At 56.3% G+C, this 115,343-nt stretch carries 102 protein-coding genes and 2 tRNA genes (1 of these 104 running past the window's edge); 60 read left to right on the top strand and 44 right to left on the bottom strand.

Translation table 11 applies throughout. The features are described from left to right. Together DS906_RS08000 and DS906_RS07995 are read left to right on the top strand one after the other, a co-directional pair. Positions 1–80 carry the 3' portion of an aldehyde dehydrogenase gene (locus DS906_RS08000; RefSeq protein ID WP_113789681.1) on the top strand. The gene continues 1,417 nt to the left of window position 1, outside the view, so 80 of the gene's 1,497 nt are visible here — the last part of the coding sequence; its start codon lies beyond the left edge, outside the window; it ends in the stop codon at positions 78–80. After that, positions 77–1,417 (top strand): FAD-binding oxidoreductase, encoded by a 1,341-nt coding sequence (locus DS906_RS07995; protein WP_113789680.1) that lies wholly within the window; start codon positions 77–79, stop codon positions 1,415–1,417. The genes DS906_RS08000 and DS906_RS07995 overlap by 4 nt, the downstream gene beginning before the upstream one ends. Positions 1,418–1,421: 4 nt before the next feature. On the opposite strand, the gene DS906_RS07990 is transcribed toward DS906_RS07995, so the two are convergent. The 6 genes from DS906_RS07990 to DS906_RS07965 form a co-directional block, all read right to left on the bottom strand. Next, on the bottom strand, positions 1,422–2,156 hold the full coding sequence (locus tag DS906_RS07990) for an SDR family NAD(P)-dependent oxidoreductase (protein ID WP_113789679.1): 735 nt from the start codon (positions 2,154–2,156) through the stop codon (positions 1,422–1,424). Beyond that, complete coding sequence (locus DS906_RS07985) at positions 2,153–2,884, bottom strand: SDR family NAD(P)-dependent oxidoreductase (RefSeq protein WP_199528510.1); 732 nt, start codon at positions 2,882–2,884, stop codon at positions 2,153–2,155. The genes DS906_RS07990 and DS906_RS07985 overlap by 4 nt, the downstream gene beginning before the upstream one ends. Positions 2,885–2,895: 11 nt before the next feature. Further along, on the bottom strand, positions 2,896–3,999 hold the full coding sequence (locus DS906_RS07980; RefSeq protein WP_113789678.1) for a mandelate racemase/muconate lactonizing enzyme family protein: 1,104 nt from the start codon (positions 3,997–3,999) through the stop codon (positions 2,896–2,898). Between the two features lie 74 nt (positions 4,000–4,073). Beyond that, positions 4,074–5,621, bottom strand: a complete 1,548-nt coding sequence (locus DS906_RS07975) for a trimethylamine methyltransferase family protein (protein ID WP_113789677.1) — start codon at positions 5,619–5,621, stop codon at positions 4,074–4,076. Between the two features lie 156 nt (positions 5,622–5,777). Beyond that, positions 5,778–7,604, bottom strand: a complete 1,827-nt coding sequence (locus tag DS906_RS07970) for a BCCT family transporter (protein WP_113789676.1) — start codon at positions 7,602–7,604, stop codon at positions 5,778–5,780. Between the two features lie 275 nt (positions 7,605–7,879). Beyond that, positions 7,880–8,065 (bottom strand): hypothetical protein, encoded by a 186-nt coding sequence (locus tag DS906_RS07965; RefSeq protein ID WP_113789675.1) that lies wholly within the window; start codon positions 8,063–8,065, stop codon positions 7,880–7,882. Positions 8,066–8,160: 95 nt separating this feature from the next. On the opposite strand from DS906_RS07965, the gene DS906_RS07960 reads away from it, so the two are divergent. The 9 genes from DS906_RS07960 (at position 8,161) to DS906_RS22040 (ending at position 15,438) form a co-directional block, all read left to right on the top strand. Continuing rightward, complete coding sequence (locus DS906_RS07960; protein WP_113789674.1) at positions 8,161–9,066, top strand: LysR substrate-binding domain-containing protein; 906 nt, start codon at positions 8,161–8,163, stop codon at positions 9,064–9,066. A gap of 99 nt (positions 9,067–9,165) precedes the next feature. Beyond that, positions 9,166–10,320 (top strand): aromatic ring-hydroxylating dioxygenase subunit alpha, encoded by a 1,155-nt coding sequence (locus DS906_RS07955; RefSeq protein WP_113789673.1) that lies wholly within the window; start codon positions 9,166–9,168, stop codon positions 10,318–10,320. Between the two features lie 59 nt (positions 10,321–10,379). Continuing rightward, positions 10,380–10,619 carry a hypothetical protein gene (locus tag DS906_RS07950; RefSeq protein ID WP_113790012.1) on the top strand — a complete coding sequence of 80 codons (240 nt, stop codon included), beginning with the start codon at positions 10,380–10,382 and terminating at the stop codon, positions 10,617–10,619. A 110-nt stretch (positions 10,620–10,729) separates the two neighbouring features. Continuing rightward, positions 10,730–13,150: an FAD-dependent oxidoreductase gene (locus tag DS906_RS07945; protein WP_113789672.1), complete on the top strand. Its 2,421-nt coding sequence runs from the start codon at positions 10,730–10,732 to the stop codon at positions 13,148–13,150. A gap of 120 nt (positions 13,151–13,270) precedes the next feature. Beyond that, the gene (locus DS906_RS22475) at positions 13,271–13,525 is read left to right on the top strand and encodes an NAD(P)-binding protein (RefSeq protein WP_233494727.1); all 255 of its coding nucleotides are present in this window, start codon (positions 13,271–13,273) and stop codon (positions 13,523–13,525) included. A 96-nt stretch (positions 13,526–13,621) separates the two neighbouring features. Continuing rightward, positions 13,622–13,990: a hypothetical protein gene (locus DS906_RS22470; RefSeq protein WP_233494726.1), complete on the top strand. Its 369-nt coding sequence runs from the start codon at positions 13,622–13,624 to the stop codon at positions 13,988–13,990. A gap of 1 nt (position 13,991) precedes the next feature. Then, positions 13,992–14,966, top strand: coding sequence for an alpha/beta fold hydrolase (locus DS906_RS07935; protein WP_113789671.1), 975 nt, complete (start codon positions 13,992–13,994; stop codon positions 14,964–14,966). An 81-nt stretch (positions 14,967–15,047) separates the two neighbouring features. After that, positions 15,048–15,124 (top strand) — tRNA-Met (locus tag DS906_RS07930). Between the two features lie 131 nt (positions 15,125–15,255). Further along, a complete protein-coding gene (locus DS906_RS22040; protein ID WP_147235206.1) occupies positions 15,256–15,438 on the top strand; it encodes a hypothetical protein in 183 nt (60 codons plus the stop codon). Positions 15,439–15,816: 378 nt separating this feature from the next. Here the strand turns inward: DS906_RS22040 and DS906_RS07925 are convergent, their stop codons facing one another. Beyond that, positions 15,817–17,514 carry a thiamine pyrophosphate-binding protein gene (locus DS906_RS07925; protein ID WP_113789670.1) on the bottom strand — a complete coding sequence of 566 codons (1,698 nt, stop codon included), beginning with the start codon at positions 17,512–17,514 and terminating at the stop codon, positions 15,817–15,819. A 136-nt stretch (positions 17,515–17,650) separates the two neighbouring features. On the opposite strand from DS906_RS07925, the gene DS906_RS07920 reads away from it, so the two are divergent. Further along, complete coding sequence (locus DS906_RS07920) at positions 17,651–18,553, top strand: LysR family transcriptional regulator (protein ID WP_113789669.1); 903 nt, start codon at positions 17,651–17,653, stop codon at positions 18,551–18,553. Positions 18,554–18,916: 363 nt separating this feature from the next. Next, positions 18,917–19,636, top strand: coding sequence for an NYN domain-containing protein (locus DS906_RS07915; protein ID WP_113789668.1), 720 nt, complete (start codon positions 18,917–18,919; stop codon positions 19,634–19,636). A 503-nt stretch (positions 19,637–20,139) separates the two neighbouring features. On the opposite strand, the gene DS906_RS07910 is transcribed toward DS906_RS07915, so the two are convergent. Further along, complete coding sequence (locus tag DS906_RS07910) at positions 20,140–20,820, bottom strand: recombinase family protein (protein ID WP_113789667.1); 681 nt, start codon at positions 20,818–20,820, stop codon at positions 20,140–20,142. A 270-nt stretch (positions 20,821–21,090) separates the two neighbouring features. Between DS906_RS07910 and DS906_RS07905 the strand changes: the two genes are divergently transcribed. Together DS906_RS07905 and DS906_RS07900 are read left to right on the top strand one after the other, a co-directional pair. Continuing rightward, a complete protein-coding gene (locus tag DS906_RS07905) occupies positions 21,091–21,846 on the top strand; it encodes a DUF5131 family protein (protein WP_113789666.1) in 756 nt (251 codons plus the stop codon). Then, on the top strand, positions 21,789–22,757 hold the full coding sequence (locus DS906_RS07900) for a three-Cys-motif partner protein TcmP (RefSeq protein ID WP_113789665.1): 969 nt from the start codon (positions 21,789–21,791) through the stop codon (positions 22,755–22,757). Before DS906_RS07905 ends, DS906_RS07900 begins: the two co-directional genes overlap by 58 nt. A gap of 399 nt (positions 22,758–23,156) precedes the next feature. Here the strand turns inward: DS906_RS07900 and DS906_RS07895 are convergent, their stop codons facing one another. From DS906_RS07895 to DS906_RS07870, 6 genes are all read right to left on the bottom strand, one after another. Further along, positions 23,157–25,232 carry a hypothetical protein gene (locus tag DS906_RS07895; protein WP_113789664.1) on the bottom strand — a complete coding sequence of 692 codons (2,076 nt, stop codon included), beginning with the start codon at positions 25,230–25,232 and terminating at the stop codon, positions 23,157–23,159. Positions 25,233–25,303: 71 nt separating this feature from the next. Beyond that, positions 25,304–25,783 (bottom strand): hypothetical protein, encoded by a 480-nt coding sequence (locus DS906_RS07890; protein ID WP_113789663.1) that lies wholly within the window; start codon positions 25,781–25,783, stop codon positions 25,304–25,306. Between the two features lie 489 nt (positions 25,784–26,272). Beyond that, on the bottom strand, positions 26,273–26,662 hold the full coding sequence (locus DS906_RS07885; RefSeq protein ID WP_113789662.1) for a hypothetical protein: 390 nt from the start codon (positions 26,660–26,662) through the stop codon (positions 26,273–26,275). 241 nt (positions 26,663–26,903) lie between these two features. Further along, positions 26,904–27,116, bottom strand: a complete 213-nt coding sequence (locus DS906_RS07880; protein ID WP_113789661.1) for a hypothetical protein — start codon at positions 27,114–27,116, stop codon at positions 26,904–26,906. Between the two features lie 250 nt (positions 27,117–27,366). After that, on the bottom strand, positions 27,367–27,840 hold the full coding sequence (locus DS906_RS07875; RefSeq protein WP_113789660.1) for a hypothetical protein: 474 nt from the start codon (positions 27,838–27,840) through the stop codon (positions 27,367–27,369). Beyond that, on the bottom strand, positions 27,840–28,328 hold the full coding sequence (locus DS906_RS07870) for a hypothetical protein (RefSeq protein WP_147235204.1): 489 nt from the start codon (positions 28,326–28,328) through the stop codon (positions 27,840–27,842). Before DS906_RS07870 ends, DS906_RS07875 begins: the two co-directional genes overlap by 1 nt. Positions 28,329–28,642: 314 nt before the next feature. On the opposite strand from DS906_RS07870, the gene DS906_RS07865 reads away from it, so the two are divergent. The 3 genes from DS906_RS07865 (at position 28,643) to DS906_RS07855 (ending at position 31,126) form a co-directional block, all read left to right on the top strand. Then, positions 28,643–29,257, top strand: a complete 615-nt coding sequence (locus DS906_RS07865) for a hypothetical protein (RefSeq protein WP_113789658.1) — start codon at positions 28,643–28,645, stop codon at positions 29,255–29,257. Between the two features lie 96 nt (positions 29,258–29,353). Then, on the top strand, positions 29,354–29,869 hold the full coding sequence (locus DS906_RS07860) for a hypothetical protein (RefSeq protein WP_113789657.1): 516 nt from the start codon (positions 29,354–29,356) through the stop codon (positions 29,867–29,869). Positions 29,870–29,944: 75 nt separating this feature from the next. After that, entirely contained in the window at positions 29,945–31,126 is a 1,182-nt protein-coding gene (locus DS906_RS07855; RefSeq protein ID WP_158541298.1) for a site-specific integrase, read from the top strand. Positions 31,127–31,472: 346 nt separating this feature from the next. On the opposite strand, the gene DS906_RS07850 is transcribed toward DS906_RS07855, so the two are convergent. Beyond that, complete coding sequence (locus DS906_RS07850; RefSeq protein WP_113789655.1) at positions 31,473–32,342, bottom strand: LysR family transcriptional regulator; 870 nt, start codon at positions 32,340–32,342, stop codon at positions 31,473–31,475. A 97-nt stretch (positions 32,343–32,439) separates the two neighbouring features. On the opposite strand from DS906_RS07850, the gene glyA reads away from it, so the two are divergent. Continuing rightward, positions 32,440–33,747 carry a serine hydroxymethyltransferase gene (gene glyA, locus DS906_RS07845; protein WP_113789654.1) on the top strand — a complete coding sequence of 436 codons (1,308 nt, stop codon included), beginning with the start codon at positions 32,440–32,442 and terminating at the stop codon, positions 33,745–33,747. A 106-nt stretch (positions 33,748–33,853) separates the two neighbouring features. Here glyA and DS906_RS07840 read toward each other — a convergent pair whose 3' ends face one another. Continuing rightward, complete coding sequence (locus DS906_RS07840) at positions 33,854–34,399, bottom strand: DUF2796 domain-containing protein (protein ID WP_113789653.1); 546 nt, start codon at positions 34,397–34,399, stop codon at positions 33,854–33,856. A 214-nt stretch (positions 34,400–34,613) separates the two neighbouring features. Here DS906_RS07840 and DS906_RS07835 point away from each other — a divergent pair, with 214 nt between their 5' ends. The 10 genes from DS906_RS07835 to speB all read left to right on the top strand — a co-directional run bounded on the left by DS906_RS07835 (position 34,614) and on the right by speB (position 45,677). Next, positions 34,614–35,882 carry an imelysin family protein gene (locus tag DS906_RS07835; RefSeq protein WP_113789652.1) on the top strand — a complete coding sequence of 423 codons (1,269 nt, stop codon included), beginning with the start codon at positions 34,614–34,616 and terminating at the stop codon, positions 35,880–35,882. 141 nt (positions 35,883–36,023) lie between these two features. Then, a complete protein-coding gene (locus DS906_RS07830; RefSeq protein ID WP_113789651.1) occupies positions 36,024–36,317 on the top strand; it encodes a bacterioferritin-associated ferredoxin in 294 nt (97 codons plus the stop codon). After that, complete coding sequence (gene bfr, locus DS906_RS07825) at positions 36,265–36,750, top strand: bacterioferritin (RefSeq protein WP_113789650.1); 486 nt, start codon at positions 36,265–36,267, stop codon at positions 36,748–36,750. Before DS906_RS07830 ends, bfr begins: the two co-directional genes overlap by 53 nt. Next, positions 36,710–38,257, top strand: coding sequence for a di-heme oxidoredictase family protein (locus tag DS906_RS07820; RefSeq protein ID WP_199528528.1), 1,548 nt, complete (start codon positions 36,710–36,712; stop codon positions 38,255–38,257). The genes bfr and DS906_RS07820 overlap by 41 nt, the downstream gene beginning before the upstream one ends. A gap of 2 nt (positions 38,258–38,259) precedes the next feature. Continuing rightward, positions 38,260–39,270 (top strand): imelysin family protein, encoded by a 1,011-nt coding sequence (locus DS906_RS07815; protein WP_113789649.1) that lies wholly within the window; start codon positions 38,260–38,262, stop codon positions 39,268–39,270. Between the two features lie 3 nt (positions 39,271–39,273). Next, positions 39,274–40,359, top strand: a complete 1,086-nt coding sequence (locus DS906_RS07810) for a DUF1513 domain-containing protein (RefSeq protein WP_113789648.1) — start codon at positions 39,274–39,276, stop codon at positions 40,357–40,359. Between the two features lie 98 nt (positions 40,360–40,457). After that, on the top strand, positions 40,458–42,347 hold the full coding sequence (gene speA / locus DS906_RS07805; RefSeq protein ID WP_113789647.1) for a biosynthetic arginine decarboxylase: 1,890 nt from the start codon (positions 40,458–40,460) through the stop codon (positions 42,345–42,347). A gap of 22 nt (positions 42,348–42,369) precedes the next feature. After that, entirely contained in the window at positions 42,370–43,593 is a 1,224-nt protein-coding gene (locus DS906_RS07800) for a saccharopine dehydrogenase family protein (protein WP_113789646.1), read from the top strand. Positions 43,594–43,668: 75 nt separating this feature from the next. After that, a complete protein-coding gene (gene nspC, locus DS906_RS07795) occupies positions 43,669–44,838 on the top strand; it encodes a carboxynorspermidine decarboxylase (protein ID WP_113789645.1) in 1,170 nt (389 codons plus the stop codon). Continuing rightward, entirely contained in the window at positions 44,835–45,677 is an 843-nt protein-coding gene (gene speB, locus DS906_RS07790) for an agmatinase (RefSeq protein WP_113789644.1), read from the top strand. Before nspC ends, speB begins: the two co-directional genes overlap by 4 nt. Here speB and DS906_RS07785 read toward each other — a convergent pair. After that, a complete protein-coding gene (locus tag DS906_RS07785) occupies positions 45,674–46,264 on the bottom strand; it encodes an HD domain-containing protein (protein ID WP_113789643.1) in 591 nt (196 codons plus the stop codon). The genes speB and DS906_RS07785 overlap by 4 nt on opposite strands. A gap of 100 nt (positions 46,265–46,364) precedes the next feature. Here DS906_RS07785 and DS906_RS07780 point away from each other — a divergent pair, with 100 nt between their 5' ends. After that, positions 46,365–47,195: a LysR family transcriptional regulator gene (locus tag DS906_RS07780; RefSeq protein ID WP_158541297.1), complete on the top strand. Its 831-nt coding sequence runs from the start codon at positions 46,365–46,367 to the stop codon at positions 47,193–47,195. Here DS906_RS07780 and lptF read toward each other — a convergent pair. Beyond that, a complete protein-coding gene (lptF, locus tag DS906_RS07775; protein WP_158541296.1) occupies positions 47,192–48,331 on the bottom strand; it encodes an LPS export ABC transporter permease LptF in 1,140 nt (379 codons plus the stop codon). The genes DS906_RS07780 and lptF overlap by 4 nt on opposite strands. 268 nt (positions 48,332–48,599) lie before the next feature. Further along, positions 48,600–48,675, bottom strand: a tRNA-Trp gene (locus DS906_RS07770). A 143-nt stretch (positions 48,676–48,818) separates the two neighbouring features. Between DS906_RS07770 and DS906_RS07765 the strand changes: the two genes are divergently transcribed. After that, positions 48,819–49,526, top strand: coding sequence for a lysophospholipid acyltransferase family protein (locus DS906_RS07765; protein WP_113789640.1), 708 nt, complete (start codon positions 48,819–48,821; stop codon positions 49,524–49,526). On the opposite strand, the gene DS906_RS07760 is transcribed toward DS906_RS07765, so the two are convergent. The 5 genes from DS906_RS07760 to DS906_RS07740 form a co-directional block, all read right to left on the bottom strand. Beyond that, positions 49,523–49,768, bottom strand: coding sequence for a MoaD/ThiS family protein (locus DS906_RS07760; protein ID WP_113789639.1), 246 nt, complete (start codon positions 49,766–49,768; stop codon positions 49,523–49,525). The two genes, DS906_RS07765 and DS906_RS07760, sit on opposite strands and share 4 nt — an antisense overlap. Beyond that, on the bottom strand, positions 49,761–52,016 hold the full coding sequence (locus DS906_RS07755) for a xanthine dehydrogenase family protein molybdopterin-binding subunit (protein ID WP_113789638.1): 2,256 nt from the start codon (positions 52,014–52,016) through the stop codon (positions 49,761–49,763). Before DS906_RS07755 ends, DS906_RS07760 begins: the two co-directional genes overlap by 8 nt. Then, positions 52,016–52,495 (bottom strand): (2Fe-2S)-binding protein, encoded by a 480-nt coding sequence (locus DS906_RS07750; RefSeq protein WP_113789637.1) that lies wholly within the window; start codon positions 52,493–52,495, stop codon positions 52,016–52,018. The genes DS906_RS07755 and DS906_RS07750 overlap by 1 nt, the downstream gene beginning before the upstream one ends. Beyond that, positions 52,492–53,358 carry a xanthine dehydrogenase family protein subunit M gene (locus DS906_RS07745; RefSeq protein WP_113789636.1) on the bottom strand — a complete coding sequence of 289 codons (867 nt, stop codon included), beginning with the start codon at positions 53,356–53,358 and terminating at the stop codon, positions 52,492–52,494. Before DS906_RS07745 ends, DS906_RS07750 begins: the two co-directional genes overlap by 4 nt. 129 nt (positions 53,359–53,487) lie before the next feature. Further along, a complete protein-coding gene (locus DS906_RS07740; protein ID WP_113789635.1) occupies positions 53,488–56,700 on the bottom strand; it encodes a reductive dehalogenase in 3,213 nt (1,070 codons plus the stop codon). Positions 56,701–56,776: 76 nt separating this feature from the next. On the opposite strand from DS906_RS07740, the gene DS906_RS07735 reads away from it, so the two are divergent. Then, the gene (locus DS906_RS07735; RefSeq protein ID WP_113789634.1) at positions 56,777–57,679 is read left to right on the top strand and encodes a LysR family transcriptional regulator; all 903 of its coding nucleotides are present in this window, start codon (positions 56,777–56,779) and stop codon (positions 57,677–57,679) included. Here DS906_RS07735 and DS906_RS07730 read toward each other — a convergent pair. Next, positions 57,670–58,521: a LysR substrate-binding domain-containing protein gene (locus tag DS906_RS07730; RefSeq protein ID WP_113790010.1), complete on the bottom strand. Its 852-nt coding sequence runs from the start codon at positions 58,519–58,521 to the stop codon at positions 57,670–57,672. The genes DS906_RS07735 and DS906_RS07730 overlap by 10 nt on opposite strands. A 103-nt stretch (positions 58,522–58,624) precedes the next feature. Between DS906_RS07730 and DS906_RS07725 the strand changes: the two genes are divergently transcribed. After that, the gene (locus tag DS906_RS07725; RefSeq protein ID WP_113790009.1) at positions 58,625–59,326 is read left to right on the top strand and encodes an SDR family oxidoreductase; all 702 of its coding nucleotides are present in this window, start codon (positions 58,625–58,627) and stop codon (positions 59,324–59,326) included. Between the two features lie 2 nt (positions 59,327–59,328). Here DS906_RS07725 and DS906_RS07720 read toward each other — a convergent pair whose 3' ends face one another. Genes DS906_RS07720 through DS906_RS07705 form a run of 4 tightly spaced genes read right to left on the bottom strand, consistent with a single transcriptional unit; the run spans position 59,329 to position 65,054 of the window. Then, positions 59,329–60,600, bottom strand: a complete 1,272-nt coding sequence (locus DS906_RS07720; RefSeq protein ID WP_113789633.1) for an FAD-binding oxidoreductase — start codon at positions 60,598–60,600, stop codon at positions 59,329–59,331. Between the two features lie 39 nt (positions 60,601–60,639). Next, positions 60,640–61,674, bottom strand: coding sequence for an ACP S-malonyltransferase (locus DS906_RS07715; protein ID WP_113789632.1), 1,035 nt, complete (start codon positions 61,672–61,674; stop codon positions 60,640–60,642). Beyond that, on the bottom strand, positions 61,671–63,863 hold the full coding sequence (locus DS906_RS07710; RefSeq protein WP_113789631.1) for a dehydrogenase E1 component subunit alpha/beta: 2,193 nt from the start codon (positions 63,861–63,863) through the stop codon (positions 61,671–61,673). Before DS906_RS07710 ends, DS906_RS07715 begins: the two co-directional genes overlap by 4 nt. A 24-nt stretch (positions 63,864–63,887) precedes the next feature. Beyond that, positions 63,888–65,054 (bottom strand): pyridoxal phosphate-dependent aminotransferase, encoded by a 1,167-nt coding sequence (locus DS906_RS07705; RefSeq protein ID WP_113789630.1) that lies wholly within the window; start codon positions 65,052–65,054, stop codon positions 63,888–63,890. 96 nt (positions 65,055–65,150) lie between these two features. Between DS906_RS07705 and DS906_RS07700 the strand changes: the two genes are divergently transcribed. Next, positions 65,151–66,041 (top strand): LysR substrate-binding domain-containing protein, encoded by an 891-nt coding sequence (locus DS906_RS07700; protein ID WP_113789629.1) that lies wholly within the window; start codon positions 65,151–65,153, stop codon positions 66,039–66,041. 144 nt (positions 66,042–66,185) lie between these two features. On the opposite strand, the gene DS906_RS07695 is transcribed toward DS906_RS07700, so the two are convergent. Together DS906_RS07695 and DS906_RS07690 are read right to left on the bottom strand one after the other, a co-directional pair. Next, positions 66,186–67,343 (bottom strand): acyl-CoA dehydrogenase family protein, encoded by a 1,158-nt coding sequence (locus DS906_RS07695; RefSeq protein ID WP_113789628.1) that lies wholly within the window; start codon positions 67,341–67,343, stop codon positions 66,186–66,188. Positions 67,344–67,469: 126 nt separating this feature from the next. Next, positions 67,470–68,033, bottom strand: a complete 564-nt coding sequence (locus DS906_RS07690; RefSeq protein WP_113789627.1) for a TetR/AcrR family transcriptional regulator — start codon at positions 68,031–68,033, stop codon at positions 67,470–67,472. A 301-nt stretch (positions 68,034–68,334) separates the two neighbouring features. Between DS906_RS07690 and DS906_RS07685 the strand changes: the two genes are divergently transcribed. The 6 genes from DS906_RS07685 (at position 68,335) to DS906_RS07660 (ending at position 76,655) form a co-directional block, all read left to right on the top strand. Next, positions 68,335–68,799, top strand: a complete 465-nt coding sequence (locus DS906_RS07685; RefSeq protein ID WP_113789626.1) for a nuclear transport factor 2 family protein — start codon at positions 68,335–68,337, stop codon at positions 68,797–68,799. Between the two features lie 11 nt (positions 68,800–68,810). Further along, positions 68,811–69,431 (top strand): pyridoxamine 5'-phosphate oxidase family protein, encoded by a 621-nt coding sequence (locus tag DS906_RS07680; protein WP_113789625.1) that lies wholly within the window; start codon positions 68,811–68,813, stop codon positions 69,429–69,431. Positions 69,432–69,737: 306 nt separating this feature from the next. Beyond that, complete coding sequence (locus DS906_RS07675; RefSeq protein ID WP_113789624.1) at positions 69,738–72,218, top strand: heavy metal translocating P-type ATPase; 2,481 nt, start codon at positions 69,738–69,740, stop codon at positions 72,216–72,218. Further along, on the top strand, positions 72,215–72,604 hold the full coding sequence (cueR, locus tag DS906_RS07670) for a Cu(I)-responsive transcriptional regulator (protein ID WP_113789623.1): 390 nt from the start codon (positions 72,215–72,217) through the stop codon (positions 72,602–72,604). Before DS906_RS07675 ends, cueR begins: the two co-directional genes overlap by 4 nt. A 97-nt stretch (positions 72,605–72,701) precedes the next feature. Continuing rightward, a complete protein-coding gene (locus DS906_RS07665) occupies positions 72,702–73,574 on the top strand; it encodes an NAD(P)-dependent oxidoreductase (protein ID WP_113789622.1) in 873 nt (290 codons plus the stop codon). 15 nt (positions 73,575–73,589) lie between these two features. Then, positions 73,590–76,655, top strand: coding sequence for an aminotransferase class III-fold pyridoxal phosphate-dependent enzyme (locus DS906_RS07660; RefSeq protein WP_113789621.1), 3,066 nt, complete (start codon positions 73,590–73,592; stop codon positions 76,653–76,655). A 51-nt stretch (positions 76,656–76,706) separates the two neighbouring features. Here DS906_RS07660 and DS906_RS07655 read toward each other — a convergent pair whose 3' ends face one another. Together DS906_RS07655 and hemP are read right to left on the bottom strand one after the other, a co-directional pair. Then, positions 76,707–77,183, bottom strand: a complete 477-nt coding sequence (locus DS906_RS07655) for a hypothetical protein (protein WP_113789620.1) — start codon at positions 77,181–77,183, stop codon at positions 76,707–76,709. Beyond that, entirely contained in the window at positions 77,180–77,347 is a 168-nt protein-coding gene (gene hemP, locus DS906_RS07650; RefSeq protein WP_081894606.1) for a hemin uptake protein HemP, read from the bottom strand. The genes DS906_RS07655 and hemP overlap by 4 nt, the downstream gene beginning before the upstream one ends. 225 nt (positions 77,348–77,572) lie before the next feature. Here hemP and gph point away from each other — a divergent pair, with 225 nt between their 5' ends. Next, a complete protein-coding gene (gph, locus tag DS906_RS07645) occupies positions 77,573–78,232 on the top strand; it encodes a phosphoglycolate phosphatase (protein WP_113789619.1) in 660 nt (219 codons plus the stop codon). Positions 78,233–78,561: 329 nt separating this feature from the next. On the opposite strand, the gene DS906_RS07640 is transcribed toward gph, so the two are convergent. The 3 genes from DS906_RS07640 to DS906_RS07630 are packed head-to-tail and all read right to left on the bottom strand — an operon-like array spanning position 78,562 to position 81,947. Beyond that, positions 78,562–79,743 (bottom strand): carbohydrate porin, encoded by a 1,182-nt coding sequence (locus tag DS906_RS07640; RefSeq protein ID WP_113789618.1) that lies wholly within the window; start codon positions 79,741–79,743, stop codon positions 78,562–78,564. Then, complete coding sequence (locus tag DS906_RS07635) at positions 79,740–80,504, bottom strand: DUF3299 domain-containing protein (protein ID WP_113789617.1); 765 nt, start codon at positions 80,502–80,504, stop codon at positions 79,740–79,742. The genes DS906_RS07640 and DS906_RS07635 overlap by 4 nt, the downstream gene beginning before the upstream one ends. Before the next feature lie 45 nt (positions 80,505–80,549). Beyond that, positions 80,550–81,947, bottom strand: a complete 1,398-nt coding sequence (locus tag DS906_RS07630; RefSeq protein WP_113789616.1) for an amidohydrolase family protein — start codon at positions 81,945–81,947, stop codon at positions 80,550–80,552. Between the two features lie 131 nt (positions 81,948–82,078). Here DS906_RS07630 and DS906_RS07625 point away from each other — a divergent pair, with 131 nt between their 5' ends. Both DS906_RS07625 and DS906_RS07620 read left to right on the top strand, forming a co-directional pair. Continuing rightward, entirely contained in the window at positions 82,079–83,098 is a 1,020-nt protein-coding gene (locus DS906_RS07625) for an AraC family transcriptional regulator (protein WP_158541295.1), read from the top strand. 747 nt (positions 83,099–83,845) lie between these two features. After that, entirely contained in the window at positions 83,846–85,477 is a 1,632-nt protein-coding gene (locus DS906_RS07620) for a bifunctional aspartate transaminase/aspartate 4-decarboxylase (protein ID WP_113789614.1), read from the top strand. A gap of 107 nt (positions 85,478–85,584) precedes the next feature. Here DS906_RS07620 and aspT read toward each other — a convergent pair whose 3' ends face one another. Both aspT and DS906_RS07610 read right to left on the bottom strand, forming a co-directional pair. Beyond that, on the bottom strand, positions 85,585–87,285 hold the full coding sequence (aspT, locus tag DS906_RS07615) for an aspartate-alanine antiporter (protein ID WP_113789613.1): 1,701 nt from the start codon (positions 87,283–87,285) through the stop codon (positions 85,585–85,587). Positions 87,286–88,275: 990 nt separating this feature from the next. Then, complete coding sequence (locus DS906_RS07610) at positions 88,276–89,154, bottom strand: LysR family transcriptional regulator (RefSeq protein ID WP_233494725.1); 879 nt, start codon at positions 89,152–89,154, stop codon at positions 88,276–88,278. A 109-nt stretch (positions 89,155–89,263) separates the two neighbouring features. Here DS906_RS07610 and DS906_RS07605 point away from each other — a divergent pair, with 109 nt between their 5' ends. The 5 genes from DS906_RS07605 to DS906_RS07585 all read left to right on the top strand — a co-directional run bounded on the left by DS906_RS07605 (position 89,264) and on the right by DS906_RS07585 (position 93,998). After that, entirely contained in the window at positions 89,264–89,530 is a 267-nt protein-coding gene (locus tag DS906_RS07605; protein WP_113789612.1) for a hypothetical protein, read from the top strand. A 46-nt stretch (positions 89,531–89,576) separates the two neighbouring features. Then, positions 89,577–90,302: a haloacid dehalogenase type II gene (locus DS906_RS07600; RefSeq protein WP_113789611.1), complete on the top strand. Its 726-nt coding sequence runs from the start codon at positions 89,577–89,579 to the stop codon at positions 90,300–90,302. A 557-nt stretch (positions 90,303–90,859) separates the two neighbouring features. After that, complete coding sequence (locus DS906_RS07595) at positions 90,860–91,831, top strand: ABC transporter substrate-binding protein (RefSeq protein WP_113789610.1); 972 nt, start codon at positions 90,860–90,862, stop codon at positions 91,829–91,831. A gap of 67 nt (positions 91,832–91,898) precedes the next feature. Then, positions 91,899–92,927, top strand: a complete 1,029-nt coding sequence (locus DS906_RS07590; protein ID WP_113789609.1) for a proline/glycine betaine ABC transporter permease — start codon at positions 91,899–91,901, stop codon at positions 92,925–92,927. A gap of 12 nt (positions 92,928–92,939) precedes the next feature. Next, a complete protein-coding gene (locus DS906_RS07585; RefSeq protein ID WP_113789608.1) occupies positions 92,940–93,998 on the top strand; it encodes a glycine betaine/L-proline ABC transporter ATP-binding protein in 1,059 nt (352 codons plus the stop codon). A 33-nt stretch (positions 93,999–94,031) separates the two neighbouring features. On the opposite strand, the gene DS906_RS07580 is transcribed toward DS906_RS07585, so the two are convergent. Beyond that, positions 94,032–94,955 carry a LysR substrate-binding domain-containing protein gene (locus DS906_RS07580; RefSeq protein ID WP_113789607.1) on the bottom strand — a complete coding sequence of 308 codons (924 nt, stop codon included), beginning with the start codon at positions 94,953–94,955 and terminating at the stop codon, positions 94,032–94,034. A gap of 237 nt (positions 94,956–95,192) precedes the next feature. Here DS906_RS07580 and DS906_RS07575 point away from each other — a divergent pair, with 237 nt between their 5' ends. The 6 genes from DS906_RS07575 (at position 95,193) to DS906_RS07550 (ending at position 103,232) form a co-directional block, all read left to right on the top strand. Further along, positions 95,193–96,797 carry a fatty acid--CoA ligase gene (locus DS906_RS07575; RefSeq protein WP_113790007.1) on the top strand — a complete coding sequence of 535 codons (1,605 nt, stop codon included), beginning with the start codon at positions 95,193–95,195 and terminating at the stop codon, positions 96,795–96,797. After that, positions 96,794–97,480: a dimethylsulfonioproprionate lyase family protein gene (locus tag DS906_RS07570; protein WP_113789606.1), complete on the top strand. Its 687-nt coding sequence runs from the start codon at positions 96,794–96,796 to the stop codon at positions 97,478–97,480. The genes DS906_RS07575 and DS906_RS07570 overlap by 4 nt, the downstream gene beginning before the upstream one ends. Positions 97,481–97,491: 11 nt before the next feature. After that, a complete protein-coding gene (locus DS906_RS07565) occupies positions 97,492–99,612 on the top strand; it encodes a 3-hydroxyacyl-CoA dehydrogenase NAD-binding domain-containing protein (RefSeq protein ID WP_113789605.1) in 2,121 nt (706 codons plus the stop codon). Beyond that, positions 99,609–100,793, top strand: a complete 1,185-nt coding sequence (locus DS906_RS07560; protein WP_113789604.1) for an acetyl-CoA C-acyltransferase — start codon at positions 99,609–99,611, stop codon at positions 100,791–100,793. The genes DS906_RS07565 and DS906_RS07560 overlap by 4 nt, the downstream gene beginning before the upstream one ends. A 46-nt stretch (positions 100,794–100,839) precedes the next feature. Continuing rightward, positions 100,840–101,859: an AraC family transcriptional regulator gene (locus tag DS906_RS07555; protein WP_113789603.1), complete on the top strand. Its 1,020-nt coding sequence runs from the start codon at positions 100,840–100,842 to the stop codon at positions 101,857–101,859. A 194-nt stretch (positions 101,860–102,053) separates the two neighbouring features. Then, entirely contained in the window at positions 102,054–103,232 is a 1,179-nt protein-coding gene (locus tag DS906_RS07550) for an acyl-CoA dehydrogenase family protein (RefSeq protein ID WP_113789602.1), read from the top strand. 427 nt (positions 103,233–103,659) lie between these two features. On the opposite strand, the gene DS906_RS07545 is transcribed toward DS906_RS07550, so the two are convergent. After that, positions 103,660–104,130: an Lrp/AsnC family transcriptional regulator gene (locus DS906_RS07545; protein WP_113789601.1), complete on the bottom strand. Its 471-nt coding sequence runs from the start codon at positions 104,128–104,130 to the stop codon at positions 103,660–103,662. Between the two features lie 109 nt (positions 104,131–104,239). Here DS906_RS07545 and DS906_RS07540 point away from each other — a divergent pair, with 109 nt between their 5' ends. Beyond that, the gene (locus DS906_RS07540) at positions 104,240–105,427 is read left to right on the top strand and encodes a diaminopropionate ammonia-lyase (RefSeq protein ID WP_113789600.1); all 1,188 of its coding nucleotides are present in this window, start codon (positions 104,240–104,242) and stop codon (positions 105,425–105,427) included. 549 nt (positions 105,428–105,976) lie between these two features. Here the strand turns inward: DS906_RS07540 and DS906_RS07535 are convergent. Continuing rightward, positions 105,977–106,867, bottom strand: a complete 891-nt coding sequence (locus DS906_RS07535; protein WP_113789599.1) for a LysR family transcriptional regulator — start codon at positions 106,865–106,867, stop codon at positions 105,977–105,979. Positions 106,868–106,971: 104 nt separating this feature from the next. On the opposite strand from DS906_RS07535, the gene DS906_RS07530 reads away from it, so the two are divergent. From DS906_RS07530 to DS906_RS07515, 4 genes are all read left to right on the top strand, one after another. After that, positions 106,972–107,262, top strand: a complete 291-nt coding sequence (locus DS906_RS07530; RefSeq protein WP_113789598.1) for a putative quinol monooxygenase — start codon at positions 106,972–106,974, stop codon at positions 107,260–107,262. Positions 107,263–107,404: 142 nt separating this feature from the next. Next, positions 107,405–108,418: a zinc-binding alcohol dehydrogenase family protein gene (locus tag DS906_RS07525; protein WP_113789597.1), complete on the top strand. Its 1,014-nt coding sequence runs from the start codon at positions 107,405–107,407 to the stop codon at positions 108,416–108,418. 69 nt (positions 108,419–108,487) lie between these two features. Further along, positions 108,488–108,868, top strand: a complete 381-nt coding sequence (locus DS906_RS07520) for a VOC family protein (RefSeq protein ID WP_113789596.1) — start codon at positions 108,488–108,490, stop codon at positions 108,866–108,868. Then, positions 108,861–109,832: an LLM class oxidoreductase gene (locus tag DS906_RS07515; RefSeq protein WP_113789595.1), complete on the top strand. Its 972-nt coding sequence runs from the start codon at positions 108,861–108,863 to the stop codon at positions 109,830–109,832. Before DS906_RS07520 ends, DS906_RS07515 begins: the two co-directional genes overlap by 8 nt. Here the strand turns inward: DS906_RS07515 and DS906_RS07510 are convergent. After that, a complete protein-coding gene (locus tag DS906_RS07510) occupies positions 109,804–110,268 on the bottom strand; it encodes an Lrp/AsnC family transcriptional regulator (RefSeq protein ID WP_113790006.1) in 465 nt (154 codons plus the stop codon). The two genes, DS906_RS07515 and DS906_RS07510, sit on opposite strands and share 29 nt — an antisense overlap. 126 nt (positions 110,269–110,394) lie before the next feature. Between DS906_RS07510 and DS906_RS07505 the strand changes: the two genes are divergently transcribed. Continuing rightward, complete coding sequence (locus DS906_RS07505) at positions 110,395–112,764, top strand: 1-deoxy-D-xylulose-5-phosphate synthase N-terminal domain-containing protein (protein WP_113789594.1); 2,370 nt, start codon at positions 110,395–110,397, stop codon at positions 112,762–112,764. Positions 112,765–113,460: 696 nt separating this feature from the next. On the opposite strand, the gene DS906_RS07500 is transcribed toward DS906_RS07505, so the two are convergent. Both DS906_RS07500 and DS906_RS07495 read right to left on the bottom strand, forming a co-directional pair. After that, positions 113,461–113,802, bottom strand: coding sequence for a zinc ribbon domain-containing protein YjdM (locus DS906_RS07500; protein ID WP_113789593.1), 342 nt, complete (start codon positions 113,800–113,802; stop codon positions 113,461–113,463). 163 nt (positions 113,803–113,965) lie between these two features. After that, positions 113,966–115,249: a HupE/UreJ family protein gene (locus DS906_RS07495; RefSeq protein WP_113789592.1), complete on the bottom strand. Its 1,284-nt coding sequence runs from the start codon at positions 115,247–115,249 to the stop codon at positions 113,966–113,968. Positions 115,250–115,343 lie beyond the last annotated feature (94 nt).

Below are 115,343 nucleotides of genomic sequence, written 5' to 3'. Positions count from 1 at the left end.
TCCACGCCCACGACCAGTACACCCAGTTGAAAACCATCTGGATTGATCTGGCCGATGACGCGGACGAGGCGATCGATTGACGGCCTATACTGCAAAACGGCTGCCACGACAGAACGGGCCGGCGGGGTGGAACGCCATACTGCCGCCCCAAACATCGCTACCCCGGCTGGAACAAAACATCTCAGCCGACGTCACCATTGTCGGCGGCGGGTTTGCCGGGCTCAGCGCTGCGCGCCGGTTGCGCCAGCTTGACCCAGCGCTTAAGGTCGTCCTGTTGGAGGCCGGTCGTTTTGCCGAAGGTTCCGCTGGCCGCAATTCTGGCTTCATGATCGATCTGCCCCATGATCTGGCCTCGGACAATTACGCCGGAGGCGGACTGGAAGCGGACCGCGCAACCATAGCCCTAAACCGCCGCGCAATAAGATTTGCGACGAACGTGGCTGAAGAATGCGAGCTGCCGCAGGAAATGTTCGACCCCTGCGGTAAGTTCAACGCCGCCGCCACACGAGCCGGGGACAGGCACAACCGCGAATTCGCCGCACATCTGGACCGGTTGGGAGAGCCCAGCACCATTTATGATCGCCAACAGATGCAAGAGATCACGGGCAGTCCGCACTATTCCTCGGGCCTTTATGCACCCGGCACAGTGATGATCCAGCCCGCAGGTTACATTCGGGCTCTGTCCTCTCACCTGTCGTCACAGGTTGATCTGTTCGAAAACTCTCCCGTTACCTGCTTTGAAAAACAAGGCGCGGGATGGCTGGTGAAAACACCTGAAGCGCAGGTTTCGACGGGCCGGATCATTCTGGCCAATAACGGCCATCTGGAAAGCTTTGGCTTTTACGAACGCCGACTGATGCACATATGCCTTTACGCGTCGATCACCGAGCGTTTGACGCCTGAACAGATCACGACATTGGGCGGTCAATCCCGCTGGTCGGTCACTCCGGCTGATCCGATGGGCACCTCGGTCCGGCGGGTTTCGGGCAGCTATGGCGACCGGATTCTGATCCGGTCTTGTTCAACTTTTCACCCAACAATCGAAACTAGCCCCATGCGCCTGCGCAATGCAGGCTGGGTGCATGACCGCAAGTTCCGCGAACGATTTCCGCATCTGCCCGATGTACGAATGGAGCATCGTTGGGCCGGAATGCTTTGCCTTAGCCGAAACGGATCAGCGGCATTCGGAGAGTTGGACAAGGGCGTCTTCTCGGCCTGTTGCCAGAACGGCTTGGGAATTGCCCGGGGGACGTTGCAGGGCATGGCTGCTGCGGAGTTGGTCACGCAGGGCGGATCGGACATTGCGGATCATTTCCTGGCTCAACCGATGCCGCCGCGCCTACCGCCTGAGCCGTTCGCCTCTTTGGGTGCAAATAGCTATCTGATTTGGAAAGAGTGGCGTTCCGGAAAGGAATGACCTGTCAGGGCAGGCTGAGCTTGGTCATGCGACCGCCGTCCACGGTGTAGATCTGACCGGTGACAAAGCTGGCCTCTTCAGATGCAAGAAACGCCACCACTGCCGCGACTTCCTCTGGTCGGCCAGTCCGGGCGACGGGATGAATGCGGCCAATGTCGCGGCGAAAAGCATCCGGGTCAGGCTGCGCGTCGATGATATCCATGTTCAGTTCAGTGTCGATCCAGCCGGGCGCCACCGCGTTGCACCGGACCCCCTCCGCCCCGTGATCCACGGCGACGGCGCGGGTCAAACCGTGCAACCCGGCTTTGGTAGCACAATAGGCCGCATGGCCAGGATTACTGCCCAACCCTTCGATGGAGCCGATGTTGACGATGTTCCCTTGCGTCTGCCGCAGATGGGACAGCGCCGCCTTGATCAGCAGAAAAGGGGCCGTCAGGTTGACCAACAGGTTGCGCTGCCAATCCTCCAGGCTCATGTCCTCGACAAGGGCTTCCTGCATCATGCCCGCGTTGTTGACGAGGATATCCAGACGCCCTGCCCGCTCAACGACCTGACTGACCACAGATTGCGGGCTGCTCGGATCACCAAAATCCGCCTCGATCCCTTCGAACCTGGGATCTTGCCCGCGTTGTGCGGTAAAAACCCGTGCCCCGTCCTGACGCAACCGTTCAGCAATGGCCCGACCGATCCCGCTGCGCCCGCCGGTGACAAGGGCGGTTTTGCCTTCAAATCGGTTCATGATACTGGCTTGCCTCCATTCACCTCAAGCACCGCGCCGCAGATATAGCGCGACGCATCCGAGGCCAAAAACAGGATCACATCAGCAATGTCTTCGGGTTCCGCAATGTGCCCCAAGGGAACAGTCTGCCCCAGCTTAGCGACAGCTGTGTCCGGGTCGAAGCCACGCTTGGCAAAACCGGATCGCAACATGGGCGTGTTCACCTCGTTCGGGCAAACCGCGTTGATGCGAATGCCCTGATGGGCGTGGTCCATCCCCATGCATTGGGTCAGAGAGGCAATCGCGGCCTTGGTCATGCAGTAGACAGCGTGGTTTGGACCGGGGCGCAAGCCCCAGCAGGATGCGGTGTTTACGATCGCCCCGCCTCCGTTCGCAGCCATAATCGGGATCGCAGCGCGGCAAATGCGAAAGGGGGCTTCAACGTTCACGCCCAGAGACAGAGACCAATCCTGATCCGAGGTTTCGGTGACGGCACCCCGCGTAATGACACCCGCATTGTTGACCAAAATGTCCAACCCGCCCAGCGCATCTGCTGCCCTTTGCGGAAGTGCGTCGGCATAGACCGGGTCCAGCAGATCACCGGGCAGATGGGCCTCGGCCTCGATCCCGTCGGTCAGGCGGTCAGCAACGGCAACCTGCGCGCCGGCGGCACGTAGGCGGCGCACCAGAGAGTTTCCGATCCCCCCTGCAGCGCCCGTGACCAACGCCGATTTTCCTTCAAACTCCATGATGTTCCCCATTAGAACGACGCAACCGGCGCGCCAAAGCGGGTTTCGTCGGGCACGACACCCAAACCCGGCCCGGTTGGAACTTGGATATGCCCGCCCTCGATGCTGATTCCATTCTCGGCATCGTAATTGCCTTCGATGTATGGTGCAGCCAGCCAAACACCTTCCAGCAGATCGGGCCGAACAGTCGCGCCGATATGTGTGCATGCAGCGGCAATAATGTCCCCTCCCCAGCTGTCATCGCAGGTATGAGGCAGATTACACGCGTCGCAGAGGTCTCGGAACGCGCGCATTGGCTGCAGGCCACCGATCCGCGTGACTTTCATACCGAACCCATCCACCAGACCAGTGCCCGCCGCAGTGATAACCGTATTCAGATTGGTGGCGTTTTCGTCCACGTAGATCGGGTGATTCACTTGTGACCGTATCTTTTGCAGATCTTCGATCGTGTTGCAGGGTTGCTCCATGACAAACGGAATGTCCGGGCATTCGCGGCTGACACGCAACGCATCACGGGTTGTCCAGCCGCGGTTTCCGTCCAAGGCCAGGCGCATGCTTGACCCGCCGATTGCCTCCCACACTTTGCGGATGGTTTCGATATCGATTTCAACCGACCGACCACCAACCTTGATCTGCAGGCGCGGGTAACCTTCGGCCAATTTTTCCCTGGCCAGAACGGCTATATCGTCGGGTGCCCCAACCCCCGTCGCATAATATGACGGAACCTTGTCTACCTCGGCACCGCCAAGCAGTTCCGACACACTGATCCCAAATCGCCTGCCCAGCAGATCATATGCCGCGATGTCGATAGCCGCCTTGGCATAGTTGTGTCCGTTCAAAAGGCCATCCATCCGTCGGTGCAGCCCTAGCGGAGAGACCTTAGCACCCAATAGTCCTTCGGCCATCTGAGCCAACGCAGCCCGAGCACCAGCGGCGTGGGCCTCAGCACATGTGGGGCCAACCGGGCAGGTCTCTCCCCATCCGACCAAACCGTTGTCGGCCACCAGTTTGACCAATGTGGTATCCAGCGCCCAGACCTCGGCATTGGCCATTGTGTAAGGGCCATTCTTGACAGGTAAATCGTGGCTATAGATGTGAATCTCAACGATTTTCACGGCTTGGTTTCCGTATTGCTATTGAAGGGACAAACCCACCCGACCGACCATGCAGGTAAATTTTGTGATTAACTTCAGTAACTTTGGTTCAGCTCATCAGCGGCCGGGATTTCACGCTCACGTCGGGCGATGTAATCCAGCAGCGCCTCGTTTTTCGCCTCATCCAGTTTGGGCTCTTCATACTCGGCCAGCAACACACGCGCGCGGTTCAGTGCGCGCGCGGTGATTTCGACGCTCCCTTCTGCCTGCCATTGTTCGATCGAGTTGTTGTCGAACAGCTCGGGCATGAAGAATGCACTCTGAAAATTGTCCTGTGTATGGGGGTGACCAAGATAGTGGCCACCGGGCCCAACATCCGGAACCGCTGCGAGGGCTTGATCCAAATCGTGCCATTTCGGCCCCTCGGCCATGCGGTAAGCCATAGCGCATTGTTCGGCGTCGACGATGAACTTGGCCACGGAACAGTGCATCCCGGCCTCATTCCACCCCGCTGAATGCCAGATGTAATTGGCACCCGCATGCATGACTGCCTGCAAGGTGGTGGCAGATTCATATCCGGCCTGAGCATCAAAGGTTTTGGCCCCACCCAACGTGTTCGAAGTACGCCAAGGGACGTCATAATGCCGTGCCATCTGGCCAATCATGAAATTCATCAGGCTGATCTCGGGTGTACCCGCCATCGGCGCACCGGACTTCATCGACACGGTCGACAGATAGTGCCCATAGATCGCCGGAGCCCCCTTGCGGATGACCTGCGTGTAGGCCAGCGCGCTCAGCGCCTCGGCATTCAACTGGGCTACCGTGGCCGGAACAGATGCGGGCGTGTTGGCACCCCCCAGAACGAAGGGTGAGCAGAGCACTGGCTGATTTCGGCGGCAAAAGGCCCGCAACGCGCCCAGCATGGTTTCGTCCCATACCAACGGCGAGTTGCCGTTGCAATTACCGGTGGTCACCGGGTAATCTTCAAGGAATTCCTCGCCAAACAGGATCGCGCACATATCCATCACATCTTCGGCGTTCTTGGGTGAGGTGGTCATGCCCATGAACGTCTTGTCCGAGTGTTTCATCGACGAATAGGTGATGCGCAGGTGGCGTTGACTGATCGGATGGTCATAAGGTTCCACGATGTGATGCGCCGAGGAATGCAGCGCGGGCATCATGTGGCTGAGTTTGTGGAACATCGCCAGATCTTCCAGCAACGGATTTCGGCGCACGTCGTCCAGATCGCGCAGGAATGGTGCGCCGGTCATCGGCACAAAGATCGAGTGCTTACCGCCCAGCCGCACATTCTTTTTCGGGTCCCGCGCGTGATAAGTGAAATCGCTGGGTATGGTGGCAATCAACTCGCGCACCAATCCGCGATCAAGAAAGACCAGCTCGCCATCGACTTTGGCACCGGCCTTCTTCCAGTCTTCCAGCGCGATGGGGTCTCGGAACTGAACGCCAACGTTCTCAAGGATGTCCATCGAGGCACTGTCGATGCGTTCGACCTGAGCGCCATCCATCACCTCACACAAGGGGATGCCTCTGGTCAGGCCAGGCAGCATTTCAAAGTTCGGGGCGGTGCGCAGGGCGCGGCGGGCAGAGCGTCCGCCCGAGCGTGTCGCAGTACGAATGTTCACGGGGCAATCCTCCAATCTTGCTGATCAGACTGACGGATTCGGCGGCGGCGCACCTCACTGATTGCGATATCTGTTTGCAGGAAACGACACGGGCACCCGGAACGAAAAACGCCGCCCCGACTGGGGCGGCGTCTGTTTCAACACTTGGACCGGTGCTTATTCAGCAGCCTGCGTGCTTGTGTCAGCGTGCTTGTCGCGCCGACCGTCACGATAGAGCGCCTTGGTCAGCGAAACCATCATCAGCCCCATAACAACCGTAAAGGGCAGAGCACCGATGATCATCGCATTGCGCAACGCGTCCATCGGGTTGTTTTCACCAGCGGCCAAGATCAGCGCACCGATCACGGCGGTCAGGATAACACCCCAGATGATGCGGTGCTTGATACCGGTTTCCTGGCTGCCACCGGACATGATGGTGTTCATAACCAGAATGCCCGAGTCCGCAGAGGTCACCAGGAAGGTCATGATCAGGATCACGCACATGACGTTCAGCATGGACAGAAGCCCACCGTCGATCATGTAGGACAGCGTCACGAACAGCTTGTTGGTGTTCGACGCACCGATGATCGCGCCTTCAGCTGCACCAGCCAATTCCAGATCAATCGCAGTACCACCCAGAACAGTCATCCAGGCAAAGCAAACCAGCGCCGGCGCCAGTACGCAGCCCAGAATGAACTCACGAACAGACCGACCCTTGGAGATGCGCGCCAGGAACAGGCCCACAAACGGCGAGAACGCAATCCACCAAGCCCAGTAGAAGGTGGTCCAGCCCGACTGCCAGCCAAACTGACGGCCTTGCTCACCTGCGGCGTAAACAGCCGCCAGCGTGTCGTCACTCAACTGAGCGGCAGCACCTTCAAGACCGCTCTTGAAGCCGTCAAAGCTGCCCCATGCGTTGGTTGCGCCACCCACCAGGTCAGCCGCATGCGCCTGCGCTTCAGCAGGCAGAGCCGCTGCAAACGCTTCGGTCGACAACGGACCGTATGCACCAAAGCTCAGCGAGAGAAAGTGCAGAAGGTAGTCAAACAGTGCTGTGCCATAGGTCGTCATAGCGAATACGAAAGAGCCGAAGATCACAAAGGTGCCCAGAAGGATGATCGACAGAACAAGGTTCAGGTTCGACAGGTACTTAACACCACGTCCAACACCTGAGACCGCCGATATGATCGACAGACCCATGATGACAACCAGACCTGCGATCAGACCAACTTTGCTTGGCGTGGGTACTTCACCACCAAAATCCATGATCCATTCCATGCCGGTGATTGCATACAGACCGTCGATGAACTGGCTGACACCAAACCCGATCGTAACGGACACACCCAGGATCGTTGCAACAACGCCCAGAACGTCAACGACGTGGCCGAGAAAACCGTTCATCAGACGACCAAAAAGCGGAGTAAGAGCCGCGCGAATGGTCAGAGGCATGTCACGGGTATAGGCGTAGTAAGCCAGCGACAGGCCGGTCACCACATAAATTGCCCAAGCATGAAAGCCATAATGCAAGAAGGTATACCGATACGCGGATTGAACGGACTCCGGATCATTGCCCGCAACTGCACCGGCCACGACCTCGGGGTTCGATCCCCACAGACCCAACGGTTCAGCGGTGGCAAAAACCATCAGACCGACACCCAGACCCGCTCCGAACATCATCGAGAACCAGGAGAAGTTCGAAAACTCGGGTTTTTCGCCCACAGTTCCCATAACCCGCTTTCCGGTCGACGGAAGGACGGCAACAATGACGAGGAAGATGACAAACAGGCCGACAATGACCACGTAGAAGCTGTTGAAGATTTCCAGCAGCTTTCCATTCCAGCTGCCAAGTGTGCTGTTGGCATTCGCCGGGAAGACAAGTGCCCATAGCACAAGGGCAACCATGATGCCCTTACTGATTAGGGCGATTGGGACGCTGTAATTTTCATAGAATCCGGCATCGGCCGTTTCTATCTCTAGATCCGTAAAGGGTTCGGGTATCGACATGTTGCTCCTCCGTGGTGCTGTATCAATTGCGAAACTGCCTCTGCATTTCACGCAATTCGCCCAATCGCCTCGAACGTTGGGGAAGGTGCTGCAGCAGACGTATCGGCTCTTTCTTGTTTCGTTTCTGTGTATCAGAAATGCGGCACCGCCGCATGGTCTTACGCCTTCTGAGTTGCATTGAATTCAACACACCGTGCAATCAGGCGATACTCGGTCTTACCAACCGGGAATGGGTTCGCGCCTCCTTCACTTCCCCTTTCGACCTTTCCCGTTTGTCAGTTCGGGACATCGTTGTGTCGCAGTACCGTCTTGTGACGTCCGGCAAATTCTCTCGAAAAGCCCGAAAAACACAACGTTTGTTGGTAGAACTGACTATAGTGGCGCTCCGTTCTAAATTCGGCCAGAACCGACGCATTGACGAAAAATGCGACATCCGCCTTTAACTTGAGCCAGAAAAACATCAAATCATCAAAAGCGCTATAGCTTTCACCTTCAAAAAAACTAAAACTGAGTTGATAAAAATTAAACTAAACCGAAAAACGATTCACCAGCTTCCATGTCCAGACGCCACTACAACCTGCCGCCGCTGACAACCTTGTCCGCTTTTGAGGCCGCCGCCCGCCACCTGAGCTTCAAGAACGCCGCCGTTGAACTGTCCGTCACACCTGGTGCGGTCAGCCACCAGATCAAGGCGCTAGAAGGCGATCTGGACACACCGTTGTTTCAACGCAAGCATCGCGGCGTTGATCTTACCGAGGATGGCAAGGCGCTTTATGACGCGCTGTCCACGTCCTTCGGGCGCATCTCGAAAACGCTGAGCATGATCCGCGACCGGTCCACGGCCGGAAAGGTGACCGTGGGATCGACAACAGCGGTTGCCGCGTTGTGGTTGTCTCCGGCTGTCATTCGGTTCTGGCGGGACATGCCCGAAGTCAATGTTGATCAACTGTCACAGGATCGCCCCTTTCGCGATCGGCCTGACGTCGACTTTTTCATTCGCTATGGGCGGGACAGCGATCCCAACCTGTCACACACTCCGCTCTTTCGCGACCAGCTAGTCCCGGTCGGAAGCCCAGAGATGGCAAAAAGGCTTGCAGATGCCGATCTTGAGGATCTGACTTCTGAACGGCTGATCCATCTGGAGTCAGAAGACCGCACCTGGACCACCTGGCCCGAATGGTTCCAGCAGTTGGGATACAATGGCACAGTGCCCATTGAATCCCGCGTCAACAGCTATTCAGTCGCGCTGCAGCTTGCGCGCAAGGGTGCCGGGCTGGCGCTGGGTTGGCAGCGGCTGATCCAACCCATGCTGCAATCAGGCAAACTGGTTCCTATCGGCACACATCAAGTGCCCGCTCCGAACCAGTTTTATTTGGTCGGGCGCCCGGATGAAGAACTCTCAGACAGTGCCCGCGCCCTGAAAAACTGGATCGTTCAAGAGGTACAGGAAGGTTCGGTTTAGGTGAGATCACTCTCTGATGAGCTTTTCTGATATTGAGACCAACAGGTTCAATCCGCCAATAGGGATTAATAGCATCCAGCAAAACCTCAGGAGAGCCCGATGAACAAGCATAGCGCGCTGTCTTCCGTTCTGGCCGATGTAAACGTCGCAAATGGCCTGCCGAACGAACATTACATCGATCCGACCGTTTTCGACGAAGAAAAGCGTTCTGTGCTGTATGCCAACTGGTCCGGGATCGGCTTCGGCAAGGATGTTCCGGAAGAAGGCGATGCAAAACCAGTCGATTTTCTGGGCATGCCGCTGCTGATTGTCCGGGACAAAGACGGCGAGGTTGGCGTTTTCCAAAACACCTGCCGCCACCGCGGGATGATCCTGGTGGACACGCCGCGCAAAATCGGCGGCGCAATCCGCTGCCCCTATCACAGCTGGTGCTACAGCCTGAAAGGCGAGCTGCGCGCAACCCCGCATGTGGGTGGTCCCGGCCAGAACAAGCACGAAGACGTCAATCGCGAAGACCTGGGTCTCATCCGCGTGCGGTCCTACGTCTGGCGCGACGTGATCTTTGTGAATGTTGACGGCACATCGCCGGAATTCGAAGAGGTTCACGGCGCCCTGCTGGACCGTTGGGAGGAGTTTGATAAACCCGTCTTTCACGGCGGTGAAACCTCGTCGTTCAAGCTGGAGGTCAAAACCAACTGGAAACTGGCGGTCGAGAATTATTGCGAAAGCTATCACCTGCCGTGGGTACATCCCGGTCTGAACAGCTATTCCCGGCTGGAGGATCACTATAACATCGAGGTACGCGGCCAGTATTCCGGACAAGGCACTATGGTCTATCGCCAGTTGACAGATCAGGATGGCGCGACTTTTCCGGACTTCGACGAGCTAAGCGACAAATGGGACGAAGGCGCAGAGTACATAGCGCTGTACCCGAACGTTCTGTTGGGCGTTCAGCGCGACCATGCTTTCGCCATCGTGTTGGAGCCGGTCGATCAGGAAAACACGGTAGAACATATCGAATTATATTACGCAAAAAGCATCGAAGACACGCCCCAACATGACGGGCTGCGTGCCTCAAACGCGCAGCTGTGGAAAACCGTGTTCGAAGAGGATGTCTTTGTGGTCGAAGGCATGCAAAAGGGCCGACATGGAATGCTATTCGATGGCGGTCGGTTCTCGCCCGCGATGGATGGCCCGACACATAACTTCCACCATTGGGTCGCGACGCAAATTGAAAACGGCCGCGCGGAATAACCCTTTTGGATTGGTCAGCCGCCGGTTGGCTGACCGGTCGCCCGAAGACGGGGACGCCCATGGACAAACACGAACTGGATCGCCTTTTACTGGACGCACATGATTGCAATGATCATGCCGATCTAATCCGCTTATACACCCTGGCTGCAGATGAGCGCGAAGCGGCGCATGACATCGACGCGGCCTGTTTCTACCTGACGCATGCCTTTGTTTTCGCACTGGAATCCGGCGCGCCCGAGGCTGACGCGCTGAACCAGCGGCTGGTCGCATATGACCGCGCGCAAAAGCTGGATTTCTGAGTTTAGCCTCAGATTAGACCGGCTCAACCCAACATGAAATTTATATCCGTTGCCGGTGCCTTCCCGATGATGACACATGGCTGCGGAACCAACTTTGATACGGCAGGCTCATGAAAACGAATGCACAGGCGGTGGTGATTGGCGGCGGGGTGATCGGGTGCTCGATCCTTTACCATTTGACCAAATTGGGATGGTCGGACGTGATCCTGCTGGAACGGGATGAGCTGACGTCAGGCTCGACCTGGCATGCGGCGGCAAACATCCACGGGCTGCATGACAGCACCAATATAAGCCGCATCCAGCACTATACGATGAACCTGTACAAAGAGCTTGAGGCCGAAACTGGCCAAAGCTGTGGCGTGTTCCAGCCCGGCTCACTGTATCTCGCTCAAACCGAAGAACGCGAACATCAACTGAAGCTGCAAGCCGCTAAGGCCAAGCTTTACGGCATGAACTTTTACGAGATCAGCATCGAAGAGGCCCAGCGTCTGAACCCGCTGGTCAACTACGATGGCATCCGCTGCGTGATGTACGAACCAGACGGCGGCAATGTGGATCCTTCGGGCGTCACAAACGCCTATGCGGTGGGCGCCCGGCAACGCGGAGCCGAGATCCATCGCTTTACCCCCGTCACGGCGACTGACCAGCAGCAAGATGGCACCTGGATCGTACGAACACCCAAAGGCGACATCTGCACCCCTTGGGTCGTGAACGCCGCCGGTTTGTGGGGGCGCGAAGTGGCCAAGCTGGCCGGGATCGACCTGCCGCTGCAACCGACCGAGCACCAGTATTTTGTGACCGAGACCATGGCGGACGTAGCCGCGCATGGCACCCGCCTGCCATCGGTCAGTGACCGTGATGGAGAGTATTATCTGCGGCAGGAAGGTCAGGGACTACTGGTCGGTGCCTATGAGAAAGACATGAAATTCTGGGCCGAGGACGGAACACCTCTGGACTTTGCGCATGACCTGTTCCCCGACGATCTGGAACGGATCGAAGAGAACATGATGAACGCCGTCGACCGTCTGCCCGCCGTGGGAGAAGCCGGGATCAAACGGGTTATCAACGGGCCAATGATCTGGTCGCCCGACAGCAACGTGCTTATGGGCCCGGTGCCCGAGATCGACGGGTATTTCTGTTGCAACGGCATCATCCCCGGCTTTTCGCAATCCGGTGGCATGGGCCTGATGGCGGCGCAATGGATCATCGAGGGCGAAACGCAGTACGACATGTTCGCCTGGGATATGGCCCGGTTCGATGGCTGGGCGACGAAAGAGTTCACCATGGCCCGCGTTCAGGACCAGTATGCCCACCGGTTCGCGATCCACTTCCCGAACGAGGAACGCAGCGCTGGCCGACCAGCGCGCACGCGCCCCATCTATGACACCCAAACTCAAATGGGCGCGGTGTTCGGCCTGAACGCAGGGTGGGAGCACCCCTTATGGTTCGCGGATACGCCGGGAACCAAAGACACCAATGGCTTTACCCGTCAGAACTGGTGGGGACCCGTGGGTGAGGAATGTCAGATGCTGCGTGAGCGCGCGGGGATCATCGATATCTCGAACTTTGCCAAATATGTCTGCAAGGGACCGGGGGCCGAGGACTGGCTGAATGCTGTTTTCACCAACACCATGCCCAAATCGGTTGGCAGGTCCTGTCTGACGTCTCTGATCTCGAAACGCGGGGGCATCGCCGGGGACTTCACTGTAACCCGTGTGGCCGATGACGAGTTTTGGATCATCGGATCCGGAATGGCCGAGCGGTATCACAAACGGTTCTTCAAACGAGTCCCCCTGCCCGATGGCACCACATTCGAAAGCCGAACCGAGGCCGTGTGCGGGTTCAACGTCGCTGGCCCAAAATCGCGCGAGTTATTGCAGCGCCTGACCAATACCTCGCTGGCCACCGAGGATTTCCCCTTCATGCGATCCGCCAAAATCGAACTGGCCGGATTCGAAGTACTGGCCCTACGGGTCTCGTTCACGGGTGATCTGGGGTGGGAGGTTCACTGTGCCACCGAAGATCAGGCCCGCCTGTATGACGCCCTGCTTCTGGTCGGTCAGGAGTTTGGCGCAGGCCCAGTGGGAAGCCGAGCACTGATGTCGTTGCGGGTCGAAAAAGGATATGGCTCGTGGAGCCGCGAATACAGCCCCGAATACTGGCCGCATGAGGTTGGGCTGGGCCGTTTGTGCAAGTTCGGCAAAGACTTCCTGAACAAGAATGCCGCCGAGGTCGTTTTGGCCAAGCCCGCCCGCGAACAGTTGGTCCTTCTACATCTGGATGAGGCTGACACGACCGCATCGAACGCCGACGCGACCGGAGGCGAGCCGATCTCTAAAGACGGACGGGGCATCGGTCGCGTGACCTCTGGGGCCTATGGCTATTCGGTCGGCATGTCATTGGCGCTCGGTTTTGTGACTGGTGCCAAACCGGGGGAAGAGGTCGAGGTGATGGTGCTGGGACAACCGCACAAGGCAACTATTTTGTCCGAACCGCCCTTTGATCCAAAGGGCAAAATCCTGCGCGGGTAAGGGAACCGTGAACAGCCCCTGACCCAACGGGAGGCTATTCACATATATATCAGCGCCTATAGCCTGACCCAACCATAACGGTCGTTTTGGGAGGGACAGCGCATAGAAAATCTCACGGATATGCTGATCGTCGGTGCCGGGGTTTACGGCTTGATCATGGCGATTGAGGCCCGCAAACGCGGCATCAAAGACAATGCGATCCTTGAAAAGGCAGATGAGATCGGCGGGACATGGCCTGAAAACACCTACCCTGGTGTTGCTTGCGATATCCCCTCGCACCTCTACTCCATGGCAACGCATCTGAAGGTATCGCATCAATTGAGGGCGATCAGATCATTTCATCTGATGGAGGCCGAACAAAGGCCGACGTTCTGATATGGGGCACCGGGTTTCATGTCACAGATGTCGTTGACCGCCATGAAATAACAGGGGCCGATGGCCTGACATTGCGCCTGGCCCGGGGCGGACGGGATGAAAGCGCATCTGGGCAACACCATCGCCGGATTCCCGAATTTCTTCATCCTGCTCGGGCCACACTCTGGCCTCGGCCACAACTCAGTCGTTCCGATGATCAAAGCACAGGTTCGCCACATCGGCCGGGTGCTGGACCAGATGGGTCGCGAAGGATTGCAAGTCATAACGCCCCGCCCGGAAAACCAAGAAGCCTTCGAACGGGAAATGCGCCAACAGCAGATAGGCGGGTGCGCCTCAGGGTATCAGGATGCGCAAGGCCGGAACACGACGCTTTGGCCCGGGACCGTTTCCGAGTATGAAAAGCGTATGGCGCAATCCGGGCTGGAACAGTACCGCCCTACCCTTTCCTCAGGCGGAGAGAGATGAGATGACCACTATCATAGTTATCGTCCTTCTGGTCGGCGGCTTCTTTGTCGGTATGAACCTTTGGACCCGGCAACTGACCCAACAAGGGTTGGAACGAGTCCCGCAACTTGGGCAGATTGTCCCGGTGCGAGGCGGCAGCATTCATTACGTGGAAAAGGGCGACCCCGCCAAGCAGACAGTCGTCATGATCCACGGGCTTGCGGGGCAGCTGCAGCATTTCACCTATTCTCTGATGGACCTGTTGACGGATAACTATCACGTCATCGCAGTCGACCGCCCTGGCTGCGGATACTCAACCCGCGATAGCGCCGATCTTGGGCACCTGCCCGAACAGGCCCGCATGATTCAAGAGTTTCTGGACACCAAAGGCATTTCCAACGCCGTTCTGGTCGGGCACTCATTGGGCGGGGCCGTATCGCTGGCCATGGCGCTGGAACACCCAGAGAAAACCAAGGCGCTCGCTTTGCTCGCCCCGTTGACACAAAAGCTGCCGGCAACGCCCCAAGTCTTCAAGCCACTGGAAATACGCACCGAGTGGTTGCGCAATTTTATCGGCAACACGATCGCCGTTCCGATATCAGCCAAGACCGCCCCGCATACATTGGGGGTGGTTTTCGGTCCTGAACCCGCGCCCGACGACTTTCTGGACCGCGCTGGCGGCGCGCTGGGATTGCGCCCTTCGGCCTTCATAACCGCGTCGCAGGATATTGTCGGGGTGGATGAAAGTATCGAAACTCAGGTAGACCGCCATACCGACCTGTCCGTACCCGGAGGCATTCTGTACGGGGCACAAGACACCATTCTTTCGCCTACCGCCAACGGTGCCCCCATGACCCGGTTCGGACTGAGCGACGAACAGATCGAGGGGGCGGGCCATATGATCCCGATCACCGCACCCGACGCCTGCGCGGCCTTCATTCGTAGAATTGCTGATACTGCAGGGGGCGCCGCACAACAGGCAACCAAAGCAGATTGATCGGGGCAAAAATAATCTCCGTAAGGCGGTGTTTCCCCCTTGACCCTTTCCGGCCCCTCGCTTAAATCGCCTCTCACTCATGGCGGAGTAGCTCAGTTGGTTAGAGCAGCGGAATCATAATCCGCGTGTCGGGGGTTCAAGTCCCTCCTCCGCTACCATCCCTTCCCAAGAAGATTACCCTAATAAAACAAAGACATTACCAAGATTCGAGGATTCGACTCATCGTGACTCGTAGAGGTACTACTGCACCCTGTGATGCTTGGAATTTTGGGTTTTCGCACATGTAAGAGTGGAAAAAGAGTGGAAAAACGGGGCGGCCGATGACGGTGAAGCGACTCAGCCAGTGTCCGCGTTAGCGGCATTGGTTGTCGTTTTCTTCTTGCAGTCCTTCATCAGCGGCACGTTTGATCGGATTTACCTGCACAGCCAGCCTGCGCCGACTGCGGATATCGTCAATGAGTGGCTTGTGTAGCGTGGCGGCAACTTTCGGACAATTTGGGGCGATTTTCCAAACAAGATGACGCGACATTTCGGTGAGTTGGCCACTAAGCCGACCTTCGCCGCGTCTGCAGCACCGAGTACCACGAACGACTGCAATGCGCAGTTAGCGAACTTTGCAAAGTCTCGCGGACGGCCCATTCCGGACATTCGTAGGCAACCCAGCTAACGGCGGCTTTGAGTCCAAGGCAAACTCGGTCGTGCGTCATCTTTTTGCGAATGAACCGCTGGCCACTTTGACACAGAGCAACCATTAGTAGCTTTCGCACCGCACCTGAATGGGCTTGCCCAAGGACTGAAAGAACCAAGGGCCGTCCAACCCCTGGTTTTCAGATTTCAATATCAGTGGCGATTAGTGACGCAGGGCTTCACTGAATTTGACGTTGAATGAAGCGCTGTCCCAGGGGTCGAGCATGATGCGTACGATGTTGACACCTTTGGGCTCGCTCAGTTGCTCCAGTACGTCGGCCATCTCTTTTTCGGTGCGTGCAACGTAGCCTTTTGTGTTCACACCCTTGACGCCGCCAAACGCGGACCCGAGATCCTCGTAATTCCAGACAGGTGTGTTGTTGTAGCTGCGTTCCTTGCCCGGATAGATCTGGCGTTCGGCACCATAGCCGCTGTTGTCGAGGACAAAGATAACCGTATCGATGTCGTATTTGATCAGCGTGGAAACTTCCTGGGCAGTCATGTGGAACGCGCCGTCACCTGTGATCGCATATGTCCGCCGACCCTCGGCTTCCTTGGCAAATACACCGCCAGTGAACATTCCGAAGCCTGCGCCCAGTGATCCCCAGTTGCCGACACCGTAGATGTCCATGCCGACGGGGAATTCTGCCTGCGACCCGTTGATGTAGCCACCGGTGTCGCCGTAAAAGACATCGCCCTCTTTCGCGTAGTTTGCGAACTGCACGAACAGCCGGTCAATGCTCAGAGGCGCCACAGTTGGTTCGAAGGCATCTGAGCGTTGGAAGCAGAAACGGCGGTCATCCTGGCTCACCATCAACTCACCGACCTCAACGGATTGGATCGCGCTGATTAAGGCCGGTAAAAAGTCCCGCAGATAGACCTTGTCGAACACCGTGCCATCAACTGTCACCTGATCGAACTCGACCCAGATGTTATGCTGATCAGTACCCATCTTGCCGGTAAAGACACCGGTGTCGAACTCATTGAACGACATCCCCAGTGCAATGGATACATCGGCGTTTTCAACCGCATTGCGCGTGGCATCATTCGACATTGCCCCCATGTAGAGGCCGACGGCATTGGGATGGCCTTCAAAGTCCGAGATCTTGCCGACAAAGGTCGTCGCCACTCCGGCATTCAATCCTTCGACAAGAACTTTTGCGGGTTCAATCAGCTTTTCACGTTGTAGCAAATGGCCTGTTACAACTGTGCGGGTATGGCTCTCTTTCAGTACAGCCACGGCAGCGGTTACGGCTGCTTTCAACCCGTCATCCGACGATAGGTGCATCATCAGATCCAGCGCTTGGTTGGCAACCGGGATTTGCGCGGTCTGGATGTCGTAAGGTATCTCCAGATAGATTGGCTTTTTCGATTGATAGGACAGACGCAAGATATCATCGATTTCCTGTGCGGCGGTTGCTGCAGACATCAAACGGTGTGCAGCAACGGTGATAGGTGCAAAGGCCTTGAGGTAAGCATCGAAGTCCTGGCCCATTACGTGGTGCAACTTCCGGCGCGATGGGGTTGTGATCACTTCGACACTGGGTGCGCCGGCAATGACGATCATGGGGGTGTCATCAGCATAAGCTCCGCCGACTGCGTTTGCAGTGCTGAGCGATCCAACCCCGAATGTGACGGCCATTGCGCCAAAGCCGGAAAGCTTGGCATAGCCGTCGGCTGCATAGGCCCCATTCAGTTCGTTGCACACCAAAACGTGCTTGGAGTTGTGATCACCGTCGATCAGTTCGTCGAACAGCGGCAGGACATAATCGCCTGGGATACCAAATACGTGGTTGGCACCCAGTTCGGCCATGCGGTTGAAGAGGTAAGTCGAAACGGTTGTGGTTACTTGAGTAGTCATTGTCTTGTCTCCGAGGGTTGATGCGCTGGCTCTTTGCTTGCGTCTTGATTTAAAATAGGGTTCATTTTGGAGCTAATATAGCCGTAGAATTGACCTCATAGGGATCAAATATGGACCCTCAAAGGAGTTCCGATTGATGGCCAAACCTGAACTGGAAGATCTGCGCCTGTTCCTGATCGTGGTGGATCACGGATCAATTGCAACAGCAGCGCGAGTTGATGGCATACCCAAACCCAGCCTCAGCCGCCGAATGGCCAATCTGGAAGCGGCCGTCGGAGAGAAGCTATTTGATCGCGGCGCCAACCGACTTTCCCTGACCCCACGTGGTGACGAGTTGAATACGCGCCTTCGGCCAGCAATGCAAAGTGTTGTGCAAGCCTTGAGTGAACTGGACGATTGGCATTCAGACTACGCAGGACACCTGACCATGCACGTTCCCGCCAGCTTGTTGCAAATGGGTGTACGTCAAACCATCAGCGCCTTTTTGGAGGCGCACCCAAATACGCAATTTGATTTGGCGCTCAACAATCAACCCATCCAACGCCTGGACACCGATACACATTTGGCCTTGGTGATAGGCGGGCTGCCCGACAGTGACCTGATCGCTGCTCGAGTGGGGCAGACACGCCGTATCCTTGTCGCCTCACCAGAATACCTGGAAACTCACTCCGAGATTGCACATCCCGACCAACTCCACGACCATATTGTGATCTCTCCCGGTCCACATGTGCCACTCACTTTGCGTCATGAGGACGGTAAGAATTGGATCCAATCGTTTGAACCTCAATTTGCAATTGATGATGCCCGTGATGTCACCAATGAAGCCATCGCCGGCCGCGGTGTGGCCATTTCCACAACAATAGCCACCACTGAGGAATTGGAAAAAGGCGGTCTGGTTCAGTTGCTTCAAGACTGGCAAGAACAGCCACTGCCAATTTCCATCCTTTATCGCGACAACCGTTTGCAATCGCGACTGGAAAGAGACTTCATCAAAGTCCTACGTGCCGAACTGAATAGAACATTGTCAGATCATCGCTGAATCTGATGTTATAAAAGTAGGAGCTTTTAATATTATTCGCATGACGCCAGTTAAGGCCCCAAGCTGACCTAGCTACAAAGTGCAGCGAACGACTGGTTTCCGCCCGAGGTGTAGAACAGTCATGTCTGCTTTGGGCTGTGACTGACGTGCTGCGGCAGCAATGTGGGCTACCCTGGGCAACGGCGGCAGTGGGCTCATACTACCAATTCGGGCTTGTCGCAGAGAAGGGCAGATGCGAGCCTATCGCTGACCGCTAAGTAAACTCCAGGTCTCTGTTTTTGTGAGTGTTCTGGTTTTCGTGTCGGCAGTTCGATAAGTAGCGACAAGTTAAGACAAGAGTAGACAAAACATGGTGCCAACCAGATGACCGAACGTGCTCAACCGTTATTGGCGACGCTGATTGATGCCGACAACGTACCAGCCAAATTTGCGGAAGCAATTCTCAAGGAGGTCGCTTCAATAGGCGAACCCGCGCTTAGACGAGTTTATGGCGATTGGACCAGTAGTCGGCTGAAAGGTTGGTCCGAGGTAATCCTATCGCTGGGTCTTGTTGCACACCAGCAGACCGCCAATACGTCGGGTAAGAACGCATCCGATATTGGTCTTGTGATAGATGCGATGGACATCCTACATGGAGGTCGGTTCGACGGGTTTGTCTTGGTTTCTTCCGACAGTGATTTCACCAGTTTAGCCAATCGTCTCAGAGAGGATGGCTTAATGGTGATTGGCATCGGAGAGAAAAAAACTCCGGAGCCACTTCGGAACGTGTGCAACCGGTTCATTTTTATTGAAAACCTTGTAGCAGACGAAGGCGAAGCCAAGAAACTGGCTTCTGCAAAGGAGCAGCCCCAAAAAGCTGCAAAGTTACTCTTGGATGCTATGGCTCGTATCCAACAAGATGACGAGTGGTTTCACCTTGGGCAACTTGGCCAGTCAGTAGTCGCTGCACATCCAGATTTTGATGCTCGGACCTACGGAAAGGGAAAACTGAGCGATCTTGTAGCTGCGATCAAAGGCTTCGAAACGAAGAGACAGGGCAACAGCCTCTTCGTTCGTTACGTCCAGCCAAGGGCAAAGTCCTGAGAATATCCACTTACCTTCAACCTGACTGACCGTTTTGTCCCGCTCACCTGTCTTTGCTCACAGGCGACCCCAATGACCGGTTTGCGCGGTTCGTGATGCGCTGCACTAGCAAAGGACTGAGGTGTAGTTAGTGTCAGCAAAGGGTTCAAATCCCTAAAAAGTGGGCCGAGACGGGCCACTCAATATGTGAACTAAATTTCAGGGAAATTTGGAAATTATTGAGGCCATATCGCGATCCGAACGAAGCATGAGCCGGAAGCCGTGGGACCCCTATTTGTGAACCTCGCTGCAACCCGTTGTTGTAAACAATTTTTGGCGAGGACTCCTAGGGTATGTGCGTGGTCGCTGGCACGAGTCATGGGGGTATACAGATACCCCCGAGATGGGTCCCTATTTTTCTTTTATTTACAATATGTTACGATGCATTTAGGTGTTGCGGGATCAATGGGATTTGTCACCGATTTCAAGCCGCTAACGCGGCAACGCACCGCAATTATGCGTTGTTAAGATACCTGAGCCAATCGTTGCCGCAGACGTGCCACGGTGTTGGGGTGCCATTGCCCACCACGGGCAGTCTTGATGCCACGTTTATTCAACTCGTCAGCCTGTTCCCGCAAGGTGCCAAAACCCTTTCCATTGAGGTCTTCCAGCACGTCTGCAAGATCATGCGCCCGCGCGTTAGCGCGTTCCCTTTGAACTGCGCAGGCAGCACCATTGCCCTTGCCTGCACGACGCAGGGCGGCTGCGCCATTGGGGTTGCCGAACTTCTGCCCACGAGCCTTTGCAGCCTGCATGGCTGCGCGCGTTCTGTCACCGATCATGCGGGACTCGGCTTGTGCTATCACGCTCATGATTCCAACTGTCAGGGCATTAGCATCGGGCATGTCGCAACACACGAAATCGACGCCGGAGTCTTGTAATTTAAGTAGAAACGCAGCGTTTCGGCTCAGTCGGTCCAGCTTGGCTATAACCAGCTTGGCCCCCATGACACGAGCCATTTTGAGGGCCTTTTCAAGCTCAGGGCGGGCGTTGTTTCTACCGGACTCTACCTCTTGGAACTCAGCCACTGTCACCGCGTTAGCAGCCTTGGCGTAGGCAGCAATAGCGACCTGCTGAGCTTCCAGCCCTAGGCCGCTACGCCCCTGCTTATCGGTCGATACCCGGATATATGCGACGATCTTCACGGCAATGCCTCCAAATTACATCGGGCCTAAGGCTCCCTACGCAAGTTGTATCAGTCGAGAGGCATGATTCGCGAGTCTTTTCAATGTATTAGAGGGAAACGGATTGTTTCTGGATGGGTATATTTGACCATTTTTGCCGGTTAATAATGGGTCAATATATATGACCTTTTTGGTATGCGGGTGAGATGTCGAGGGCGACTGAATTGAGTTCTTGGAGGTTGAGTCGCCTGTTGATAACCTGTGGAAAAACTAAAAACAGGCGCGAGCGATATGGCACAAAAAACGCAGATCGAATGGACCGACGCGACGTGGAACCCGGTAACGGGATGCACGAAGATTGGGCCGGGATGTGACAACTGCTATGCGGAGCGGTTCGCGGAACGGTGGCGGGGGATCAAGGATCACCCATATGAGCAAGGTTTTGATCTACGCCTTTGGCCTAACCGGCTGGCACAGCCCGCGCTTTGGAAGAAACCGCGCATGATCTTCGTAAATAGCATGAGCGATCTCTTTCACAAGAAAGTGCCGCGCGCTTATGTTGACCGTGTTTTCGAAGCCATGGAGACGGTGGATTGGCACGTCTATCAAGTCTTGACCAAGCGCAGTTCGCTAATGCGAAACTATGTGCGGCAGAGATACGGTGACGGGGATGTACCGCCACACATTTGGCTCGGCGTTTCGGTGGAAGACGGCGACCACAAGAGCCGAATTGATCACCTTCGGCAAGTTCGATCACAGGCGCGGTTTATTTCTTTTGAACCGCTGCTTGGTCCAGTCGGTAGCGTGAGCTTAGATGGAATTGCATGGGCGATTGTTGGCGGCGAAAGCGGTCCCAGAGCACGCCCAATGGAAGGGGCGTGGGCGACTGAAATCCGTCATTCTTGCGATCAGTCGGGGACCGCGTTCTTCTTCAAGCAGTGGGGAGGGCCAAGACCAAAGTCCGGCGGTCGAATGCTGGATGGGGAAGAATGGAACGGCTTCCCAACCCATGTTGTTCCCAAACGGATTCTAGAAACCCTGATATGAAGAAAGACCACAAAGAAAACGTTGTTGGGCCATGGGCCGAAGAGAAACTCGATCTTCTAGAAAAGTACCTCAAAGCATATAACACCGCCCTCAAAAATCAGCCTTTCAGACGGGTCTACATTGATGGGTTTTCCGGTGCCCCAGTCTGCAAACTAAGAAGCAAAACTGCACACGATAGCGCACCCAGTGCGTTTCTTGGAGATGAGGAAGCTGCGGAAGCGCAGGGGCGCTTCATCTCTGGCTCACCTCTTCGGGCAATTGGCTGTGATCCGGGGTTTCATATGCTTCGCTTCATTGATTTGGATGAGACTCGCAGCGCTACCTTGGCTGAACTTGCAAGCGACGATCCAAGGATAAAGGTTAAAACCGGAGACTGTAATCCAGCCTTGCAGGAACTCGCGCAGGGATTTGACGCGTGGGATTTGCGTGGTGTTGCGTTTCTAGACCCCTACGGTGCCCATCTACATTGGGAGACTCTGGTTGCCTTGGCAGAGACAGACAAGATCGAGGTCATAGTCAACTTTCCTGCGGCCATGGCGATTAACAGGCAGATCACGCGTGATGGAGATATACCTGACAACTGGGCTGCGCAGTTGGACGCTTGCTTCGGAACAAATGAATGGCGAGACATCGCGTATGTTGTTGAGGAAGACTTGTTCGGAAACGAGATCGTCAGCAAGCAAGGCGGCATGCCCGAAAAGCTCTTGGACCTTTACCTTGGTCGGCTGAAAGAAGTGTTCCCTTATGTCGCCGCGCCGCGCCTCATCCGCAATACACGCGGTGTCGGCCTTTACTATCTGCTATGGGCTGGACCGAATGCGCAGGGGTATAAAATCGCAAATGACATCTTCAAGCGTTACAACACGGTTCCGGGCCGCAAGGGGCAGCGGGGTCGGGGTGGACGGGCTTGAGCTTTTCAGATCAAAAACGGTCCAAATACGGTCTCAAATACGGTCAAGAAAACGAAGCGTTTTCAGATATTTAGCCCCCATTACCGTATTTGACGTGAACTTCGACACCGAAGCGACCTACTGGAATCGCTTATATGGACGGTAGGGCTGTTTGACATGTAGTTCAGGATAGGAATTAGATACGGTAAATACGGTTTTTAACTTAAGTGATTGAAATTAATTGGATTTAGTGACCGTATTAGGACCGTATTAGGGCCGTATTAACGGGGCTGACGCCCCTCGCCAACCAATGGGCGACCGCATGAAACGCAAAGGGCCGCTAAACGCGGCCCCGTAGCGCGACAGCAACTAAGCCGTCATTGCTGCCTGATTGCAGTTTTAAGCAGATGGTGCAATCGATCATCCATAATTGGCTACCCTCTTCGTCTGGCGTTCATCTCCAATACGCCGCCTGCCTTTGATCCGCGTCAGCGGTTTCACGTTATCACCCTTAGAAGCTTCTTCGACACCGCGCACCTCAACGGGTTCCAGATACCAAGGGTATCCCCCCTTGCCACGCTTGTCTGATTGCAGAAGCTTGGCGCTACCATTGTCGCCCAGATCAAAGATACGCTCTTGCATTCCGGTCAATGCCTTTCCGAGTGCACGGGGGTTATACTCGAATTGCCCGCCGTCCCGAATTCGGGGTACGTCCAATCCAATTTCTTGATCTTGAGCGATATCCGCAAGATCGCGTGCTTCAATCTTACCGGCAAGACCAGTCCCTCGCCCGTCTGCCCACTTTTCGAACAACTCGCGCCAACCATCCTCCTCAGAATCCTTAGCCACCTTGGCAAGCTTTTCACGGTTGCTCTGCCAACTAGTCCAATTGGGTGACGCGGTTTCGAGAATGCCGCCGATCACATTACGGTAGCTCTCAAAGCGCCCGATCACTGGTGGATGCTTCGGTTTCGGCTGATCTTTGTTCAGCCAGTGCTGTACCAGTACCAACAAAGAACTGAGGATGCGCCCCCGGTTCTCACGGGCGTAGGTGGACAGATCATCATGCTTCCAGCCAGTGCGGGTTTCAGGTGACGCGGTCTGGGGCAACAATTCCAAGAGGCTGAGTCGTTGCACCAGCTCATCACTGAAAGGCGGGCGATTGCCGACAAGCAAAAACGAAGACCGCACCCTAATGCTGCGTTCTGTGCTGACGCCGAGTTCCCGGTCGATGTAGACGCCCTCAGTGAAAAGCGTTGCAAGCGTCGGTGAATCTATGGTGCGCCCTGTGGGAAGGTTGTCCCATGCGATGACGCTTGAACCTGATCTGAGCGCGGCCAGAATTGCCTTTCGCCTCTCGTCTTCATTTTTGGCAAGCGGACGCATCCCAGCGGTGCCGCGAATGACCGTCAGCATGACACTTGCCAACAAGCCGCCACCAGCACGCCGTGCGGTCTTCGAAATCAACAACGGCATTACTGGCCCGTCAATCATGGGGCGCACGATCTGTTCCAGCATGAAGCCAACGGCAGACAAAAACGATGGTGGGACAGCGGTTTTACCTTCGCCGGTACCCCATTTCTTGACGCGCGTACTGCGCCGGACAGCTTTTTCCAGTTCGACACGGCTAACGCCGTCCATCTCAAAATCGCAAAGAATGTCCAGCAGTGTTTCACGAGCTTCTGCAAGAAGCTCTTCGGTGATTTGGCGTGGCGGGGGCGATACGTTCAAACCGTCCGGGGGCGCGTAGTAGTATCCTGAATTATGGTATCCCGGTGTGATGATCAGTTCGCCGTCGGCAGTAAACATGGGCGCAGTGACAACAGCGCGCAGTTCAGGGACCGGCTTTTCGGCATGGGCAAATACCTGACTAACAACGTCCTTAGGTGCGCTGACACTCCGAAATGCCGTCCCGTCCCCGACGCGCTTTCGCCAGGACGTGACCAAGTTCAATCGAGCCGCGAATGTGTCACGATCCAAGTTCACAATCCTGGCTGCCTGCTCTTCGCCGAGATGTTGAATTTCAACCCAGTTCCCATCATGTTGGAACAAATGGGGATTCCACAGATTGTCGCGTTCGATAGACGTCAGTGCATAATTGCAGAGGGTGAGAAAATCGTCTTCCTCAATAACATTGGTGTCGTCGCCCTTGGCTGCTGACCGCTTTTTAGCGTCAAGGATTACTTCAACTGCGCCCCGCACATTCCTAAGATAGGGCATATCCAATGCGGGCCAGCGCGCCTTCATAGTGGTCATGAAATTGCGGATAACCATCTCGCCTTCGCCGCTACGGATCAACCCAGCAAGCATCAGTGCCAAATCCAACGTCTGGGGTGTCACCTTCCATTGCTGTTCCATCGTATCCGCGTAACTGAGCGGCTCACATTTCTGAATCTTCTTCTGATCATCCGTCAATTCATGAAGAACTTTCTGCGCGCCATCCGACATGCGCGTTTTCCCGATGATCGTTACGTTAGTGCTCTTGGCCTCTGCCATGTTGCCTCCTATTTTCAGTTGCCGTTGTTTTAGGTGCTCCCTGACGGGAGCATCACCAATTCATGTCGCCGCTAAAGCGTGCCTTGCTTTTCTCGCGCCTCGCTCAAACTCAGCGAGCATTCAGCGACAGGGAACTTATGACGAGCCTCAAAAATGTAATGATCCACCGCCCAGCGAATACGCCCAACAATCTCTTCCGGAGTGGCTGACGGACACATGTAGAACCCGCGCGCGCCAAGCATCCTGACTACCGCAACCGGGTCGGTATAAATGTCCTTCAGAAGAACGCTGGATTGCGCGTCAGCGTCAGTATCCCCGACCACGATATTCTCAATCGGGACGTAGCAAAGAACGACTGATGCACTCCTTGAGATGGAAGCGTCATCGTCGACATCTTCCAACCGCTCAATACTGAACGCGGAACATGAACCACGTTCGATCTTAAGTGGCCCACCGTTCTCGGGATCATAGAACGTCAGAATACCGCCCCGGTTCACAGAGCCGTCGAGCCACAATTCGTCCGGCTGGCATTTGGCGCACAAACACTGCACTACGCCACCTCCGAATTAAGCGAATTAAGCGATCTCAATTCATCGCAAAGAGCCTGCAATTCCGCTCTACTGGCCGCACTCCTTTCACGTTCAGTCACCTCTTTTATCTCGTTTCCAATTACACAAATACGTGCTGCCATTTCTTCATTCACTCCGTATCTCCAATGTAGCTTTAAGGCCCGCATCGTTGCGAACACCACCTAGTTAGAAGTGGGAAGAAACACATGCAACCCTATGTAAATGTGCCATTTTCAGTGACAAAATTTACTGTTTCTGAAGGAGAAACGTCGCGACCCAAATTAGTCACATCAACTGAATTTCTGTGTAACTTGAAGTGAAATTACTATGTTGCAAATCACCGATATCGGCTGGATTCCATTGCGCATTGTTTCGGAAGTTCTTGCACGATGTGCGGAAACTTTTTTTGGTCATTCGCGGAAATTCAGAGTAATAAGTGGGGGTTTTTTACTTGAAGTTATATTTCCAATGTTACGGAAATACACGCCAGTCGCCCAGATCACCGATTTTGACAACCGGACACGAATCGCTGCTGCTATAAATACCGCTTCGTGTCTCTCTTGAACCCAGAAGTTCCAGCGCATGTCGGGCTTCGGTCAAGTCGGTATCTGCCGCCTCACAAATCTCTTTCAGCGATACCGCAAAGTTGAGACCGTGCCCCAAATCAATCAAGCGCGTGTCGATTGCATCAGCCAAAATCAGCGCCGACGCGTAGTCGTCTTGATCAAGGTGTGTGGACAGCCACGCACGACGCTCCAGCATCCTGTCGCGCATGCTCTGTTGTTCGTTGGAAATGTTCAGGGCGTCGATTTGGGCAAGGTACATTCGCGCCTTTTCAACATCGGTAAGATCGATGGTCATTCTATTTCTCAATGTATGGGAGTTGCGTGGTGCACCCGCCCGATCCGGGGCGACCGGGCGGGGCATGATGTGCGCGACAGCTTGGGAGGCCTAGCGCGCTTCGTCTGGAAATTCGTGGGCAAGCTGGGCGGCTATGGCCCTCTCGATTGCACCGATGTTTGCTCGGAATGCCTCATAGGAGCCGCTGGCCAACCGCGCGGCGTTCCACAGGGACAGACGCCGGTAAAAACGGGCGCTAGCCCTACGCAGCGCGCTGGCGTTCGGCAAGGATCGCCGCTGCCTGCGCTTGCAATTTTTCTTCTTCATCCTGTTTTTCCTGTTCGGTCATTTGTTCCCTAATCGAGGCTACAGAATTCCAGCGCTCATCACGGAGCCGTTTGGATTCGATCTGAAATTCCGAAAGTTTCGGCGGCAACGGACCACCTCCGAACAAGCTGTGTTCAGCGGGGATCATCAGTGCCGCCTTTCTTCGAGATGCTCTGAACGAGCGGCTGCACTAAGAATCCGGTTCCTTCGCTGCCTTTCTTCAGTTGTCAGATTGTCCCCGCTGTGCGGGGTGATGCGCACCACCAAAGCGTTGTACTCCGCTGCGCTGATAGTGCTGCAATCCAACCGACAATAGTAGTTGCTGCCGACGCGAACAAAGTGCTGGGCAACCGGTCCACCGGATGCACGTACTATCGATTCAATTTGTGCAAGAGCCGTCATTTGATCAGCCCCCATGCTCGTCCTTTGCTAAGGCGCTCGGTCGGCGGCAAGGTGAGGAGGCGTTTAAGCAAAACGGCTTCGTCGGCGATGCTAGAAGGCTCAGTCGCAGGCGCTGCACCAGTGAGACCGAGTTCCCTTGCTTTGCTCATACGTTCGGTCGGAGAGAGTCGGTTCAACTCGGCGTGGGCCTCTTCTTCACCTGATTCCAACGCTTCACGCATTTCATTTTTGCGTACTTGCTCTAGAGCGGCTTCAAGCTGCTTTATTTCGTCCAAATAGGATTCAGAAAGCGCCGCATCTGTAAGAGTTGCAATACGCGCTGAGGGCATCGCCACGACATCTACGCGGCTCAGCTCTACGCCCAGCAAGCGCGAAGCGTCTGACATGATCTTGTCACTGACTGCTTCCCAGCGGGCTTTCAATTTGTCGTCAGAGGCCACAATGCCCCGGAAGTTTTCACCGTCATCCATTATGCGGCCTCCTTTTCATTCAAGTTTTCATATCGTGCGTTCGTAATTGCGTACGGCACAGCCCATTGCTCAAACGGCGGCAACGCATCCCCGTCACCAAGTACGGTCCATTTCAAAACCGGGTCCGTCAGGATCAGTTTCAGGCGCAAGGCCTCAAGGTGCTCAAAGAGCACGGAGGACTGGACAGACGCGGCCAGCGCGTTGGTAAACGCCACTCGCGCCCCAAACAGGCGTTCAACCTGTCCACCCTTCAACCACCCTTCGAGACGGCGTGCGCGAGGCACGGCATTGTCACCTACCCAAAGCTCTTCACCGTCGTCATCGGCCAGCTCAAAGAGTGCTGGAACGTGTTGCCGTTCCTTTGGTTTGATTGTCGGCAATACGTCCGCTAGGCGATAAAGCCGCGCACCATTTTGTCCGTGGGAATATTCGAGGCCACGCACTCGGGTAGTAATAGTGTTCTGAGACCGCCCGAGTGCGTTGACCATGTCGGATTGACATACAGTCAGCACTTTTTAACCTACTCACAAATAGAGATTATTTTTCTTCCGGCATTCCTGCCTTTATAGATTAAAGCTATCATATTTTTGGGATTGCGTCAAAATCACCGCAAAAAACGGGTCACGGATTTGGGAGGCAAAGAGAGGCCCGCTAACGCGGGCACATCGGCATATTCACCACACCATTAAACTGTCGGATTGATAGCTTTACTCAACCGCTGGAACACACCAACGAACTTTGAAACAAGCGTGTCGAAGGCGAATGCCAAACTGAAATCCCCAATTCTAAGAATTAGGTAATCATGAACTACTCTTGGTGTGAATTATATCTGTTTCTCAAAGACTGGCAGACCCTAGTGGGGGCCTTACTTGCGCTCTTCGCGGCCATGGTGACAATCCTTGTCATGCTCTGTCAGGCTGCCAGCGAAAAGAAGCGGCACCGGAACCAACTAAGCCGAAAGAAAATGGCTGCGCGAGCACGAATGCCGGATGCCCTTAGTGGAATCAGTGGATACGTGCGTGAAGTAGGTAGATTTCTTACAGGACAGACCGACGAAAGACCCGATGCACCGACCTCATCAATTGAAACACTGAAGCAAGTAATCGAGCACATTGATGATGATGCGTCAGCAAGGTCTTTTGAACTTGTATCATGGTACCAAGTCCAGAGGGCCCGGATGCAAGGTAACGATAATCCACAAAATGACACTGGGTTGCTCTATGACATCGTGCTGCTCCTAGCATACGTAAATAGCCTTTTTGATTATGCGCGGAACGAAACTCAGACAGTATCAAACGAGCGGTTCTCTCGGGATGAGATGATGAGCGCTCGTAATAACACCTTTGACCTAAAATACATACTAGGTCACGAAGGCCAATTTATGCAGTTAGATGAGCGAATTCAAAATCGCTGCTAAAATGTTAACCAAAATCTACAATCCTTTGAAGATGTTAGCTTGGCCACCTGTCACCAGAGGCGTCAACAATTCCACCAAACAATAACAGAGTAGCACATGAGATTCACTTCGACCTTCACCATCGCGGCGTTAGTTTTTGCCACGACCGCCACCGCTCAATCAGATGCCGTTAGGCAACAAATTGAGGACGCCATTGGTAGCTGCACTGCTGGCAGTAGCGGTAAACTGTTGAGAGACCTTTCGCGCAAATGGGGAACGCGGGAACAATATTCTGAGCTCTTCGCGAGTCATGACGCAATCACCTGCTATTCAGACCACCTTGGTAAAGAGGCGAAGTTCTTATCTAGCAGCGGCACCTATGCAGTCTCAACATATGTTGAGAAAGAAACCATGCTCCAAAAGGAAGCTCGATTGGAAAAGGAAAAGCGCGAAGAACAGCGTCGGAGAGATACACTTAAAGCTGCTGACGAAGCCAGGAAGGCCGCTAACGTCGCTTTGGTTAACGGTAAAGTCTATCGTGCATGTGTGGAGCTTTCCGAGAAAGACCCTATTGCAGCATATACCAATGAACTCTGCGTAAACAGCTTCAAAGCTAATGGTGACCCAAGCTAACACACTGCTGCTTCTTGCCTTTCCATGGGTTTCGAGCAACCGTGACTCCGACACGCGGAATCAGGAGTGGATATGATGAGCCACATAACTACGAAAATGGTGAAGTCCAAGGGCGACACAAGGCGCAAGGTTTATGTCGCCCGTTGGAAGGAAGGCACCAAGAAGAAAGAGAAGATTTTCGACAGGAAGCGGGATGCGACAAAGTTCCTAGAGACAGCCGGAACAGACCCCGCACGGGAACTTGATATTTATGGGAGTGACAAAACTTACGTCGAAGTCGCTCGCGAGTACCGCCTTAGCTTGATTGAACCTACTGACGGTAGTGACCCTATTGGAGAACAAACCAACCGCACATATAAGCGCTATCTTACTTATTCCGCATTCGTTTTGCAGAAGCACCGGATTGGTGAAGTGAATGACGAATGGATGCGAAACGTGCGTGACTACTGCGTCATGAATACCAATTCGACCCGCGCTGCATCTGAGGCGTTCCGCTTGTGCAAGGCGGTGATGAGCTATGCAGAGGAGCAGAGCCTTATCAAAGGCGCACCGGGGCAAAAATTAAAGGTTGTCACGAGCCGCTCAAACAAGATGCAAGAACGCATAAGAAAGACCGACCAAGTATTCACGACCGACGAAGTGCGCTCACTGCTGCGAGCCGCTGACGCGCTGGCGCAGGACAAGCAGAAACAACGCCGAAAAGCATGGGTGGCATACCGCGCACTTGCTTACTTCCTTGCGTATACCGGCGCTCGGATTTCGGAAGCGCGGGGCTTCCCTCGCGTTGGATTCTTGCACAACCAAAACCTAATCAGCATTCGTCAAAAGGCTACTGAGAGTGGAGAAATCGAGTATCCGAAAACGCGGGACGGCATCCGCGACATTCCCCTAGTGCCCGAACTGGTGACACCCATGCAGGAGGCGATGCGAGCGCATGACCGCAACCTAGTTTTCTCGACCCGTAACGGTGATCCGCTCGAACTGAGGAACCTTTACAACCGGATGTGGAAACCGCTCCTTGCCAAAGCCAATGAGATGGCGGCTGATGAAGAAAATGAGCTGGTCCCGGTAAGAGAGCTAGGCTTTCACGCTTTGCGCCATAGCTACGCATCGCGCCTCATTGCAGCCAACGTCGACCTTAAGCGGTTGCAGGTTTGGATGGGCCATCATGACCCCGCATACACCGTCAAGCAATACGGGCATTTGATGGAAGATAGGGCCGCTGACGCGGCGTTGATGGAGAAAATCGCCGTATAGGAGTGGAAAATAGAGTGGAAAATGAATATCGCACATCACCTATTGTCTTAATAATAAATGCAAAAACAACACTTTGATATGCGCGATCATAATCCGCGTGTCGGGGGTTCAAGTCCCTCCTCCGCTACCAAAACCCCATTCAAATCGAAACGTCGGAATCACAAGCGCAAATGCCTCTTGTGATCTTGTCGCTGTGACTGAAATGGGCTGCATCCCGGCGTATCAGTTCCAACTCAGGAATCTCGTTGGTCGGATCTTGCCTGGCCGAGGTCTCAAATTCTCTCCGACACTATCCTCGCAAGGTTCAGTTGCTTTTTAAGGCCAGTAGTCATCGCCCCCGTCGCCGCTAATCTCCCCTCAACAGTTCAACTATCTCAACAAGCTCCGCGCGTCGCCTCGATGGATGCGGAAGGTTTATTACCAACGCCCGACCTGTTTCGCAGGCCTGCGCCGATACACGCACCAAATTCCCGGCCTTCAGCGCAGGCCCGATCAAGCATCCATGCGCCATCAATGCACCAGCCCCGGACTTGGCCTCTTCAACCGCAAGACCATAAAGCGAATGTTTCGGCCCTTTGGTAGGGTCTCTGATAATTGTCCCCGTCTCCTCGGACCAACGCCGCCAATCATCATGCCATGTCTGATCGTGCAGCAGCGGCGTGGATTCAAAGTCGAAACTCTCGACCAGTTCTGGCGCGCAAACCGGGAAAATGACGTCCTCCGCGATTACAATTTGATCAGCGGCCCCATCAGGTTCGGCAATGAAGACCGAAAGATCAAACAGATCACGCGACAGGCGAGGTGTCGTTTCCATGGCCGTTACCGAGAACTTCAGAGCCGGCCGAACGTTTCGGATACGCCCCAAGCGCGCCGGCAGCCAAAGTTGCGCGACCGAAGGCAGGGCGGCGATGTGGATCTCAACGCTCGGGCTCAGGTTCCGCAGGTTCTGCGTTGCGGCCGCAAGCTGATCGAAAGCCAGGGTGAAATCACCGGCCAGCTCGCGCCCGGGTGGGGTCAGCTCAACCCCTTGCGCGTTTCGCCGGAACAGCGGCACGTCTGCCCAAGCCTCAATCGCTTTGATGTGTTGCGAAATCGCGCCGGGCGTGACGCTCAGCTCTTCGGCCGCAGCAACGAAACTGCCCAGCCTTGCTGCAGCTTCAAAAGCGCGGAGTGCGTTAAGAGGCGGCCCTTTCGGGCGTCTTGGTAGAACAGCCATTGCTTTAGACTCAGTTTTTCTACGCCAAGAAATAGCAATTCTGATTTGCGGTGTCGCCCCGTTTGTTCAATCTGGTGACAAGCAGGAGGTCACAGACATGACAATCACACACCGAAACTGGGTCCCGGATCAGTGCGAAACCCGTGTTCAACAAATCGCCGCTAAGACGTCTCAGGCCACGTCTGATGAGCTGATCAAGCGGATCGACGATCTCGCGACCCGAAACCGCGAGATCCACGAGCACGAGTGTTTCAACCTAAACCCCGCGACCAACGTGATGAACCCAAAGGCCGAGGCGCTGTTATCGTCGGGCATCGGGTCGCGACCGTCGCTGGGCTATCCCGGCGACAAATATGAGATGGGGCTGGAGGCCATTGAAGAGATCGAAGTGATCACTGCCCAGCTCTGCGCCGAAGTCTTTGATGCCCAATTCGCCGAAATCCGAGTGCCGTCGGGCGCGATTGCCAACCTTTATGGTTTTATGGCCACCTGCAAACCTGGCGATACAATAATTGCGCCGCCAGCCTCGATCGGTGGGCACGTGACCCATCACTTAGCGGGATGTGCCGGTCTCTTTGGTCTGCGCACGATCGAGGCGCCGACGGATGCTGACGGTTATACCGTCAATCTGGATCAGCTACGCGCATTGGCTCTGCAAGAACGGCCCAAGCTGATCACTATCGGGGGCAGCCTCAATCTGTTCGAACATCCCGTAAAAGAGGTCCGGCAAGTCGCTGATGAGATCGGGGCCAAGGTCATGTTCGACGCTGCGCACCAATGCGGGATCATCGCAGGCAAAGCGTGGAGCAATCCACTGGCCGAGGGCGCGCATATCATGACGATGAGCACTTACAAAAGTCTGGGCGGCCCCGCCGGTGGTTTGATCGTCTCCAATGACGCGGAGATTGCGCAAAAGCTCGACGCGATCGCCTTTCCGGGCATGACGGCAAACTTCGACGCGGCCAAGTCCGCAGCGTTGGCCGTAACAATGCTGGACTGGCGCGACTTTGGCACACAATACGCGGCCGAAATGATCTCAATGGCACAAGCGCTCGCGGAACGGTTGGACGCCCGTGGCGTGCCCGTCTTTACCGGTCGGGAAGGCTTTACCAACTCACACCAATTTGCTGTGTTGGCAGAACCTTATGGCGGCGGGCAAGCCGCGTCCAAAACGCTGCGCCGCGCCGGATTTCTTGCTTGCGGAATTGGACTGCCTGCGTCCGAAGTAAAGGGGGACATGAACGGCCTTCGGATCGGGACGCCTGAACTGGTCAGATGGGGGATGACGTCGCAGGACGCAGATCGGTTGGCGGCATTGATCACCTCTGGATTGGCGGGCGCGGATATCGCCGCCGAGGTCGCAGAGTGGCGGGAGAGTTTTTCAGAACTGCATTTCGTGCACTGACGGCACGTTGGGTTCCGTCCATGGCGCTTTCGCCACGCCCGCATGTTTGGGCCTTGTGCATCGTATATGGGCGCGGGCTGACGGTTATGGCCCGCGTTTTGGCATTTCACATTGCCAGATCCGGTTGGTTCCGAGTTATCTCATACGTTCGGGATTGACCGGATCGGGTCACCTGCAAGATCAACTTCTGGGCATTTTCGAACCGCTCGAAATACGCAAACCGAATACTAACCAACGCTGTAATATCCTGGCACTGAATCAGGTAGTCGGCCAGAAAGTCGCTATGTTGATCTTGATCAGCAGACTCGTTGGTATTGTCCTGCCCCAATCCCTCACCCGTAAGGGTGACATTGGCCGACGCGGTAACGCATCCGGCCTCTTCCGGCAGCACAAACAAGCCCAAAGGTTTAGACAGGTCTGAGACCGCAACCGCCACCTGCGCACGATCGTCATCGGTTTCGGCCGGGCCTGCAAAATCGATGATGTCCGCAGATGGCACGTTGAGGGACAAAGTAAATGCCTGATCAGAAAAGGCGATATCCACATATCCCGTACCATGTTCATGGGCAGGGCCCTGCACCTGCGATAAAACAATCGCCGGCGTCAGTATCAAAGCAATGGCCGCACATTTCATAAACAAGGCACCACCCACCAAAGAATCACGTGAACCATTCTAGTGTGATTAAAACCCCGTGCAATCGCGGCTTCGGTCCACCTACCCCGCTAATTATGGGTAAAGGGTGCGACATTTATTTCCGACAATAAGACTCAGGTTGACTTAACTTACTAAATCACTCAGCTTTTGGCGCATGCGCGTCGCTGAGGCGGCGCTAGTGAGTTTTTTCTGACAGGAAAGTGTCACCTCCATGACCAAATTTTTTGCCGCCACCAGCGTCTTGACCCTTGGGATCGCGACTGCAGCATTTGCCGATGCCCCCACGAAGATCGACGTTCTGACCACCTACGCAAACATCGCCGAAGCCAAATATGACGACAGCCTGATCGCGGCAAAGTCGCTGCAGGCCGCCGTAAACGCGCTGATCGCTGATCCGTCAGACGCCACACTGAACGCGGCACGCGCCGCATGGATTTCTGCACGTGTTCCTTACCAGCAAACCGAAGTTTACCGTTTCGGCAACGCGATTGTTGACGACTGGGAAGGCAAGGTAAACGCATGGCCGCTGGACGAAGGGCTAATCGACTATGTGGAAGCAGCCTATGGCGGTCCGACTGACGAGAACGAATTCGCCGCTCTGAATGTCATCGCCAACCCTAGCTTTGAGCTGTCGGGCAAAACCATCGACGCCAGCGAAATCACCCCGGAATTGCTGGGCGAAACCCTGCACGAAGCCGACGGGATCGAAGCAAACGTTGCCACAGGCTACCACGCTGTCGAATTTCTGCTGTGGGGCCAGGATCTGAACGGCCATGGCGCGGGCGCAGGCAACCGTCCGTATACCGATTACGTTCAGGGTGACGACTGTTCGGGCGGCAATTGCGACCGCCGTGCACAATACCTTAGCGCTGCGACTGACCTGCTGGTCAGCGATCTGGAATGGATGGCCGCGCAGTGGGCCGAAGGTGGCGAAGCACGCGCAGCCCTGACTGCCGACGAAACCGCAGGCGTCAGCGCCATTCTGACCGGCATGGGCTCGCTGTCATACGGTGAGCAGGCGGGTGAACGTATGCGCCTTGGCCTGATGCTGAATGACCCCGAGGAGGAGCATGATTGTTTTTCGGACAACACCCATAACAGCCATTATTATGATGGGCTGGGTGTTCAGAACGTCTATCTCGGCAGCTACACCCGTATCGACGGCACCCCGGTCAGCGGCGCATCCTTGTCTGATCTGGTGATCGCCAGCGACCCCTCTCTGGACGCCGAGATGAAGGTGAAACTGGCCAACACCATGCAGGCGCTGGGACGTCTTAAATCAACCGCAGAGGCCGGATTTGCCTACGACCAGATGCTGGAACGCGGCAACGAAGGCGGCGAAGTGCTGATAATGGGCGGCGTTAACGGCCTGGTCGACCAGACCAAGACGATCGAACGCATTGTGACCGTCTTGGAACTTGACCAAATCGCCTTCGAAGGTTCGGACAGCCTGGACAACCCAGACGCAGTTTTCCACTAAAGCAACGGGCCTACACCCCAGGGAGGCGGCAGGTTCACGCCGCCTCCAAATCTTGTGAGGTACCTTTGATCTGTTGCCTCTGGACGTTTCCAAATTAACTTACTAATACAGTAAGAAATACAACTCAGAGCCCTGATTGCTATGATCGTATGCCACTGCACAAACATCTCGGATCACGATATCCGCGCAGCTATCGACTGGATGCGCACGTCTGATCCTTACGCGGTCATTACCCCTGGTAAAATCTACCATGCCCTTGGAAAATCAGCAGATTGTGGCGGGTGCATGCCGCTTTTCCTAGACTCGATGCGCTCCAGCGATAAGTTGGAGGTCCCGATGCAGCTTCGCGCACTTCGCAGCGAGGTAACACAGGTGAATGCAGATGAAGGGCGACCCCAAGGTCATAGAATATCTCAACAAATCTCTGCGGCATGAGCTGACGGCAGTCAGCCAGTATTGGCTGCATTACCGCCTGCAAGAGGATTGGGGCCTCGGCCACATGGCCAAGAAAAGCCGCGAAGAATCCATCGAAGAAATGGGGCACGCGGACAAGCTGATCGAGAGAGTCATTTTCCTGGGCGGTCACCCGAACCTGCAACAGCTTGACCCTTTGCGCATTGGCCAGACGCCAAAAGAGACGCTGGAATGCGATCTGGCGGCAGAGATCGACGCCCGGGCCTTGTACAAGGAAGCGCGCGAATACAGCCAGAGCGCTGGGGACTACGTCACTATGTCTCTGTTTGAAGGATTGCTGCCGGATGAGGAAGGGCATATCGATTTCCTCGAAACGCAGCTGGACCTGTACGAAAGGATTGGCGAAGCCAATTATGCGCAACTCAACGCATCGAAAATGGACGAAGGCGCATAAGCTGTCGCTGGTGACGGTGGCCGCCCTTGCAGCCACCCAATCCCTGTCGGCAGAGCTGCGGGATCTTCACCTGAACTACCTTCCCAGAACCGAAGACGAACAAGCGAGGATTGCGCGGGTAACCGCCGCACCTGACGATTTCAGCACACCGCAGCGCTTTGAAGAGTTGCCCGGTGGTGCTGCAACAGTCCGGGCGCGCACCGACGCAGATGCGTTTTCGCAGCCCTCAGGCAACCTGAGTTTCGAGCAGGAGCTGGACTTCAAAGTCGGCAACGGGCTGTTCAAGAAAATCTGGGTGTCTTCTCCGTCATCTACACTGGCCTCGGATGGGTTGGGGCCACTTCATAACGCACGATCCTGCCAACGCTGTCACATCAAAGACGGGCGCGGGCATACGCCCAACGGGCCAGATGACAACGCGATTTCGATGTTCCTGCGCGTGTCCATCCCTGGCACATCTGAAGACGGGTACGCCGAGATCGAAGACTACATCGCCACCCTGCCCGAGCCGAATTACGGCGGGCAGATGCAGGATCTGGCCCTGCCCGGCCACCCGGCGGAATACAGGCTGGATATCACTTACGAGGACGTTCCCGTCACGTTGGCTGAAGGGGAAACCATCACCTTGCGGCGCCCGACCTACGAGGCTGCGGATCTGGGTTATGGCCCGCTGCATCCCGACGCCATGATAAGCCCACGCGTGGCCCCGCAGATGATCGGCCTGGGTCTGCTCGAAGCGATCCCGGTCGAGGACTTGTTGGCGAACGCGGACCCCGAAGACGAGAACGGCGATGGAATCTCCGGCCGCCCCAACATCGTATGGGCGATTGAATACGGCGCGCCGATGATGGGTCGGTTTGGCCACAAGGCAGGTATGCCCACGATCATGGAGCAATCCGCGGCGGCCTTTGCCGGGGATATCGGCATTTCCAGCCCGCTCTACCCGGCTCCGCATGGTGACTGCACCACTTCGCAGGTCGATTGCGTGAACGCACCGCACGGTGATGGCGACGACCGGACCTTCGAAATTGATCGGGTCGGCATGGATCTGGTCGCCTTCTACAGCCGAAATCTGGGTGTTCCGGCCCGGCGGGATATGGACGACGCTGACGTGTTGCGCGGCAAGCAGGTGTTCCACGACACTGGCTGTGCATCGTGCCACACACCCTCTTTCGTGACGCATCGCATGGAAGATCGCCCTGAGCATAGTTTTCAGCTGATCTGGCCTTACACGGACCTGCTGCTGCACGACATGGGCGAAGGGCTGGCTGACAACCGACCCGAGGCGCGTGCAACGGGGCAGGAATGGCGTACGCCACCGCTTTGGGGGATCGGCAAGACCCAGCAGGTGTCAGGACATACGCAGTTTCTGCATGACGGGCGCGCGCAGTCGTTACTTGAGGCGATCCTGTGGCACGGCGGTGAGGCGCAGGTAGCGCGTGACACTGTCGTCGGGATGCCAAAACCCGACCGCGATGCCCTTATCCGTTTTCTAGAAAGCCTTTGACTATGCGCGCCTTCGTACTTGCCCTTTCCCTGACATTGCCGCTGGGCGCCTATGCGCAAGAGCGCGGCCCGATCCTGTCCGACGCCATCGAGGCGCACATCCTACCCGGCTACGCCAGACTGATAAAGGCCACGGACGCATTGGCGGATGCGGCGCAGGCGGATTGCAACCCGACCTCGGCCAAGCTGCGCACTGCATACCACGCGGCGTTCGACGACTGGATCTCAGTCAGCCATCTGCGCTTTGGCCCATCTGAGGCAGAAGACCGCGCGTTTGCATTGGCGTTTTGGCCCGACACCAAGGGCTTTACGCCCAAAGCCCTGTCCGGCCTGATCGCTGCCGAGGACACAGCCATCCTGTCCCCCGAGACGTTCGCGGAAACGTCCGTGGCCGGACGCGGATTTTTTGCGCTGGAACTGATGCTCTACGATCCACGGTTTACCGACCAAGGCAGCGCCGAATATCGCTGCGCGCTGATGCAGGCCATCACTACCGATATCAACCGCAACGCGATGGCAATTGACGCGGATTGGGCGGGCTACGCGCCCGCATTGGCAAACCCGGGCGAAAACAGCCCATACCGGTCTGAAGACGAAGCCATGCAAGAGCTTTACAAGGCCCTGATTACCGGTCTGGAATTCACGGCCGAAACCCGCCTTGGCCGCCCGATGGGCACGTTCGACCGCCCGCGCCCAAAACGCGCCGAAGCGCGGCGCTCGGATCGTTCACTGCGCCATGTGCTGCTGTCTCTGACCGCCTTGCGTGACCTTGCCGCGCGCCTGTCGGCAGATCATCCGGACATCGCAGCAGATCTAGACGGCGCATTCGCTGCAGCCATCGACCGGGCGCAGTCGCTGAACGATCCGGCATTTGCCGGGGTGGCAACCCCGCAGGGACGCTTCCGCATTGAGGCGCTAAGACAATCCATCAACGATGTCCGCGCCATTGCCTCGACCGAGCTTGGCCCGACGTTGGGCATCAATGCCGGTTTCAACTCGCTGGACGGGGACTGAACCATGACCAACCGTCGACGCTTCCTTGCCGGGCTGGCTGCCGCCAGCCTTGCCCCCATGCGTGGATGGTCTGCTGTCGGTGCGCCGGATTACCTGGCCGCGGCGCTGTTCCCGGATGGGACTTATCGGCTGGCCGGGATCGACGCTGGCGGCGACATCCTGTTTTCCCTGCCATTGCCCGCACGCGGGCACGCGGCGGCAGCCCATCCCCACCATGCGCAGGCGGTGGCCTTTGCACGCCGCCCGGGAACATTTGCAATCATCATCGACTGCGCGACGGGCACCCAGACCGCTTTGTTGGAGGCCCCCAAAGACCGCCATTTCTATGGCCACGGCGTGTTCTCAACCGATGGTACACGGCTGTTCACCACCGAAAACAACTATGAGACCGGTGAGGGCGTAATCGGCGTCTGGGACACCGACAGCTACGCCCGGCTAGGCGAGTTCGCCTCGGGCGGTGTCGGACCACATGACATGCGCCTCATGCCGGATGGCCGGACATTGGTTGTCGCAAATGGCGGGATCGAGACCCACCCTGAAACCGGAAGAACCAAGCTCAACCTGCCGGTGATGCAACCGCGCCTGTCCTATCTGGACCAAAACGGGAGAGTTCTGGAGCAGGTAGAGCTGCCACAAGCCTTGCACAAGAACTCGATCCGCCATCTGGCCGTGCGATCCGACAGTCTGGTCGGGTTCGCGATGCAATGGCAGGGCGACACATCGCAACACCCACCCCTGCTGGGTCTGCATCGCCGTGGCGAAAACCCTCGGCTGCTTAGCGCCCCCGACGCGTACCAAAGCACGCTGCAAGGCTACGCCGGCAGCATCGCCTTTTCAGGTGACGGCGAAACGGTCGCCATCACCTGTCCGCGCGGCAATGCCCTGCACCGGTTTCGTGTCGCAGACGGGCAGCTTGATGGCATTTTCCCATACGAGGACGTCTGCGGCCTGGGCACCGCACCAAACGGATTTGTGTTCACAACCGGAACCGGTGTCATCGGGAATGTGACAACAAGCAAGACCCGGATATCCGCCCGGTTGGATTGCCAATGGGACAACCACCTGATCCCAATTCGCGCTACTGCATAAATTCGGCAAATCCCGTTCTATAGATTACACTTGGAAGAATCATATAGCTGCCGTATTGGCGGGCGCGAAACTGGCACCTACTGCAAGGACTGACTTGATTGAAACAGACGCCCGACGCACCACATTCCATCTACGGGGTTGAGAAATGGGGCAAAGGCCTCATCGAGGTGACAGAGCAGGGTGAAATCGGTCTGCGCAATCCCATGGCACCCGAGGCCGAGGCGATCAGCCTTCCCGGCATTCTCAGCGATCTGGACGAACGCGGCATCAAGGCCCCGATGATCCTGCGCGTCAGTTCTTATTTGGAACATGAGATTGTCCACATTAACGAGAGCTTTCGCGATGCGATTGCACGCACCGGCTACAAGGGCAGCTATCGCGGTGTCTTCCCAATCAAGGTGAACCAGCAAGCGCAGGTGGTCGACCGGATTGTCGAGTTCGGCAAGAAATACAACTATGGGCTTGAGGCCGGGTCAAAGCCTGAATTGGTGGTGGCCTTGGCGCATCGTCTGGCCAGCGAGGCGCTGATTGTCTGCAACGGCGTGAAGGATGCCGAGTTCATTCAGCTGGCCATCCTCAGCCGCAAGATTGGCTTCAACACGGTCATTGTTCTGGAAAGCCCGAAAGAGGCTGACACAGTCATCCAGGTCTATAACGAACTGGGCATCGAACCCCTGATCGGCGTGCGGGTAAAACTGACCAACCAGATCAGTGGCAAATGGGAAGAAAGCTCGGGTGATCGATCGGCCTTTGGCATGAACACCGATCAGCTGGTCGCCACGGTGGACAAGCTGAAAGCGGCGGGACTGCTGCATTGCCTGAAACTTCAGCACTCACACCTTGGCTCGCAGGTGCAGGACGTCAACGATGTACGCCGCGCGGTGGGCGAGGCCTGCCGCTATTACACTGAACTGACACGCGAAGGCGTGCCGCTCACCCATCTGGACCTCGGCGGCGGCATGGGCGTAGACTATACGGGTGAGAAGAAGGCCGCCGAGAACTCGATCAACTACACGGTCGAGGAATACTGCGCCAATGTCGTGGAAACCGTCGCCTATGCGATGGATGAGGCAGAAGTGAACCATCCCACGCTGGTTACCGAAAGCGGCCGCGCCGTGGTGGCGACATCGTCGATGCTGGTGTTTAACGTGCTGGAAAGCACGCTTTACGATGCGCCCAACGGCCCCGAGGTTGAGGCTGATGATCACCATCTGGTCTCAGATCTGGCGGCAATCAACGGCTATCTCAGCAGCGACCGCCTGCAGGAGTGCTGGAACGACGCGAATTTCTACCGCAACGAACTGCGCGCGCTGTTCCGTCGCGGCTATGTGGATCTGCGCCAGATGGCTCGGGCCGAACGGATCTATCTGTCGCTGATGGCCCGCCTCAAGGCGCTGGCCGCAAGTGACGATCTGGACACGGATGTGGATGATCAGCTTGAGAAAGTAGCCGATATTTATCACTGCAACTTCTCGTTGTTCCAGTCGCTACCGGATGTCTGGGCCATTGACCAACTGCACCCTATCGTGCCGTTGCAGGGCCTGAACCAGACGCCAGATCGTCGCGCGGTGCTGTCCGACATCACCTGCGACAGCGACGGGAAGATTGATCGGTTCATCCTGGCCGACGGCGTCTCGCCCAGCCTGCCGGTGCATTCCCTGCCCGAGGATCAGGAGTACCTCATGGGCGTCTTCTTCGTCGGTGCCTATCAGGAAACGCTGGGCGATCTGCACAACCTGTTCGGCGACACCAACGTTGTTACCATCGACCTGCGCGCGGACGGCGGCTTTGACCTGCTGCACGAGCAAGAGGGCGACACGATCAGCCAGGTTCTGTCTTATGTCGAGTTCGACCCCAACGATTGTGTCGCCGCGTTCCGCAAAATGGTGGACGAGGCGATCTCGACCGGTACTCTGATGGCCAAGGACCGCAAAACCCTGATGAGCGCCTATCGCGACTCCATCAACGGCTACACCTATTACGAATAACTCCAGAGAGGAGATGACCCCCATGGGAACTTTGAGTGGCAAAACACTGGTTGTCGGCGCGGGCGGCGTATCGCACGCCGCCGTGCACAAGATGGCGATGAATTCAGATATCTTCACCGAAATCACTCTGGTCAGCCGGACAAAATCGAAATGCGACGCCATCGCCAAAGCAGTGAAAGAGCGTATGGGCGTTGATATCGCCACGGCGGAGCTGGACGCCTACAAGGTCGAAGATACCGTCAAGCTGATCAAGGAAACCGGGGCCGAACTGCTGGTCAACCTCGCCCTGCCCTATCAGGATCTGGTGCTGATGGATGCGTGTCTTGAGGCGGGCATTCATTATCTCGACACTGCGAACTATGAACCCGAAGATGTGGCCAAGTTCGAATACCACTGGCAATGGGCCTATCAGGACCGGTTCAAAGAGGCAGGCCTGACCGCCATCCTCGGCTCGGGCTTTGATCCGGGCGTGACCAGCGTGTTCGCCAAATGGCTGAAGAAACACAAGCTGGACACCATTCGCCAGATCGACGTGCTGGACGCCAATGGAGGTTCGAACGATCAGGAATTCGCCACCAACTTCAACCCCGAAATCAACCTGCGAGAAGTGCTGGCCGAAGTGCGCCACTGGGAAAGTGGCGCATGGCATTCCAGCCCAGCGATGACCACAAAGGTCGAATACGATTTCCCCGCCATCGGCCAGAAAAACATGTACCAGATGTATCACGAGGAATTGGAGTCGCTTACAACTCACTTCCCCGAGATTGAGCGTGCCCGCTTCTGGATGACCTTCGGCGACGCCTACATCACCCACGCCAAGGTGTTGGAGAATGTCGGCATGACACGCATCGACCCGGTGATGCATGACGGCAAGGAAATCATTCCAATCCAGTTCCTGAAAACTCTGCTACCCGATCCCGGCGATCTGGGTGCCGAAACCAAAGGCAAAGCCTGCATCGGCGACATCGCCACGGGTCAGGCCAAGGACGGCTCGCGCGAGAAAACCTATTACATCTACAACATCTGCGATCACGAAGAATGCTATGCAGAAGTCGGCAGCCAGGCCGTCAGCTACACCACTGGTGTTCCTGCCATGATTGGCGCGGCGCAGGTGCTGAAAGGCAACTGGTCCGAGCCGGGCGTGTGGAACATGGAACAGCTGGATCCGGACAACTTCATGGACATGCTGAACGAACACGGCTTGCCGTGGCAGGTCCACGAACTCGACGGTCCGGTCGAGTTCTAACTTCATCTTTTCCAAAATACTCCGGGGGTCCGGGGGCAGAGCCCCCGGCCTCTCCACAATTCGGAGGCGCCGGACATGTCCGACATGATGACCACACAGGCCGGAGACGCCGGAGCCTTTCGCAGCTTTGACCTGAGCCGCGTGCCAAGCCCCTGCTTCGTGGTTGATGAAAAGGCCGTCGAGCGGAACCTGACCATTCTCGGCGATATTGGAACCCGATCCGGCGCCCATGTGCTGAGCGCGCTCAAGGCATTCTCGATGTTCTCGCTCGCCCCGCTTGTTCGCCAACATCTTGGCGGCACATGCGCGTCCGGCATTTTCGAAGCACGGCTGGGTCGCGAAGAATATGGTGGCGAGGTCGCGACCTTCTGCGCCGGGTACAAGGACGCGGACGTCGATGAAATTCTGTCGTTGTCCGATCACATCATATTCAACTCACCAGCGCAAAAAGACCGGTTTCTTGCCAAAGCTCAGAACGCTGGCGTTCAGGTCGGTCTGCGCATCAACCCGGAACATTCCGAAGGCGAGATCCCAAAATATGACCCCTGTGCGCCCTGCTCTCGCCTTGGCACCCCAATCAGTCAGTTGACGACCGACGACCTGACCGGGGTTGATGGCCTGCACATGCACACGCTCTGCGAACAAGGGTTCGCGCCATTGCGGCGCACTTGGGAAGCCATCCTGCCAAGACTCAAGCCCTTCCTCGGCCAACTTAAATGGCTGAACTTTGGAGGCGGCCATCATATCACGCGCGACGACTATGATCGCGACGGGCTGGTGGGGTTCATCAGGGACATCCGCGAGACATACGGCATCGAAGTCTATCTCGAACCCGGTGAGGCGGTCGCGCTGGACGCAGGTATCTTGGTCGGCGAAATCCTCGACCTGCCAACCAATGGCATGAACCTTGCAATCACCGATATCTCGGCAACCTGCCACATGCCTGACGTGATCGAAGCGCCCTATCGCCCCGCCCTGATGGATGAGGCCGAAGCAGGCCACACCTACCGTCTGGGCGGCCCCTCCTGTCTGGCCGGTGACGTGATCGGGGTTTACACTTGGGATCAGTCACTGGAAATCGGCCAACGCTTTGCCTTCCTCGATCAGGCCCACTATTCGATGGTCAAGACCAATACGTTCAACGGCGTACCGCTGCCAACCATCGCGCTGTGGAACAGTGATACGGACGAACTGAAGATCATCAAACAGTTCGGCTATGACGACTTTAAGGACAGACTCTCATGAGCATTTTCCTCGACAGTGAACTGACCGCTTCCGAGCGCTCCGAAGACGCCCGTTTCCGCGTGATCCCGGTGCCGCTGGAGCGCACGGTCTCTTACGGCTCAGGCACGGCCAAAGGGCCTGATGCCATCATCGAGGCCAGCAATGAGCTGGAACGGATAACCGGCCATGCTGAGCCTTGCGTCGAGGGGATTTTTACCGAAGAGCCGGTGGATTGCGACGCCGCCCTGTCCGAGATCATGGAGCGCCTTGCCCAGCGCACCGAAGCTGCAGTACGCGCGGGCAAAGTGCCGGTGACTTTGGGTGGTGAGCATTCCCTCAGCTATGGCGCAGTGATGGGCGTAGCGCGTGCATTGGGCCAACCCATTGGCATTGTTCAGATCGACGCCCATGCTGACCTGCGCAACGCCTATCAGGGGGAAAAACACTCCCATGCTTCGGTCATGCACCTGCTGGCCGAAGAAGGCGTTCGATTGGCCCAGTTCGGCGTGCGCGCCTTTTCGACCGAAGAAGCGCAAAGTCGCTTGAAGAACCACGTCTTCCACGTTGATGCAGAAGATCTGGTCACCGGCAACATCCATGCCGTCGACCTGCCAGAGGATTTCCCCGAGCTGGTCTATATCAGTTTCGACGTCGACGGGCTGGACCCGGCGATCATGCCCGCCACGGGAACTCCGGTGCCCGGTGGTTTGGGATATTATCAGGCTCTGCGGCTGGTTGAACACGCCCTGAAGGGCCGCAAATGCATGGGCTTCGACGTGGTGGAGCTGGCCCCGAACGGCAATGCCGCCTGGGACTTCACCGCCGCTCAGATCGTTTATCGCCTGATGGCCGCCTGTTAACCCTCGGACGTTTCATTCAGTTCCATATGGCCTTCGCCCTTGTTCAAGACGCGGCGCAGCATGGGTTCAAAGAACTCAAGCGATTTGGTCGGGTAGTCCGGATCAAACGCCTTCTGATCGTATTCATGGCAGAAGTAACGGCAGTCCTCCCAATAGGGGCTGTCGCGGTACTTGTCGCGGGCGTTGCGATCACCGCCCAGATGATGATTGTAGTAATAGCCTTGGAACACACAGTGGTGTTTCAATATCCAATGGGTTTTCTCGCTGACATAAGGTTTCATCATCGCAGCCGACAGCTCACCATGGTTATACGGTGACAGAATATCTCCGGTGTCATGGATCAGGGCCGCGACCACCAGTTCTTCATCTGCACCATCCTCATAGGCACGCGTCGCGGCCTGAAGGCTGTGCTGGTAACGGTTGACCGGGTATGGCGTCCACGCCTCGTCCAGGGAACGGATCGCGTCCAGGATTCGGTCTGGAAGGGCGGCGTTGAACGCCTCTTCATACTCCATGACAGCGTCCCAATCGGCTTTGGTCGCCTCTTCAAAACTGGTCCAGGTGGGTTTGTGGCTTTTGTCCAGCATGATGTTTCCTCTGGCTGATCTGCTACGGCCAGCATATCCGAAGGCGACAGCTGAAAAAAATGAATTGATTTTATCACCTCGATCAAAAAATACTTTCAGCATGCAAATCAAAGCCCTTGAGACATTTCTGTGCGTTGCAGACACAGGTGGCTTCCATGCCGCTGCACGACACCTCAACATCACACAGACTGCGGTCAGTGCCCGTATCAAACTGATCGAAGAGGAAACCGGAAAGCCTCTGTTCACTCGGGGCGCAGGCGGCACCAACCTGACAGAATTCGGACGGCAGTTTCGGCCCTATGCCGAGCAGATGTTGTCGTTGTGGTCCTTCGCCTCGCGCGATCTGCCGGGCCAGACACCGCACCGGATCGCCCTTCGCCTTGGTGCACAGCTCAGCGTTTGGGATCCATTGCTGGTCGATCTGGCCGTTCGCTATGAACAGCGCCATGGCCAGCTATTGCTGACCCTGAACTACGATCATGACCTCAACATGGTCGAGGCCGTGGCGACGCATGTATTGGATGCGGCACTGACCCACGAAAAACCATCTGATCGGCGTGTGCTGTATCACGAACTGGCGCCGGAACGTTTGTTGTTGGTCGAATCCCCCGGCGCCGGCAAAAACCCGGTTTTCGTCAATCTCGAGTTAGGCGAAGTTTATCAGGACCACGTGCGGTCAGCAGCGCGCAAAGCGGCTGGACAGACGCTTTTCTTGGGCAATTGCATGATGGGCCTGCGCTATGTATTGCAGCGCGGCGGAACAGGTTATTTCCCCGAATATGTTATTTGGGATCAATTGAACGAAGGCACCTTGGTGCCGGTTGCCGAAGCGATAGACCTGATGTTGCCGCTTTATCTGGTGACCCGACGGGACAGCGAAGCCTTCGACGACGTGGTGGCCTGTCTGACCGAACTGCGCGCGGCAGATTAAGCTTGAGACAAGGTTCCATTCGCCCCCCGCGATCGGGTGCGCAGCAATGGCCGCCCGGCGATCAACAGGAACACGCATGAAATCAAGACGCCGACAATCGCCGGAAGATAAAGCAAAATCCACAGGTTTGGATCATCAATCACGACCGGCGACACAAAACCCCGGACACCCTCCAACAGGACCAAAATCGTGAATGCTCCGAATATCTGTGGCCATAGGCCAAAGCGCGAAAAACTGCCCAGCATCAACGTTGAAAAACCAGCCATCGCCACCGCGATACAAATGGCGATCCATGAAAAACGCTGATGCAATTCTTCGATCAGTTCCCCTTCCGAGAACTGCTCGGTCGCCAGAATACTATCCCGGCCCTGCAAAAGCTCGAGCGTTGGGATCGCCTCAAGACTACGCATGGCGTTGGTGTCTGAATTTGTCAGTTCCGAGATGTCATAAGAAGCATCCGCAAAAAGCGTCGAAGACAGCGCCCTGCCTTCTGGATTCAGGCGCAATGCGATCCCGTCCACCATCACCAGATGAATGCCGGAACCATTGTTGACCAGATAAGCCGTCTTGCTGGAATAGCTGACCGGGCTCTCTTCATCCCGACGGTCTGAGACAAAGACCTCGGACAGCGTGCCATCCAGATCAATTTTACCGATGTAAACCGTAACGCCTTGCGCGGGGTGCAGAAATTCGCCCTCATTCAAAAGCTGGGCGGTGACATCCCCCGCGACCTCGGCTTGGCGCTGTTCCAACTGTTCAACGGACGCGGGGCGCAGGAAGACACTGATCGCGGCCATCATAAGGCCGGTAACGATGCCAAATACGAACACTGCGCGCGCCAATCTCCAGGGGCTGGTCCCTGTGGCCAGCATTACCGTCATCTCGCTTTCGCGGCTCAGGCGATTGGTCGCATAAACGGCTGCGGCAAACACCGCCATCGGCATCACGGTACGGATCAGGGTTGGCAGGGTCAGTGCGGTGAATTCCAGAAACACCATCGCGGGTTGGCCGCCGCTGATCACCCGGTCAAACAGGCTGACGGAACGGGTAATCCAAAACACCCCCACCAGAACCAGGGTGAAAAAGCCGAACAGAATCAGCAGTTGCCGCAGGAAGTAACTATCAAAGCGCGACATGAACCCTCTTCCGCCTGTCTGTTGTGGGCAGGACCATAGGCCATTCCAAAGGCGTAGGAAACCGGATTGATCGAATTGCGCGGCACCTGGCCAGGCGCTAGCTAAACCAAGGTTAGTCTCCTCGAGGCTCCAGGTTAAACACGGCCACCAACCCTTACCCCGCCTTCGAGACATTCGAGCCATGGGATGCCTAGCTTTATGAGTCAGAACCAGAATAGAGCGTCCGCTTCGCACGAAGAGGCCTGTCAACAGTTCAAATGTGAGGAAATGGCAGGGGCAGCAGGGTTCGAACCCGCGACCTACGGTTTTGGAGACCGTCGCTCTACCAACTGAGCTATACCCCTAAGGTGCGCATCAAATATGCCAGCCGCGCAGCGGACTCAAGAGGCTTTTTCATATTCCGCGCGACTAATGCACCCGACAAACAAGTTGCGTGCAGCGTTTAGTTCTATAAGACACGTTTTGGTCAGTACGAGGGACCCAATCCGTGAGTATCCGCAAAAAGATCGCCGACAGCGAAGCCGTTTTGAACTGGGCCGCGCGCCGCATCGCAAGTTATATCCGGATGGTCAATCGCAACACCAAATGGCAGCGCATCGGATACGAAGAACTGGACCAGCTGGCCGAACAAGGTGAGCCGGTGATCGTGGTGCTGTGGCATCAGCGGCTGGCGCAGTCGCCGTATTTCTTCCCGTTGGACAAAGGGCGCATATGCTCGATCACTTCGTCTGCACGAGCAGGCAGCATGGTAGGTCGGGTGCAGAAACTATTCGGCATGGATACCATCGCCATGGCCAGCAAACATAAGAGCAACGTCGCCGTGTCGCGAGAGGTGTTCGGCAAGATTAAGAAAGGGGTTTCCATCGGCATCGCCGCCGACGGACCACGCGGCCCCGAGCGTGTGCTGTCCACGGTGCCACTGGTCTGGGCGCGCACCTCGGGCAAACGGATCTTCGGAATCACCTATTCCGCGCAATATGGCAGCGAAGCGGGTACATGGGATCGCCTGTTGATGCCCCGCCCCTGGCGGAACAAGGGCGTATTTCTGTGCCGCGAGTGGACCGAAACCGTGCCACGCAAAGCATCAGAAGAGCAAATCGAAGAGCTGCGGCAAAGCCTTGAACAGCACATGAACGACATCACCGCCGAAGCCGACCGTATGGTCGGACGTGAACCGTGGTCGCCAGAGGCTTAACCCCCCCGCAAACGTTGCATCAGGTAAATCTCGCTGCCCGCAGGGATCGGCTCGGTTAATCCGCTGGCGATGACGCGCCCGTCGATGGCGATGGATACGCCCGCATCAATCGGCGCCTGAAGCTGCGGGTGTAGCTTCACCAGTTCCCGCAATAGGTCGCCAGTGGTCTTAGCCTCAACCTTGACCACCTGCCGGCCCCCGGTCAAAGACCGAAGGCCGGACCAGAGGTGGACCTCAACCATTGTCCTTCAGCGCGGCAAGAATGCGCGGCGGTGACATTGGCAGTTGCCGCATGCGTACGCCAGCCGCGTGCGACACGGCGTTGGCAATGGCAGCCAAGGGCGGCACGATGCCGGTCTCGCCGACTCCACGCACACCGAACGGGTGGCCTGGGTTTGGCACTTCGACGATCACCGTGTCGATCATCGGCAGGTCGCTGGCGACGGGAATACGGTAATCAAGGAAGATCGAGTTTTGCAGGCGACCATCCTCGCCATAAATGTATTCCTCGTTCAGCGCCCAGCCGATGCCTTGCGCCGCGCCGCCCTGATACTGGCCTTCCACATAGGTCGGATGGATCGCCTTACCGGCATCCTGAATGACTGTGTAGCGGGTGATCGCGGTCTTCCCGGTTTCCGGATCAACCTCGGCATCGACGATATGGGTGCCAAAGGACACACCCGCGCCTTCAGGGGTCGCCTCAAAGTGGCCCGAGATCGGTCCGCCGGTCGAACCCATATGGGTCGTGATATCGGCCAACGGGCGCGGATCGAAGTCACCGGCATTTGGGCCAGAGGGAACCGCACAGCCGTTTTCCCATTTCACCGCGTCGGTCGGAATTCCCCAGCTGGCCGCCGCGCGTTCGCACAGTTTTTCGACCGCGTGATTGGCTGCTTTGATGGTGGCAAGACCGGAGGCGTAGGTCACGCGAGAGCCGTGGCTGACGTCATTGTAGCCCAGCGTAGCCGTATCGGCGATGGTGACACGGATATTCTCGTAGGGAATGCCCAAAACCTCGGCCGCCATCAGCGCCATAGACGCCCGCGAGCCGCCGATATCAGGCGTACCAACCATCAACTGGGCCGAGCCATCTTCGGACAGAGACAGAGACACCGAGGTCTCGCCGCCATGGTTGAACCAGAACCCACAGGAGATCCCGCGCCCCTGCCCCGGTTTCAGCGGTGCTGAATAATGCGGATGCGCCTTGGCGGCCTCAAGTGTTTCCACCAAACCGATACGCTCATACCGCGGGCCATAGCTGGCCTTGGTGCCCTCATGCGCCGCATTTTTCAGGCGTACATCGACTGGATCGAGGTCCAGCTTTTTGCACAGTTCATCAATCACCGACTCGACGGCGAATGCCCCCATCGGGGCACCGGGTGCACGGTACGCAGCCTGTTTCGGCCGGTTGGCCATTACGTCATAGCCAATCTGCTTGACGTTGGTCAGATTGTAAGGCGCAAAGGCACACATGGCGGTCATATCGCCTGGCGCTCCGGGGAAGGCTCCACCCTGCAGGCGGAACACGCCCTGCGCGGCCGAGATAGTACCGTCCTTCTTCATGCCGATCTTAATGTCCATCGACGCCGACGAAGTGGGACCAGTTGCCCGAAACACCTCGGACCGGGTCATCACAAGTTTGACCGGACGGTTGGCCTTACGGCTTAGCGCCAGTGCAACAGGTTCAATGAACACAGTGGTCTTGCCGCCGAACCCACCGCCGATCTCAGAGGCGGTCACTCGCAGCTGCGAGGTCTCAATCCCCAACAGCGCCGCACAGGTTTTCTGCGCGATCCAGTGGCCCTGGGTCGTGCACCACAGCTCGCCTTTGCCATCATTGCCCAACATACCCAAACAGGCGTGCGGCTCAATGTAACCCTGATGGGTCGCCTCAGTGACAAAGCTGTCTTCGATGACCAGATCGGCCTCGGCAAAGCCGGCTTCAACATCGCCGTGCCCGCTTTCGTGGTAGCGGACGACGTTTGGGTGCATGCCTGCGGGCACCGAGTAATCCGCCGCACCTTCGCGAATGACTGGAGCATCCGAGGCCATCGCTTTGTCCACATCGGTGACGTGGGGCAACACCTCGTATTCAACCTCGATCAGCTTGAGCGCATCGCGCGCCGCCAGTGCCGAAGTGGCCGCTATGGCTGCTACAGCGTGGCCGTCATACAGAGCCTTTTCGCCTGCCATGACGTTTTCCAGAACATTCCAGAACTCACCTTCCAAGCCGGGCTTGAACGGCACATCGGCAAAGTCCGCACGGGTCACGACGGCTTTGACGTCCTTATGCGCCTCGGCCTTCGAGGTGTCGATTTTCACGATCCGCGCATGGGCGTGGGGCGAGCGTAGGATTGCACCATGCAACATGCCCGGTGCCGAAATATCCGCCCCGAACTTTGCACGGCCCGTAACCTTGTCCAACCCGTCAGGGCGGTTCGGTCGGGTGCCAACGAAAGAAAATTCCGATTTGCGATCGTCCAGTGCCATTACGAAGCCTCCCGCAGCTCTTCGGCTGTTTCCATCACAGCGCGAATGATCTTGTCATAACCGGTGCAGCGGCACAGGTTACCAGCCAGCCAATACCGGGCTTCCTCTTCGGTCGGGTTAGGGTTCTTTTCCAGCAGCGACTTGGCCGCGACCAAAATGCCCGGTGTGCAGATGCCGCACTGAAGCGCGGCGTGTTCGATAAACTTCTGCTGCAGCGGGTGCAAAACGTCACCATCCGCGATGCCCTCGACCGTTTCGATCTGCTTACCTTCGGCCTCGACGCCCAGCATCAGGCAGGAACAGACCAGACGCCCGTCGACCGAGACGGAACACGCGCCGCAGTCACCTGTACCACAACCTTCTTTCGCTCCGGTCAGGTTCAGCTTGTCGCGCAGACAGTCCAGCAGGGTTTCGCGCGGGTCGCAGAGGTATTCAACCGAGTCGCCGTTTACATTGGTGGATACGTGGAACTTGCTCATGCTTGTTCTCCCTTCGCACGGGCATAGGCGATTTTCGCGGCGCGCTTGGCCAGAACGCCAGCGACCTCGGTGCGGAACGCGATGGTGCCGCGCTTGTCGTCAATCGGGTTGCACGCAGCGAATGCGGCGGCAGCCAGCGCATCAAGCGCGGCGTCGCCCAGAGTGCTACCGACGATGGCCTTGGCACAGTCTTCAACCAACAGAACGGTCGGGGCGACAGCACCCAGCGACACGCGGGCTTCGGTGACGGTGTCGCCGTCCAGACGCAGGTTCACCCCTACACCGACAACAGCAATGTCCATTTCGGTCCGTGGTATGAACCGCAAATATGCGTCACCACCGTTGTCACCCCGCGCGGGGATATTCACTGCCGAGACCAGCTCACCCTTGGCCAACGACGTCTTTCCGGGGCCGGTTGGGATATCTTCAACGGCAACTTCGCGATCACCATCCGGGCCTGTCACGGTAACGGTCACTCCGGCGGCGACCATGGCAGGCACGGAATCCGCCGCAGGAGAGCCATTGCACAGGTTCCCGGTCAGCGTTGCGCGCCCCTGCACTTGGGTTGATCCGATCAGGTCCATCGCCTCGACCACGCCCGGCCAATCGCCGCCCAATTCGGGGTGTTCGCTCATCTCGGCACCGGTGGCCGCGACGCCAATCGTCCAGCTGCCGTCGGCGTTACGAATGATATCGCTGACGCCCTCAATCTTTTTGACGTCGATCAGCGTATCGGGTGTCACCAACTCTGACCGCAGTTGCACCAAAACATCGGTGCCTCCTGCCAGAAACCGGGTAATGCCCGTCGCGCTTGCGGCCAGAGCCGACGCCTCGGCAAAGTTGGCGGGGCTGTGATAATCCATGAAAATACCTCGCACCTGTTGATCAGGATTCACTGGGGTTCGCGGGGGACGTTAGTGCAGCAGCCCCACGGCGTCCATGGCTGGAACGACCAATTTTTGTGTTTATCGAAGTCGTTTTCAGACCTCAGATCAGAGGTCGAGTTCAATCACACCGTCAGGTTCAGCCGCGCGGCTTTGGCACAGAATGATCGCACCCTCGCGTTGTTTGTTGGACAGAACGAAATCACGGTGCTCAATATCGCCAGAAACCACGCCGCACTTGCAGACGCCGCAAATACCATCGGAACATTTCACGTCCACGTGAATACCTGCCTCATTCAATACCTGAGCGGCATCTTTGTCTTCTGGGACGGTCAGTTCCCTGCCCGACTTTGCCAGCTTCAATGTAAAGGAGTGATTTTCATATTCCGGCTGTTCGGGGACCGAGAAATACTCCAGGTGCCGCGCCTCTTCGGGGAATCCCTGCCGGTCGGCCGCTTGTATGACACCGTCCATGTAGCGATCCGGTCCGCAGGTATAGACGTGCCACCCTTCCTGATACCCCGACAAGACTGCATCCAGATCGGCGCGCGTTCCTTCGTTCGAGAAATGAAAATGCACGTGGTCGGCCCAGGGCATCACCGCCAGATCGTCCAAGTACCCGGCCCCAGCGCGGGTGCTGGCGGAATAGTGCAGTGCGAACGGCTTGCCCAGCGCATACAGGCGGTGTGCAAAGGCGATCATCGGAGTAATCCCGATCCCGCCGCCCATCAAAAAAGTCTTTGTTGCGCTCTCATCCAGTTCGAAATGGTTGATCGGTTTCGAGATGAAGACCTTGCGCCCTTCGTTGAAGATTCGATGCAACAGGGCCGAACCACCGCGTCCTTCATCCTCGCGCAGGACGCCGATCTGATAGACTGACCTGTCCGATGGGTCCCCCGACATAGAATACTGACGCAGAAACTCAGGCGCGACCAGCACATCCAGGTGCGCCCCGGCGGTCCAATCCGGTAACGGCGCACCATTCAGGGCCGAGAATTCATACTTGGTCACATCCGCCGTCATCTTGCCGACCTTGGTCAGCGCAACCCGCATCACCGGCGCGTCGCCCGCGATTGAGTATCGATGCACGATCGACATATCCCCCGCTGCCTTGCGGTTTTTATATTCTTCGGCTGAAACCATCGCCTGATAGGCCGCAATCCCGGCCTCGCGGTCCATCGCAAAGGGATATGGCCACGGATGGGGGGCAAGATAGGCGGGATAGACGGCCAATGTCTGATCTTCGAACTGCAGGTCCAGATCCGTTTGCAGGTCACGCCGGTTCAGCGGATGTTGCGTCGGGCGGTAAGCGCCGTCCGCCTGTAGTTCGATATCCCACCACCATTTTTTGGTGTCATTCAAACCGCCGTTACCCACGGCATCGTCCAGTTTCGCCAATGCTGGCGCGGCTTTCGGGATGTTCATCGCGGCCCAACGGAACGGGCGTTCCTTGAAGATGCCCTCAAGGTTCCACGGGCACGTCTTCATGCAGCGCCCGCACATCGCACCGCCGGGTGTGGTCACGCGATAGGTCGCGCATTTCTGGCTGTCGGATTTCCAGATCTCATAGCCGTTGAACATGAGTTTCGGCCCCGCGGTGATTGCCCCCGAAGGACATTCGCGCGCGCATTTGTTGCAGCTTTCACAGAAAGTCTGCAGGCCAAAATCAATCGGTCTGTCGTGCTCCATCGGCATATCGGTTGTCACAGCGCCGGACTTGAGCCTTGGACCAAGGTAGGGGTTCAGGATGACCTCGCCAATCCGGCTGACCTCGCCCAATCCGGACAGCAGCAAAAGCGGCGGCTGAAGCACCTCGCCATCCATGACCGTATGTGCCTTGGCCTTGAAGCCAAGGTTGCGGATCTGCTGCGCGATCACACCGCCCAAAAGTGAAAACCGCAGATAGGCGCGCATCGACTGGGCAACTGCGATCCAGTCATCGCCACTGGACCCCTCCATCGTTTCATAGCCCTGGTCGATGATCATGCTGATGGCCTGATCGTGGGTCGGGTTGATCTCCTCTCCGGTCGCGTCGTGAGAGTACCACGCCCATTCCGGACAACGGCTGAGGCCTACGGCATCGCCCCCAATGAAATAGGTCGCGGCCTTGATATTCGCGGCATTTCGGGCGGCATCGTTCGGACACGGGCCATTTGCGCTGTTGCCATCCTGCAAAAGCACAAATGCGCCCAGTGAACGTCGTTGGGCGAAACTGGGGGCGGCCTTGCGCACATAGTGCCCCCCCCTGGCTGCATCCTGCAGCGGTTTGCCCATATCCCCGAATTGTGCGCGGGCAAACATGTCGGCGCGTTTGGGAACGCGGGCCACGTTTTCTTCGTCGATGTAGGTCGTCGGGTCCTCGACGCGCTTAAGCTTCTCGAACGGATGCGCCCCGTCCACGTAGCGTCGTTTGGCATAAGCATCCCGGTTCAGCGCGTTCTTGGCGAACCCCGTTCCCAGCCACCACGCCGGACCCTGAGTGCGAAACCAAGGCTGCTGCGCCATGGATTGCAGGGGTTGATCATGCGCAAGCTCCATCTCGGTCGTAACAGCTGCCAGACCAAACCGCTTGCCCAGCCAAGGCACAACGACATCGCCACCCTCGACCGAGGCTAAGCCCGCCGCCACCGCCAGCTTGCCCAGATCAACCTCAGAGGACATCGCGGTATGCGCCCGCGCATCGAACCCCAACAACCGGATATAGTTGGCAATCACCACCGCATTTTCGGTCGCCAGCAAACAGGAACGGTGGTCCTGCGCGTCCATGATCCAATCTGAGCCGAGCTCATCCCGGTTGGGATCACGGTTGTGTTCATAGACAAAGACGATGGCGTGGCGGTGCGTGTCCATCGGCTTGGGCGCAGCCTCCATGCTTTCTTTCAGGTCCGCCATGATGACATCGATGCCCGACGCCAGCGTCTTGGTCTGCCGGGTCTTCAGCGCATGGGCCAGACGATTTATGTCGGGGTTATGACGCGGCTGGGGCAGCATCGCCTTGGCGGGCAAAGGCCCGCACCCCATCATCGACGCGTCATTGAAATAGCCAAAGGCCTTCAGGTGATGTGCCCGCGCGGTCGGATCAGCCGGGATTTCAGAGGGCACAGCATTTACGAAGCCATCACGAATAGCGTCCATCATCGCCTGAAACTCACCCATGGCATTGACGATGCTTTCAGGCTGATCCGGCCGGTGAAAACTGAGCACGGGCATCGGCTGCACAAAGGACAGGTCCGGCACAACGCTCTGACGTGCCAACCGCTCCAACGGATAAGGCCCCATGTGGACCGGCCGGTTCTTGTCCGAGAAAAAGCGGATCCCCATTGTGCGCCTCCTGATTTCTAATTGTCACCTAATGCGGCGTGGACAGTAAATCCATTCATGAATAATCATAAGCGGTATGAGCAAAATTGATTTCATGGATCTGGATGGCAAAGTCCTGAGGGTCTTTCTGACCATTCTCGAAGAAAACTCGGTGTCCAAAGCGGCAGATCGGCTTGGCGTGACACAATCGGCCATCAGCCACACCCTGTCCAAACTTCGGGTGGTTCTGGGCGATCCGTTATTCATCAGATCAGGGCAGGGTCTGACCCCTACTGAGCGCGCCTTGTCCCTGAAAGACCCCGTGCAGCAGGTTCTGGACAATATGCGCGGGCTGACCGAGGACCGCCCGTTCGACCCGCTGTCCGAAGAGATGGTCTTTCACATCGCCACCAACGACATGCCGAGGGAATTGATTTTCCCGCAATTGCTGCAAGAAGTTCGGGCCGAAGGCGTGCGGCTGGGGTTGGGGTTTATCCCATCAGGTGTTCCAGACCCTGAGCTGCTGCGCAGCGATCGGTGTCAATTGATGCTGACGCCTTTGCCGCCGGATGGACCGGACATCTTTCAAAAGCGCATCCTCAGCAGCCCGTTGATGATCTACTATGATGGCACGCGACGATCTCCTCCAGACAGTTGGGAAACCTATTGCGACACCGAACATGTCGAAGTGCGTTTTGCGGATGGCCGCAGTTCGCGCGCTGTTATGCGGGGTGTCGATCAAAACCAGATCAGGCCACCGACGGTTACCCTGCCGCATTTCAATGCCATTACCTCATTTGTGAAAGGCGGCGACCTGATTTCCACCGATACGGCGTTGATGAAACGCGGGCCACTACGTGCGTTGGATTGTGCACCTCTGCCCTTCGCGTGCGAGCCTGTCTCGATCTACATGGTCTGGCACCAAAGGTCGTCCAACGACCCGGCACATCGCTGGTTGCGTGACAGGATCGAAGCCATCGCAACGACGCTTCAGGACTGAGACAGCAACCAGTCTTTCATCACTGCGACCAGCGCGGGGTGGCGTGGCTGTTTGGGTGTTACGATGTAAAAGCCCAGGTCCTCGACCAGCTCGTCCGTGATCGGGCGCACCAACTGACCGGCGGCCAACTGGGCAGAAACAAGCGGTTCGTTAGCGAGCGCAACACCCTGCCCCGACACGGCTGCGTCGATGGCAAGGCTGGTCTGGCTGAAACTCATCATCTTCGGCTTGCCGGTGATCCCTGCCCGCTGCAGAAACAAAGGCCACAGCCCATGGGTGTCATTTAACAGAGTGTGCTTTGTCAGGTCAGCAGGATGCGCAATCCTGGCCGCCATCTCAGGACCGCAAACCGGAACGAAAGTTGTAGAAAACAGAGGCACTGCGACCACCCCCGGCCCAAAAGGCGCGCGCCCTTGCCGAACAGCAATGTCGACACCGTCCCCCTGGAAATCCGCCAGCCGTTCCCGCGCGTCGACCTGCACGGCAATATCAGGGTGGTGCCGCGTAAAGTCCGGAAGTCGTGGAACCAGCCATTTCGAGGCAAAGCTGGGCGTGACAGAGATAGTAATTTGTCTGTCCCCAGAAAGATCCTCGACAGCCTCTTCGATCAGTCGGAAGGCTCGGCGCAAGGGCGCATGGAATCTGCGTCCGGCCTCGGTCAGCGCAAGGCCGCGTGGCAGGCGGTCAAAGAGCGTCACAGCCAATCGCGCCTCAAGCCCGCGTACCTGCTGGGCGACAGCACCTTGGGTGACACCCAAGTCCTCGGCGGCCAAGCGAAAGTTCAGATGCCGCGCCGAAGCTTCGAAGGCCCGCAAAGCGTTCAGAGGGGGAAGAGCCGCCATCGTAGCACCCTGTAGTTTTTCTACATCATAAGGCCAGCAGAACTGATTGGTCAATCAGATCGCCAAAGCGCATCTTTATGCCATCAATGAATGGAGAAATCACATGACCAAAGTGGCGCTGATAACAGCGGGCGGCAGCGGAATGGGCGCGGATTCAGCCCGACGTCTGGCCGCAGACGGGTTCAAGGTCGGCATCCTGTCGTCTTCTGGCAAGGGTGAGGCACTGGCACACGAACTGGGTGGCGTCGGTGTGACCGGGTCAAACCAGTCGACGGATGATCTGCAAAACCTGGTCGATACCGCTATGACCCATTGGGGGCGCATCGACGTGCTGGTCAACTCGGCCGGTCACGGACCGCGCGCGCCGGTGCTGGAGCTGTCGGACGAGGATTGGCACACCGGAATGGACGTCTATTTCCTGAACGCCGTCAGACCAACCAGGCTTGTGACACCTATCATGCAGAAGCAAGGTGGTGGGTCGATCATCAACATTTCAACCTTCGCAGCGTTCGAGCCCGACCCTGTCTTCCCGACGTCGGGTGTTTTTCGCGCGGGTTTGGCCGCCTTCACCAAGCTGTTCTCGGATCATTACGCGGCTGACAACATTCGGATGAACAACGTCTTGCCAGGCTTCATAGACAGCTTGCCAGAGAAAGAGGAATTCCGCGCGCGCATCCCGATGGGCCGCTATGGACGCAGCTATGACGAGATCGCCTCGGTCGTGGCAATGCTTGCGTCAGAAGGCGGCGGCTATATCACCGGTCAAAACATCCGGGTTGATGGCGGTATCACCCGCGCGGTCTGAAGTCAGAACCGCGCTTTGACAAAATGGGTCAGCGCCGCGCCGGTTTCAAAATAGGCGCGGCGTAGCCCTATCCACTTTTCCTGATACTCGGCGACTGCGGGCACCGGCAAAAGGCTTGGGTCGTCCTGCAACAGACTTTGGGCAACAAGGCGGCCAAAGACGGTGCCTGGTCCGATCCCACGCCCCGAAAATCCATGAACTGACAGGGCGTTGGGACCGATCTGCGTTATCTTCGGGATGTGGTCCGAAGTCATCGCGATGCGGCCATGCCACCCTTCGACCAACGGCTGATCTGCCAGTTGCGGATACAGCTGAGCCAGTTTGCGACTGATCCAGCTTTTGTGAATCGCGCCGCCTGCCCGATCCAGATCACCCATGGCACCGATGATAAACCGCCCCTCTTGATCCATTCGGAACGAGGTCATGATCAGGTCTGTGTCCCAGCACCCCTCATCCCCCGGCAAAACGCTGGCGCGCAGATTGTCGGACAATGGGGCCGTGGCATATTGGAAATAATAGACCGGCACATAGGCGGGCGCCGATGCGGTCAGATCACGGTGATAGGCATTGGTCGCCTGAATGACCCATTTGGCGCGCACTGTGCGCCGAGCAGTCTTCACCACCCAGATTCCATCTATCTGCTGCATGGACAGAACCGGGTCTTGCGTGAAAACCAACGCGCCAGCCTCGACCCCGGCACGGGCCAATCCACGCACATATGCCAATGGCTGGATGGTTCCGGCGCGCGGATCGAACAGGGCGCCACCAAAGGCCGCACTGCCGGTGCGCTGGGCTGTCAGTTCTGCAGACAGCAACTCAACCGGTGCGTCAGCAGCGCTGAGTTGCGCATGGCGGACCTGCAGATCCCGAAGACCCGCAGCCAAATGCGCACAGTGCAAAGTTCCGTTGCGCACAGGTTCGCAGTCTATCCCATGCTGGTCGATCAGGCTGAACACCTCTGATGGGGCCGCAGCCAGAAGGTCAACCAGCCGATCCCCAACTATGTCACCCAGATGCGCGCGAATCTCAGCGGGCGGCAACCACAGCCCCGCATTCGCCAGCCCGACATTGCGGCCCGAGCCACCGTGACCGACATCACACGCCTCAAGAAGACAGACCGAAGCACCAGCCTTGGCTGCAGTCAGGGCCGCAGAACACCCGGTGTACCCACCACCGATCACCGCCAGATCAACAGTGATATCACCGGTCGAAACACCGGGTTCGACATGTTCACGGCATGTGTTCAGCCAAAGGGACTGGTTGTGGTCGCTCACGTCGCGCTCCTTGAAATTGCGCGGATCATCAGGGCAGTGTCAGCCGGTTGCAAGCGCTCTTTGATCCTGGCGCCCCATGGCGATCAGGAAGGGTTGCGCATCCTGTTTCGCTTGAAAATCAGCCTTGTTATCCATGCCACGCCAGTTCGCCAGAGCAAGAGATTGCGCCACTGCGCCACCTAAGGTCGCGCCGGGACCGGTAACAATGAACAGGTCTGGCGCGAACTCATGCGCGGCGGTCTGGATCGCACGGGTAAAGTCATAGGGTTCGGTCACTTGGTGGCCCAGGGTATAATCCCAAAGCGCCTGCGTATCCGTCGCACCCGGCCACCAAATCTTTCCGCGACCGTCGATCAAGGGGCGTTCAGGCTGTCCGAACAAATCCGCGCCCAAGCGCGCACGCCCTTCGGCAGCGACCGGTGCCTGCAAGGATGTGTGAAACGCGGCATGGTTTGACAAGCGCATCGGGAAACGGTCCTGCACGGTGGGTTGCGACGCCTCGAACGCCTTCAGCCCCATTTCATTGCCTGCCAGAACCAGCATTCCGCCCAGATCAATGGACAAAGCAAGGTCGTGACCTTCCATCGCATTGATGCGTTTCACATCCGTCAGCAGCTCTGCCTTGCGAACAGCGTTGTCCGCCCAACCGTCGTCGGCAAAGGGATAAACTAGTTGGCCACCGATCAGGTGATCCTGCATCAGTGTTCCCATCGTGTTCACGACGCGGAACCCGTGGTCAGGCGACAACGCCCCGGCAGCGGCCAGCGCAATATACCAACCCATCGAGTTCCCGGTGACCGCGACCACCTCGATATCATCGGCCAGCGATTGCGCGTCTGCCAGCGAAGCTGCGTAGATGAGCGGTGAAGCAATATCGCCTTTTGAATACTTGGAAACTGTGAACCGCGCTGCGCCATCCAATGCGGTAACGGCCTCTTGCCCTGCTTCCGCACGTATCGCGTCGAAGCCCCGAAACATCGCATTCTGCTGCGCGTGATGGCGATGCATATAGCCAAGCTCGGGCTTGTTGTATGTACCCCGACCGGGGCAGATGACGACTGCTGTGCGGGTCATGAGCGGCCTCCCGTCAGTTTTAGCGCAGCGGCGACAATCCCCTCTTTCGACGGCAGCGGAGCGGCATAGGCGGGGCCAGTGGCGATAAAACAATCTTCGGCCACGACGCGCGCAGTTGAGATCGTGGGACTGTTTTTAGTGAAAAAGGTCATCAGCCCCTCGGACTGGCTGCCAGTGCGGCGGCATTCGTCGACGATCAGGACGTGTTTGCAACCCTTTGTGGCCTGACGCAGAGCCTCAATCGGGAGAGGTGCCAGCCAGCGCATGTCGATGATACGGGTTTTTACGCCTGCTGCCTCCAACTCGGGCCGAGCCTGTTTCGACAGATAATGCCCGTTGCCATAAGTGACGATGGCCAGATCTTTACCCTCGCCATGCACGCCAACCTCACCCAGCGCGATACTCTGGTCAGGCGACGGATACGTCGTCATCCAGCCTGCGTCCTGTGCATCGTGCAGATCGCGCATGGGATAAAGGGCAATGGGTTCCAGAAAGACCACCAGCCGCTGTTCTTCGCGCGCCAAACGTACACATTCGCGCAGCATTTTCGCCGCATCTTCGCCTGTCGACGGACAGGCAATGATCACGCCGGGAATGTCGCGCAGGACAGCCAGCGAGTTGTCATTGTGGAAATGGCCGCCGAACCCTTTCTGATATCCAAGCCCGGCAATGCGCAAAACCATCGGGTTGGTGAACTGCCCGTTCGAGAAAAAGGGCAGCGTCGCGGCTTCGCCTCTGATCTGGTCTTCTGCATTGTGCAGATAAGCGAGGAACTGGATTTCGGGGATCGGAATGAACCCGTTATGCCCCATGCCAATGGCCAGCCCCAGAATGGACTGCTCATCCAACAACGTGTCGATCACCCGGTCCGGGCCAAAGCGCTGCTGCAGCTTTTGCGTCACGCCATAGACGCCGCCCTTGCGGCCAACGTCTTCGCCCATGCAGACGACCTCGCCGTGTTCCAACATCAGATCGGTCAGCGCCCAGTTGATCAGACGGCTCATGGGTTGCGGATCATCCATTGCCCGCATGTCGCCGCCAAAGGCCTTGGCGCGTGTTTCGGCACTGGGACCATTGGTAGGTTTGCAGGTTCGCTTGGGTGGGATCAGGCTAGCCATGACCTCGGATGCGGTGGCTAGGTGCGGGCGGGTGGCGGCCTCCGCCGCGATGCGGTCCGTGCGGGCGCAGGTATCTTCGTAGATTTTCAACGCCTGTTCCGGCGCCAGCGCCCCAGCCTGTTCCAGCAAGCGCACCGAGTGCAGCAGTGGGTCGTTAGCTTCATCCGCCTCGACTTCGGCTTTTGGCAGGTACGTGGTCGGCACATCTGCGCCGGCGTGTCCGTAAAGGCGGACGGTTTTCAGGTGCAGGAAGGCCGGTTTACGGCGGGAGCGAACATACTCAGCGGCGTCCTGCGCCACCGCGAAGGTCTCGTAGATATCCAGACCGTTAGCCTGAAAATACTTGATCCCGGGGCGATGCTCCATCGACGCCTGTATCCAACCTTTGGGGGTTTTCACCGAGATTCCGATCCCGTTATCTTCACACACAAACAACAGCGGCAAAGGTGTCGACTGCACGCTGGTCCAGCCTGCGGTGTTGATCGCGCCCTGCGCGGTGGAGTGGTTGGCCGAGGCATCCCCGAAGGAACACACCGCAATCCCGTCCAAGGGTAGTTCACGGTGTTCCGGATCGTGTCTCCGCGCGGCGCCAAGCGAATAAGCAGCGCCCACCGCCTTGGGCAGATGGCTGGCGATCGTCGAGGTCTGCGGCGGGATCGTCAGCGCCTTTGAACCTAAAACCTTATGTCGCCCGCCCGAAGTAGGATCCTCTTTCGAGCAGGCGAAGCTGAGCAGCATGTCCCATGCGATCTGCTGCCCCGGCACCTGCTCAGCCCGCGCGATCTGAAATGCTGCGTCCCGATAGTGAAGAAAGGCGATATCGGTCGGGCGCAAGGCATGCGCAACGGCGGCCATCCCTTCGTGGCCGGATGAACCGATGGTATAAAACCCTTGCCCCGCCTTCTGCATGGCCCGGCTGGTCCGGTCCAACGCACGGCTAAGGACCTGTGACCGGTACAGCGACACCGCATCGGTCTTACTCAACCCCTGCCGCGGCTTTGCTCCATCGGGAAAGTCGCGATTGGCGACCCGGGTCAGGAAATTCTCGTGAACGATCTGGGCGCGATCCATTGGGTGTCTTCCGGTCTTACTTGGTTACAATTTGGCGGTAGCGTCCGCGATACGGCGCATACCTTCTTGCAGGCTTTCGGTGGCATAGGCAAAAGAAAGCCGCAAATGGCCCGACATCCCAAACGCGCGACCCGGCACCAGCGCCACACCCGCCTCATCCAGCAGAAAGCGACAGAATTCATGGTCTGTGGCCATTTTCGCATGAGTTTTGGGAAAGACGTAAAACGCGCCATCCGGCACGGCACATTCCAACCCAGCAACGTTCAGCCCTTCGACAACCAGATCGCGGCGCGCTCGCATCGCCTGACGGCGTTCTGCCAGCAAGCCTTGCGGCCCGGTGATGGCCTCCAATGCTGCAGCTTGGGCAATCGAACACGCCCCTGACGTGATTTGCCCCTGCACAGCCACCATCGCCTTGATCAACTCAGCAGGGCCAATGCCCCACCCGATGCGCCAGCCGGTCATGGAATAGGCCTTGGACACGCCGTTTACGATCAAGGTTCGTTCCGCCAATTCGGGAACGGCCTGCACAAAGGGCGTGAAAGGCACAAAAGACAGGTGTTGATAAATCTCGTCAGAAATCACCCAGACCTGAGGGTGTTTTTGCAAAATTGCGCCCAGCGCCTGCAATTCCGCCTTGGAATAGACCGCGCCGGTCGGATTGGACGGCGAATTCAGCAGCAGCCAACGCGTGCGCGGGGTGATCGCGGCCTCCAACTGATCCGGCGTCAGTTTGAATTTTTGCGTCGCCGGACAGGTGACAACTACGGGAGCACCGCCTGCCAAACTGACCATATCCGCATAGCTTGTCCAGAATGGCGCGGCCATAATCACTTCATCACCGGGGTTCAGAGTTGCCATCATTGCGCAGGACAACACCTGCTTGGCACCCGTCGAAACGATTACATTTTCGGGGCGCGCGCCAGCCTCAATCGCAATCGCTGATCGCAAGGCGGGCGTTCCTGCCGTTGCGGGGTATCGCGTCTGCCCGTCAATAGCTGCGTGGTGGGCCGCCTCAACAACATGCGACGGCGTTGGAAAATCAGGCTCACCAGTGCTGAGCGCAATCACGTCGGCACCCTGCGTGCGAAGGCGCGCGGCCTGCTCTGAGATACGAACAATCTCGGATAACTCAATGCCATCCAACCGTTCGGCGGGCTGAAACTCTTGAATACTGGTCGTTAGGGTCATTGGCCCACATCCACATTGGAATCCACGCCTCTGTATCGGGCTGGTGCACGGCAATTGCCAGTGATATTCCGTGTGAAAGGTATGAGGATTAGTCATATGATTGCGCCCCGTCGATTCCTACCCTCGATCCCCTCCCTTCTGGCACTGGAGGCGGTTGATCGCCTCGGCAGTGCCTCGGCTGCAGCCGAGGAGCTGTCTCTGACCCAAAGCGCGATCAGCCGACAGCTGAAGTCCATGGAGGACCAACTGGGCGTCGCGCTCATTCAGCGCAACCAGATGCGATTGCACCTGACCCCCGCCGCGAAAGACTATGTTCAGGTGGCGCGCACAGCGCTGAACCAGATTGCGCAAGCGTCACTGAAACTGAAGGCCAACCCAACCGGCGGGTCGCTAAACCTGTCCATCCTGCCCGCCTTTGGAATGCACTGGCTGGCACCACGCCTGCAGGATTTTGCCCGTCGCCACCCCGAAGTGACCGTAAACCTGAGCACATGCCTCAAACCGTTTGATTTCGAGACCGAACATTTTGATGCCGCCATCCACTTCGGCCAAAAGAACTGGCCGGGCGTCAACTACCTGCCGATCATGCGTGAAGATGTGGTTCCGGTCTGCGCTCCGGACCTGTTGCCCGATCAGGAGCAGGACTTGATCTGGCTGATGACAGCCCCTTTGCTGCATCTTGAGACCCGACCAGACGCTTGGGAGCGATGGTTTGCGGCACAAGGGCGTGACGCATCAGGGATGCAGGGAATGCTGTTCGATCAGTTCTCGACTATGGTGCAGGCCACGATCCACGGGTTGGGAGCGGCGCTATTGCCCAGCTATCTGATCGAAGACGAGCTGAAAACCGAAAGGTTGGTTCCAGCATGGAACGGACCCCGCATCAGCCTTGGGCAATTCTTTCTGGTCTGGCCACAGTCACGACCTGAGTCCAAACCGCTACGGTCATTTCGGTTATGGCTGCAAGGTCAGGTTGGCCCATTCTGATCCAAAACTGCGCAGCCTCCGGCTTTGCGTCCTGCGGACGGCAGAGGGGCCGGGCAGGTGCGGGCTGCGCCCGCACCTGCCCGGCCCAACGGGAGGAGACGTTTTTCAAAAACGTTGACGACAGGCGGGAGCCCTTTGGCTGCGTTAATTGTCCAGCGAACGGGCGATCAGTTCTTTCATGATCTCGTTGGTGCCGCCATAGATCATCTGCACCCGCGCATCCGCATAAAGCCGGGCAATCGGGTATTCCATCATGAACCCGTAACCACCGAACAACTGAAGGCATTCGTGCATGATCTCGTTCTGCACTTCGGAACCCCAGTATTTCACCATAGAAGCCGTCGCCGCATCCAATGTACCGGCCTCAAGCTGCGCAATGCAGTCATTTACGAAACTGCGCAGAACCTCGGCCTTGGTTTTGCACTCGGCCAGTTTGAAACGCGTGTTCTGAAAGTCCATAACGCGCTGGCCAAAAGCCTTGCGTTCTTGCGTATAACGCACTGTCTCGGCAATTGCGAAATCGATCGCGCCCAGCGCCATGATACCGATGGTCAGGCGTTCCCAGGGCAGTTGCTTCATCATCTGATAGAAGCCCTGACCTTCCTCAGGTCCGATCAGGTTCGTCATCGGAACCTTGACGTCTTCAAAGAACAGCTCGGCCGTATCGTTGGCCTTCATCCCCAGTTTCTTGAGGTTACGGCCCCGGCGAAACCCTTCTGCGCCGTCTGTTTCTACGGCGATCAGAGAAACGCCCTTGGATCCTTGCGATTTATCCGTCTTTGCGGCCACCAGGATCAAATCGGCGGATTGGCCGTTGGTGATAAAGATCTTTGACCCGTTCAAACGATAGGAATTTCCGTCCTTGTCTGCAGTGGTGCGAACGGACTGAACGTCCGAACCTGTTCCCGGCTCGGTCATGGCCAAAGCGGCGACCATTTCACCGGATGCCAGGCGGGGCAGCCATTTGTGCTTTTGATCCTCGCTGCCATAGGCGTTCAGGTAATGAACAACGATCGATTGAATTCCAAAGCCCCAACCCGAGTCACCGCGTGCGGCTTGCCCGTACATCGTGACCGCGTCAAATCCAATCCCGCCGCCAACGCCACCATATTCCTCGGCAATCGCACCGGCCATCAGCCCCATGTCCCCGGCCTTGTTCCAGAACTCGCGATCGACCATGCCGTTTTGGTTCCAGCGTTCGATATTGGGTACAAGTTCGTCGTCCATGAACCGGTTTGCCATTTCGGCAAACATCTGATGTTCGTCAGTGACCCAGTTGGCGGTTGGCTTGAATAGCGACATGTAGGTTTCTCCCAAATCGAATTTCGATAAGGGTAGCGTTGGGCACCGCGCAAACCAACCCATCCACGGGATTGCTACGCAACGTCTTTTTCGCACAAGACCTTACGTTCACAGGTTTAAACCCGATCAAGCCAGGGCATTATCCAGCAGGACCTGTGCCGCTGCCTTTGCGTCTCGCGCGGGATCGCAACTTTTTACCAGGACGGCCGTAACGATTGCGCCCTCTTGCAAGAGAAGCAGCTGGCATCCCAATGCATCGGGATTACGTGCGCCTGCCTTGCGGGCCAAATCGGTGAGGAATTCGAGCATCAGATGCTTGTGCTCGGCTGCTTGCACATGGATTGCGTGATCTTGTTCCTGATACTCTGCGCCCGCTTTGATGAACATGCATCCGCGAAAGCTGTCCTCCTGGAACCATTCGCCCAGCACATCGAAACTGGCGATCAGCCGTTCGGCCGGTGTATCGGCTAGTTCATCAACCCGTTGCAGAAACCATTTGCGAAAGTTCCCATCCCGCAACTGCAATGCCGCCAGGATCAGCTCTTCCTTGGTACGGAAATGTTTGTACATCGACGTTTTCGACACGCCCGTCTCGACCACCAACTTGTCCATGCCGGTGGCGTGAAAGCCGTCACGATAGAAGACCTGCAAAGCCTTGTGGACCAGCTCGTCACGTTTGTTCGGGCGCATCTTTTAGCTCCTGTATGTACTGATCGGTACATAATGCACCATGTCGATGGCTGCAACAGACGCAGCCTAACCTGCTGTTTTCACATACTCCCCTTAGGAGACGCAAATCCGGAGTCAAATAAATCCAACTCAAACCTTGAAAAAGGTTACCGATCTGTACACATTCAAGGCACAGTGTACCGATCAGTAAACTCAGGAGCGAAAATATGAGACGCCGCACCAGACCTCTCTCGCACCAGTACATCCCCCTTCTTTTGACCATCGCCTTGATGGCGGCTTCTCTGACGTGAAAGACCTACAAATGAACCGTCCTCCTCTGCCCCCGTTCACTCTGGAAACCGCAACGCAAAAAGTGCGATTGGCGGAAAACGCTTGGAACAGCCGTGATGCAGATGTCGTGACCCCGGCCTATACGGAAGACAGCCAGTGGCGAAACCGGGCAGAATTCCTAAGCGGCCATGCAGACATCCATGCCTTTCTGACACGCAAGTGGCACAAGGAATTGGACTATCGGTTGATAAAGGAGCTGTGGGCCTTTTCCGGTGACCGCGTTGCGGTACGCTACACATATGAATGGCGTGACGACAGCGGCCAGTGGTTCCGGTCTTATGGCAACGAAAACTGGCGATTTGCCGAAGATGGTCGAATGGCCGAACGGCACGCATCGCTGAACGACCTGCCGATTGCGGAAACCGAACGTATGTTTTTCTGGCCGCAAGGCCCCCGTCCCGACGATCACCCCGGCCTGTCCGATCTGGAACTTTGAAAGGACATCTCATGCCTCGCGCCTTTTCCGAACTGACCTTCACCCCTGCCGTCCGCGCCCATCAGGAACGGATGGGGTCTGCCAAGACCTATGCCAAATTCATCGAAAGTGGCCCGCAGCAAGGCCACGAAATCGGCGAGCCTGAAAAGGCGTTTATCGAAGCGCGGGACGGGTTTTATCAATCCACCGTGTCCGAAACGGGTTGGCCATATGTGCAATACCGTGGCGGACCGACCGGGTTTCTCAAAGTTCTGGGACCGCAGACAATCGGTTATGCCGACTTTTCGGGCAACAAACAGTATATCTCGCGCGGAAACTTGGACGGTAATGACCGGGTTGCAATGATCCTGATGGATTACGCCAATCGGCGACGCCTGAAAATCCTTGGCCGGGTCGCGTTCACCGAGGGCGAAGATGCCACGACCAGCCTTTATCCTGACGGTGCCGATGCCCCGGCTGAACGCGCCGTCATCATCCGCGTCGAAGGGCTGGACTGGAACTGCCCGCGCCACATCACGCCCCGCTTTACCGAGGCCGAGCTTCGTCCACATCTGAACTCGCTAGGGCAGCAATTGGCGCAACTTCAGGCCGAAAACGACAGGTTGAAGCAGGAGCTGGCCAAACGGTCCTGACCCAACAGCGCCTGATGAACCTCTCAAACCAGGACTTTGCCCATGTCGCGATCTTCAATGAATATGGCCGGATTCATTCTTGTAGGCATTGCGCTGACCACGGCCGCCGTGTCGGTTGCATTCTTTGCTTCACCCGAGGCTGTCAGACCGCCCCCGCCAGAAACTTACAACTCACTCTTGTTGGAAGTATTTGCAAACAGGTGACGCCAACGCGAGGGCTACGGAAAGAAAACCCACGAAACCCCTTGACCTTCCCGTGACTGGAACCCCCATTTGGAGGGCAGATCAGACATCAGGACGAGTCGCATGGCTACGCCGCAAACAACACAACTCAAAATCTCGGGCATGTCCTGCGCGTCCTGCGTGGGGAGTGTAGAAGCCGCATTGCAATCGGTGCCAGAAGTGACCGACGCCTCGGTCAACTTCGCGACCGAAACGGCGCAGGTCACACATACCGGGCCGATCAACGCACTGACTGACGCCCTGAGCAACGCCGGGTATCCGGCGGCCAGCAAGCAGACGACCCTGAAAATTGGCGGGATGACCTGCACCTCATGCGTGGCAAAGATCGAGAACGCGCTGACCGCTGATCCTGCGGTCGTCGACGCACAGGTTAACCTTGCGACCGAAACCGCTGTGGTCACGTTTATCGATGGCGCCACCGATCCGCAAAAGCTGGCCAGTTTGACTGAGGCAGCGGGATACCCTGCGCGCGTGGCGGACAGCATGACGGTTGACCAAACAGACCACACGAAATCCGACGAAGCGCATGCGCTGACCCGCGCGACGATCTTCGCAGCGGTATTGGCCTTGCCAGTTTTCATTCTTGAGATGGGCGGGCATATGATCCCGGCCTTCCACCATTGGGTCCAGGCCACAATCGGCACGCAAACCAGCTACCTCATCCAGTTCGCACTGACCTCGGCCATATTGATTGGCCCCGGACGCGTGTTCTATGCCAAGGGGATCCCGTCACTGATGCGCGGATCGCCCGATATGAACGCGCTGGTCGCTTTGGGAACGGGGGCCGCCTATTTGTTTTCTGTCGCCGCAACCTTCGCCCCGCAGATCCTGCCGCAAGGCAGCGCCAATGTGTATTTCGAGGCCGCCTCTGTCATCGTGGTTCTCATACTGCTGGGCCGGGTCATGGAAGCGCGCGCCAAAGGCCGGACCGGGGCCGCGATCCGCAAGCTGGTTGGGTTGCAGCCCAAAACGGCGCGGGTCGAACAGGGCGGAAATTTCATTGATCGCCCCATCGCCGACATAACAGTAGGCGATACCCTGCAGATCCGCCCGGGCGAACGGGTTCCCGTGGATGCCGAGGTTCTGGACGGCACCTCTTATGTGGACGAAAGCATGATCACGGGCGAACCGGTGCCGGTGGGCAAGTCGCCATCGGATCAGGTCGTTGGCGGTACGGTGAATGGCACCGGAGCGTTGCGGGTACGCGCAACGCGCGTTGGTGCCGATACGGTGTTGGCGCAGGTCATCCACATGGTCGAACAGGCGCAGGGGGCGAAGCTGCCGATCCAAGGGCTGGTCGACCGGATTACTGCGCGATTTGTGCCCATTGTGATGGCCGTGGCACTGCTGACGATCGCCGTTTGGTTGTTCGTTGGCCCAGAACCGGCTTTGCCATTGGCGCTGGTCGCCGGCGTCTCAGTTCTGATTATCGCCTGCCCGTGCGCCATGGGCCTTGCGACACCAACCTCGATCATGGTCGGCACCGGCCGCGCGGCAGAATTAGGTGTGCTGTTCCGCAAAGGCGATGCATTGCAGCAGTTGCAGCAGGCCAAGGTGGTCGCGCTGGACAAGACCGGGACCCTTACGCTGGGGCGGCCGGAACTGGAGAGTGTTACGACCGCAAACGACTTTGACCGCGACAATGTTCTGCGTTTGGCGGCAGCTGTCGAGGCACGGTCAGAGCATCCCGTTGCAACTGCCATCACTCGTGCCGGACCATCTGAATTGCCTAAGGTATCCGTATTTGACTCGCTCACAGGGCTGGGTGTTCGGGCTGTGGTCGAGGGGCATAAGCTGTTGATCGGCTCGGCCAGATTGATGGAGCAGAACGGCATAACCGTCAGGGATCTGATGGCCGAGGCCAACCAGCGCGCCGAAGAAGGCGCAACCCCTTTGTTTGTGGCAATCGACGGGCAGGCCGCTGCAATGCTTGCGGTCGCGGACCCGATCAAGCCTGGCACTGTGCAGGCGCTTGGGCGGTTGCACGAAATGGGGCTGACCTTGGCGATGGTTACAGGCGACAACGCCCGGACGGCGCAGGCTCTGGCGGACAAGCTGGGCATAGATCATGTCACGGCTGAAGTGCTGCCCGATGGCAAGCTTGCAGCGATCAATGCACTGCGCGACACGTTCGGTGCATTGGCCTTTGTCGGGGATGGCATCAATGATGCTCCTGCGTTGGCGGCGGCGGATATCGGTGTCGCCATCGGAACCGGCACCGACGTGGCCATTGAAACCGCCGATGTCGTACTGATGTCCGGCGATCTGCGCGGTGTCGCCAACGCGCTCGAGATCAGCCGTAGGACCATGCGCAACATCAAGCAAAATCTGGGTTGGGCGTTTGGCTACAACATCTTGCTCATTCCGGTTGCCGCAGGTGTACTTTACCCCTTTGGCGGCCACCTGCTGTCCCCCGCCCTCGCGGCTGGGGCCATGGCATTGTCCAGTGTTTTTGTGGTCTCGAATGCGCTGCGCTTACGGCGCGTCCGGGCCAGCTTGCCTGACACCCCGCAAGGCCATTCAACGCAAACGGTGACCTCATGAATATCGGCGATGTTTCAAACCAGACCGGCCTGCCCGCCAAGACAATCCGGTATTACGAAGATATCGGCCTGGTAAAGCCCCTGCGCGATGACAACGGATACCGAAGGTTTCGCAGTCAGGACGTGCACAAACTGAATTTTCTAGGCCGCGCCCGCGCCTTGGGGTTCACGATCGAGGATTGCCGGACGCTGATGGCCTTGTACGAGGATGAAACCCGTGCCAGCGCCGATGTCAAAAAGGTGGCCCGCGCGCATATGGCCCAGATCGAAGCCAAGATCGCTGACTTGAACGCCATGCGGGACACTCTGAGCCATCTGATCGACGCTTGCGCCGGGGACGACAGGCCCGATTGCCCGATCCTGCAGGATTTGGGCGGCCAAGCGTGACGCGGGGTTGCCCTTTGGACGCAGCTTTGCTTTGTCTCTGCTAAACAATCCGGCCCGCTGAAAAAGACGGGTACCGGACAGCAGAGAGGATCTCCAAATGGCAAAAGTCGCGTTTCTGGGTCTGGGCGTCATGGGCTATCCCATGGCCGGTCACTTGCAGGCCGCAGGTCATGAGGTAACCGTTTACAACCGCACCGCCACTAAGGCCGAAGCTTGGGTCGTCCAACATGGCGGTGCCATGGCGACGACGCCCCGAGAGGCCGCGCAGGGTGCAGATTTCGTCATGGCCTGTGTCGGTAACGACGACGACCTACGGATGGTTTGCACAGGTGAAGACGGCGCCTTCAGCGGCATGTCCAATGGGGCGATCTTTGTCGATCACACCACTGTTTCCGCCATGGTGACACGCGAGTTGTACGAAGCTGGGCAAACACAAGGCATCGCTTTTGTGGACGCTCCGATCTCGGGCGGTCAGGCGGGGGCAGAAAACGCGGTTCTGTCGATTATGTGCGGTGGGGATCAGGCGGCGTATGACGCGGCTGAACCGATCATGCAGGTCTATTCCAAAATTTGCCGTCGTATCGGCGACAGCGGTGCAGGTCAGATGACCAAGATGTGCAACCAGATCGCTATTGCCGGTCTGGTGCAGGGCCTCAGCGAAGCGCTGCACTTTGCCGAGAAGGCGGGCCTTGATGGCCGCGCAGTCGTTGAAGTTATCAGTCAAGGCGCGGCAGGCAGTTGGCAGATGGCAAACCGATATGAGACGATGCTGGATGACCATTTCGAACATGGGTTTGCGGTGGACTGGATGCGTAAGGATCTTGGCATCTGTCTGGATACGGCCAATGAAACGGGGGCTTCACTGCCTGTGACCGCTCTGGTCGATCAGTTTTACAAGGACGTTCAGAAATTGGGTGGCGGACGCTGGGACACGTCTTCGCTGATCAAACGCCTGCGCGCGCTGGATTAAAGGACCGTCGCACTGATGACCGAGTTGACCGAATTCTGGGCCCACGCCCTGCGCATCCATTGGGGGCTTGAGGCCAAACTGAACCGGCTGGACGGCGAATATGACCTCAACTTTCTGGTCAAGGCCACCAATGGTCAGGACTACGTGCTGAAAGTCATGCGCGCGGGTTGCGAGGCAGAGTTCATTGACCTGCAGATCAAGGCGCTGAAACACATCGCTGCCGAGGCGCCGGGACTGCCCTTTCCCAGTGTTTTTCCGGATATCAACGGTACGCTGCTCCCGGAAATCCCTGATCAGGATGGGCAGCCCCGACTGGTTTGGTTGCTCGAATGCCTGCCCGGCCATTGCTATGCCAAGGCTGCGCCTAAATCCGAGGAACTGATCCTGAAACTGGGCCGCGTTCTGGGGGCAACCGACCGGGCACTGGAACGGTTTACCCATGACGGGCTGCACCGCGCGGATTTCAAATGGGACCTGACACAAGCGGGCTGGATTTCGGACAAGCTGGAGGCAATTGCCGACCCTGCGCGGCAGGCGATATTGTCAGAGATTTGCGTTGAATTCGATGCAATCTCGGGCTCTCTGGCGGGCCTGCCGAAACAGGCGATCCACAATGATGCCAACGACTACAACATATTGGTCGATGGTGAACTGGGTCAGCGGCAAGCCGTCTCTGGCTTGATTGATCTTGGTGATATGTGCGCCGCACCGCGTATCTGCGATCTGGCAATTGCCGGGGCGTATATCGTCCTGGACCACCCAAAACCCGAGCGGGCATTGACGGCGTTGGTGCGTGGCTATCACGCGGCCAACCGTCTGCGTGCTGACGAGGTCGATCTGATCTGGCCTCTGCTGCGGATGCGGCTGGCCGTGTCCGTGGTGAACTCGACCTTGATGGCCGCGGACAATCCGGACGATCCTTATGTGACCATCAGTCAGGCCCCTGCGTGGCGCTTCCTAGAGAACGATACGATGAATGGCGGCTTGATGTCCGCCCGGCTGCGCGCGACCTGCGGGTTGCCGGTGACCGACGGGGCCGAACGCATCCACGCCTATCTGTCCGAGCATCGCGGACAATTCGCGCAGATGTTCGAACAGGATCTGAGCAATATTCCGATGGGATCTCTGTCGGTTGAAAACTCAACCTGGCCCCAGAATCCGTTTCACATGCCGCTAGACGAAGCCGCGCGCGTGGGCGAAGAGTTTGGAGAAGGCCTTTGGCTGGGTTACTACAACGAACCGCGCCTGATCTATGCCGAGCGGGCGTTCCGCAAAGGACCGTGGAAGGCCTCTGACAGGCGAACGGTGCATTTGGCCGTGGACGTATTCGCCTCTGCCGGAACTGTTTTGCATGCACCGATGAGCGGTCGGGTCGAAGCTGTCGAAAACCGGGACGCGCATCTGGATTATGGCGGCGTGGTGATCTTGCACCATGAAACGCCCGAGGGCGATCCGTTCTATACACTCTACGGCCATCTGGACCCCGAGGTCTGTGACCGACTGAAACCGGGTGATCCGGTTGCGCAGGGCGCCGCCTTTGCACGGTTGGGGGACGCCACGCAAAATGGCGGCTGGGCCCCGCATGTGCATTTCCAGCTGGCCCTGACAACCGACGGAATGCAGAACGACTGGCCCGGCGTTGGCGATCCGGATGAGATGGAGCTGTGGCACGCCGTTTGCCCAAACCCTGCGGCCCTTCTGAACCTGCCGGACGACAAAGTGTTCTGTCGCCCGACCGACAAGCAAGCGATCCTGCAGGGACGGCATGACCATTTCGGTGGAAACCTGTCCCTGACTTATGACGATCCGGTCATGCTGGTGCGCGGATGGAAGCACCACCTGTTCGACGAATGGGGACGCCCTTATCTGGACGCCTATAACAACGTCCCCCATGTGGGCCACGCGCATCCGCGCATTCAAGCGGTCGCGGCGGATCAGCTTAAGCGGATGAATTCGAACACCCGCTACCTGCACCCGGCGCAGACAGCCTTTGCTGACAAAATCCTGTCCAAGCTTCCGGATCATTTTGAGGTCTGCTTTTTCGTCAACTCGGGCACCGAGGCGAACGAGCTGGCCTTGCGTCTGGCGCGCGCGCATACCGGGGCCAAGGGGATCGTGACGCCGGACCATGGCTATCACGGGAACACCAACGCCGCCGTCGCGATCTCGGCCTACAAGTTCAATAAGCCTGGCGGCATTGGCCAGGCCGATTGGGTCGAATTGGTCGAGGTTGCGGACGACTACCGGGGCTCATTCAAGCGCGACGTTCCTGACCGGGCACAGAAATTCGCCGATCTTGTAGATCCGGCTATTGCCGCGCTACAGGATAAAGGCCAAGCGTTGGCTGGCTTCATCGCCGAGACCTTCCCTTCGGTTGGCGGCCAGATCATACCACCCAAAGGGTATCTGCCAGCCGTCTACGACAAAATTCGTTCGGCCGGCGGGGTTTGTATCGCTGATGAGGTGCAGACAGGTCTCGGCCGCCTTGGTGACCACTATTTCGGCTTTGAACATCAGGGCGCGTTGCCGGATATCGTTGTCATGGGCAAACCTATTGGCAACGGCCATCCGCTGGGCGTGCTGGTCACGACAAAGGCCATCGCCGACAGTTTCAACAACGGGATCGAGTTCTTTTCGACCTTTGGCGGCTCAACCCTGTCCTGCCGGGTCGGCAAAGAGGTGCTGGACATCGTCGATGACGAAGGCCTGCAGGACAACGCCCGTGTCATGGGTGGCCGGCTGATGGGCGGGCTCTGCCAGATCAAGGTCGATTTCGACTGTGTCGGTGACGTGCGCGGCATGGGCCTGTTTGTGGGCCTGGAATTGATCAACCCGGATGGATCTGAGGGCACCGAAATCTGCAAATACGTCAAAAATCGGCTGCGCGATCACCGTATCCTGATCGGCAGCGAAGGGCCCAAGGATAATATCCTGAAAATCCGCCCGCCTTTGACCATCGAGGCGGAGGACATTGACATGATCCTCTGGACCCTGCGCGAGGTTTTGTCCGAGGTCGGTGATTATACCCCTGCCCCGAACTGCGATCATGATCATCATCACGCGGGCTGCGGGTGCTGCTGAAACAACAAAACCCCGGCTCGCTAGAGACGGGGTTTTGAAGCCGCCTGCCGCTTAGTGCAGCACGGCCGAGGGGGTCTTGTGCCCGGTTGTTGGCAAGGGAATCGACGCGGTCATCCGGCGCAACACCAAACCCATCTCTTCGGACAGTGACGCCAGTGCCGGGGCAAAGTCTGGTCGAACGATCAGCGTTGCCATCATCATAGCGTCTTCACGCGCCCCTTCCGAGGCGGCAGCGATCATCTGGGCAAAACAGTTTTCGTCTGCACCAAGGCAGGAACAGCCTAGCCCGTGCCGCACCAATGGGCGACGGCCGTGGTGGGCACACAGCCCGCACAGACGATCCAGCGTCATCATTGCGGCCCGCCCCTGATCCAGACCAAGCGCGATCTCGAAATCACTTGCAGCATCCGCACGGGCCTCGGGGCTTTCGCTCCACAATCGCAGATACATCACAGCACCGGCTTCGATCGGGCTGAGGTCGGACAGACGCCCAACCGCAGCGCCGCCGCGCGAGGAATGCGTGCTCATTTTGTCAGGATCAGCTTGCCGGCGCGTGTGATACGCAGCGTATAAAGTTGGTCGCCCAATTCGATATGGGCCAGGTTGCCACCTTTGGTCAGATCTTCGGCCTTATGTGCCGGAAGCATGGACACCGCGTAGGACTGGCTGGGATTCGGGGTCTGCACATTCATCAGGACAACTCCAGTAGGTTCTCGGGCGAAGGGCCTTAATTTGTTCGCGCTTTCAACAATATGGCTGACCCGAACTGGGTTGGCTGAGGGGGTCTTTCCGTTAATCTGATTAATTTAGTCAGGTATGTCAACCCTATTCGATGGAAACCGCGGATGTGGGGTGATTGCGCAAGGATTTCATGCAGGTTAGGTCTGGCTCACGCGCAATAACCGACGGGGAAACCGATGACCGCAACAATCATGTTCGACCTGGATGGAACGCTGGTAGACAGCCTTCCGGACATTGCAGCGGCCGCCAACCGGACATTGCTGGATATCGGCGTCGCGCCGTTGCCGGAAAGCACGATCAAGCAATTTGTGGGCAACGGTCTGCCAAAACTTGTCGAACGCATGATCCGCCATCACGAACTGCCGATAGAGCGTCACGGCGAATTGACCAAACTGACGCTGGCCCACTACTCTGCCGCCTCCAGCGACAAAACAATCCCTTACGCGGGCGTCCCACAGGCGCTGGCGCAACTGCGCGAAATGGGCTGCGTTCTGGGCGTATGCACGAACAAGCCTGAGACACCCGCACGTCATATTCTGGACGCACTGGATCTGGCGCATCACTTCGAAACAGTGTTTGGCGGCGACACACTACCCGTTCGCAAACCAGACCCCGCGCACCTTGAGGCAAGCTTCAACGCGGTCGCCGACGCCGGACCCCGGCTCTATGTCGGAGACAGCGAAGTGGATGCCGAAACTGCGCGCCGTGCAAACGTGCCCTTTCTTTTGTTTTCGGAAGGCTACCGAAAAACCCCAGTGGAAGAGATCCCACACAGCTTCAGCTACGATGACACGCATAAACTACCCGCGCTCGTCCTGGAGGCATTGCAGGCATAAGGAACAAATTTGCTGGCAGGGGGATTGGGAAAGGCGGTTGAGGGGCCGGCCGAGGGGGTAAGTAGCCAGCCCCTCATCGGGGAAAAGTGGTATTGTCCGCAGTAACTCTTTGGATGATTTAACGTTAACGAATCGACCTGCCTTCAGGAATTGGGGGTTTCCCGTAGGCGGAATTAACTAATTGAAATTAATTACATTTTTGTGACAAAAAATATGAAAAATCGAAAATGCTCGTTTCGGCACGCGGCTGACCCCAAGAATCCTCCGCCTATGGGGCGAAGAACCCTACTCTGATCGAGATCTGCCACTGAAAATTGGACAGGCCTTCCTCAGAAAACGATCCGCGCCCGCAGGCCGACCAGCGTGACACTAGATTGCGCCGGGTTCAGCAATGGGTTTTCGATGAATTGAAAAGACGGTGTGATCTGCAGGCCCGGTGAGATCGAGAACCGGTAGAACGCTTCAAGCGTGAACTGATCCCCATCAACACCGCGCGCTTCGGCCCAGTTCAGCCCCAGCCCGGCAAGGTCCGTATTACGACCGTAATAACCCACCCCCGCAGAAACAGAGCGTTCATACAACGCAGCAGTTCCTTTGGCCGCTCCGGCGCGAAGAAAGGGCATCCATTTGTTGTCGACAAACCACGCAGCGGAAAAGGCAGCGCCATAATCCTCGGCGCGGCTGCCATCATCGGCCGCGTCAGCGTGCCAAAGCGTCAAGTGAAAGTTGTCAAAATAGATGCGGTCAAAGCTGGACGTGTATCCAAGCTCTAACGATTTGAAAAGATTGCCGTCATTGAACACGTCAAAATTCGGGTCCGAGGGATCTGCATTGGCGTCAGCGACACTGGCCACAGCGTACAGATTGCTGCTCAGCTTCAAACCACCGGCGATTCCCAACCCCGGATTCGGGGCATTGATCGTCGGGTTCGTGTTGAAGGCAAGGTTCTGAAACCCGCTATAGGGGCTAACCAGACCGTAAACATCGACGAAATCGGTGACGTCAATCTGACCAACCTGCAATGTCCATGCACCATCATCCGCCCTTTGCGTCCAGAACAGGTTGGTCAGCAACAAACCACTGTCGTTGAATGCAGTACCTGTGATGGACAATGCGCCGCCATCCAGCCCCAAAAACTGTGGGGCAACATCCGTATAGCTATGGCGATGCTCGATTTTGAACGTCAAAGAACCTCGATCGGTCGCTTGCCAGTTTCCGTAGAACCGCGCGATGCCGCTTGCCGCATCGCCAGTTCCTAAATCGGCATTCGTGGATTGGCCCAATGCCAGATAATCGAAATTAAAACGAAACCCACCCTTGGCCAGCCGGTCCTTCCACCCGAACCATCGCGGGACGACGTTGCGCGGAAAATCCGAGCGGTACTGCGGATCCGTCAGGCCATCACCGGGTTCCAGTTCGGCCTCAACGGATGAAGGTCCGGACAGCCCCTGAGCGTCAGCGCCGCCCGCGCATACGATAAACAAAAGGGCAGCATTCGACAGTCGTGTCATTCGAGCGTCTCAACGCCCCCGGTTTTGCGATTGCCTGCTGCGCGAAGGCGATCGGTAACGCTTTGGGTCCACTCTAGGCGGTCACCGCGGGTTTCCAATGTCTCGGCGTTGTAGGCATCAAGTTGAAAGGTCGCGCGCATGGGCATCAACCCATCTACAACCATCATGCTTTGATCCGACGGATCAATGGTCAGTGTCCCGGTCAACCGCACAGGCTCGTGAAAATAACTGGGGGTCCAGTCCCCGCTTAACCGTACCCGGATCATCTGGTTTGGAGGCGGCGGAGGCATGTGGCTGCACATTCCCCGTTCCGGCACCAGATAGACCACAGGCCGACCATCCGCATCTGCCGGTGCCGGAATTGCGAACCCGGCCAATGTGACCGTCTGACCATCGAATTTCTGATTACCCGCGGTCGCAGCCATTTTGCGTCGCTCGGTCACGACCTGCCGCTGATTCAGCAACCAGTCGACATTAACTCCACTCTCTACGAGGGCGTCTTCAGTCTCGGTCAGAAGCTCCTGCCATTCGTGCCGTTCTTTTGCGGTTCCAACATCCTGCTGCAGCCTGCCGCGCATTCGGACCACGAAAAGGACGTCGTCAAACTGTTCTGGACTGAGGTCACGGTACGGGTCCTCAAAGGTTTGAACCGATGGGTCCGGCAGATCAGACCAGTCAAGTGCGACGCCCGGCGCCGCCGTTGCGATAGGACTGGTCAGGGCCAGTGCAATTACGGTAGCAATCCCATACAAAGCTCTCATCTACGATCCCCGTCACATCGCCCAGTTCTGCGCATCCACCGTAAATCACTCCAACGTGTTTTTGTAGATGACACCGTCTTTCATGATCAAGCGAATGGTTTCCGGACTTTCCGGCCGTGGTTCAGCTCCAAACCATTGATCCCCAGTTCCCACGACCGAGAAATCCTCGAGCGGGTTACCATCGATCAGCAGAATATCGGCGTAGGCTCCTTCTTCGATCACGCCCAGTTTTCCAGCGATATATGGGTTCATGAAATCACCAGACAGCGCAACAGCTTCACCACCGATTGAGGTCAGTGTCACCATGGATGTATGGGCACCGAAAAATTCATTGTTCAGGTGTTTTTCATAAGCGATCTGAATGTTGCAGGCCTCGACCGAGCCAACACAGTCGGTCTGGAACCCGCGCTTCACCGGACATTCTTTCATGTTGTCGATATAACCCGCAAAAGTAGCGGATGCAGACTTGGCCTTGGCAAGGCTGGCGGGCACGTTCGCCACTGCAGGAATGTCAAGCAGGCCCGGATCAAAAGCGGTCAGGTTTGTTGTGATGTAAGCGCCCTTCTCGTTCATGACCTCGGCGATTTCGCAGTCAAAAGAGAACCCGTGTTCGATGGACATCACTCCGGCGTCCAGGGCACTCAGGATCGCCTCCTTGCGATAAGAATGCGCCATGACATAGCTGCCATATTCGTTTGCGACCTGTACAGCGGCCTCAATTTCTTCGCGGGACCCGGCAAGCAATTGCCACGGGTCAAACGCCGAAACGACACCGCCAGATTGCATGAATTTCAACTGCGTGGCGCCCATGCGGAAATTGTTGCGCGCGTATTTGTAGACATCATCAACGCCGCTCGCTTCCTGCGCCATGTTCAACCGGCCCATGTTTGTTTCCGAACCGGGAGGCGCTGTGAAATTGGCAAAGTCGGCGTGCCCCCCGCGCGTTCCTATGAAAGCACCAGAGGGAAAGTAGCGGGGACCATCGATTTGCCCCGCGTCAATTGCTCGGCGAAGCCCACCATTGGCACCGCCAGCGTCCCTGACAGTGGTAAATCCTTGCATGAGATACATTTCAGCCATCCGCGCGCCGTGAATGGCAAAGTCTTCCCAGGTTGTGTTGGCCTCCATAGCCGGCAGGGTCGGCCCCATCAGCATAAGATGCGCATGAAGTTCGATGAAACCAGGGGACAAAGTACGCCCACCGCCGTCAACAACGGTCGCATTCGGCGCGTCTATTGTGTCTGTTGAGACGGATTTGATCAGGTTGCCCTCAACCAGCACACTGGCGTTTTCGATACGCTGTTCATTCACGCCGTCAAACACGTGAACATTGGTGAATAATGTTTGTGGCGCCTCAGCATCCTGAGCTGTCGCAGACAGGCCAAGAAAACTGAACGCCGCAATAAACGCGGTCGAAAGAAGGGGATTACGTGATCTGTCCATAAGTAACCTCATAATATTCGAATATAAATCACCATAGTTTGGATTCACTACGGCCTGTTGCCACTTTTTCTTGTGATTGTTCGAATATGGCGCAAAAATTGGCCACCAGGTCGGCTCCGAAAGGTGAATACATGCCCATCAACACCATTGCCCAGGGCCAAAGCGAAGGTTTTATTCGGCTCGCCTTGGCAGCGCCGTTTCTGCACTATCTCACCGAACGCCGAATTAACCCACAACCAGCTTTGGATCAGGTGGGCATTCAGGCCGAGCTCCTTTCTGATCCATCCGTTTATGTGCATTCAGAATTGGTTTATGGGCTGCTCAACGCCTTTTCGGACCTAGCCGGCGACCGTTATCTTGGGCTGCATGTGGGCGAGTCTTTTGACTTGCATGGGTGGCCGCCCTTTTCGCAGGCCCGACGTTCATCCAAAACACTCTTTGAGTTCTTTGCCCGCTTTGTGCGCCTTGTTCCGCAAGAATCCAGCTCAGTACGCCACAGGCTGATTGTCGATGCGGACAAAGCAACCTATCGGATAGAACGGCAGCAGGAACCGGCAGTGCCTCCGGTACAAGTCACAGGATTTGGTGCCGCGATCTACGTGCGTCTACTGCAAGCCGTGGTTGCGAATTCCTGGGACCCATCGGTAGTCCGGTGGGAAAGCCGCTATATCAACGGGGTGCCGCTTGGCTACAAGGGCATCGAGATCGGACTTGGAACCGATTCCGGGATGCAATTCAGTTTTCCGGTAGACTGGCTTTTCAAATCTCAATCATCCGACACCGCAGCCGAACCGGAAATGGATGCCTACCAACAAGAAGAAATCACAGTGGTCGCAGCCATACGGTCAGTATTGCGCGACAAATTGGACGAAGTTGACCTGAGCCCACCAACCGTGGCCCGCCTGTTGGGCCTTAAGCCAGATCGGCTACTGAGGGCTCTTCAACAACAGGGCACGACCCTGCCCCGCGAGGTCAAACGCCTCAAGGTCGACGTCGCCAAGGAACTTCTGAGCTGCGAAAGCAAGACGATCAATGAAATCAGCCTAATGCTGGGATATTCGGACAAATCCCACTTCACCCGATTTTTTCGCGGTCAGACCGGCGTGACGCCGACCCGGTTCCGGACGGGTAAGTCTCCCGCTCAATTCTGATCGGTAAAGACCTGGTCTTTTGTACTGTTTTTGATCTGCCTGAGATATCGCGATTATTACGGGATTGGGATTTGTGTCTTTGATGTTGCGGTTATGAGGCTGACGAGGTGCGGATGTTAAGCAATTGATCCGTGGGATCACTTGCAGTCTGACCGTGGTTTTTTTGGATTATCTGACGCTGGTTGCGGGAGCAGGATTTGACCTTTGTCGAACAATTGCCGTTCTGAGAAAATCGATTAACAACAAAGAAAAATACTAAGTTGAGCCTATATTCGTTCAAAGCCATCCAAAGTAAAAATTGGATCGGTCGTCGATCAACAGCTGTCTTACGGGACTTTGCGGCCATCCGCATTTTTGGTCCGGAAGACAGAAGTCAGCCCACAGCAGACCTTCCGTAGACATCCGAGATTGGTGGAATCGGACATCCCTGTATTAGTTGGCTCAAGCAAGTAGGCCACCAAGCGGACCTTCGCTGCGTATGCAGTACGTGGCGTTACAAACGGCAGCGTTGAGCAGATGGTGAACCTTGCAAATTTTCGTGGGAAGTCAGCTCCGAGCCCAAAGCGTCGGCGCAATCTCCATCGCTCTGTCTGCGTTGCAAAATGGTTACAGCTAAGGCTTGTAAAGAAGATTCGCAATCCTCGGCTTTACACAGCTCCCTTCAATTAGCGTTGTTTTAATTGACACATTGCCTTGCATGCGATCCGCTAAACTACGTCATCTGTTTTAACGCAAGGATTTGATGTCATGCCAGAATCGCTCAACCTGCATAAATTTGAAAACCTAAGTCCTTTCCAAATCAAAGACGAACTTATCAAGTTGGCGCAAAAAGAGGCGCGGCAGATGGCTCTGCCATACCTTAATGCTGGTCGAGGGAACCCTAACTGGATCGCCACTAAAGCGCGGGAGGCGTTTTTCCTTTTAGGGCAGTTCGCTATGACAGAAGCTCAGCGCCATCGTAATGAGCCGCAGGTCGGTTTGGCCGGGGTGCCGCAAGGGCCAGGCTGTTATGACCGGCTAAAAGCATATTGTTCCAAATCGGTTGAAGGAAACGGCCCTCCAGGTGCGGAAACTTTGGTGGCCGTAGTGGATTTTGCGATTGAGAAATTTGGTTTTACACCGGACGATTTCGTGCTCGAGTTGACCGACGGTATTGTTGGCGACCACTACCCGATGCCCGACCGGTGCATGCAGCACAACGAGGCGATTGTCCACGAATACGTTATGTGGGCGATGTGCGCGGGGCACCGTCCGGATGCGAAGTTCGATATCTACGCAGTTGAGGGTGGAACCGCTGCGATGTGTTATATTTTCAAGGCACTCAAGAACCAGCGGTTGCTGAATGCCGGCGACACCATTGCGTTGGGCACACCGATTTTCACGCCCTATCTGGAAATGCCGGTACTTGAAGACTATGGGCTGAACACCGTGGATGTATCTTCGAAAGAAGAGGACCACTTTCAACTGAACGACGATGATTTCGAACTTTTGTCAGACCCGATAGTCAAAGCATTGTTTCTGGTCAACCCGGGCAACCCGTCTTCAGTCGCTATCAGTCCCGAAGTCATGACCAGGCTTGTTGAGTTCGTAAAAACCCGCCGTCCGGACCTGATCATTTTGACTGACGACGTTTACGGGACCTTTATTCCAAACTTTCAGTCGGTCATGGGGCATCTGCCTGAGAACACCATCGGGGTCTATTCCTACTCCAAGTATTTTGGTTGCACCGGGTGGCGTTTGGGCGCGATTTTGGTGGCCGAGAACAACATCTTCGACAAGATGATTGCGGAGGCTCCGGACGAAACCAAGGCCGTCGTCAACGCCCGGTACGAAACGTTGACGCCTGATCCATCCTCGTTCAAGTTCATCGACCGGATCGTCGCCGACAGCCGCGATGTTGCGCTGAACCACACCGCAGGTCTATCACTGCCGCAGCAGGTGATGATGACTTTGTTTTCACTGGTCGAGCTTATGGACGAAGAGAAAACCTATCAGAAATTCTGCTGGGGTATTCTGAAGCATCGCTTTGACGAATTGGTCGAAGGGATGGGCATAGAAGTTCCAGATAACCCGCTATACGACAAATACTACGGTATCATCGACTTCGAATTCTGGCTCCGTAAATACGTGGGCGAAGAGGTGGTCGAATGGATTAAGGAGAATGTCCACCCGCTAGATATATCCTTCAAACTGGCTCAGGATCACGGGATCGTTTTGCTGAATGGATCGGGCTTTGACGCGCCCAACTGGTCGGCGCGAGTATCGTTCGCCAATTTGGATGACAGCGCTTACCGTCAGATCGGAAAAGCGGTGCGCGCGGTGGCCACTGGTTACGTGCAGGCCTACCGTGCCTCGAAAGGACTGCCTTTGCACGGTTGAGATCTAGCAATAGCAAAGAGGAACGGATCAACGTGATGATTGGCACACACGCTGATCCCACCCTTCCAAGTTAGGATCCCGGTTGTCGCGCCCATTTCCGGTTTGACTTACGGAACAAAAGCCACAACCAACGGTCCCCAGAGCGTCAGGAAAATGTTGGCCACGGCATATGTCATGGTAAAGGCTGGTGTGGGAGTCGAGTTTCCGGCCTTTTCCAATAGTGTCGCAAAACCGGGATTGCCCGAGCGTGATCCGGTCACAACCGCACAGGCCTCAATCGGGTTTTTTATCCGCAGGGCGAAATAGTTGATTGGGAACTGCACGATCATGGGCATCAATGTAACCACTACACCCAACAGCAGCAGCGTGATCCCATATTCCTGAATCGCCTCTAGTGCCGGCTTGCCTGCATTGAGGCCAACGACACCAACAAACACAGCTAATCCAAAGCTCTGAAGGAAATTCGCGGCCCCACGGTTAATACCGCCGATCTTGGGTCGCCGGATGCGCATGTAGCCGATGATCAACCCTGTAACTAGGCAACCGAGGCCGGACCCCAAAGCCACCTTCGTTCCTGCGATGACAAAACTGATCTCTCCTATCAGAAAGCCGATGGCCACACCGATCCCCAATGCAATGAAATTGGTTACCGAGGCCGAAGGGGGAACGTAGCCCGCGACTTTCGCAACTCGGTTCAGATCGCCCTTGTGACCGACAATACTGACCTCGTCACCTGCGTGTATCTCAGTGTTGTGCAGAACGGGGACATCATGGCCCATGCGGGTGATCTTTGAGATGTGAACACCGCGCCTCTGATCCGCCGTCAGAGCCTCGCTCAATTCTGCCAACGTTTTGCCAGTCAGTTTGCGGTTGGTGACCACTACGTTACGACGTTCCTCTACAACCGTCAGTTCAGGAGGATACTCTCCGATTTCACCACTGGCGCTACGCTCGAACTGGGTCAAAGTCGCTACGAGGCCGGAGACGACCACAACGTCTCCGGCATTGACTACTGTTTCAGTATTCGGATCCACAGGAGCGCCATCGTGGAGTAACCGTTCGACGATCAGATCGCCATCATAGCTGCTTTCGATGTCTTTGACGGGCTTTCCGGCAATGGTTGCATCGGCATTTACCTGATAGGCACGGGCGTCAAACCGGTTCATAGGAAGGAACTCACCTTCCTCCAGTTTGCGACCGCCGCCGCTGAGTTTCTGAGCCAGCTTAATCGCTTCTTGCCGCAGGTCGACACGCATAATGATTGGAATGACACTAACTGCCAATATTGGGCCGATCGAGCCGAAGATATAAGTAACCGAGTATCCTACGGCGATGTTGGTTTTTAACTTTTCCGCCTCATCTGCGGCCAGGCCAAGCAGATCGATGGCATTTCCAGCTGTGCCAATGATCGCTGATTGTGTCAGGCCACCAGCGGCCAATCCAGCCGCCAACCCTTTATCCAAGCCGGCCAACCGAGCAACAACTATAACAAAAAACAACCCCCAGAGGGTCATCATAAACGCGGCAAGTAACTTGGTCAGCGCAGTTCGATTCAAGGCCGCAAAAAATTGAGGCCCGCCATTATAGCCGACCATAAATATGAAGAGAGAAAAGAAAACGTTCTGAACATCGGTGCTAAGGTTGATACCGCCGATCTGGCCAATGAAGACCGCCACCAACAACGTGCCAGCGATGCCCCCCAGTTCGAACTTGCCGACCCGAAACTTCCCTACGCCGTATCCCAGACCCAGACAAAGAAACAGTGCCATGATCGGGAAGGCGCGCAGTTGTTCTGTAATCAATTCCATTGTGAAATCTCCCGCGTCCCAACGGTGGTCCTTTCCGTTCAAGATACAGCGCCTTACTGTATTGAAAACAAAAAAATTTAGACGATGGGCGTCGTGCGGACTTTTCGAAAGTACTTGGAACAAACTTTTTTGAAGGGCAGATGCATTTGGAACCAAAAACTATTTTTGGTAATGTAGGTCACTCCATTCACTCTTTGTTTTTTTGGGGGGGGTGGCTATCCCGATGGATACTTGTGTACCCTTCGGACATGCTGCAGATATTCACGTAAGTTGCAGCGAACAGCGGTTGTTGTTCTGACCTGATCTGCAAGAATGAAGTCATAAGTTTGAACCTCGGGCGACTGCGCACAAGACAGCTCCCTCATAAACGCAGTTAAGTCTCCAGTCTCTTTCTCAGAAAATTTTAGTTCCGAGAGTATGGCGGCGTTGTTGGCGTGCAACTTTTATTGGGTCTATTGGAAAACAACCAACAAATTTTCGCTAGAGAAAAGACGATCATCCAGGCTGGCAGCTTTTTCCGCTGACCCGCCAAGTGCGCTCAAATCCAATGTCCGCTTCGGGCTGTAAGCAACCTAGTGCACCCGCAGCTACCAGATCACTCGGCAACGGCGGCTTTGGGCTCTCTGCCGCCATTCTCTGCGACGTGCCCCGACCGGAGGTATGAGCCCCTACCAGACCTTGAACACACCTCGGTCTTTCGCTCATGCAGCAGGTCGCGAACCACGCTAACCGGACATTCTCTGAGTGGTGCGCAGATGGCGGTGATGCGGACAGACCCGCCTTTTGCTGACGCAGCGACTGCTGACGCAGCATTCTCTCGCCAGTGCGGCACACCTATAGCTGTATTGTAGTCGATGTCGCCAGACTGGTCATTGGAAACCAATCTGAGGGGCCGAATTCAGACCGACCTTTCGCTGCAACCTGGTCAGACCATCGAGACGCGGACAAACCAGCCGTAAGGTTGTCTGCAGTGAATGTCCGCAATGCGGTTTATTCAGCGGCACTCAATGAGGCAGGCACTCGAAACTCGCGTGCGATTTCTGAGACCAGTGCCTTGACTGGAGCGGACCTGCTTTTGGGATTAACCCGTGCAACGAATGTAATGCTAGGCGGCAATGGAAACAGGTTTTCGATCACATCCATGTCGTCCGTCACATGCATTCCGTTCAACAAGGCAATACCAAGCCCTGAACGAACACCCGATTGAATGCCTGCGGCACTTGGGCACTCAAGGACTTTCTCAAAGGATTGTCCTTCTTGCAGCACCTCCGAAAAACCCCACTTCCGGTAAAAGCAATTGGTATCGAATGACAGAAACGGAATTGGTCGAGCGAGGTCTAGTTCATAGTCTTTCGATTTGACCCAATGAAGGGTGTCATCAAAGAGAGCCTGATCTTGGGGCTCTATGTCTGTTGTGAACACCTGCATCATCGCAAGATCAAGCTCATCTGCTTGCAGCCAGGCTTGAACATTCAGGCTTTGGCTGGTCCGCGTTCGCACACTTACAGAAGGGTACAACCGCGTAAACCGACCAAGGATTCCAGCGATGTCGCTGGTCGTAGCATCTTCGGTCATGCCCAGACGAATAGCTCCATTCAAGTTTTTCTTTCCCAAATCTGAAAGCGCTTCGTCGTGCAGATTGACAATACGCAAGGCATAATCATGAAGGCGTTTTCCGGCATCCGTGAACAGTGGTCCTCCGGATTGCCGTGCTAAGAGGGTGCAATCCAACGCACTTTCTAACCGTTTGATTTTGTGGCTAACGGCTGACTGCGACACACCCAACTGTCTCGCCGCATTGGTAACACCGCCACTGGTGCCAATGGCGCACAACGCACGCATTGCATCGATTTCCAGCCGTTCAGCCAAGGTTGCTCCTCACATGACAAGTTAGCATCAAAATATGACAATCATTCATTTGTGTCATATCTTAGCTTTGGTTATCCATCTTGCAAAGCCAAATTTGCGAGGACACCACATGACCGACACTAGCTATCAAAACGCTATAACGCGCGACCATCGCAAGCTCACTTCTCTATTCGAAGTCATCGGCTCCATTCTGGCCATGGTCTATGCGATGTCGATTGCGATGAACATTGGAGCGGAGATGCTTGGGTTTTCCTTGCTTTTGGTGTCGTCGGCGCTGTTTGCAGGATGGGCGATTTTAGACCGGCGTTGGACGTTCCTATTGCTCCAGGTGTTCTATGCAACGTCAGCAATTATTGGGTTGATCCGTTGGGCCTGAACACAATTCAGCGAAATCGCCCATACCAACAAGAAGGAGAGAAACTATGAAACTGACGGACTTCAAGGTTCTAGCATTCGACGTTTATGGCACGCTGATCGACTGGGAAAGCGGCATGGTCACAGCTCTCAAACCATTGACGGACAAGGTCAGTCAAAACCTGACGCGCGACGATATTCTTGAAGCACACGCCTATCATGAATCCACGACGCAGCGCTGGACACCCAACAAAAAGTACTTTGATCTTCTTGCAGTGGTTTACCGTCGTCTGGCTGAAGAATGGGGTGTCGAAGTGACTTGGGAAGAATGCCAAGCATACGGCCTGTCCGTGCGCCAATGGCCTGCGTTTGACGACAGCCGTGAAGCACTCGCCTACCTCAAACAACACTACAAACTGGTCGTCCTGACCAATACCGACAATACGAGTTTTTCAGGCTCGAATGCTCGGCTAGATGTCCACTTTGATGGTGTCTACACCGCTGAAGACGTTGGCAGCTACAAACCATCTGATCGAAACTTTGACTACATGCTGGAAACGCTTGCGCGGCAAGGCATCTCCAAGAAGGACATTCTTCATACAGCAGAAAGCATGTTCCACGATCATGGCCCTGCCAATAAACACGGGCTCGCTAATTGCTGGATCTATCGTCGTCACGAAAAAGAAGGGTTCGGGGCAACAATGAACCCCGGAGAGATGCCCAGCTATGACTTCTGCTTCAACAGTATGGCTGAGCTGGCTGCAGTACATAAGGCGGAGCTGTCGGGCGCGTAAACTGCGCAGCAGTCATTCGCGGCGGTGCAGAATATCGGAAGGTTGGGCTCGCAGTCAGATTTCGCCGCTTGCGGTGCGAACTACGGCCCCCGGTCTGCCAAAGGTTGCTCATTGTGGGACAAGACACGATATCAATGGCTTGGCCTGGCCACCCGATGACCGGTCTGCATTTGGCTGCCGCAACAGCATTGCCGCGTGAGCATTAGGCCGTTCTGAGCCCAAATCTACCGATACTGCAGCTAGCTCGAATGGGCGTGATGAGCACAGAACGGCCGCCCTCGGGTGTGATCACTCCTCCTGCCGTCTTTTGGGAAGAGTCAAAAATACACACGCATAAACCACCTAGGGATTTACATCTGAGAAGCTTTCGTTGGAACGAAAGTCACTAAATTCGCGCCCGCTTCATCCCTCCACCTGTAAACAATTGTACATGATTCAAAATTCTTTTCAGTTTTTTGCTCATAAGCCTGTCGGTACAAATCATCGCTACAAACAAGGCGAATTTTGGCTTGGAGCGTTTCTCCGCCCCTGTTTCGCCGATAACAAGGAGGAAAGAAATGTTCAAGATTTCAACGGGACTCGGGTGTGTATTTGCTGCGGCAATCACCGCCTCGGCGGCCCAGGCAGACGACTGCGGTGAAGTATCACTGATGCAGGCCGATTGGGGGTCAGCGCAAATTGTGACCGCGGTCTCGAAGTTCCTGATGGAGCAAGGCTATGGTTGCGAAGTGACGACGGTTCCGCTCTCGAGCAACCCTGCGCTGGCATCCGTATCCGAGACCGGAGAGCCCGATATTCTGACCGAAATTTGGACAAACGGCGCGCCGGCTTACCAAGGGCTGGTTGACTCAGGTGCAATCATTCCTGTGACCGAAGTTCTATCAGATGGCGGTGTCGAAGGGTTCTTTGTTCCGAACTACCTTGTGGAAGAGCATCCGGAACTGGCAACAATTGAAGGTATAGCAGCCAACCCCGAACTCGTCGGAAATCGCTTTCACAACTGCCCCGAGGGATGGACTTGTCTGAATGTCAGCACCAACCTGATGAAGGCAGGCGGGTTGATTGATGCAGGCATTGAAAACTTCGTGCATGGATCAGGCGAAACCCTTGCGGCTTCGATCGCTGCCGCCTACGAAAACAAAGAGCCGTGGTTCGGTTTTTATTGGGCACCGACATCGGTACTGGGCAAATACCCGATGACCCTGGTCGATATGGGCCCCCATGACCCTGAAAAGCACGCCTGCAACATCACAGCGGAATGCGAGACGCCAGCAATGAGCGCCTTCCCTCGCAGTGAAGTGGTTACAGTTCTTTCCAAGGAATTCATGGCTGAAAACGCAGAAATCTCTGAGCTGATGACAAATCTGTCCTTCACCAACGCACAGATGGGCGAAACGCTGGCATGGGTCGAGGACAACAACGCCTCCTACGATGAAGGTGCTGTGCACTTTCTGACGACCTACAAGGATGTCTGGGGGGCGTGGCTTAACGATGCTGCGCGCGACAAACTTTCCGCATTGCTGCAGTAAACTGCATGGACAGGGGCATCCTCAGCGATGCCCCTGACGCATTAACCTGGATGGGGAAGTAGAATTAATGGCCTTCTACGACGAGATATTCAGCGCCTTGGGGTTGAGCGACTGGTGCGGCACGTCAGACGACAAAGCGCCTCTTTCGCTGGCGGATCTTGCGGCGCAAGCAAGAGGAGAAGAGGCCTCTGGGCCCCTCATTCCAATCCCCTCGTTTGATAATCTGCATGAAAGCTGCAACCGCATATGGCAGTCACGCGATGTAACCAACGGTATCGAAGAAGGGTTTCTGGCAGCCAAACCGGCTCTAAAAACTGTTCTGGACCCGATTACACAGCCACTGAGCTGGATGTTGGATGGCGCACTTTGGCTGTTTGAAGCGACGCCATGGTTCATCATGGTCCCGCTTCTGGTGGCGATTTCCTGGTACGCGTCGCGTTCGCGCCCTGTGACGATCTTCGTCGCCGTCTCGATTATGCTGCTGGCCGTCGTAGACCACTACGATGTGGCGATGCAGACCCTGTCGATCATCTTTGTATGTACTACGATATCAGTGCTTTTCGGTGTGCCCATTGGAATTGCCATGTCGAAATCCGACCGATTGCAAAAAAGCGTGGTTCCGTTACTCGACCTGCTGCAGACCCTGCCGACTTTCGTGTACCTGATCCCTCTGATTTTCTTGTTCTCGGTCACGGAATCCAAACTGTACGGGATTGCGATCATCCTTTACGCGATTGTGCCGGTGATCCGTTTGACCGACCTTGGCATCCGCCTTGTAGATCAGGACGTGATCGAAGCGGCCAATGCCTTTGGCATGAATGACCGCCAGAAACTGATGCGAGTACAATTGCCGCTGGCGCTGCCGAACATCATGGCCGGGATCAACCAGACCATCATGATGAGCCTTGCCATGGTCGTGATCGCCTCTCTTGTTTCGGCCCCTGGCCTTGGCGTGAACGTGTTGCGCGGTATCCGAAACCTTGAACTGGGTGTGGGCATCGTTGCGGGTATCGGCATTGTTCTGCTGGCAGTGATCCTTGACCGTGTGTCCAAGGCAGCTCTCACACGGGTCGATAAGACCCAAGTCAAACACTAAGGAGCCGGTTCAATGACACAACCAATGGTCCGCCTGTCCGGGCTCTATAAAATCTTTGGCGCCCGCGACAAGGACGTGTTGCACCATGTCCAGGATGGCATGGGCAAAGAAGAATTGCTGGCGCAGCACGGGCACGTGTTGGGGCTCAACAACATCAACGTCGATATGCAGGCGGGGGAAATCACAGTGGTCATGGGCCTGTCAGGCTCGGGTAAGTCCACGCTGATCCGCCACCTGAACCGGTTGATCGAACCCACTGCGGGCGAGATAATCGTGCAGGGCGAAGATGTGATGCAACTGTCCGAGGACGGGCTGCGTCATGCCCGTCAAGAAAAGATGTCGATGGTTTTCCAGAAGTTCGCGTTATTGCCGCACAAGACCGTGCTGAAGAATGCAGGCATGCCCTTGTCGGTGCGTGGCGAGCCTGAGGCGGATTGCGATAAGGAAGCCGCAAAATGGCTGGAACGCGTGGGTCTGAGCGGGTTCGAGAACCATTATCCAGCGCAATTGTCCGGTGGGATGCAACAGCGTGTGGGCATTGCCCGGGCGCTGACCGCGAACACACCGATCATGCTGATGGACGAGGCTTTCTCGGCTCTTGACCCACTGATCCGAACCGACATGCAGGACCTGCTGCTCGAGCTGCAAAAAGAGCTGCACAAGACCATCATCTTCATCACTCACGATCTAGATGAGGCGTTGAAGCTGGCCGATCACCTTGTGATCCTAAAGGACGGCTTTGTCGTGCAGCAGGGTGAGCCGCAGCATATCCTGCTGAACCCCAACGATCCCTACATCGAAGATTTCGTGAGCGACATCAACCGCGCACGGGTTCTGCGGGTGCGCTCGATTATGACCCCGCTTGTCGGTGGCAAAGTGCCAAAAGATGCCCATGGCGAAGTGGACGTGAACGACACGCTCGAAAGCATGATCGCGCGGTCCGGCGGGGATACGTCACACGCCTATGTTGTCAAGGATGGGGAGCAGACGGTCGGCACACTGGATATGACCGAACTGGTTCGCGCTCTTGTCCCTCGCGTTGCATCCGAGGCCGGTGCGCGTCAGTCCTGAAGCGCGCTGATGGCAGAGCTGGAATTCAACAGATCAGGCCCGAAATAGCCGCATGGTTGGGTCGGCCTCGATCTGTTCGAACAGCCAGTCGATAAATGTATCGAGCTTGGGGTTGGGTGCACGCTCTTTTTGCGTCGCCAGATACCAGCGGCCTGGCTCTGGCACTGAAATGTCGAAGGGTCTAACCAGACGCCCCCTCTCAAGATCACGCGCGCAAAACGGTGCCCTTGCGACGCTGATACCGTGATTATTTAGAACAGCCTCACGGACAAGCGGGTAATTGTCGAAAACAGAGCCAAATTTCATCGTTTCGCGATCTAAGCCCGCCGCATCCAACCAACAGTCCCAGTCATCCGGCTCATTCCATGTGTTTGGGACACTCAGCAACAGGAAATTTCTTAGCTCTTCCAGCGGCATTCCACCGCTTGGCGCATTCAAGGCCTCCGGAGCACATACCGGGTAGATATCCGTTTCGAACAAGGGGCTATAGTCAAACCGTTTGTCAAATGGTGGCGCGTTGAACACGCCCACATCGAACCGGTGCATGTCATAATCACCGTCTTCAAAGGTAGAGACGATGCGCACACGCGTGTCCGGATTATCCTGAAGAAAGTCCGCCAATCTGGGCTGAAGCCACATTGTATTGAAACTTGCGTAGGACTGAACGAGCAACACGTCCGGTTCCTCAGGTGTCTGGATGCGCCGAGTGGCTTTGATGATTCCCTGAATGTGTTCGCGTATTGGCGGGTAATATTGCTCGCCAGCCGGTGTTAGCTCGACCGAACGGCTTGTGCGTTCCAGTAGTTTAACGCCGATTGTTGTTTCTAATGCTTTGACCTGGTGGCTGACTGCCGCATGCGTCACACAAATCTCGTCAGCGGCCTTTCGGAAACTCTTGTGACGCGCCACCGCCTCAAAAGCGCGCAGTGAAACCAGCGTGGGCATGTGAGTGGTCATTGCTGCATCTCCTCGATGAAATCAATTCTGCTTACCCTCAAGCAGAGTTATCCGACGACGGGCGCGAATATAGCAGGGTATTGATACTCTTTTTCATAACCTGTCAGGGGGTAACACGCAATTCGCGGTACGATGTGATCGGTTAGAATTTCTTGATGAAAGGAAATTTCTTTCAATTCTTCAACTGGATGAGAAATGCCAGATTAGCAGATAGAGATGTTATGGGATTCCACCTTCATGCCACCACTTTCACCATCGCCAAATGCATATGGCTATCCGTTGCTGATTAAACACTTGCTGGCCGGATCCCAGCTCGCGTCAGCCAGCCAAGAGATCGTCAGCGGCTCCGAAATGCGGCTGAGCTACGCGGACTTGGGTAAACGCATGCGCCAACTTGCCAATTCTTTAAAGTCCAGCGGGATACGTGAGGGCATGCGCGTCGGCGTCATGGATTGGGACACACACCGCTATCTTGAATGTTTTTTTGCGGTCCCGATGATGGGCGCGACCCTTTTCACGATCAACGTCCGTCTATCTCCTGCCCAGGTTCTTTATACGATCAACCATGGGCAGCCGGACCTGATTATCGTGCACCGCGATTTCATGCCGCTCATTGATGATATCAAATCGGACTTCAATCGAGACATCATCATCGTGCCGATCGGAGACGGAGAAGGGTATGAAGAGTGGATAAGCGAGGCCCCAGGCTGCTTTGACTTCCCGGACTTCGATGAAAACCAAACGGCAACCCTGTTTTATACGACCGGGACCACCGGCAATCCCAAGGGGGTGAGCTATTCACACCGGCAGTTGGTCCTTCACACGTTGGGCCTGATCGCAGGTTTCGGCGCGTGGCCCGGGAATGCCGGATTTCATCGCGGCGACGTCTACATGCCGCTGACACCCTTGTTTCACGTCCACGGCTGGGGATTTCCATATGCCGCAACGATGCTGGGGCTGCGTCAGGTCTATCCCGGTCGATATGACCCTGACACAATCTTGCGATTGATTGCAGAGGAAAACGTCACCTTTTCCCACTGCGTGCCCACGGTTCTGTCAATGGTGCTCGACCATCCGGGCTGCCCACAAATTGACCTGGACAGATGGAAAGTGATCATTGGCGGGGCCGCTTTGCCGCGCAATCTGCAAGACAGGGCGGCGGCGGCAGGCATATCCTTGCATGCGGCATATGGTATGTCCGAGACCTGTCCGTTTCTGACTGTGGCCGATTTGTCCAGCGACGATCCAGAGGTGCAGGCGCAAACCGGCTTTCCCGGCCCGCTTGTCGACCTTCGCGTTGTGACACCGGATATGCAGGACGTTCCACATGACGGCGAAACAACCGGCGAAGTTGTCGCTCGGGCTCCCTGGTTGACACAAGGCTATCTGGATAATGCGCAAGCCTCGGATGAGCTTTGGGACGGTGGGTATCTGCATACCGGGGATGTTGGGTATATCCGTCGGAATGGATCGTTGCAGATTACTGACCGCCTCAAGGATGTGATCAAGACCGGCGGCGAATGGATTTCCTCGCTGGCACTGGAAAACATAGCATCGTCTTGTAGCGGCGTTGAGGACGTCGCGGCAATCGGGTTGCCGCACGCGAAATGGGGCGAAAGGCCGGTCTTGGTTGCTCAAGCCGCAAAAGATGCCGACCCGGATCTTGTGCGCTTGAGAGTCATGGAAGAAATCCAGTCGCGGGTTGACGCAGGCGAGATCTCAAAATGGGCAGTTCCAGACGAGATAATCTTTGTCGACCGCCTACCTAAAACCAGCGTCGGCAAGCTCGACAAGAAACTCGTGCGGAAAGATATTTCAACGCGCTCGGACTTTAAATCATGACAGACAAGCAACGCCGTATTCAGGCGCTTATTCAATCCATTGTCACCTATCTGCAGGCTCACAGAGCTGCCACGCGCGGCGTTGATCTGACGTTGGACAAGCTGGCAGCCATGGACCTGACGGGTGAGAGGCTCATTGATTTACCTCCCCAAGGAACCCGGCACGATGAGGTTCTGAAGAACGCCATCGCCGGGATTGTCGCCCCCGAATTGCAGGAAATCGCACGTTGTCTGAAAGCGGCCAAGGATGATCTGATCTGGCGCGAAGACAACGCCCAATTCTATCCCCCTGGTGCCGAATTAGGCGAGGGATACACAAAGTGTAACCTACATACTCTGCTGATTGGGCCAGACGCATGTGGACATCACCATCCCGATTTCAACCTTGGCATTTTCATGCTGGGCCCAAGGACGCTGTATCGCGACCACAACCACGACGCACCAGAGCTGTACCTGAACCTGTCCGAGAAATCTGGTTGGCGGTTTGGCACCCGTGACTGGCAGGATTATCCGGCTGGATCACTTATCTGGAACGCGGCGGGCGATCCCCACGCCACCCGGGTCTATGACCAGCCATTCATCTCCGTCTTTGTCTGGCTGGAGAACGTGAATTCACCCTGCAATGTAATCCACTTCGACGATTGGGCAGAGATCGAACAAGATCTTGCCAAACAGTCCAATTGAGGTTTCCAAACATGATTTCCTTTAAACACACCGAGGGTGTCGCTTTCATTGAGCTGAATGCCCCGCCCGTGAACGCCCTTGGCCTGAAGATGCGACAGGGGTTATCGAGCGCCATCCACGAGTCAGACGCCGATGAACAGGTCAAAGCTATCGTTCTATGCTCGGCTCTGCCGCTCTTCTGCGGCGGCGCTGACATCGTCGAGTTCCGTACCGGGGCAGTTTGGGACAAGCCGGACCTGCCAGACCTGTGTGTAACGATTGAAACCAGCAAAAAACCCATTATCGCCGCGATAGCAGGTCCCGCTATGGGTGGTGCGCTGGAGATCGCGCTTGCCTGTGATTACCGTGTCGCCACGCCGGATGCCGTGATGGGCCTACCTGAGATCAAACTGGGGCTGCTGCCTGGTGCCGGAGGCACCCAACGACTACCCCGGATTGCCGGTCTGGAAGCGGCAACGCAAATGATCCTCTCGGGTGATCCCGTGAAAGGCGAATATGCCCTGTCTTGTGGGCTGGTCGACGCGCTGCTTGAAAACAACCAGGATTTTCGCGCGCATGTTTTGGACTTCGCCACCCGTGTCAGCCATGAGGGCGATCCGAAACGCAGTTGCGCGGATATGACCGTCACACACCCCGATCCGAAGGGTTATCTCGCGGGTTTCCGAGACCAGATAGCGCACACGTCCAAAAACCTTGTCGCACCTGAACGATGCTTGGTATCCATCGAGGCCGCGTGCGAATTGCCGCTGGCTGAGGGGTTGGCACAAGAGAAGGCAGGTTTCGCTGAACTGCTCGACACACCTCAATCGCGCGCGGGGCGGCACCTGTTCTTTGCAGAGCGTGAATGCACCAAGGTTCCGGGAGTTACCCGTGCGGACCGACCACGTAACATTTCATCGGTCGCCGTGATCGGTGCCGGAACAATGGGGCGCGGCATTGCCATCGCCTTTCTGCAGGCGGGGTATCCGGTCACGCTTCTTGAAACTACGCAAGGCGCGCTCGAACATGGGCTGGAAAAGGTCCGGGAGCATTTCCAACGTGCGGCCCAAAAAGGGCGGCTCAGTGCCGATCGGGCAGAGGCAATCGCCGCCAACGCCACCGGGACGCTCAGCTATGCAGACCTTGCGAAGGTCGACCTGATCATTGAAGCGGCGTTTGAAAGCATGAATGTCAAACGCCAGATTTTCGAAGCGTTGGATCAGCACGCCAAACCTGGCGCGATACTGGCCTCAAACACATCGACGTTGGATCTTGATGAAATCGCCGCGGTCACGTCCCGCCCGGAGGATGTGATTGGTCTCCATTTCTTCAGCCCGGCGAATGTCATGCGCTTGCTGGAGGTGGTGCGTGGTGCCAAGAGCGCTCCGGATGTCATTGCAACGGCAATCACGGTCGCAAAGAAGATCCGAAAGCTCCCTGTGACGGTTGGCGTGTGCTACGGCTTTGTCGGAAACCGGATGCTAGAGCCATACTTCCGCGAAGGGTCCCGTCTGCTTCTTGAGGGGGCGACGCCGAAACTGGTGGATGACGTCCTTGAGAACTTCGGCATGGCCATGGGCATTCATGCGATGGCAGATCTGGCTGGGGTCGATGTGGGCGCACGCGTGCGTCAGGAGCGGCGAAGTGAAATCGCGCATGACCCGACATACCAGGCTGTGCAGGACAGGTTGTTTGAACTGGGCCGACTGGGTCAGAAAACCGGGCGTGGAAGCTATGTCTACGAAGGACGGACACGGGTCGAAGACCCTGAGATCGTTCAAATCAGTTCCGAGCTGGCGGACCTGCATGGTGTGAAGCACAGGGACATCGACGATCAGGAAATCCTTGAACGGTGTCTGTTTCCCCTGATCAACGAGGGCTTTCTCATCCTTGAAGAGGGCATTGCAACGCGCCCGGGTGATTGCGATCTGATCTGGGCCAATGGCTATGGCTTTCCGAACTGGCGCGGCGGCCCAATGCACTATGCCGACGAGATTGGATTAAGCCAGATTCTGGAACGGATGAACCACTATCGGCAGTCGCTTGGTGCCTATGGTGAGATGTGGTTCACGCCTGCGCCTTTGTTGGAAGAACTCGCAACCTCGGGCGTGACACTTGCCGCGCATTTTGATGCCAAAAAGGAAAAATCATGAGAGAAGCCGTTATCGTCTCAACCGCACGAACCCCTATTGGGGCTGCCTTCAAAGGTGCGCTGAACAACATCAAATCCCCTACCATGATGGGGCACGCCATTCAGCACGCGGCCCTACGTGCAGGCGTGGACCCCGGTTCGATCGAAGATGTCGTCATCGGATCGGTCCTTACGGCGGGGACGGCAGGCATGAATGTCGCCCGGTTGTCTGCGCTGGCGGCGGGCCTTCCCAATACGGTGGCAGGACAGACGATCGACAGGCAATGTTCATCGGGTTTGATGGCCATTGCGACGGCTGCAAAGCAGATCATTGTGGATGGTCAGAACGTCGCCGTTGCTGGCGGGCAGGAGAATATTTCCGCACTGCAGAATGCCTATCTGAAATGGGCGGGCGATGAGAAAGATCCAAACGTTATCGCCCAATCTGAGCATGCCTACATGCCGATGCTGATGACGGCGGAAAATGTGGCGCGGACCTATGGGATCAGCCGCGAGGTGCAGGATGAATATGCTGCACTTTCTCAAGGTCGGACGGCCCGGGCTCAGGCCGCTGGCGCCTTTGATGACGAGATCGTTCCGATCACTGCGATCAAACGGGTCAAAAACCGCGAAACCGGAGAGGAAACCCTGGAAGAGGTGACCTTGTCACAAGACGAAGGCAACAGGCCGGGCACGACGGCCGAAACACTCGGGGCATTGAACCCGGTTGTCGAAGGCGGCGTGATCACTGCCGGAAACGCAAGCCAGCTTTCTGACGGTGCCTCGGCTTGTGTGCTCATGGAGCGCAAACTGGCCGCGCAGCAGGGCCTTACACCGCTCGGTATCTATCGCGGTATGGCCGTTGCAGGAAACGCACCGGAAGAAATGGGTGTCGGCCCGATCTATGCCATTCCAAAGCTGCTGAAGATTGCAGGTCTTCGCATCGAAGACATTGGCCTTTGGGAACTTAACGAAGCATTCGCCTGCCAGGTTCTTTATTGCCGTGACCATCTTGGAATCGATCCCGAAATCTACAATGTGAACGGCGGTGCAATATCGATTGGCCACCCCTACGGCATGACGGGCGCGCGGCAAGTCGGGCACGCTCTGCTCGAGGGTAAGCGCCGTGGCGTAAAATACGTGGTGACATCCATGTGTGTTGGCGGAGGCATGGGCGCCGCAGCGTTGTTCGAAGTCGCCTGAGCCATGTTTCCTGTCACCCGCAAACGGTGATAGCCCTTTCAACGTCATGACCAATGTCACGCCAACGATCCTTTCCACGGTTTCCAGCCAGTTTGTCGATGACTGGCTGGCGGCGCTGCGTGCCCTGTGCCCAGAGGAGCAGATGGTGTCGCTGCTTGGCCGGTCCGGCCTGAACGCAGATACCCGCTCGCCGAATGGTCGCGTCACGCTGGATCAGATCGTATGTCTCTATCAACTTGCCGCAGTTGAGACCGGTGATGAAATGATGGGGCTTTGGAGCAGGCCCGTCCGGCCAAGGGCCCTGCAGCATCTTTTAACGACTGTCAGAGAGGCAACGTCTCTTGCATCAGCACTCTACCGGTTTTCGACCTTCTGGAATTTGCTGCTGGATGACTATCAGTTTGATCTGGATGACGCCGAAGGCACATTGGTGCTGACCCTGAAACCACAAGGCGAAGTGCCGCTTCAGCGGTTTGGGCACATGCTGATCCTCAAACTTGCCCACGGGCTCATGTCTTGGCTGGCAGGGCATGAGGTTCCGGTTATGGCTGTTGATTTCGCGTTTGAGCGCCCGGAGTTTGATCAGGATTACGCGATCATCTTTCCGGCACCGATCCGGTTCGGCCAACTCGCCACCGCGATCTCGTTCGATCCGAATGCACTGGGTCCAGTGCAGGCGCGCAGTACATCTGATCTTGATCGGTTTTTGCAAAACGCGCCGCGAGACTGGATCTTCACCTCTTCGCGGGAGCACACCCAATCGCTGCGGGTACGCACATATCTGGGCCAAACAGGATGGGAGGCGGCCACCCTGACCCAGACAGCATCCGCCATGCACATGACCCCGCGCACCCTGATCCGCAGGTTGCATGCGGATGGGACGTCGTTTCAGGCCATAAAGGATGCCCTGCGGCGCGACATCGCAATCCGCGACCTGCAGGCGGGGCGCAAAAGCGTCGAGGTCATCGCACATGATGTCGGATTCTCCTCGGCTGCCAATTTTCACCGGGCCTTTCAACGCTGGACCGGCAGCACCCCCAGCTCATATCGCAGGAAACAATCGTAAAGCGTCCGTTTTGTCATTTTTGGACAATGATCTGTCATCGCACGAGATAGTTCTCAGAGGGCCGACTCGCTAAATCTTTCTGCAGAGAAGCATTTTCATCTGAAGTTTCGCCTTCATAGCTCATCAATCCGACCATCCGCGATTGCCGGGCCGTGGCGTCATATGAGAATAATCGCCCTTGAAAGGATCCGTCAATGTCAGACAAACTCGCCACCATACTCCAAGCCGCACACGACCATGCCGAGCAGGTCATCGCGCCCAATGTGGACGCATGGAACGCCGCGAAGAAATGGCCCCGTGATGCCTCGGACAAGGCGGGTGCGGCTGGCCTGACGGGGCTCTACGCCCCCGAGGAGTTTGGCGGTCAGGGCTTGCCACTTTCAGAGGGCATTCAAGTCTACGAACAACTGGGGCAGGGGGACGGCGCTTATGCCTTTGCCCTGTCGATGCACAACATCTGTACGTTTGCGGGCTGCGGCTATGGCACAGATGTCTTCAAGGAAAAATGGGCACGGGACCTGACGTCTGGCCGCAAACTGGCGAACTTTGCACTGACTGAACCGCAATCCGGATCGGACGCAACAAACATGTATTCGCGGGCCATGATCAATGACGACGGCACATGGACGATCAGCGGTGCGAAGGCTTGGGTTAGCCTGGCGGGTGAGGCCGATATCTATTTCACCGTGGTCAAGACTAGCGACGCACCCGGCCACAAGGATATGGCGATGGTCGCCATTCCCGCCGACGCGCCGGGTCTCAGCTTTGGACCGCTCTATGATACCCCGTCCTACAACTTCCTGCCTCTGGCCGAGATGTACATGGACAAAGTCGTGGTGAGCGAAGACAATATCATCCTGCCCATTGGCCAGGGTCTGCAAGGCTCGCTTATGGCGATCGACATCGCACGGGTTTCGATTGCGTCGGGATGTTGCGGATTGATGCAAGCCGCATTGGACACGGCACTGTCCTATTCCAAGAACCGCAAGATGTTTGGTGGCAATAACCTCGATCTGGACGGGATTCAGTGGATGCTGGGCGAGGTTGCAACCGATCTTGAAGCCTCCAAGCTGCTTTATCGAAAGGCGGCAGAATCCCTTGGCACACCCGAAGGCCCTCTGATGGCCGCTCATGCCAAACGGTTTGTGCCAGATGCCGCTGTGAAGGCTGCAAATATCTGCACACAGGTCTTGGGCGGTATGGGCCTTTTGCAGCCTTACGGATTGGATCGTCTTTCACGGCTCGCACAGATGCTGCGGATCGTGGACGGGACAACGGAAATCAGCCGCGTAGTTATTGGCCGGGCCCTGCAAAAACGTGCGGCAACCTTGCCTGATCTGCCAGTACCGAAAGGATTTGGTGAAACCGGCTGAGCGTCCCCCCCCGGTGAAGCGGAACCAACCTAAAAATCTCCTCAGAGATCGGTAAAATCGAAAGATCGGCCGCACACGTGCGGCCGGTTACTCGAGATTGCAGACCTTGGTGCAAACGCGGCGAATTCACCCTTTGTCCCGCGACTTGTAGATTCATGGTTTCAGAATTTCTGCACGCTGCATGAACGGCTGCTGATCCCGCTGCCCGGCAGCATGAAATTTTGCGCCTTTGCAGCAAATTCGGTGCTGCGTGCGCATGCAGCGAGAAAATCCAAGGAACAGTTTGGGCTCAATTAGGACCTTAGCTGCGCCGATCACGAAAGGCTGGTTCTGGAAGCACCGACTTTCGCTGCACCATGTTCGAACTCACAGATCGCGGACAAAACTGCCGTTCATTGGAGCCAATTTAATGTCCGCTTTGTTCTGATCAGATGTCGATTTCTAAGCTCACTTTGGTGCGGTCCATAGTGACAAAGGTTTTGAACTTCTTGATCGTCTCATTCGAAAAGAAAAGTCGCTGCGTCAGGGCCTCGTATTCAGACATATCTTGTACCAAAATGATCAGCACGAAATCAGCTTCGCCGGTGACATAATAGCATTGCTGTACTTCGGGGGCGTCGATGAAGCTTTGCTTGACCAGATCGATTGCCCCTCCCGTTTCAACCTTCAATTCGACTTGAACGACAATGGTTAAGGCAGGTCCGAAGCCTGCGGGGTCTACGGTGGCCGTTTGAGCGGCGATGATACCCGACGCCTCGAGCCGCTTGATCCGGCGTTGCACCGATGGCGCTGATAGACTGACCCGCTCCCCGATCACCCTTTGTGGTACGGTGTTGTCCTTTTGTAGAATTCGAAGAATCGCCAAATCGAACGGATCAAGGACTTCTGAACTTTTCACTTAGGATGCCCGCCTGTTTTGTAATAATGTTGCAAATTTTCCGGAAAATTGGAGCACATAACTAGACTCCAATGAACTAAAATTTCATCAACCGATAGAAAGAGGTCTAATGTTCACGCCATTCACAACCGCCATTCTCAATCACCACGCAACCACGCCATCATTCGATGGCCCCGTCACTCAAACCCTAAACTGCACAGATTTCGATAGCGCGGAAAAGGAGATTTCCAACTGGGACGGTTATGCCGAGACACCTTTGTTTGATCTTCCCGGGCTGGCTAGAAATTTGGGCATCCGTGATCTTCGCTATAAACACGAAGGTCCACGTTTCGGACTTGGCAGCTTCAAGGCACTTGGCGGGGCTTACGCAGTTTTGCGAACTGTTCAGCGGGAACTGTCCAAATCCATTGGCAAGCTGGCGGATCCGGCCGATATGCGCTGCGGTCTTTATGCCGAGCAGACGAAAACGATAACGGTGATTTCCGCCACCGATGGTAACCATGGGCGCTCTGTCGCTTGGGGCGCTGTTCAATTTCATACAAACTGCCGAATCTACATTCATGCCGAAGTCAGTGAGCACCGCGCCGATGTCATGCGAAAACTAGGTGCCGAGGTGATCCGTGTTGACGGTGACTATGACGCGACAGTTGCCCAAACCCGAGCCGATGCGGAAAAGCACGGATGGTTGATTGTCTCGGACACGTCTTGGCCCGGTTATACGCAGCCCCCGTTGGATGTGATGGCGGGCTATGGGGTTATGGCACGCGAGATTGTGCAAAGCTACGCAACACCTCCCACCCATGTCTTTCTGCAAGGCGGCGTTGGCGGATTGGCCGCTGCTGTTACGGCCGTTTTCCATCAAGAATGGGGTCTCGACGCGCCCCGCGTCGTAATTGTGGAACCCGAACTTGCATCCTGTTTGTTCGCAAGTGCGAAGGCGAATAGGGCGGCAAATGTAGAAATTTCAGAAGAAACCATCATGGCGGGCCTGTCCTGTGGTGAGCCATCAGAATTGGCTTGGTTGGTGCTTGCGGATGCCGCCCACGACTTTGTCACTATCCCCGAAAGCATCGTCGGCCCCATGGTTCGGATGTTGGTTGATGGTGCCTGTGGTGACGCACCTATTGAGGCCGGTGAAAGTGGCGTCGCAGGGCTATGTGCTGTCGTCGCGGCGGCCAAACAACCTGCTTTACGGCGGAAATTACGCCTGGATGCCAATTCAAGCATCGTCGTCATCGGATCCGAAGGAGTCACTGATCCGAATGTCTATGCTAAGATCATAGCTGGAGAAATTTGACGCCACTGAAACAGAAATTCGTGACGGAAGCGACATCGGCAGATCTAGGTCGTATTTTTGAATGATTTTTCCGGAAGCGGAATTTGGCTGCAAGACAGAATTTCGGAGCTATGGGCTCAATCCAGACCTTAGCTGCAAAGTACATAGATGGCGGCGAGGCGGACTTTCCCGACATTGATGTTTTGCTATGTTGCTGACGCAGCATCCGTTTGCAGTTGCGGTACGAGATACACGGCATCGCAATTCATGTCGGCAAACCGGTCATTCGCGGGCATCGTTCTCTACAGGACCTTCACCGCGCTTTCGACGCACGGTGCCCGAACACGAGAGCCGCGGAACAAGGCGATCTTATGCGGACGCGGCATTCGCCCACGCAGCATTGAACGCGACTGCAAAACTGGAAATTCTACAGAGTTGCGAATACTTTCAATCCCGTCATTCACCGCTCCAACCAACAGTCAGGTTTTCACGCTACATGTGGAACCCAATTGTGTATTTCTTTCGACTTACTCCGCACGTTCTCATCCTCAAAAGATCGATTGGCCCATTTTATTGCCCCTCTGCCATTGCTGAGCTCAGCGCCTCGGAAAGTGCGCGAACCCGCCGTGGCTGGGCGCGGCCGGGCGGGAACATAATCTGGAGTGGGTTCGGCGGTGATGCATAGCCTTCCAACAAGGCGACAAGTCTTCCGACTTTCAGGTCATCTGCCACATCGAGTTCTGATTTAAGGATAATCCCGTGCCCTTCCAGCGCCCACTGCCGCACCAGTGAGCCGTCATTCACGATCTTGTTGCCGCGCACGGTTACCGTTAGCGGTTTCTTTCCAGAACCAAAGCGCCAGACGTTATCCATTGTTGTTCCAAAACGCATAATAAGACAGTTGTGGTGCGCTAGATCAGCAGGCGTTTGTGGTGTGCCATGCCTTGCGATGTAGGATGGCGCGGCGCAAACGATACGGCGGAACTGGCCAAGGTTGCGTGTGCGCAATGTACTGTCCGTGACCGTGCCAAACCGCAGGGCCAGATCGAAGCCTTGTCCGACAATATCGACATAGCCGTCTGAAAGCTGCAGCTCGATTGAAATCGCCGGATGATCTGCCGTGAAGGTCGATATTACCCGCGAAACGAAACTGCGGCCTATGTCGATTGGCGCGCTAACCTTGATCGGACCGGATAGGGTTTCTGCCCCGTGCCGGATACGTGTTTCAAGGTCTTCGATTTCGCCCAAAACCAACTTGGCCCCGTTCAGCAGTGTGCGACCCTCGTCGGTAAGGCTGAGCGACCGTGTGGTGCGGTTGAACAGGACCACGCCGTAGTGCGCCTCAAGTGCAGCCAAACGCTCCGACACTGTGGTCGCTGAAAGCCCCGCCTCGCGTCCTGCGGCGACAAGGCTGCCCTTTTCGGTGATGGTCAGAAACAGGCGGATATTATCAATCAACATTAAACGGATTTACCGGATTATCATTTCGAACGGTGTCTGTTTATCCGTGTATGACAGCGATGTATATGTTTCTCATCAGAACAGACATTCAAAGGAATTCACAAATGTCCAAGCTCACAATCGTTGCCAACATCATCGCGAACGCTGACAAGATCGAACTGGTCAAAGCCGAGCTTTTGAAGCTCGTTCCAATCACCCGCGCTGAGGAAGGTTGCATCAATTACGACCTGCATCAGGACAATGAGAACCCGGCGCATTTCATGTTCTTTGAAAACTGGGAAAGCCGTGAATTGTGGCAGACGCACATGAACGCGCCGCACCTTGCAGCCTACATGGCAGCCACCGACGGTGCTGTTGCCAAATTCACTTTGAACGAGATGTCCCACATCGATTGATCGAAGCCATTGCAACCGGAGACCGCATCGCGAAAGCAATTCACGCGACCCCAGAAGAAACCCAACCAAAGGACGTGAAACGCCCAGTGGCGCGGCGTTGATAATGGTGCCGCGCGGCCCCCATCAGATTCGGAGAATAAATATGAAAGCCATCGGTTACACCACACACGGGGCCATTGATCGCGATGACGCCCTGATCGACCTTGAAATCGACACGCCAACAGCAATCGGCCACGACATTCTGGTCAAGGTGGCGGCCGTTTCGGTCAACCCCGTCGACACAAAAGTGCGCCAAAATCGTGAAGCAATGCCTAACGCGCCAGTGGTCCTCGGCTGGGACGCGAGCGGCATCGTTGAGGCCGTTGGTCCGGACGCCACGCTGTTTCAGGTTGGAGACGAGGTTTATTATGCGGGCGATATCACGCGTGCCGGATCAAATTCGGAATTCCAGCTTGTGGATGAGCGGATCGTTGGCACAAAACCGACATCCTTGAGCTTTGCAGAAGCGGCTGCCTTGCCGCTGACGACCATCACGGCATATGAGGCATTTTTCGACCGTCTTGGCATTGATCGCGACGGGGCGAACAAAGGCGAAAGCATATTGATCATCGGCGCTGGCGGCGGCGTTGGGTCCATCGGCATCCAACTTGCCAAGGCGGCAGGGCTTGAGGTTATCGCAACTGCGTCTCGGCCAGAGACTGAAGTTTGGGTCAAAAGCCTTGGTGCGGATCACGTTATCAATCACCGCGAAGATATGGTCGCGCAGACCCGCGCGCTTGGTATGCAACACGTCGATCACATCGCGATTTTCAACGACATGCGCCACTGGGAGACGGCTGTTGAATTGATCCGGCCCCAAGGTGGGATTGTCACAATCGACGACACGAACCTGCCGATGGAAATGGCTGGAATGAAGACAAAGGCGGCGAGTTTGCACTGGGAATTCATGTTCGCCCGCGCCATGCACCAGACCCCTGATATGATCGAGCAGCACCATTTGTTGACCTATGTGGCAGGTGAAATTGACGCGGGTCGCATGCGTACAACGCTTGATACAGTGCTGTCCCCGATCAATGCCAAGAATATGCGCGAGGCACATCGGTTGATCGAAACGGGCACCGCAAAAGGCAAAGTTGTCGTGGAGCGTTTTGAATAAGAGACTACAATCCAGTGGTCCCAACATTCGGGGTCACCGGGCCATACCATCAAACAAGTGAGGCCGCCGATGCAAATTTTTAAGCTTGACCATGTGAACATCAGAACCACGCAATTGGCCAACATGGTCGCGTGGTATGTCGACGTTCTTGGTCTACGCAGCGGTGCCCGCCCGAATTTCCCGTTTGGCGGCGCGTGGATGTATGCAGGCGATATGGTTGTTGTGCATTTGGTCGAGATTGATGGAGCCCCCGCCGTCGGTTCCGAAACCAGCCTAAAATTGGAACATTTTGCGTTTACCGCATCGGATGCGGCAGGCTTTGAGGCCCGTTTAACCGCGACCGACACGCAGTTTCGCAAGGTCGTGATCGACGAAATCAAAACCATCGCCTTCAATGTCTGGGATCCGGATGGCAACCATATCCATGTGGATTTCCCAACTGATGAGTAAGTTCGGAAAAGGATATAATCGCGTATTTTCCGAAGGCGCGCTGACGCTTGGTATCAATTTTCCGATTGAGGCCTACGCCGATGGCCCCGTGCCGATGATGCAAGGGCAAGTTGATTTGGCAAAGCGTGCGGAAGGCGCAGGCTTTGCAGCGCTTTGGTCACGAGATGTGCCGCTGCTAGATCCCAGTTTTGGAGACGCCGGTCAAATCTATGATCCTTGGGTATGGCTGGGGTTTGTTGCGGCACATACGATAGATATCGCCCTAGCGACCGGGTCCATTATTTTGCCCTTGCGCAAAGGTGTGGACCTGGCGAAGGCCGCAGCTTCGGTCGATCAGCTTAGCGATGGGCGATTGATTATGGGCGTGGCCTCTGGTGATCGACCGGTCGAATATTCCGTCTACGAGCAAGACTTTACCAGCCGTGGCGATGTGTTCCGTGACCGCTTTGATTTTATCCGCTCCGCGACACAAGCCCCAAAAGGTTTTGACAATAGACAAGCGGGACACTCAGGCCAGCTGCATATGATCCCGAAGGCCAAGGCCAGTGCAGTGCCGCTTTTGGTGACAGGCAACAGCCGTCAATCGCCCGCTTGGATCGCGCAAAACGCAGATGGCTGGTTGATGTACCCAGGACCAATCGAAAAGCAAAGGATGGTGTTAAACAACTGGCACGCCAGCCTTGAACAAGCAGAGAAAGGCTGGAAGCCCTTCGCCCAATCACTCTACATTGATCTGGTGGCTGACCCCGATGCCCAACCAACGCCCATTCATCTGGGCTTTCGCTTGGGGCGTCATGCTTTGATGGTCCTTCTGAACGCCTCACAAGACATCGGCGTGAACCACATCACGTTCAACATCCGGTTTTCATCTCGCCCAGTCGAGGCTGTGCTGGACGATCTGGCGACGTATATTCTGCCGCATTTTCCGGCGCACGCTAATCCAGCCGCGCCGGCAAAAACTTGACCCTGCGGATCGGGATCGAAGATTCGATAGATGCCACGCCATCCAGCTTTGTCAGACGACCGGTCAGGAACCGCTCGAATTCGTTCAGGTCCTGCACCGCAATACGAATAAGATAGTCGAAACTGCCCGTCATCAGCCAGCAATCGACCACTTCGGGGAAGCGGCACAATTCCTCCTCGAACGACACCAACCTGTCGTCAACCTGACGGTCCAGCCGCACGGATACGAACACGCTGAAACCAAAGCCCAACTTATCCTCATCAATAACAGCGCTGTATCCGGTAATGTATCCATCTGCCTCAAGCTTACGAATGCGGCGCGCGCAGGGAGACGGGGATAAACCAATTCGGTCGCTCAGATCCTGATGGCTGAGGCGCGCATCTTTCTGAAGCTCGCGAAGGATTTTATGATCAATTCTATCAAGCACATCCGACATAGCGCGTGTTTCCATCTTATATTTCAATTTTTAAGCAGAATACCTGCGTCAAAGGCGAGATGACAGGTGAAAATGGCGAAACCCGGCGTGCAGTCTGATGTATCCAGTCTCAAAAGGGGATTGAGAATGCCAATATCGACGGACCACCTGAAAATAATTGAACAACGCCTGCTGTGGCTGTCTCATTGGATGATCCACAATGCAAATCACATCCGCCCCAAGGTTGATGGGATCAAGGTGGGCGGACATCAGGCGAGTTCGGCGTCGATGGTATCTATCATGACGGCGTTGTATTTTTCGGCGCTTCGGCCCGAAGATCGGGTGGCGGTCAAGCCCCACGCATCCCCGGTGTTTCATGCAATTCAATATTTGATGGGCAATCAGACCCGCGAAAAGATGGAAAACTTTCGCGGCTATGGCGGCGTGCAAAGCTATCCGAGCCGTACCAAGGATATTGATGATGTAGATTTTTCGACAGGGTCGGTTGGCTTGGGCGTGGGGATTACGGCGCTTGCGTCTTTGATGCAGGATTTCATCGCGGCCAAGTCGTGGGGCAAGGATGTCGAACTGGGCCGGATGGTGGCCCTTGTGGGTGACGCCGAACTAGATGAGGGCAACATTTACGAGGTGTTGCAAGAGGGATGGAAAAACGACCTGCGCAATACGTGGTGGATCATCGACTACAATCGGCAGTCGTTGGACGGGATCGTGCGTGAAGGCCTGTTCACACGGATCGAAAAGATTTTTGACGCCTTCGGGTGGGATGTCGTACGCGTAAAATATGGGGCACTGCAACGGGCGGCCTTTGATGAACCTGGCGGCGATCGGTTGCGCGCCTGGATTGATAGCTGTCCGAACGCCGAGTATTCGGCGCTAACCTATATGGGTGGGGCTGTCTGGCGGCAGCGCCTTATGGATGATCTTGGTGATCAGGGCGATGTGACGGCACTAATCGAGGCACGCAGTGATGACGCGCTTGCCGAACTGATGGAAAATCTCGGGGGCAACTGTGTGGCGACAATGGCCGAACAATTTGCTGCTATCGACCACAACCGTCCGACCTGTTTTCTGGCCTATACGATCAAGGGTTGGGGCACGCCAATTGCAGGGCACAAGGATAACCACGGCGGTCTGATGACCAAAGCGCAGATGGCTGCGTGGCAGGAAGATATGGGCGTCGCCGTAGGTGAGGAGTGGGAGCCGCTTGCAACGGTGACCGACAGGCCCGCCCTTAAAGAATTCCTTCAAGAGGCTGCGTTCTTCTCCAAGGGTCGCAGACGCTACAACGATGCGAAACTTCCAGTGCCGTCGATTTCGATCGACACGTCACGCGAGATATCGACGCAAGCGGCTTTTGGCAAAATCCTTGATGACCTGTCAAAAGGCGACAGCGCGCTGGCAGAGCGCATTATGACGACTTCACCGGATGTGACCGGCACAACAGGTTTGGGCGCTTGGGTGAACCGGCGCAAGCTGTTCGCGCGGGCAGTCCAGAACGATACTTTTATCGAAAATCGCATTCCATCGACCGCAAAGTGGAACTTTGACCCTGAGGGTCAGCATCTGGAACTCGGTATTGCCGAGATGAATCTTTTCTTGCTGCTTGGCGCGGCAGGCTTGTCGCACAGCCTATTCGGGAAACGCGTCATCCCCATCGGCACTGTCTATGACCCATTTGTCAGTCGTGGCCTCGATGCGCTGAACTATGCCTGCTACCAAGATGCGCGTTTTATGATTGTAGGGACGCCATCAGGTGTCACGCTGGCCCCGGAAGGCGGCGCGCATCAATCCATTGGCACACCACTTATTGGGATGTCACAAGATGGGCTTGCCGCCTTTGAACCTGCCTTCGCCGATGAGTTGGCGGTCATTATGGCTTGGGCTTTTGACTATATGCAGCGCGACGGTGATGACGATCCCGATGAGCGCACGTGGCTACGCGATGAGACCGGTGGATCGATCTATTTGCGGCTGACGACAAAGCCGCTGGAACAACCGGGCACGCGTAATGACGACGCGTTTCGCCAAGGGGCGATTGATGGTGCCTATTGGTTGCGCAAGCCGGGGCCAAACTGTTCCGTCGTCATCGCTTATCAGGGCGCGGTCGCGGACGAAGCGATAGCCGCCGCAGGTGTGATTGCAGAACACCGCCGCGATGTCGGTGTGCTCGCTATTACCAGCGCGGATCGCCTGAACGCGGGTTGGACGGCAGCGCAACGTGATCGCGCGCGGGGCAACCCCTCCGCGAGGTCTCATATCGAAAGTCTTTTGGAGGATTTGCCGCGCGATTGTGCGTTAGTCACGGTCATCGATGGTCATCCCGCGACACTTGCATGGCTTGGCGGCGTGGCTGGTCACCGCACGATCGCGCATGGGGTCGAACATTTCGGTCAAACCGGTACGATCGGCGATGTTGCACGCCACTTCCGGATCGACAAAGGTGCGCTGATTGAGTCAGTGAGCGGCCTCACTGCCGGTAAGATGGTCACCGATTAATTCAGACGAAGTTGACGTTGCTAAAAATCGCTTCACTTGGGGCCGCGCATGCAGTTCAGTTCGATTGTCTGGCCAGACACTAAGTTGCCAGTAGTGAGCGGTGACCCGTCAATCATGCGGAACACTGCATCAGCTTTGGGTTCTCCGCCTTCTGTCGCTGCCGGAGGCACGAACAGGTCCTGTCTAACCACGAAAGTCTCGGGATTGTCCCAAACGCCGACAATTCAACGAATTACCAGTTCGTGCTGCGCAATGACGGCAACGACTAAAAACATCAGCGACATGTACACTGTTCCAGAAGCCCGCAACGAATAGGTATCACCGAAGCGGACCTCGGAGCATATTGCGCTACGATCTGCAAAATCCCAGATTTGATCCTTGAACGACCTATCTTCGCTGTGATCCGCATGAATGGCCGGTTTTCTCGCCACGAGGCAGTGCCAATTTTTACGCTGATGCAGCAAATTCGACGCTGCAAGCGCACGCAGCGAGAAAATGCAAGGTACAGGTAGGGCTCACTGCCGCCATTCTCTGCGGTGGTCATCGATTGGTGTTAAGAGCCCTGAGCTGCCGTTACCTGTTAGTCAGGATGCTGCAATTGCAAAAGGCAGCTTGCGAACCTTCGCGGCCTAGGTGCTGGCGTTTCAATCGCCGGGACGCTAGAACTTCTCAGCTACGAGGTTCACAGCACGAACTTTACCCGAACACCTTTTTCACAAATTGGGATTTCAAGCCAATTGGACCTACCCCAGGCACCTTGCAATCGATGTCGTGGTCACCGTCAGCCAACCGGATTCCTCGGACCTTGGTTCCGACCTTAATGACGGAGGACGTTCCCTTGAGCTTCAGGTCTTTGACAACAGTTACAGTGTCTCCGTCACTTAATGCGTTGCCCACACTATCACGCACCTCCGCCGCGTAGTCAGATGACGAACCGGCGACCCATTCATACGCACACTCTGGGCAGATAAGCAGGGCATCCATTTGGTAAGTGTAGGTAGAGGAACATTCGGGGCACGGAGGCAGAGTATAAGTCATAACGAAGGCAATAACCTGTGAGCTGGGTAGACGCCAGAAGGAGAGTCATTCTGTCCTGTGCTTAAGGAAAGCCAGAAACAGCAACTTCCTAGAAGGGGCGCAAGGTTTTGGGGCTTTGAGCCCACAGCGATCAATCTACCGTGGTTGGACCACTCAATTTAGGTTAACTTGCAATCATCGACAGAAAGACTTTTCCTCGTTCGAAAGTCCACCAGCTCGCAATAGCTCCGCATCCGATTGCAATTGAAAGCCTCAGGGACATCTCGGAAGTTTGACCTAATTTAGCGAATATGTGCAGCAGGGGCCACGTAACCAAAACGATTGCAAGCTGTCCGATTTCAACACCGACGTTGAATGCCAATAAGCTCTGCCAAATATTGGGCGATGTCACTTGCAGAATCTCATGTAAAACAAAACTAAAGCCCAAGCCATGAAGCAGGCCCATCAGAATAGTTACCACAAAGACTTTCTTGTTGGACTTCCTACCCAATTCATCCCGCCTGATAGCGAGAACGGCTGCGTACACGATAGACAGTGCGATCCCTGTTTCTACCAAGGGAACAAACCATGCGCCGGATGGCACATACCCAAAAAAACCAAGCGAAAGGGTCACGCTGTGACCAACTGTAAAGCCGGTGACACGCCAGAGCAGCGCATGCAAGCCAGTGGCGCCGATGACGAGGCAAACCACAAACAAAACATGATCGATACCCTCCAGAATGTGACGCACACCTTCCCAAACGAAAGTTGCAATACCTGCAAGTCGGGATCGGGAAACCGTAACCGGATCCTCCATCAAACCCCGTGTTCGAAAGACAAGTGGGTCGTTGGAACCATAATCCAGAATGAGGTTGGCGGTCATGTCCTGGTCCAGCAAGCCCGGGTTCAAGGTGCTAGAAATAGCATATGAGGTAGGCGTGCTACCCAGTTCATATCGAATGATGACATCCACAATTACATCGCCAACATATGCAGGAGAACCGGCCGACAATGTTGTGCCGCCGGACAGAGACTGCTTGGCCTCACTCAAGGTCGCAAAACCAGGTTCCTCATTAACTTTGTGGATGGTAACGGCTTCGACGTTGCCCAAAACACGTGTGCCCGCAATATCAATAAGAGTACCGGCTTCAGCAATGCGACCGAGTCCCAGCGGATCTGTCGCAATTTGAGCGGAGTCAACGAAATGGACCACCTGACCGTCCTCAACAGCATTTGTTGTGAACGGAGCTGCTTCAGGAAGGCCGTCTTCACCCATTTCGCCAATTTTGTCAGCGACGAGGTAGGGCATAGGAGTGCGGAGAAAGATACGCAGGCCGTCGCTCGTGTGTTCAACATGGAAAATGCGAACATTGAGGTTCAGAAGGAAATGCGCATGGCTGGCAGCTGCCGCCACGATCAAACCGGCAGTTACCCAAATCAACAGTACTTTTTTTAGTGAACTAAACATTCGGTGCACGTGCCTCTAGCACAGTAATTCCCTTGAGTTTCCAGTTTCCTTTTTCAGGATGAAACTCGACCCTGGCTGTCTGACGTCAGCACCA

This window comes from Ruegeria sp. A3M17 (genome assembly GCF_003318255.1).
Lineage (GTDB): Bacteria > Pseudomonadota > Alphaproteobacteria > Rhodobacterales > Rhodobacteraceae > Ruegeria.
This window is presented reverse-complemented; position numbering and strand designations above follow the sequence as displayed.

Excerpts from the sequence above, each read along its gene's own strand:
- DS906_RS07690 (WP_113789627.1), bottom strand. The coding sequence starts at position 68,033 with ATGCGCCCGAACAAACGTGACGAGCTGGTCCACAAGGCTTTGCAGGTC.
- DS906_RS07905 (WP_113789666.1), top strand. The coding sequence starts at position 21,091 with ATGGCACAAAAAACGCAGATCGAATGGACCGACGCGACGTGGAACCCG.
- DS906_RS07520 (WP_113789596.1), top strand. The coding sequence starts at position 108,488 with ATGCAAATTTTTAAGCTTGACCATGTGAACATCAGAACCACGCAATTG.
- DS906_RS07985 (WP_199528510.1), bottom strand. The coding sequence starts at position 2,884 with ATGGAGTTTGAAGGAAAATCGGCGTTGGTCACGGGCGCTGCAGGGGGG.
- DS906_RS07600 (WP_113789611.1), top strand. The coding sequence starts at position 89,577 with ATGAAACTGACGGACTTCAAGGTTCTAGCATTCGACGTTTATGGCACG.
- DS906_RS07745 (WP_113789636.1), bottom strand. The coding sequence starts at position 53,358 with ATGGATTATCACAGCCCCGCCAACTTTGCCGAGGCGTCGGCTCTGGCC.
- DS906_RS07515 (WP_113789595.1), top strand. The coding sequence starts at position 108,861 with ATGAGTAAGTTCGGAAAAGGATATAATCGCGTATTTTCCGAAGGCGCG.
- DS906_RS07495 (WP_113789592.1), bottom strand. The coding sequence starts at position 115,249 with ATGTTTAGTTCACTAAAAAAAGTACTGTTGATTTGGGTAACTGCCGGT.
- DS906_RS07675 (WP_113789624.1), top strand. The coding sequence starts at position 69,738 with ATGGCTACGCCGCAAACAACACAACTCAAAATCTCGGGCATGTCCTGC.
- DS906_RS07865 (WP_113789658.1), top strand. The coding sequence starts at position 28,643 with ATGAACTACTCTTGGTGTGAATTATATCTGTTTCTCAAAGACTGGCAG.
- DS906_RS07655 (WP_113789620.1), bottom strand. The coding sequence starts at position 77,183 with ATGAGCACGCATTCCTCGCGCGGCGGCGCTGCGGTTGGGCGTCTGTCC.
- DS906_RS07955 (WP_113789673.1), top strand. The coding sequence starts at position 9,166 with ATGAACAAGCATAGCGCGCTGTCTTCCGTTCTGGCCGATGTAAACGTC.
- DS906_RS07750 (WP_113789637.1), bottom strand. The coding sequence starts at position 52,495 with ATGAGCAAGTTCCACGTATCCACCAATGTAAACGGCGACTCGGTTGAA.
- DS906_RS07715 (WP_113789632.1), bottom strand. The coding sequence starts at position 61,674 with ATGACCCGCACAGCAGTCGTCATCTGCCCCGGTCGGGGTACATACAAC.
- DS906_RS07630 (WP_113789616.1), bottom strand. The coding sequence starts at position 81,947 with ATGGACAGATCACGTAATCCCCTTCTTTCGACCGCGTTTATTGCGGCG.
- DS906_RS07705 (WP_113789630.1), bottom strand. The coding sequence starts at position 65,054 with ATGACCCTAACGACCAGTATTCAAGAGTTTCAGCCCGCCGAACGGTTG.
- DS906_RS07920 (WP_113789669.1), top strand. The coding sequence starts at position 17,651 with ATGGCCAAACCTGAACTGGAAGATCTGCGCCTGTTCCTGATCGTGGTG.
- DS906_RS07785 (WP_113789643.1), bottom strand. The coding sequence starts at position 46,264 with ATGCTGGACAAAAGCCACAAACCCACCTGGACCAGTTTTGAAGAGGCG.
- DS906_RS07635 (WP_113789617.1), bottom strand. The coding sequence starts at position 80,504 with ATGAGAGCTTTGTATGGGATTGCTACCGTAATTGCACTGGCCCTGACC.
- DS906_RS07585 (WP_113789608.1), top strand. The coding sequence starts at position 92,940 with ATGACACAACCAATGGTCCGCCTGTCCGGGCTCTATAAAATCTTTGGC.
- DS906_RS07950 (WP_113790012.1), top strand. The coding sequence starts at position 10,380 with ATGGACAAACACGAACTGGATCGCCTTTTACTGGACGCACATGATTGC.
- DS906_RS07525 (WP_113789597.1), top strand. The coding sequence starts at position 107,405 with ATGAAAGCCATCGGTTACACCACACACGGGGCCATTGATCGCGATGAC.
- nspC (WP_113789645.1), top strand. The coding sequence starts at position 43,669 with ATGTCCGACATGATGACCACACAGGCCGGAGACGCCGGAGCCTTTCGC.
- DS906_RS07970 (WP_113789676.1), bottom strand. The coding sequence starts at position 7,604 with ATGTCGATACCCGAACCCTTTACGGATCTAGAGATAGAAACGGCCGAT.
- DS906_RS07575 (WP_113790007.1), top strand. The coding sequence starts at position 95,193 with ATGCCACCACTTTCACCATCGCCAAATGCATATGGCTATCCGTTGCTG.
- DS906_RS07640 (WP_113789618.1), bottom strand. The coding sequence starts at position 79,743 with ATGACACGACTGTCGAATGCTGCCCTTTTGTTTATCGTATGCGCGGGC.
- gph (WP_113789619.1), top strand. The coding sequence starts at position 77,573 with ATGACCGCAACAATCATGTTCGACCTGGATGGAACGCTGGTAGACAGC.
- DS906_RS07935 (WP_113789671.1), top strand. The coding sequence starts at position 13,992 with ATGACCACTATCATAGTTATCGTCCTTCTGGTCGGCGGCTTCTTTGTC.
- DS906_RS07830 (WP_113789651.1), top strand. The coding sequence starts at position 36,024 with ATGATCGTATGCCACTGCACAAACATCTCGGATCACGATATCCGCGCA.
- lptF (WP_158541296.1), bottom strand. The coding sequence starts at position 48,331 with ATGTCGCGCTTTGATAGTTACTTCCTGCGGCAACTGCTGATTCTGTTC.
- DS906_RS07875 (WP_113789660.1), bottom strand. The coding sequence starts at position 27,840 with ATGGATGACGGTGAAAACTTCCGGGGCATTGTGGCCTCTGACGACAAA.
- DS906_RS07550 (WP_113789602.1), top strand. The coding sequence starts at position 102,054 with ATGTCAGACAAACTCGCCACCATACTCCAAGCCGCACACGACCATGCC.
- DS906_RS07570 (WP_113789606.1), top strand. The coding sequence starts at position 96,794 with ATGACAGACAAGCAACGCCGTATTCAGGCGCTTATTCAATCCATTGTC.
- DS906_RS07800 (WP_113789646.1), top strand. The coding sequence starts at position 42,370 with ATGGGAACTTTGAGTGGCAAAACACTGGTTGTCGGCGCGGGCGGCGTA.
- DS906_RS07965 (WP_113789675.1), bottom strand. The coding sequence starts at position 8,065 with ATGTTTTTCTGGCTCAAGTTAAAGGCGGATGTCGCATTTTTCGTCAAT.
- DS906_RS07590 (WP_113789609.1), top strand. The coding sequence starts at position 91,899 with ATGGCCTTCTACGACGAGATATTCAGCGCCTTGGGGTTGAGCGACTGG.
- DS906_RS07695 (WP_113789628.1), bottom strand. The coding sequence starts at position 67,343 with ATGTCGCTATTCAAGCCAACCGCCAACTGGGTCACTGACGAACATCAG.
- DS906_RS07760 (WP_113789639.1), bottom strand. The coding sequence starts at position 49,768 with ATGGTTGAGGTCCACCTCTGGTCCGGCCTTCGGTCTTTGACCGGGGGC.
- DS906_RS07855 (WP_158541298.1), top strand. The coding sequence starts at position 29,945 with ATGAGCCACATAACTACGAAAATGGTGAAGTCCAAGGGCGACACAAGG.
- DS906_RS07895 (WP_113789664.1), bottom strand. The coding sequence starts at position 25,232 with ATGGCAGAGGCCAAGAGCACTAACGTAACGATCATCGGGAAAACGCGC.
- DS906_RS07960 (WP_113789674.1), top strand. The coding sequence starts at position 8,161 with ATGTCCAGACGCCACTACAACCTGCCGCCGCTGACAACCTTGTCCGCT.
- aspT (WP_113789613.1), bottom strand. The coding sequence starts at position 87,285 with ATGGAATTGATTACAGAACAACTGCGCGCCTTCCCGATCATGGCACTG.
- DS906_RS07530 (WP_113789598.1), top strand. The coding sequence starts at position 106,972 with ATGTCCAAGCTCACAATCGTTGCCAACATCATCGCGAACGCTGACAAG.
- DS906_RS07620 (WP_113789614.1), top strand. The coding sequence starts at position 83,846 with ATGCCAGAATCGCTCAACCTGCATAAATTTGAAAACCTAAGTCCTTTC.
- DS906_RS07730 (WP_113790010.1), bottom strand. The coding sequence starts at position 58,521 with ATGGCGGCTCTTCCCCCTCTGAACGCTTTGCGGGCCTTCGAAGCTTCG.
- DS906_RS07505 (WP_113789594.1), top strand. The coding sequence starts at position 110,395 with ATGCCAATATCGACGGACCACCTGAAAATAATTGAACAACGCCTGCTG.
- bfr (WP_113789650.1), top strand. The coding sequence starts at position 36,265 with ATGAAGGGCGACCCCAAGGTCATAGAATATCTCAACAAATCTCTGCGG.
- DS906_RS07555 (WP_113789603.1), top strand. The coding sequence starts at position 100,840 with ATGACCAATGTCACGCCAACGATCCTTTCCACGGTTTCCAGCCAGTTT.
- DS906_RS07815 (WP_113789649.1), top strand. The coding sequence starts at position 38,260 with ATGCGCGCCTTCGTACTTGCCCTTTCCCTGACATTGCCGCTGGGCGCC.
- DS906_RS07725 (WP_113790009.1), top strand. The coding sequence starts at position 58,625 with ATGACCAAAGTGGCGCTGATAACAGCGGGCGGCAGCGGAATGGGCGCG.
- DS906_RS07780 (WP_158541297.1), top strand. The coding sequence starts at position 46,365 with ATGCAAATCAAAGCCCTTGAGACATTTCTGTGCGTTGCAGACACAGGT.
- DS906_RS07810 (WP_113789648.1), top strand. The coding sequence starts at position 39,274 with ATGACCAACCGTCGACGCTTCCTTGCCGGGCTGGCTGCCGCCAGCCTT.
- DS906_RS07510 (WP_113790006.1), bottom strand. The coding sequence starts at position 110,268 with ATGTCGGATGTGCTTGATAGAATTGATCATAAAATCCTTCGCGAGCTT.
- DS906_RS07700 (WP_113789629.1), top strand. The coding sequence starts at position 65,151 with ATGATTGCGCCCCGTCGATTCCTACCCTCGATCCCCTCCCTTCTGGCA.
- DS906_RS07665 (WP_113789622.1), top strand. The coding sequence starts at position 72,702 with ATGGCAAAAGTCGCGTTTCTGGGTCTGGGCGTCATGGGCTATCCCATG.
- DS906_RS07740 (WP_113789635.1), bottom strand. The coding sequence starts at position 56,700 with ATGGGGATCCGCTTTTTCTCGGACAAGAACCGGCCGGTCCACATGGGG.
- DS906_RS07885 (WP_113789662.1), bottom strand. The coding sequence starts at position 26,662 with ATGACCATCGATCTTACCGATGTTGAAAAGGCGCGAATGTACCTTGCC.
- DS906_RS22470 (WP_233494726.1), top strand. The coding sequence starts at position 13,622 with ATGAAAGCGCATCTGGGCAACACCATCGCCGGATTCCCGAATTTCTTC.
- DS906_RS07605 (WP_113789612.1), top strand. The coding sequence starts at position 89,264 with ATGACCGACACTAGCTATCAAAACGCTATAACGCGCGACCATCGCAAG.
- DS906_RS07880 (WP_113789661.1), bottom strand. The coding sequence starts at position 27,116 with ATGATCCCCGCTGAACACAGCTTGTTCGGAGGTGGTCCGTTGCCGCCG.
- DS906_RS07900 (WP_113789665.1), top strand. The coding sequence starts at position 21,789 with ATGGAACGGCTTCCCAACCCATGTTGTTCCCAAACGGATTCTAGAAAC.
- DS906_RS07535 (WP_113789599.1), bottom strand. The coding sequence starts at position 106,867 with ATGTTGATTGATAATATCCGCCTGTTTCTGACCATCACCGAAAAGGGC.
- DS906_RS07925 (WP_113789670.1), bottom strand. The coding sequence starts at position 17,514 with ATGACTACTCAAGTAACCACAACCGTTTCGACTTACCTCTTCAACCGC.
- DS906_RS07500 (WP_113789593.1), bottom strand. The coding sequence starts at position 113,802 with ATGACTTATACTCTGCCTCCGTGCCCCGAATGTTCCTCTACCTACACT.
- DS906_RS07580 (WP_113789607.1), bottom strand. The coding sequence starts at position 94,955 with ATGACCACTCACATGCCCACGCTGGTTTCACTGCGCGCTTTTGAGGCG.
- hemP (WP_081894606.1), bottom strand. The coding sequence starts at position 77,347 with ATGAATGTGCAGACCCCGAATCCCAGCCAGTCCTACGCGGTGTCCATG.
- DS906_RS07540 (WP_113789600.1), top strand. The coding sequence starts at position 104,240 with ATGTTCACGCCATTCACAACCGCCATTCTCAATCACCACGCAACCACG.
- DS906_RS07870 (WP_147235204.1), bottom strand. The coding sequence starts at position 28,328 with ATGGTCAACGCACTCGGGCGGTCTCAGAACACTATTACTACCCGAGTG.
- DS906_RS07660 (WP_113789621.1), top strand. The coding sequence starts at position 73,590 with ATGACCGAGTTGACCGAATTCTGGGCCCACGCCCTGCGCATCCATTGG.
- DS906_RS07680 (WP_113789625.1), top strand. The coding sequence starts at position 68,811 with ATGCCTCGCGCCTTTTCCGAACTGACCTTCACCCCTGCCGTCCGCGCC.
- DS906_RS07565 (WP_113789605.1), top strand. The coding sequence starts at position 97,492 with ATGATTTCCTTTAAACACACCGAGGGTGTCGCTTTCATTGAGCTGAAT.
- speB (WP_113789644.1), top strand. The coding sequence starts at position 44,835 with ATGAGCATTTTCCTCGACAGTGAACTGACCGCTTCCGAGCGCTCCGAA.
- DS906_RS07560 (WP_113789604.1), top strand. The coding sequence starts at position 99,609 with ATGAGAGAAGCCGTTATCGTCTCAACCGCACGAACCCCTATTGGGGCT.
- DS906_RS07915 (WP_113789668.1), top strand. The coding sequence starts at position 18,917 with ATGACCGAACGTGCTCAACCGTTATTGGCGACGCTGATTGATGCCGAC.
- cueR (WP_113789623.1), top strand. The coding sequence starts at position 72,215 with ATGAATATCGGCGATGTTTCAAACCAGACCGGCCTGCCCGCCAAGACA.
- DS906_RS07595 (WP_113789610.1), top strand. The coding sequence starts at position 90,860 with ATGTTCAAGATTTCAACGGGACTCGGGTGTGTATTTGCTGCGGCAATC.
- glyA (WP_113789654.1), top strand. The coding sequence starts at position 32,440 with ATGACAATCACACACCGAAACTGGGTCCCGGATCAGTGCGAAACCCGT.
- DS906_RS07625 (WP_158541295.1), top strand. The coding sequence starts at position 82,079 with ATGCCCATCAACACCATTGCCCAGGGCCAAAGCGAAGGTTTTATTCGG.
- DS906_RS07835 (WP_113789652.1), top strand. The coding sequence starts at position 34,614 with ATGACCAAATTTTTTGCCGCCACCAGCGTCTTGACCCTTGGGATCGCG.
- DS906_RS07860 (WP_113789657.1), top strand. The coding sequence starts at position 29,354 with ATGAGATTCACTTCGACCTTCACCATCGCGGCGTTAGTTTTTGCCACG.
- DS906_RS07990 (WP_113789679.1), bottom strand. The coding sequence starts at position 2,156 with ATGAACCGATTTGAAGGCAAAACCGCCCTTGTCACCGGCGGGCGCAGC.
- DS906_RS22475 (WP_233494727.1), top strand. The coding sequence starts at position 13,271 with ATGCTGATCGTCGGTGCCGGGGTTTACGGCTTGATCATGGCGATTGAG.
- DS906_RS07685 (WP_113789626.1), top strand. The coding sequence starts at position 68,335 with ATGAACCGTCCTCCTCTGCCCCCGTTCACTCTGGAAACCGCAACGCAA.
- DS906_RS07850 (WP_113789655.1), bottom strand. The coding sequence starts at position 32,342 with ATGGCTGTTCTACCAAGACGCCCGAAAGGGCCGCCTCTTAACGCACTC.
- DS906_RS07710 (WP_113789631.1), bottom strand. The coding sequence starts at position 63,863 with ATGGATCGCGCCCAGATCGTTCACGAGAATTTCCTGACCCGGGTCGCC.
- DS906_RS07945 (WP_113789672.1), top strand. The coding sequence starts at position 10,730 with ATGAAAACGAATGCACAGGCGGTGGTGATTGGCGGCGGGGTGATCGGG.
- DS906_RS07735 (WP_113789634.1), top strand. The coding sequence starts at position 56,777 with ATGAGCAAAATTGATTTCATGGATCTGGATGGCAAAGTCCTGAGGGTC.
- DS906_RS07755 (WP_113789638.1), bottom strand. The coding sequence starts at position 52,016 with ATGGCACTGGACGATCGCAAATCGGAATTTTCTTTCGTTGGCACCCGA.
- DS906_RS07820 (WP_199528528.1), top strand. The coding sequence starts at position 36,710 with ATGCGCAACTCAACGCATCGAAAATGGACGAAGGCGCATAAGCTGTCG.